Here is a 115,343-nt window from a genome sequence, read left to right on the forward strand (position 1 = left end):
GACGTGTCCCGGCCAACGGACCAATCCCGGAACGCGGATTCCTCCTTCGTACAGGTGGCCTTTATATTTTCGCAGACCGTCCGTTGATCCGTGTGGATGAATGCGAGTCATGGCGGGACCGTTATCGCTGGTGAAGATGACCAGCGTGTTGTCTTCAAGGTTGAGGGTTTCCAGTTTTTTCATCAACCGGCCGAAGGCAGTGTCCATCTGTGTAATGTTTCCGTGGTGTGCCTCCAGACTCGGCTTGTCACCATTGCCGTACAGGGCTGCGTACTCTGGATCGGTGGCGATTGGTTCGTGCGGTTCGTGATAGCAAACGTACATAAAGAACGGTTTTTTCTCATCGCGGTGGTCGAGCCAATTGATAGCTTCGTCAGTGACGAGGTGTGACGCATACCCTTCAAGCGGACCAGCAGGAATTCCGTTCCGCACGAAGTTGTATGGGTTGCGGTGGTTGGGAAGTGCATTGTTCTGGGTCGCAAACCAATGGTCGAATCCCATGTCACTGGGTTGTGGCTGACCAGGAAGATTAAACCAACCGTTGAGATGCCATTTGCCAACCTGGCAAGTTTCGTATCCTGCATCTTTGAGTCGGTGTGCGATTGTGATTTCTGTCTCACGAACATGCATCGGAGAAAGAAACGGAATCCAGCTGTACACTCCGACACGCGATGGTGTCCGTCCTGTCATCAGTCCGGTTCTGGCTGGTGAACAGTTTGGGGCCGCTGCGTAGCAGTCGGTCAGCTTCAAGCCTTGCTTCGCGAACTTATCCAGGTGCGGTGTCTTGATGACATCATGCCCGTAGCATCCGATGTCCCCATAACCAAGATCATCGCAGAGGACGATTATGATGTTTGGCGGTGTCGTCTCTGCTGTGGCAATCGACTGCGTCGCTGCGAAAAAAAGAAGTGCAATGAATGTCGCTTTGCGGGGGCGGAAGTCTTTCACTGGAGCCTCTGAAGTTAAATGGCATCTCTGAAAGGGGCACAATTATACTGGTAGGATCGTAACGTTTCGTGATTTTGATTGTCACTCAAACAAAGCAAAATCGCATCTCACCACAGCAGTTCCGTCACGATCGCTGAATGGTTCGCATTCCGAGAGTTGGTTCTCGCGGGATGTTGTTTGCAAACGCATTGTACTTCAGTTGAACTTGAACACGGCGCCCGCACGGTTGGTCCAGCAACTCTTCGATTGTTTCTTTTGAGACCGGAAACGTGGTGATAAGGGAAAGCCTCTTTGAAGGTCTCTCTTCGATTCCGTAGATCAGCAGACCGTCGAGGTTCTCAGTGTTCGATGGATTGGGAAGTTGAGAATTGGGGAGAGGGAGAAGGTCGATGATGATGCGGATTTTGTCTGGTCCCTTGCCGAGTTCTTCCGTGATTCGATGGCATTTCAACCGGCGAAAATTGAATTTCAAGAGCTCAGAATCTACAAAACGTCGGTTGCGTCTAAGGCAAGAGATTTCAGCCGGTCGTCCACGAAAAAGAACTCTTCCCAGAAAGTAAGTCAGATTCAGAAGCAGAGTTCCGTCTGAAACAACAGGTGAAAAAGTAGGACGTTTCAAGCCCAAAGACTTTTCCAGATATGATTGAGTCCAGCGATCCCGTTTTCGTCCGTAGGGAGTTTCAATCAAGCTGAACAGGTAACCGTATGTATGCTGAATCCCGGCATGAAGCACGGGTGGCTGAAGAGGGGAGTTCGTGAGAGTGCCGAGCATCTCCAAGATCGGCGAGGCTACGATTTCTGTCCCGGTGTGATCATCGATGTTCCGGCTGAGTCCCCAGAGTTTTAAGAGCGGTAAACAGGTTCCCGAGCGGACGACTTGATCATGCAACTTAGGGCATTGTTCCCGCAATCTGATCACGGCCTGAGAAGTTGAGTCGTTCTGTTCGAGAATTTTATGGGTGAGCTCGTCCAGTTTTCGATTCCAGTCTCTCGTCATGAGTCGCGACTTCTCTTCATGCACAGGTTCATGCTCAGATGAAGAGGACGCTCTGGCGGAAAATCGAGTTCACCAAAATTCACCGACCTCATCGTGGAAAGCAATCACGTGAGGATTGTGAGCCACGAGGCCGGTCGGACCAATCTGGCTTACGGGACCCCTCCTGCGTATGTGTAACCATGAAGCTCAGCCTCCTCGTCTGAGCGGTTCGCTAGTAATGGTTCCTCCGCGAGAATATCGGATTTCGCAGTCAAGGCATAGAGCCCTCCGGCGGAGGCAGAGGTGAAGGCTGCGAATTTTATGAACTCTCTGCGAGAAACCTTTGATTCATCATCTGTCATCGTGCATTGCTCCAGACAACAAGGGGGATGAGCCTCACCTTATTGGTGAGGCTCAGGGGAGACGGTCAAGTTTATGTAGCGGTGTCGTTTCCAAGGAATTCGTAAATTCCTTTGATTGCCTTGTTGGCACCGGTCGACCGGACTCCGATTGTTTTTCGTGAATCGAAACCTTCTTCATCGATGCCGAAATCGAAAGACTGCTTTTTTGGCAGAGTGAAGATTATTTGTTCTTCAGCTGAGTCGCTTGGATCTTTTCGAGCAACGATTTCAATATCCTCATCTCCAGAGTTGAGGATTCGATACAGCAAATACGGTGAGGCTCCAAGGTCACGGATGTCAATGATCTGGTGAAACTCATTCGGAGTCCCGCTGGCACGTCTGTTAAATCTGCCACTGCGGATTGGTTTGCTGTCAGTGACGATGTCATAAATCGCTTCAGCCAGTATTGCGGTTGTACTGTTCGTACTGATTTTGACATTCCCTTCCACAACAATATCGAGTGACTGTTTTGAAGGGACAACAACTGCTGCGTTCGAGCCATTCTTCAATTTGAATGGGACCTTACCCGAATTGAAAACACGGTATAGCGTTCTGTCTCGCCCGAAAATGATCGTTGCAGCTGATGTTGAATTCGACATCTCCAAACTGAAACGGCCGTTACGGACATCTCTGGATGATTCGACAAAGTCATACATCCCTTGAGCTGTTTCACCCGCACCCACTACGAGAATGAGCTCTCCTTTGTCCGGTCTGAGTTCAAAGTCAATTGAGTTTTTAGCTTCGACCGTCTTTTGACCGCCACCCAAGTTCTGCTTCAATTGAAATGGCTTCTCACCCGAATTGAAAAAACGGTAGACAGACCGAGTTTTGTGGTGGATGAGTACGGACTCTGCGCTGTTTGTGGTTGTGTTTTTGATTTTGAAACGACCACTTCGGACTGCCATATTTTTCTCCCAGTCAGTAAGAATTCAGAATTCGAATTTGGCAGCCATCTCAAGTGTTATCACTGAGCGTGAACAGCATAGATGGCGGCCCGCTTGACCCAAATTACCTAAGTTGAGGGGCCAGTTGCAATAGAATATCTGTATTTGGTTATGCGTTTATGGGAGGGGAGGCTCGACAGGTGGCTGATCTTACGTGTAATCAGCCCAAGGAAGTTGTGGAATGGGCACTTTTCTCAGCGTATGAGAGAGTAAGTTCAACTTTCAGGGGCAGTTCTAATTACTTCTCCAAATCCGAATATCTCCAGAAAGACCGCCTGAAACTAGTGTTTTGCCATCTTTGGAGAGAGCAGATGCAAACACCTGACGCTCATGACCATGGAGAGTTGTGATCAATTGTCCAGTTTTTGCGTCCCAGATTTTGACTTGCCGATCGCGTGCTCCAGTGACGAACCGCTGACCAGTCGGGAAGGAGCTGACTGTATTCACCTTCGCTCGATGGGCTTTTATTGAGCTGACTTTTGTCGGTTCAGCCCGGTTCCATAAGTGGACAGATCCTGAATTCGTCCCGATTGCCAATGAATTTCCCGCAAGGCAATAGGATGCATCCAACGGACCTCCTGAGACTTCAAATGATTGTGTGATCGCTCCCCCCTTGAGGATGTCTCGAAGTTCGATCTGTCCATTTTCAAAAGTCACCGCGAGTTCGCTGGAGTCGGGATGGAAGCTGATTGAACTCAGTTTCTGGTAATCTGACGACCATTCAGCCTGGGGACTCGTGAGGTCGCTGAGTTTGAGAATTTGGACCTCTCCCGTGCGGTTCGCGATCGCAATCATTTGACCATCTGGAGAGAACAGGACTTCGGTCGAACTTTCAGCGCCGCTGTGAATTTTCGATTCAACCTGTTCTTTTTTTGTATTCCACAGCACCACCTCGTTCCCCATGGTTGCAATCGCCAAGAGACTCTTCGTGGGATGGGCTGAGATTGAGGTCACTTTTTTCTCATCAAATGCCTGGATCTTTCGCGATTCCAATTTGTTGAGTGAACGAAGTTCAACTCGCTCATCGCCAACGATCGCTGCGACCTCATTCCCCGCCGGCAAAACTTCCAGTTGCCGGATGTGCTTGTCTTCCCACAGAACTTCCGGGAGATTCAAACGATTGAGTCTGATGACGTTGACTGAACCATCTCCGCTGCCGGTCACGATTAACTTTCCGTTCCGAGAAACGTCTATTGTTCCAAAACTTAATGTGTGAGTTTGAAAGCGATGGGTTTCCTTCAGAGTCGCAGGATCAAGAACGATGAGATCACCGACTGCTTTGGTGACGAGCAATTGATTGGAGTCATTCGAATTCTCAATATCGCCTATGGCTCCATCGCTACTGGATGTGGACGCAATTTGCTCAGCAGTTTCAACATCCCACCAGAGGACCTGGCCAGAATAAGTTCCCGCTGCAATTTGTTTTCCATCAACGGAGTAAGTGAATTGAAGCATCAGGGGGCATGGTCCAATCATTCCAAGTTTAATCCGATTTGCTATGTCCCAGCGTGTGATGATTTCATTATTCGTGGCCACTGCAAGATGCTGGCCGTCAGGGGAGAATCGGAAGTCGACGAACTCCGATTTCCCAGTTGGGATCTGAGTCAACATCTCAAGATCCGCGGTTGACCAGATTCGCACTGCCCCGGATTTTCCGGCAGTTGCGATCTGTTTTCCGTCAGGGGAGAAACGTATGAGTTCAATTGGCGGACCATGTTTCACTTCACGGATTGGCACTTCAGTGTCTGCCGGATTCCAGAGTCTCAGCCAACCATCTGTTGATCCGGAGGCGAGGATTGAACTGGAGGGAGAGAATGAAAGAGTTGTCACTTTTCCAGCTGGGATTTGGCAAATTCGCAGAATCTCACCAGTATCGGTGCTCCAAATGTGAAACTCTCTCGGTGAGCCACAGGCTGCAAACATTTCTCCTTGCCTCGAAATTGCAACATCCGACACGGGATCAGAAATGCCTACAGATTGCACGAAAATATTGGACTTTGAATTGAAATAGTTCCATTCGAAGCCACGAAAACTTTCAAGAGCTTCTCCATCCATGAAGGGGAGGACGACCTGCTTGAGAGCATGCATGTCGCCGGAACGTAAATGCTCGGTCGCGAGATTCATTTGTGCTCGATAGAACATCCCGTTGGCAATTTCTGCACTTCGCAAAGCTTGGATCCAGAAGTAGCTGACGCCCGCTAAACCGAGAGTCAGGCTTAAAAACAGACTTGCCAGTAACGAAGCAACACCCGGTCGGCGGCGGCACCAGCGCCACGTTTTTTCAATCGAAGAGACAGGCCGGGCTTTGATGGGTTCGCCCTTTTGGAAACGTGTCAGCTCTTCTGCGACTTCAGAAGAACTTTGGTATCGCTTCTCAGGGTCTCGTTCGAGACATTTCAGGCAGATCGTCTCTAAGTCTTTGGGGACACTCGGGTCGAGCGAATTCGGAGAGGGAGCGTCTTCATAAATCTTCTGATGTAAAATCGCTCGGACGTTTCCTCGAAATGGCTGATGCAAAGTGAGCATTTCGAAAAGAATAATTCCGATCGCGTAAATGTCTGATCGATGATCGGTTTCACGAGTTTTTCCGCTCGCTTGCTCAGGAGACATATACTTCGCTGTTCCGAGCACCTGACCTTCGGATGAGATCGAAGCTTCAGCGGAGATTTTTTTCGCGAGGCCAAAGTCGGTGACGAAGGGCTGACCTTCTTTATTCAAGATGATGTTCGCCGGTTTGATATCCCGATGAACAACTCCGTTTTCATGTGCGTGCTGAAGTGCCTTGGCGATGTCGATCAGGATTTCGCAAGTTCGCTCGGTCGTTATTTTTCCAGTCGAGAGCAAATCCTGTAAGGTCATGCCGTCGATGAATTCACTTGCAATGAAAACTTGACCTTCTTCGACTCCGACTTCAAAGATCGAAACGATATTCGGATGTTTCAGCTTTGCAGCAGTTTTGGCCTCATGAAGTAGCGAACCGACGTCATTGCCCTTTGAGACGGGAACTTTCAAGGCGACTTGTCGACCCAGGTTGTCATCTTCTGCCAGCCAGACGGACCCAAACCCTCCTCGACCGACAAGTTTAAGAAGCGAAAAGTGGGCGAGTTTTTCTTGCGACATCGTTCCCGGATTTGTCGCAACGCGTGTTTCTCCGACATCGATGAGGATCTCAACTTCACCGCATCTTGGACAATGGATGCTCGAGAGGGTATCAATCACATTGGGAGTATCATCGTTCTCACCACTCTCGACGATGACCTCAACAGATTCATTACAGGACGGGCATTGGACCAACATGCACACTCTCCAGGGCTCTGATGAGATAGTTATGAAAGCAATTTGGAATGAAATAATAGTAGCAGAGTCGGACGACACCGTCGTCGTCGATGGAAATCACTACTTCCCAAGAGAGTCACTCAGCGATGAATTCATCGAGGAAAGTTCGACGACGAGTGTTTGCAGCTGGAAGGGGACTGCGAATTATTTCACGTTAAGAGTCAACGGAAAGACCAATCCGGATGCGGTTTGGTACTACGCTGAACCGAAAGAAGAGGCGCAGCAGATCGCTGGACGCGTTGCGTTCTGGAGAGGAGTCCAGATTGTAGAGTAGTAGAATGGGTTGAGTCTGGTTTCGCCCTTAAATTCAAGTCTGTGCTGAGTGAATGCTCTAAGGGCAAGGAGCGGAGCAGTTGAACTCATTATTGTCCAAATGATAGAGACGAGGGCGACGGGTCGTGCAATCGTAGATTGCATCTGCTTTAGCTGTCACGTTAAATGGACCGATGGGTATCCCGAAGATGTTCCTGCAAATACTTGGGACGACGTACGTGGCCTGAGCGCGAACCGCGAAACCTATTCCAGTTGAACCAGCTGCACTATTAAATGAAACGAGTGATTGCCCGTTGTTATTTGCCGCAGACCCTGGTGGGACGGGTTGGTCAGGAGCGAGTCCCGCAACTGACATACCGTGTCTACCGGTACTTCCATTCAGCCCTCCTGGAAAACATTCACCCCAACTCGCAAATGTCACGTTAGAGCAATTTAATGCTCCACCATTTGGGTTATCTGTTGTGTCAGTAAAGGTTCCTTGTTGAAAAGATCCATCGCTGTAGCAGATTGTAACCTCTGCATTCATGTCACCAATGTCGTCGCCGTCAAAATTTCCGACGCCAGCGTTCGTGACGGTGGCTCCAAACCGAATGTGATCGCCCGCTTCGAATGGGTCACAGCCCACCATTACATCTGGATTGCAAAAATCGATTGCCAGAATTTTACCAGATAGGTTTCCCGCTGGGACTCCTACAGCGACGCACTCGAGTCTTCCCCCCATTCCGTCATCGCCATATTGAGCTCCTGGTGTCAACAAAGAAAAGGTGATCTGGTTCGGGTCCACTCCATAAACATCACCTTGGCTACTACCTCCTCCTTGTGTCCCGGTGGTAACTGGATCGCAATCAATATTTCCAGCGCTACAACCGACTTTATTTTGGGAAATGTTGTCGGCAACAAAGCTTGATACGTCTGGGGTGTCAGAACCAAAATCAAACACTGGAACATCACCATTGTGCATTAGTGGTAAACTAATCACGACGCGTGTGACATAAAGGCCTGGCCGTGTTTGAGGAGTTGGTTGCAAAGAGATCCCCCATTGATTGTTTGGGTTACTCCCTAAATTTCCATTTGCACTTGTATCCATGACAATATTAAATGGAGGTCCACATCCCGCTGCCGAGCAAGAGTCGAAAGTAAATGCTGGGTCGTTGTCAATAATTGCACCAAACACGAACACACCAGAGCAAGCTCCGTTCTGGTTGGCACCGTTCATTGCATTGTAATTGAGTGTTCCGTCAATGGTGCTTAAATTGACTGCACTGCCGTTGACGAGCATTGAATTTGTAAATTGATTTCCGACCTGACGAGAAATTTGAGTATCACCCCCGCCAGCGTCTCCCCAGTTCTTAACAGCAGCCAATGCGCCTGACTCAAGAGCATTTTTTAACTGGATTCGTCCTAGCCACAGGTTTCCTATTTCAAGCACGAAACAGAGTAGGCAGAGAAATATCGGTATCGAGACAATTGCCCAGAAAGTAATGATTCCAGTACGCTGAGATGTCAAAGATTCGTTCTTGTTAAGCTGACGATTTGAACAAATTAGTCTGGTTGGAGCACTCATACGTTGTCCCATTGTTCATCCGATCCATCAATCGATTCAAAGCGAAGCAAAAAGTCAGTCTGAGAGTGACAAATCCGACTAGGGCAGTCGTTCGTAGGGGTAGGTTGTTGAAAGTTCTAAGTTGGTGTTCGATGTGTCGAAACCAAATGTTTTTAGTAGATTTGGTGCAACTGTTGTTGCATTCACACAAACGACAACTCGTACAGAGTTCGGCCGATTTGGGAATGCCATGTTTGGCCCCGCTGGTAACGCTGGAGTGTTTTGCTCTGGACAAGTGCCACTTGCTTCGGAGCCCCCGGTCATCCCGATGTTATGTTGTAAGCGAACCCCTTCGGTTGCATCGGGGCCGTATCCGGCGTTTTGCAGATAATCGTCAACGGGACCACGGATCGCCATGGCTGTTGCTGCTGTGGTCGAAGCGTCGAGACCAGGTGTCTCTGCAGCGAGTTTCGCTCCCAATCGGCTGGCAGCAGCGACATGCATCGAACCGGTCATGAGGAGACCCATTTCGATGACACCTGCGAGCAGAATTGCGATGACAGGAAGCCATATAATCGTTTCCAGCGTTACAATCGCTTGACGATGTCTGGATCTGTTCCCGGAGCAGGTATGTGCGTTTCTGGAGATTAACACCGTCGTTCACAAACCTTTACGTTTACAAGGTATGGACTGAGAATTGGCTAGACGCTGACAAACTCTCACCACAGTAGCTGAGCAAAAACGTACAGAGCAAGACTTATTCCAATTGAAACAGGGATCTGATTGCTTTTTCATGCCATCTTTTTCTCACCGGCTGATCTGAGATCGTCAATCATTGGAAATATCTTTGTTTCCAACCATTTGCAGAGGTTTAGGAGCCGAGTTCCTCGATTCCCGTTCGATGCAAAATGGCTTATCAATTTTCCATTCACTCGACCCCGTGAGCCTGAGCCGATACAGTTCGACCTGTTATTTCTTCTCACTTTGACACCGAAACACTGTAGAAACAGACATGCAAAACGACATCGGATTGATCGGTTTGGCCGTGATGGGCCAGAATCTTGTACTCAACATGGCCAATCACGGGTTTTCGGTCGCTGTTTACAATCGAACGACGAAAACGATGACAGATTTCGTCGGTGGCCTCAAAGATGAGCCGAAAGACAAGGTTTGGGATGGAACTATTGACCGTGTCAATGGTTATGAAGACATTAAAGACTTCGTGGCGTCGCTAAAACGACCACGACGAGTCATGATCATGGTCAAAGCGGGTGGTCCTGTCGATGGCGTCATCCAGCAACTCCAGGAGTTGCTGGAACCGGGCGATATTATCATTGACGGCGGGAACAGTGACTTCAACGACACGAATCGTCGCTCAAAAGAAATTCGCGAAGCTGGTTTCCAATTCATCGGGACAGGTGTTTCCGGTGGCGAAGAGGGGGCTCTCAAGGGACCGTCGATCATGCCTGGTGGACACGCCGACGCATGGCCTCACGTGAAGGAAATCCTGCAGTCGATCTCAGCCAAAGTCGGTCCAAACGACGATATTCCCTGCTGCGAATGGGTTGGGGAAGATGGTGCTGGGCACTACGTCAAGATGGTTCACAACGGAATTGAATACGGAGATATGCAGCTGATCTGCGAAGCGTATTTCATTCTGAAGCACGCTCTGGGGTTGACCAACGACGAGCTGTATCAGGTCTTCAAAGAATGGAACGAAGGAGAGTTGGCGAGCTATTTGATTGAGATCACTCGCGACATCTTCACAGTCAAAGATGAAGAATCTGGAAATGATCTGGTGGATCAGATCCTTGATACTGCCAAGCAAAAAGGGACCGGGAAATGGATGGGGCAACACGCTCTCGATCTTGGTGTCCCGACGACCCTCATTACTGAAGCTGTTTACGCTCGTTGCCTTTCCGGTCAAAAAGACGCCCGTGTCCGTGCATCCAAAGTGCTCAGTGGACCGGATACAAAGTTTGAAGGTGATCGCGATCAGTTTATCGAAGATGTTCGACAAGCGCTCTACGCTTCGAAACTTGTCAGCTACGCCCAGGGATATGTTCAACTGGACGCCGCTGCTGAAGAATTCGGCTGGAAGCTGAACAACGGGAATATCGCCCTGCTCTGGCGCGGTGGATGTATCATTCGGTCCGTCTTCCTGGAAGACATTAAGAAGGCCTTCGACAAGAATCCAGAACTCGAAAACCTGCTCTTGGATGACTTCTTCAAGACAGCTATCGACAAAGCTCAACCTGCCTGGCGACGTGTTGTTTCAACAGCCGTCAACCTTGGATTGCCGGTTCCTGGCTTCGGCGCGGCACTTACATATTACGATGGCTATCGCCGAGACCGACTCCCAGCGAATCTGCTTCAGGCTCAACGTGACTACTTCGGTGCTCACACCTACGAGCGTGTCGATAAAGAACGTGGTGAAACGTTCCACACCGACTGGATTCGCGAACGGAATCTAACATAGAGCATTTTCAATGCTTGCCGTGCCCGTGAAGTTCGCATTCAAGACTTCATGGGCATCTCGCCACCAGGCTGGAAGTTAAGACCAGCATTGGATGAGCCCTGGAAAAACGAAACAGCTCTCGAAGTCACACTTCGAGAGCTGTTTTTTTATGAGCGATTCAAGCAAGTCGATAGAATTTGCCGGGGCATCGAGTACGAAACTCTCCTGCTCCATTGCATTTTTTGTCTTTGGTGTACTCCTGCGCGTCACATTGATGAGAGGAGTTACGGATCACCTCAAGGCAGAATGCGAGCATCATTTTCAATAAGGCTCTATCGGCCAGCGGTGGGTTGCTGGTTATTCAATTGCTCTTGTTGTTGTGATGTCAACGGTTTGAGAGTTGTCATGCCGGGCTGAGTGGCAAACGAGTGCTTAGGTTGTGTTGTGCTGTGTTGTACTGGAATGATTTGTGAAGGAACCTCTTGCGGGGCAGGTTGGCCTGCAGCCTCGGCAACTCCGGCACTTCGTTCTGTTTGCAGTTTGGCGAGCCACTTCTGTGCCTGCTCAAGCTGAGGCTTCTTGGTGACAGCCAACAGGAAGTGTTTCTCAGCATTCTCGAGGTCACCCTCTTCGTGAAGAATCAGGCCGACGTTGTAGTGCCCTTCTGCATCCCCCACGGTTCGAATGAAGTGCGGGAGTGCGGATTCGACATCACCAGAATGGACTAACGCGACCGCCAATTGGTATCGATAGCCAATCTTGTCCGGCTCAGAGAGCATGGCTGCTGTCAAAGGCTCTAATGCTTCGTGCCAGCGTTCTTGTGATGCATAGAACTGTCCGAGGCCATGCTTGGCAGCGGTCGATTCCGGTGAAAGGCGAAGAGCACGTTTGTATTTTTGCTCAGCTTCTGCATATTGCCCAGCTACCTGGTCTAAACGGGCGAGACCGAGGATCGCGTCGATGTTGTCGGGCTCTTTTTTTGCGACAGCGGCGTAATGTTTTCGGGCTTCCCCAACCTGATTGATGTCTTCCATCCACTTGGCATAAGCAAGTTTCAGCTCTTCAGGATTTTCAGGATCGGGTGGAGTCTCAGGGATCGTTTCTTCGTACGAAACCTGTTTCATATTCGACTTCTTTTCCGATTTGGAAAAAGCAGCCGGTTTGGAAATCGTAATACATCCGGAGAAAAGTAGACCCAGCAGGCAACTACTAAGTAATACAAATTTTCCGAGGGGTGACCGTCTCAACGGGCTTCTCCTGATTCGCAAATTTCCAATCCACCATGGCATTCTTGCCAAGCTTCAGCCAGAAGTTCCTCGCTTAAATGAAACCTCTGTTCTCTAAATCGGCAGATTGATTGAACAATGTCAAGCAAATCGCGTGGATCGCTTGATTTAGGTAATCTCTGCTTGTTGTAGTGTTTGTTGAGAAGCTGGGTAACAATCCAGTCGTCATACGTGAGCCCTCTTTGTTCACAGCTCAGGCGGAAGATCTCTCGGAACTGCTTTTCAGTAGGAGCCTTGATCGGAATTTTGTGACGTATTCTGCGTAAAAATGCTTCGTCGACGAGATCTTTCGGTGAAAGATTGGTTGAGAAGATCATCAACTGTTCGAACGGAACCGAAAACTTTTTCCCGGTTTCGAGTGTTAAGAAATCAGACTGCTCTTCAAGTGGCAGAATCCACCGATTGAGTAACTCCGAGGGCTCAACAAGTTGACGACCGAAATCGTCGAGCAGAAAGACTCCACCATTGGATTTCAGATGTAGCGGAGCTGTGTAGTATCCACTATGAGTATGATACTTCAGATCGAGCATGTCTAAACTGAGCTCGCCTCCAGCGATGACGACTGGACGTTTGATTTTCCTCCAGCGCTGATCGAATTCTGGTTCCGAAGCGAAGTGAGACTCGAGCCCAGTACTTTCTGGTTTGGTTGTCTCCGGGGTAGTCACAGTCTGGTGTAAACTCGGATCGAAGACCGTTATCAAGTGGCGATCCACTGAGACTGCGTAGGGGACATAAATTTCACCCCCACATTCATTCATCAACGCCCCTATTGCCTTTGCCAGAACGGTTTTTCCGTTTCCTGGAGTTCCAAAAAGGAAGATCGATTGCCCGCTGAGAATCGCGGGACCCAAGCGTGCAATGAGAGCATCGTCGACGACTAACTTCCGAAAGGCGTTACGAATTTCATCAGCAGTGAGAGGGACACTTCGTGTCGATTGTTCACGACACTGTTGAGTGTAATCGCTTAATGAAACCGGTGCGGGGCCAACGTACCGACACTCTTCGAATGCTTCCCGGGCCCGCTTGCGGCCCTGCTCCGTTAGCAGAAATCGGTAACTCAATCGGCCGGCCAATTCGCCCGAACTGACTTCGAGTGATCGTTCAGCTTTCAAAAACGCTAAACCGTCATCAACAACCCCAAACGGCAGACGCAATTGTTTTGCGAATTCGAAACCGTTCATAGAGCCGTTGAGATAGGCCAGTTTCAGGATCAATCCTGAAAGTTGATGCAGATTCAATCCTGACTCTTCAAGCGATTCCGGGACACGCGGCGGTCTCGGTTGCTGAGGCATTTCGTCAGCTGACAGAGTCGTTGAAGTCGCTTTCTTTCCCGATGTCACTTGTTCATCGACCGACTGACATATTTGCTGGACTTGTTGAATGATGCGTTCGTACAGTTCATCCGGAACATCAACCGCATCACCTGAGTAAATTTCTTCAGGCGCAGGTGGATTCAGGGAAGGTTCCTCAGCAGGATGTTGGTCTGAGAAAGAAGACATGTTGAGCAAGTCCGCGATAAGAGATCAGTTCGTCCAACAGCTTGGGGTCGCAAACTGTCGTTCATTGAGACAGAACAGGTCTTGAATGCGAAAGAAGTTCTGACCGGGAAAATCCGGGCCAGAACTTCGTGAAAATCAAACGAACAGCCGTTAGCCGCCGCCACCTTCCGCAGATCCGGCACCGGAGTACTGAATCACAGGAGGCAATGCTCCTTCGTTAGCACTTTGCAAGATGCGCTGAACTTCCACTGCGGGACGACCCAGTGGATCGGTAACACGCGGAAGAACTGGGATCGACTGTTGGTTGGCAGCTGAAGCGATCGCTTTCTCAACGCTTAAAATGCGAGCATTGTTCGCATCATCCGTTGAGGCGACGGAAACATGAGCTTGACGGTGCTGTTCTGGCACATGAGACATCAACCATGACAAGTGCTTGATTCCAGCACTGTTGAGTTGGTTAGTCTCTTCATCAAAGTGATATTCGTAGAACGTCGTTGCCGTGACCCAGCCGTTATGAAGCTGGATATCACGAAACGCCATGACTGATGCCCGGTCCTGGCACTGATACGGGTGTGGCCAGTAATGAGCTGTGTGATATCGGTGAACAAGTGTCTGGCTTGGGCCGACCGGACGCGCACGAACCGGCCACAACTTTCCATATCGATATTTCTGACGCGCTCCCGGAGGATCACCAGCACGAGCTTCATAGTACTCAGGTGTCCCTCGACGAAGTCCGTCTTCACTAAAGAACGGCCATCCAGCCGATGCGTTGCTTGATGCACAAAGCATCGTCAAAAGACAAGCGATCCAAGATAGGCGAATCATCCTGCCATCCCCCCAGTTGCAGTTTCAATCCGTAAACAGTACCGCCACGCGCTGATTGACCATGTTGACGACGCCAGGAACAAACAGAAATGTCTGCCAGCGAATGTCGTGAAAGGAGTCGAATCAAGTGGAGTACCACGAGAAAGATGGCATGCCGCCATCCACATTCTTTATCGGTCGCAAATCACGCCGGTCGTGATGACAATTCTGATTTGACTGGATGAATCGATAGAATCGACAAGCAGGAGTTGCCTGATTTGAGTTGCTGACGACGAATTGGTGAGCTTCCGGTTGACTCTGCATTTTCAAGAAAAATTACAAAATTCATTCAAGTCGCGTGAGCTTCTGCTCCAGGTGACGCCACCCAAATAACTGGGGCTTTGAGCTGCACGCTTCAATGGTGCCCCCGGTTGGCGATGTTGAATTAGGAAAGTTCACCAGAAATTTTCGAATCGGGAAGAATCATGCAGAAGCTGAAATGCACGGTGCTCGGAACTTGTTTGGTCATTGGATTATTGTGCCTGACTGCCAATGTCGCGGTCGCAAACGATTTACAATCGAAAATTGATACCTCTGCGGACAATGACGTGCTTACGATCACTGAGCGACAACTCGACTCACCGCTGACCATTCAAAAACCGCTCACACTGAAAGCTGAGTCTGGCAAGGAAGTTCTCCTCAACGTGACTGCCGATCGCCCTGCCCTGCGTATTTCCGGGAAAGGTCCCGTCGTGATTGATGGAATCACCATCAAATGGCAACTTGCAACCAGCCAGGGGCGAGGCATGGAGCCAGCTGCTGTGTGGATTCAAGATTGTCAGGTGATTTTCAAAAACTGCAAAGTGATCGCCAGCGGGAATGAAAAGCGTTGCCCCACCGCTCTGCTCGGGACCGGCTTCTCGAACGTGAAGGTCGAAGATTGCCGCTTCGAAGGATTTGAATTTACTGTCAATTGTGTGGGCGGAGCTGAAATGACCATCGCTGATTGCCAAATTCTGAATCCCGGTCATTGTGGTGCGTCAGTTTTTTCAGGATCGACACTCGAAGTTGCACGCACTTTGATCACTGGATCGAAATTCCACGGGTTGCGCAGTTCCGGTGGGAAAATAGATTTTCACGATAACTTAATTCTGAAGAACAAAAATCGCGGAGTGTATCTTGGCAACAAAGCTGCACGAGGTCGCGTTCATAATAATGTCATATCTGGAAACGGAACCGGCATCAGTGCGTTTGGCGGGTCTGAAGTCGTGATCGAAAACAACATCTTCTCCGGCAACGAATATTCCGGGGTCGATTCACGCTCCTCATGTCCTCTCAATGTGAAAAATAACATCTTCGTCGGCAACGTTCACGGTTTCGTTCTCTTCAAAGATGAAGGTCGAAACACATTGAAGCTGGGGGCGAACTGCTTCTGGGACAACGAGACCGACCTCAAAGACATCGTTGCACCAGAATCAACTCTGCGACTAAACCCAGAAATTCACAACCCCGAAGCAGGCGACTTCTCGGTCACTAGCGATCAAGCCAAAGCGATGGGGCTCAAGGACTCAGCGACAATCTCCAAAGTGTGGAAGAAACATTCGATAGGTGATTTGTAAGCGGCATCAACCAGAGCATTTTCCATGCTTGTCGTCTGCGTGAAATTCATTTTCATGACTTCATAGCCTGCTCGCCACGAGATGCAGGAAACCAGAAAGAGTTCTTCTGAGGGAGATTCTCTCTGAGACATTCTCGTCAGCGCGAACAAATTCGTTATTCTTTTGTCAATCAACAGAGGTTGATGAGGGAGGCTGATAAGAATTGTGTGATGACGATGGGATGAGCGCGGAATGTCTGTGGCGAATGTAATTCAGCAGCTTTTTGAAGATGGTCGGTTGGTTCTGCAAACGGATCAGCGTCCAACGCTGGTCGACATCCGCCGAGGTGTTGAAGTTGTCGTCGAATTCGAGCCAGACTTTCGGCAAACGCTGGCCCATACTCCGCCCGATGTTGCTCAAGATGCTGTGTCGTGGAGTGTCGAACAGTTTTATCTGATCGCACAACGGATTGCGTATCAGCATCTTGACCAGAGTAAAGTTGAGTTCCATTTTGATGCACCTCCTGCTCCAACTGCCGGCGCTCTTTATTCCGTTGATCTCGTGTTTCGGTTTCTTCCGGATCTGCTGCGTCTCTCGCGTTCCGCAGAAGTTAACGCTCCGCTGACTGAGAGGCTTACGAATCTTGCAACGAATTGGCCGTTGTCGTCCGTCGGGATTGCACTCTCTACGGAACCAGAGATACAAGCAATTCTTGATTGCCGAAGCTTGCGGATTTTGTACGTGGACCGGATCATTGCGGCTGGTGATATCGCCCGGCTATCACATCCTGAAATTCGAAACGATGTGCGAGCCGCAATTGGAGCGAATCCACAGCTTTCCCCAAAGCTCTCCGAGTGTTTGCTTACAACCTTCCAAAACGAAACTGACAAAACGTGAGTGATATGAATTCTGGGCAGCAGGCCATTGAGAAAGCACAGTTGCTCACTGACAATGTGCTGACGCCGATGAAGCGGGCGTTTGTTGGCAAGGATGAAATCATCGATTTATTGGCGGTTTCACTGGTGGGGCGTGAGAATCTGTTTCTCATGGGGCCACCTGGGACTGCGAAGAGTGCGTTGGTGAATGCGCTCGCTGCCCGTATTCAGGGAAAGTCGTTTGACTATTTGCTCACTCGATTCACCGAACCGAACGAGCTTTTCGGGCCGTTCGATATCCGTAAACTCCGCGACGGAGAACTGATCACCAATAAAGAGGGGATGCTCCCCGAAGCGGACCTGATCTTTCTGGATGAATTGTTGAATGCAAATAGTGCTGTACTGAATAGTTTATTGATGGCCCTGAACGAACGCATTTTTCGCCGCGGACGTGAAACGATTCATATGCCGATGCTGATGGTCGTTGGAGCGAGTAATCAACTCCCGGAAGATGAAGCGCTTCGAGCATTGTTTGATCGGTTCCTGTTGCGAGTCGTGTGCGACAACGTCCCGCAAGAGCAACTGCAAGACGTCATCGCGGCTGGGTGGGCGCTCGAACAACAGCGAGCGGACAGTAATGGACTTGCAAATAGTGATCATGCCAACGAGACCGTGAGCGTCGACGATATTCGGTTGATTCAGGCCGCTGTCAATCAGGTGGATGTCTCGACAGTTCGGCAGTCGTACGTGGAATTGATTCAGCGTTTGCGACACGCCGGCGTGACAGTCTCGGATCGGCGAGCTGTGAAGTTTCAACGATTACTCGCAGCGAGTGCTTTATTGTGCGGGCGAATGGTTGCGAACCCGTCAGACTTGTGGATCCTCCGCTACACCTGGGAAACAGAAGAACAGCAGGAAGTTCTGACGACACTGGTCAGCGAGGCGATCAACCGCGCCGCCGGTGAGGTCAGCGATTCACCTCATCCAAGGTCAAAGTCGAGCCAAGCTCCGGACGCCGAAGCGTTGGCATTCGATCTCGACCGGATCGAACGACGGCTCGAACAGGAATTAGGAGCAGCGGATCGATCCTATGTGCAAGATCAATTGGCAGTACTGTCCAGTCGTTGTGAGTGGATAGATAGCGAGCAGACGAAGACGTTTTTGAAAGACCGTTTAAAAACAATTTGGGATCGACTTGCTTAGTGCGGCTTTCTCTCCACGAGGCAGAACCCGAACACCAATTCGAGACATGACCTCCTCGGACACTTCAAGTGGCTGACGAGGTTTGATGACAGATATCGATTCACTTCAATCGACAAGAAGCTATGAAACCAGTGTGGGCTGCCCGAATCTCGAAAAACTGCGAAGCGGCACTCGGGCGGTTACGTCTCATTCCAGGCATTGAAATTTTAGAAACCGAAACAAGCTGGTGGTTGCGCGGTTCCACGCTCTCCGGTGAATTGCAACTCAAATTACGCACACTGCCAGATGGTGAATTATTTCGAGTTTTAGAAGACGGTCAGCTTGTTCCGATCGATTTGCGAGTCCCGCACGGTGTGTTGCCCGCTGGGGTTTGGAGCCCGATCCGAGTGGCGATCTCCCCTTCTTTGCCTGTCACTCTCTTTGCTGAAAAGGTTGCTGAACAAGCTCAATTGAAACTTGTTGTTTCTCACGATGAACAAGCTGCGAATGTTTTACTGGTTCCATTTCACACGTTGTATCAGTGGGGGCAGACCGCTCCGTTGATTCGCTTAACCCCTTTACGGTTTGCGACTCGATTGGATGGAACCACCATTGTATGTGGGACTCCACTTCCGTCGATTCGCGGGGAGTTTTTCGTCGAGCGGGACGGAATTGCGATCGCCGCCGGTCGGGCCTGTTCCCCTGCTCTCTCAACAACGATGCTCGCCGAAAGATGGGGATTGGAGGAGGGGGACCTCTGCTTGTGGAGCGACGAAGGCCAACAACTGATCTCATCGGATCAGTTTGTCGCCTGCGGACGTTCTGCTTTGCAGTCGACGTTTGACGCGTTGGGGGGAAGTGTTGATGTCTCAAATTGAATTGGCGCAACAATACCTGACGTCAGCGGATTCGTCATTCTGGAGATGGTCGAAGTCGGGGAAAGAAATTGAATGGATCGACGGTTCGACAATCGCCTTTCGTGAAGAGGTGCTCGCCTGTTTGAGGCGATTGCAAGCCGATGGCTTCGCCCCGTTTGACATGATCGTATTGATGCTGGCGGTCCTGCGCAGTTCGTGGGGGCCTGATACTTCACAGATCCAATTGCTGACCAATGCGATGGGAGCGGGGTCGAAAATGAGATCGGCCCAATGGTCTGAAACGCTGACGGCGCTGGAGCGAATTTCAAACTTACCACCCGAATTGAAATCATCAACGGAAGCCAAATCGGAACTGATCGCTCTGGTTTTGGAGAAGCACAAGCTTCGCGCGACTCCGGAACTCTCAGATGCCGTGATTGATGAGGTCGTCCAGGGATTTCCTTATGAACTGAACCACAACTTTGAATACATCAAGTCGACAGGTGACTGGATTCGCGAATTACGTGGCCTGTGCGATGGGATCGTGTGGGTCACTGAGGAGACGCTTCGTTTTCGCATTGAGACAAGTCTCGCTCAAGCCCCCCTGCCTGTTCCAGAAATTGAAGAACTTGAAACGCTGCCGAAATTCAGTTTCAGGACGTTCTTAGAGCAACTGGAAAATGATGAAGAACTGGCTGGACTGGCGAAGCTCACACGTCAGTTGATGGCAGTGGTGCATCTGCCGAAGCAGGTTCAGGACGAAGATGACTTACCGCTTGGCGGGGTCTCGGATATTTCGAATCGTGGGCCGCTTGATCGGTTGCTCATCAGCGAACTAGCCAATGATGACGACATTTTGATGACGCGTGTCGCATTGAAGGAAGCGTTATTTTTAAGGCGGGAAGCAGCCGTTTCCAATCCTCCGCAACGACGTATGATTTTTCTTGATGTCGGGTTGAGAATGTGGGGTGTGCCGCGTCTCTTCTCAACGAGTGTCGCACTCTCGCTGGCAGCCATTATCGACAATGATTGTCAGATGTTTCGCGCGCGAGGAGCGGATGTGACGTCTGTTGATTTCACAACACGTGATGGATTGATGAAACATCTCTCTGATCTCGAATTAGATGTCCATCCGGGGGACTCACTTCCCTTGTTTCGTAGGGAAATCGACTCTTCACAAGACGAAGTCGTTTACGTTCTCGGAGAAGATGTCTTCGCTGACGAAGAATTTCGCAGCAAGTTACGGGAAAACTGTCCCGAGTCTTATTACGTCGCAACGGTCAATCGTCGTGGTCGGTTTCGGATGTTTTCGTACAGCCCGCGTGGAGAACGGCTTGTCCGTGAAGCATTACTGGACTTAGATATTCTCTTCCCGAAAGAGTCGAAACAAGTTGAGAATTCGCTGATCGATGAAAGTCTGGCTCACGATTTGCCAGCGTTGATGCGGCTCAAGAAAAATCCACTCAGGTTGTCACACAGCGTTGACCCAAAGCGGATTGTTGAAATCACTTCCCCTGCAACGGGCGAACCATCAGTTGTGTTGGCGATAACTCATGATCGCCGTCTCATGTGGTGGGATGTGAGAAATCGAGGAGCCAGACAACTCTTGGCAGAGGTTCCGCCGGGGGAATTCCTATGCGTCAAGATTGACTCTGAAATTGTTTACGCCGTGATTGGTCACAAAGACAATCACAACCGCTGCCTGATCTGGTTTGAGACCAGAACTTTAGAATGCCAGAGATTTCCTCTTGATTGTCCACGAAACGGATTACTTGATGTTGCGATTCATGCTGGCATGGTGATGCTGATTTTTCCCGACGTCGTCCATTTCTTTCACGGAACTGATGGCGCAAAACGCAAGACGTTTCCGGTTCATGATATGACCTGGATTAGCTCGCGGTTTTTTCTTGTACGCAATAGCTTTATTGGCGCCCTCAGTTACGACGGCATCTCTCCGCGTATTGAGAATTTATTTGATATCGAAGACAAAAGAATTCCGCAGAGAATCTTTGATTCAGAAGCTGCGAATGGGCCGGTGTTTCTTTTTGACGATGGAGACTATTTCATTCCTCCGGACAAGTTTGAAAAGGGACGACAATCTTTGACGTATCCTCCTACGGTCAGCGAGGTCTCGCTCGATGGCAGTCAGTTCGTGCTAAGTAATCCAGCAGATCCTTATCAGTGTGAAGTTGTTTCAATTGCTGGCAATCACGTCGACACTGTTCGTGCGGTTCCTGGTCAGTATTTTGTGCGATACGCACTACAATCGTTGCAACAGCGTTCACTCCGTGTGAAACTCTCTAACGTTGGAGTTAGTAGCGGGGAGATCATCTTCCGGAATGCCAAAGGATTCCCCTACAGGATCGGACTCAGTTCTAAAAAAGAGCGAATGGAGCTTCAACCCGCAAAGGAACTCCTTCCGATGCTCAATCAGAATTTTGAACCGTTCAAAGGAAGTTTTGAGGGGCGGTTTCAGCTCAAGCAGGCGACATGGAATGACGGGAGCCTCGCCATCCTTGATTCTCGCGGCATGTTGCACCTGCGAAGTAGTGATAACTCCATCCCGGAGCTTTCACTCGTGCTGTATGATCCTCACGTCTCCGGCTGGTGTGCGGATGGAACCTGTTTCGGTGATGATTACTTTCACATCGACGGATGTGAAAAAGTCCCTGCAGAAACGATCTACGAGAATGTCCTCAAACCGTTTGTCTGGACGTTACGATGAACTCATTTGAACTCCAGCTTCGATATTGCGAGTCAGCCCAACGCCCCGCGAGTGCTGTGATTCTCGAAGGTTCCAATCCGTCGAATTGGCTGAATGAAATCTGTGCCTGGGAACTCTCGTTGAACGAAATCGATCTCTTTCCGCTTCCGCACTCAGGAACGGATCTGAGGGTGCGGGATGTCCTGGTCTCCCTTCCCAAGAATGCCGAAGCTCATCGAATTCCCAGTTTGGCTGCGGGCTATGGGTGGTTCGGGAAACGATTACTCATTCCATGTGAAGCGACGTTGTTTCCACTGGTAACCGAGCGAGAGGTTGATGAACTTCTTTCCGTTTCAGAACGAATTTCTGTTTGGCATCCACAGCGGGGACTCATTGGTTTTGAGGCAGCCGACCTTCTGACACTTGCCGACCTTGTAGCATCTTCGCAACTTGCCCGGACCGATTGGTCGGCTGCGAAATCCGGAACTGGAATCAATTCTCGGTTACATAGCATCGAGGCGGTTTGGCCTGAGAGTCCAGAAGAAATTATCAAGCAAGCTGGTCAGGGAATTGGTTCGAAAGGAAAGGATCTCTCGAAGCTGAATCCCAAAGGGATTGCGGGGAAAGCAGTTGGGGTAGCTGGTCTGATGGGTGGGCTCGCACTCACGCCGGCAGCGTTGGCAGCGAAGATGATCCAATCAGTCGCACCCAAATCGAGACAGCGAGCAGGAGGAACACAAGCACCGGGGCAGTTGGAAAGTTGGGCCAGCGATATCCTGCGTAACAGTGCAAAACTGTTCGATAAGCGACTACGCGAAATCGACAAGTTGATGAAAATGCTTAAGGAGTCTCCAGACGAGGGGCTCAAGTACGCGATCCCTATGGGAGGTGAAGGGACCGGTGTGGCGGGAATTGCTGGGGCTTCTTTGATGAGCCGACTTGTTGATTTCAACTTGATGAACATTCTCGGAAGTGGTGGCGGGCCGACCGATTACTGGGCCATGCCTTACGAGGTCCAGCAGGAACTTTTTCATCGGTATCGTGAATTGGCTGAACGTGAAGTTCATTTGGGGCGACATCGCAGAGCCGCTTACATCTACGCTGAATTGCTCGGTGATTTTAATGGAGCGGCCTCCGTGTTGGTTGCTGGCAAGCACTATCGCGAAGCAGCAGTCATTTATCGAGACAAACTCTACCGGCCTAAAGAAGCTGCCGAATGTCTGGAGAATGGAGGACTTTTCACTGATGCGATCAAGATCTATCGCGATCTGTCGATGTTCGAAAAAGTGGGAGACCTCTATCGCAAGTTGCATGACGAAGAGTTGGCAGTGGCGGCCTATCGTCGAACCGCTCAGTCCGCTTCCGAATCAGGGAATTATTTAGAGGCAGCCAGAATCCTGGATGAGAAAATAGAGAGTCCAGACGCAGCACTCGGTGAACTTAAAATGGGATGGAAAAGTTCTTCGCGGGTCAAAGAGTGTCTGGAGAAGACGTTCGAGATTCAGGCTCGGCTTGGTCGACACGCCGAGACAAGTTCGTTGATCGGGGAACTGCGCGATCAACGTTTTTCCCAGGGGCGAGCTGTTGCCATCGTGTCGGCATTGGGAACAGTCGTTCGCAATTCTCCCGATGCAAAATTACAGGTCCAGGCAGCCGATGCCTCGCGGGTACTCGTTTCACGTACGATTCAGTCAGAACCTCAATCAGCTCGACAGCTACTCGGCCTGCTGGAAAAACTAGCGCCTGAAGACCGTCTCCTCAAACGGGACACGGCACGATACTTGAAACAGAATCGTCCTCAATACTTGCGACGTGGCTCGCGAAAGACTCGTAAAAAAGCTTGGACAGCAACTGAAACAAGTTCGCAAAAAATCAATGCTCCTGTTCGGGAGTGGGAAAAGTTCGCACAGTCGGGACAAACTCTGATAGCACTCGGTGAAGGGTATCAGTTTGAACCAGTGATCGTCGTCGGGACGCTGATTTCAAATGGATCGTTAATTGAATATACGGTGAACGGATGGGGGGATGAGGTCTCCTTTCGTACAGATACTTTGGATCGAGTGGGCCGGGGAGATCACGAACATTTTTCTCAAATTGCGGTCATGCCACAGCAAAATACTATCCACGTCATCCATGCTGACTACGAGTTGGGATCAACTGGGGTCTACGTCCCGGGAAGCACTGAAAAAATGACCGCCGGGACGCCAGCCTGGTTGACCGATGAAACGGTCAATATCGCGGGAAGCTCAGGGGTGCTCTGGGCGGTCGAAGTCCCGTCACTGGCACTCAAAGGATTTAACAGTACTGGCCTTCCTGTCACGAATCATCAACTTGAACCTCCGCATGACTGGCGTTTCGATCCGGCGGTTGGAATTCCGATGCTGGCAAAGGAAAACAGTGTTTATGTCGCTTTGGGATCATCGTTATTGCAAATGACACAAAGTGGACGAACACGAACGATCGAATTTGACCAACCGATTCTGCGGCTTGTCGGAAGTCTCTCCCAGACACTTTCGCGAGTCGGAGTTCTTTTTGAAAATGGAGGAGCTGTCTGCTGGCCAAGTTCCATTAACGAGCCACATGTTGAACCGCTCCCGAAGAATCTGTCTCAGCCGGATGGCATTTTTCTTCGAAACGGAAAGCTGATCATCTTTGCCAGTGGGGAGTGGCATGTGTACTCGATGAAATCGCGTGAGTTGGAGTTCCTGGGATACATTTACGGCATCACTCACAAGCCTGCCCAGATACTGCGACATCCTGATCCGGACAAAATCATTGTCTGTACAACCGCAGGCGAACTCGTGCAATATACGCTCCAAGAATCCTGAGCATATTGATCGTTTCTCTGCACTGTCACCATTCAAAACTTTCTTGAAGATTGTTTCGATCTGGCTGAAAGGTTTGCCTCATTCTTCCGTAGATAAGGTGGAAGAACTCACCGGCGAGTCAAAAGCTAATACGAGACACCAGCAGCAGGTTTTACTCAGGACGAGTTCAGAGACAAGGAGGTCTCCCTGCTGCCTGGTCTCATTTTGATAGAAAGAGAGAGAATAGAATGGTTCGTGAAGTGCAGATGAGTTGGGACAGCGATTGCCCGAGACCGAATGAATTGGCACGATCAAGCTGGGATCTGGACGACATCACGTTTTTCGAATCAGATGGGTTCGATCCTTTTGCTAAAGAGAACCGTAAAAAGGCGAGAAAATGTCAACCCGGCAAGAGCACCAGATGCGACAGCTCCGGGAACGACTAAGAAAACGAATGAAAAATACGTCTCTTTTCTCGGCAAAACGCGCACTTCATTTCCAAAAACGTTTTCGAACTCAAACTCGTTGTTGAATCATTATGGCATCTCCAAAAATTAAAAAACAGATTTCAATCTTCCTTCCAATATCAGATTGGCGAATCCTGCGACAAGAAGCAGCCCGTCTCGACGTTCCGATCACAGAACTTTGTCGCCGCTGGATTTGCCCAGAAATTGCCGAGCTTCACCAGCACCATCGCCTTCCTCATCGAGACGAAAGTCTCACTTGAGATAAGACCGGCAGCGGTCACTCTTCGCATGACGCGCAGGCCAGGTTCGGCAACATTTTCTTGATTGTCGCGGGACCGATTCCGTTGACTCGCTGCACATCTGTGAGAGACGAAAAAGGGCCGTTCGTTTCTCGATCGGAAATAATCTTCCGGGCAGTGGTCTCGCCGACTCCATCAAGCTGCATCCATTCAACCCATGTTGCGGTATTGATGTCGAGTTGAAATGTGAAGCCTTCCGGTTGCAGATGCCGGATCTCGATGGTCTCGAAACCTGAATACGGTCGACTCAAAAAGATGATCGCAGCGAGGAGACCGCAAAACAGAGTGACGGTGACCAGAAAAACTCGATCTGAGTGCCGTAACCCAAGTGAAGGTTCTTCGACTTCATCCCGAATCGAAATCGGTTGAATTGATTCTGTTTCATCGAGAATCTGCGGCTCGTCTGAGGCTGTCTTGGTCGGCATGGTGTGGGTGAGGGGCTGATTCGAGGTGGGTGATCGCTTCGATGTGTATCGACTCTGGGTTGAAAGTTCAATGCCCATTGATACGTCGATGAAGTTCTGAAGACATCGGTTGAATTCTCTTGAAAGTCAAAGCGATGGGCTCCCGAACAAGGTTCAAGGGCGGTATGATTCAACTGCATGAGCGAGCTTGAACAGCTCAACGACTTTCAGAACTATTAAGTGAGTTGCCACGATGGCGAAGAAAGCCAAAAAACGTCGCGAAGACTTGAAGCCGGGTGAAGTACTATGCTCGTACTGCACAGCCAAATGTTGCCGATATTTCGCATTTCCGATTGATAAGCCAAAAAAGCAGGCAGACTTCGATCACTTGCGATGGTATCTGTTGCATGGTCGGGTTGCGATTTTTGTGGAAGACGGGACGTGGTTTTTGATGGTCTATTCTGACTGCAAACATTTGCAAGACGATCATCGATGTGGAATTTATGAAACCCGTCCGCAGATCTGCCGCGACTACACAACCGACAATTGTGAATATGAGGATGACGGAATTTACGACATGCTTTTCGAAACGCCCGAACAGATTTGGGAATATGCTCAGGCAGTGCTCCCAATGAAAAGTGGGCGAACCTTCTCCTCTGAACCGGTCTCTGCCCGAGAAGTGGCGTTGCCTCTTCTTGGTTGAGGCAACTCGCCGGCTCCAGCTGCTCATTCGCCGATCACAGTTTTGGCCACAGTATTTTCTGGCCACAGTATTTTCATCTCAACTTTTTCAACTCAAACGTTAGAAGTTCCCGTGTCGAATCAATTGATTAAGCCACAAACTCTCAAAGGTTTCCGCGACTCTCTCCCTGAACTGATGATGGCTCGCGAGCATTTGATGGAAATTGCCCGCAAAGTGTATCGCAGTTATGGGTACAGCCCCATCGATACTCCGGCACTTGAATACAGTGAAATTTTGCTCGGCAAGGGAAGCGACGAAACGGACAAGCAACTCTTTCGATTTCAGGATCAGGGAGATCGTGACGTTGCCATGCGGTTTGATTTGACGGTTCCGTTTGCACGTTTCGCTGCCCAGCACATTGGGAAACTGGGGACACCTTTCAAGCGTTATCACATCGGGTCTGTCTGGCGTGCCGAGAAACCGCAAAAAGGCCGATATCGCGAATTCATCCAGTGTGACTTTGACACCATCGGCACCGATGCCAATGCGTCGGACATCGAAACGTTATTGGTCATTCACGATTTGATGGAAGCGATCGGGTTTAGTAAGTTTGCGATTCGTATCAATCACCGACAACTTCTCAACGGATTGCTGGAAAAACTGGGAGTCCTTGAACACTCCGTCGGAATTTTGCGTGCACTTGATAAACTCTTGAAAATTGGTCGAGAGAAAGTCATTGCTGAAATGGTCGATGCTGTTGGAATCACGCCTGAGCAAGCTGCCGGTGTTCTCGATTTCGCTCAGTTAGAAGGCACGTCAGAAGAGATCCTTGCGCAAGTTGAAGAATTGCTCGACGGCAATGAACTTGGATTACTTGGTGTCTCGAAGCTGCGAGAGTTATTCGAGAGTTGCCGAACTGCTGGAATTGCCGACGAGAGAATCGTTCTCGATGTCTCCATCGCCCGTGGTCTCGACTACTACACAGGGACAATCTATGAAACGTTCCTGACTGACTTGCCCGGAATTGGAAGTGTTTGTTCCGGGGGACGGTATGACAACCTGGCTGGTCTCTTTACGAAAGAAAAACTCCCCGGAGTGGGGGCAAGTTTAGGTTTAGACCGGCTTCTCGCTGCGATGGAAGAATTAGGACTGATTGATACAGCAACCACTCCTGCTCAAGTTTTCATTGCAATGTTCGACCAGTCACGGTTGGGAGATTATTTAAAGGTTGGTCGAGAGCTTCGAGCTGCAGGGATTTCGAACGAGGTCTATCCACAAGCAAAGAAAGTCCAAAAGCAGTTCCAGTACGCGAACCGCAAAGGATTTCGAGCGGTGGTCATCGCCGGTTCCAACGAGTTCGAGAAAGGAGTCTGGACAGTGAAGGACTTAGAGAAAGGTGAACAGGCCGAAGTTCCCGCAGCGGAGCTTCATTCTTACCTTCACCGACTCTTGAGCAATTAGAGCATCTTTCGAATTGGTGTTCAGGTTCTGCCTCGTGGCGAACAGCAATCTTATTGATGAAACGTGATATTCACGGGCACACGGTAGAGCAAACTGCTCTAAGGGGGACAACATGAGTGAGCTTGGTGTACATCGAATTCGTCTCAAAGGTCCGTGGGATGTCTCTGCACCGGATTCAAAGAATGATGATTTTGAACGGCATCATCTTCCCGGCGATTGGAGAAAACTCTTTGGCAATTTGTCAGGGACAGCGACGTTTCGCAGGAGTTTTCATCGACCTTCGAACCTTGATGTCAAAGATCGTGTGTTGATCCACATCCCGCAGGGGACGGGTGATCTCACCGATTTTTCAGTAAATTCAAAACCACTTGAACCAATTTCGCTGGACCCTTTGAAATTCGATGTGACTTCTGAGTTGATCGACTTCAATCAGATTCAGTTCTCGCTGAGCTTTGAACCGGAGCAGTTTCCAGAAGTTCCAGGAGGACTTTGGGAGACGGTTTTTGTCGAAATTGTTGATGGGAATATTCCAATACCCCCGACCTTCTAAGCTGACGCTCTCTAAAAATATGAACTCCTCAAACGTCACCGGAAAACTATCCATCGAGCAGCAAATCTCCGGGCAACCAAAATTAAAACGTCAGATCGGCATTTTCAATGCGACGCTTCTCGGATTGGGATCAATCTTGGGGACGGGAGTTTTTGTGAGCATCGGAATCTCAGCCGGCGTCGCAGGGCCAGCTGTCGTTTTGGCAATTCCACTCGCTGCTCTCGTTGCACTCTTTAATGGAATGAGCAGCGCTCAATTGGCTGCCAACCATCCTGTCAGTGGAGGGACATATGAGTACGGCTACAAATGGCTGACCCCTGCCCTCGGTTTTACTGCCGGGTGGATGTTTCTCGTCGCGAAGTCAGCTTCTGCTGCCACGGCTGCGCTGGGTTTCGCATCCTATTCAAAAAGTCTGTTTCCTGGACTCAGTAGTGTCTCAACTGTTCTATTAGCATTCGGAACAGTCGCAGCCCTCACCGGGTTAGTGTTGCTGGGAATTCGTCGCACATCATTCGTCAATACCCTGATCGTTTCGGTGACAGTTGGAAGCCTGCTCTGGTTGATTCTCTCTGGGCTGCCTCATGTTGAGAGAAAAAACTTCGAGAATATAGGAGTCGACGGAGGACTGTTTTCGGTTGGGTTTATCGAATCGATTGCGCTCATGTTTGTCGCCTACACAGGGTATGGTCGAATCGCAACGTTGGGTGAAGAGATCCAGAATCCGCGTCGGAATATTCCTGTTTCGATCCTGACGACATTGGCGGTGACAGTTCTTCTCTATGTCGGAATCGCTTTCGTAGCGGTCGGAGTTCTCGGAAGCCGCGAACTTGCCGAGGCGACCAGTTCAAGTGGAACCCCTCTTGTGCAAGTTGCAAGGTCGATTCAGCTTTCCGGGGGAGCAATGGTTCTTCAGGTTGGAGCAATTACTGCCATGTTGGGAGTCTTGCTCAACCTGATTCTCGGTCTTTCACGCGTTGTACTGGCAATGGGCCGCCGTGGGGATCTCTTTCGCGTTGTAACGAAGATCGATAAATCTGGGGAAACACCCTATGTGGCGATTTTGGCAGTCGGGGTGTTCGTCGGTTTGATCTGCTTGCTTGGCGACTTGAAGCTTGTCTGGTCTTTCAGCGCATTCACTGTCTTGATTTACTATTCGATTACGAACTTGTGTGCGTTACGACTCACGAAAGAGGAACGGCTGTACTCCGGTCTGATCTCAATCGCCGGACTTTGCTCTTGTCTGTTTCTTGCCTTTTGGGTCGAGCCACTGATCTGGCAGTTTGGCATCGTGATCTTGCTTGCTGGCCTGCTTTGGCACACAATCGCCAGGAGATTTCATCGTCAGAGCGAAGTTCAGTAGAGCAAATTGTTCTATTCACGAGTGATGAATTCGTCCAGATTCAGGACCATTCGTGAAACTGCAATCCACGCAGCTTTTTGTTGGGCTTCTGATTTCTCTTCAACGTTCGCTAACGCGACAGCTTCTTCAGGAGACTTTTCGTAATACGCATTTGAGTCTCTTAAAAGCCCGTTGAGCACGGTGAGTTCCTCAGGTGTGGGAAGTCTCGTGACTGTGACGCGGAAGAGTTTTGACAGTCGTTCCTGATCTGTCGACAAGCTGGAATCATTGAGAATCCTCCCTGCCATCGCGCGAGCTGCATCCAGAAAAACATTGTTATTGAGAGTTTGTAATGCTTGTAACGGAGTGTTCGAAGCATTCCGTTCTACACTGGTTGTGTTGGAATCCGGGCAATCAAACGTAATCAGGTTTGGGTGCGCGGCTGTGCGTTTGAAGAAAGTGTAGATCCCTCGGCGGTAGATGTCGTCTTTGGGGGCCACGCCGTGTGGTCGGTCTGGACGGCTGTTCCAATCGCTATTCCCCCACTTAAAATTGTTTGCATAACTTACTGCAGCAATGTCTGGAGGGAGTGGAGGAAAAACACTTGGCCCGCCGATTCGAGGTTCGAGTAAACCGGAGGCGCTCAAGTACAAATCACGAATGATCTCTGCTTCGACACGAAAACGATTCTGCCGATACAACAACTTGTTCGTAGGATCGATGTCTGCGAGTTCAGGACGGTGAACCGACGAACGTCGGTATGTCTCAGAAAGAACGATCAGTTTGATGAGCTGCTTTCGACTCCATCCAGACTCAATAAACTGAATTGACAACCAGTCGAGAAGTTCAGGATGTGTGGGCGGTTCGCCACGAATCCCAAAATCATTCACTGTTTGGACAAGTCCGCGTCCGAAGAGGTGTGACCAGACCTGATTCACAAAGACACGTGGAGGAAGCGGGTTTTCTCCAGAAATTAACCATTTGGCAAATTCGATCCTCGTCGGATTTCCCTCAGCTGCAGCTTGCAGTTCGGGGAGGATTTCCAAGGTGTCCGGAACAACCGGTCCCAGCGGTTGCAAGAAGTCCCCACGTTTCAAAATATGTGTTTCCCGGGGATCTTTCTCGCGAGTCTGTACAACGCGGACGACCATTTCAGGGTTGAATGGTGCTGTCTTTTGATGAGCAGCGACACGTCCGCTCAATTTTTTGAACTCGGGATCGAGCGAAACGAAATAACTCAACAGTTCGTCCAGTTGTTTCTTTTCGCGCTTTGCCGGTTCAATCGGAAGAATCTTTTTGATGTTCTCCGGAAGCGCTACCAACTCAGCCCCAGACGCGGCCAAAAAAGAAATACGGAACTTTCCAAGTGTGTGTAAGCTCGATGAATACTGCTGCGAGAGTCGAATCAGCAATTTGCTTTTTGAGAGTTCATCTGCGGAGATCGGTTTCTCAAAATTGAACGTCGCAGTGTGTGGCTTCCCGGTTTGCGGGGAGATAGCCCAGCCCTTGATCGTCTCATCTCCGTCAATCGCCTGGGCGACTTCAAATCCTTTTTGGCTGAAGTCCGCAGAAGCCGACTGGAATTTTCGTCGAAGTGTCTCGCCGTTTTCAGCAACGATGTCCGCAGTGATTTCACTTAAAACGAAGTTCCCTCCACTCGAACGTCCTGGTCCATTCTTCGGAAAGGAATCGTCGGTGAGCACATCGAGGCGGATTCCAGAAATCTCAAATGGATCGGATGTTGGACTCGAATAGGTCAGTTCATACGTGTCTTGAGTTTCCTGATCTCGGACAGCGATGACTGTTCCGTCTGCCTGTTTTTGAAGCGTCCCTGTTTTTGAATCGACTCGCTCGTTATTTAATGTGACTGTTTTCTGCTCCAGGCCTTCGGCTTCGTACTTTTTCTGAAGCTCAGCCATCCATGCATCAAAACCAGGTTTTAGTTCGTTCCGACGTTTTTCAACGGGAGCCTGTAATTTTTTGAGTTGCGCGTCGTAGGCTGCCTTTTTGGTCTGATACTCTTTCAGAGCTTGTTCAGAGCTCGCAAGTTTCGTTGTTGTTTCGTCACCGTTGTTGAAGAAGGCGAAGAGTTGATAATACTCTCGTTGTGAGATTTGATCGTACTTGTGAGAGTGGCAACGGGCACATCCGACAGTGAGTCCGAGCCAGACCGCTCCAATCGTTTCGACTCGATCAAAGACTGCAGCAACCCGAAACTCTTCCTGATCGGTCCCACCTTCAGTGTTGGTTAATGTCTGCCGATGGAATGCTGTCGCGAGGAGTTGATCTGGCGAGGGATTTTCAATTTGGTCGCCAGCGATTTGTTCAACCGTGAACTGGTCAAATGGCATGTCGGCGTTGATGGAGTTGATCACCCAGTCACGATACTTCCAGGCATTATATCGGGGGCGATCTTTTTCATATCCGTCGGAGTCCGCATAGCGCGCCATATCGAGCCAATGCCGTCCCCATCGTTCGCCGAAATGATCTGAAGCGAGAAGTTGATCGACAAGCTTCTCGTAGGAGTCTTCACTTTGATCGTTTACGAAGGCCTCAACATCTTCAATCGAGGGTGGCAGTCCGATGAGGTCGTAATACAGCCGCTTAATGAGCGTGTAGCGATCTGCGATTGGGTTGGGTGTGATCTTTTTGGACTTCAGCCCGGCGAGAATAAATTGGTCCAGCGGCTGGTGACCTGACAACGTTGTATCGGAAGGCAAGGGACCGGAGAGCGGTTGGTAAGCCCAGTGTTTCGACCGCTCTTTTTTGGGATCGATGCCGTCGGGCCAATGGGCTCCTTCATCGATCCAGGTCTCAATTTTTGTGATTTCTTCAGGTGTCAGATTTTCACCATCAGGGGGCATCACGCGGTCTGAATCTTCTCCCGAAACCAATTTGATCAGCAAGCTTTCGGAAGCTTTGTTCGGCTTGATAATTTGCCCCGAATCTCCTCCTGCCAACGCATCCGCTTTTTGATCGAGCCGCAGACCGGCTTCCTGTGTTTCATTCCCATGGCATTCGTAGCATCGCTTCTTGAAGATCGGCTGAATCTCCTTGACGAAGTCGACCTCTGCATGTGCAGGAAGTGAATACGGACCACTTAGAGTGATGCACAGCGTCGAAAGAAAAATGAGCTGTTTCATGGTGACTACTGTTGAAAGAATAAGTGCCTGCTGGAAGATTTGGTGGGATGTCCTCGTGGATTCAAACGTCGAGGACACAATCTCTCTGAGACCCATGTTTTAACATGTCACGGGATGCAACAACAATGTCCAATGCGAAATCTACCAGGACGCTGAACGTCTATTCAACAAATGTTAAAGCAAACGCGGGAGAAATTTTGTGTCGCCCGGTCAGATTCCGTCCAGGGATTCACTGCTTTCCATGGGGTTCCCGCACTTACGGCAATACTCAGCATCCCGCAGGTGCCCTTCTGCCATGCAGTACGGACACGTTTGATTTGACGTTTTCGCAGCTTTTTTTTGGTCAACAAACTCAGCTGAAACGAATCCAGTCGGAACGATAATCAGGCTGTAACCGACCAGAATTAAAAGTGCGGAGACGAATTTGCCCGGCGTTGTTTGAGGGACGATGTCACCATAGCCGACGGTTGTCATTGTCACGATTGCCCAATAAATCGATTGTGGAATCGAAGTGAACTGAGTTTCAACAGGTAAGCCAGTGTCAGCGGGGCTGGCGATGCGTTCGATTTCGTACATCGCTGTCCCGGCTATCGTCACAGTGATCAGTACGACCGTGAGGAACACAATGATTTTCGATCGCGCACTCCAGACCGCACGTGCCAGTTCTTCGGATTCACTGGTCAGGTGGATCAGCTTCATAATACGGAAGACTCGCAGCAGTCTGAATGATCTGACCACGGCAAATGATCGCGACCCCGAGATGGGGGTGAAATACGTCGGCAGGACTGAGATTAAATCGACGATACCATAAAAGCTGAACGCATAATTTAACGGTCGTCGAACAGAGAGAAGTCGCAATACGTACTCGATCGTGAAGAGAATGGTGAAACCCCATTCGATTCTGTTGAGCAGATCCCGCTGCTGTTGAGTAAGACCTTCCACGGTTTCAATCGAAACCGCACTCACGCTTAGTAGAATTGCGACGAGCAGACAAATATCAAACCATTGGCCAGCGCGAGTATCGGCTTCAAAAATGATGACATAAAGACGTTCCCGCCAAGCTGCTCGTTGTTTCTGTTGCATTTGCGAATTCTATGGAAGAACACTATGAGCTGACAACAGGAAGCAGTAAGTTCAAAAAAACAATTCGAAAGAGACCCTGAGTCAGCCCACGTTGGCTCCGAGAGAGAGCTTGTGAAGGTCACGTCCTTAACTTTGAAGGCTGCTCACACCGAGGAAATAGGTAAAGACCAATATTGGATTTGCTCTAGAATTGGCTGATGATGGAACATTTCATTTTTACTCGATTCAGCTTACGTATGAAAAAAGCGGTTGATCGGAGTACGGACGAGACCTGGCTCCGAGAACGAGTGCAGATTCTCAATCAATTCTTACTTCCAAGTTTACGAGGCCAAACCTGTCGCAACTTTCGTTGGATTCTGATGGTGTCTCCTTCCACTCCCGAATGGATTCGGGAATGCAGCAAAGACTGGGCTCCTGCCGAGGTGGTCGAATTCGAAAGTCATGAGGGAATTTCGGCGTTTCTTGAACGAGAAGCAAACACAGACCAGATTCTCTGTTCGCGGATCGATTCTGACGATGCCGTGGCTGAAACTTACGTTGAAGATCTCCAGAAGACGGAGGCGAAAGCTCAAGAATGGCTGGTGTTTCCCAACGGAGTCGTTTGGGGGAATGGTCGCTGTTGCGAATTCAAGGAAGAGCCCCAAAATCCTTTTCCGACGCTCGTTGACGTCCGTCCGTTTGTCGGTCCTTATTGTGTGCAACATAACGCGCTACTGGATTTCGCCCCGATGCGAAGAGTTTCAGATCGCCCTGCTTGGCTCATTCATGTGCATCAGAATAACATCTCGAATGGTCCGAACCTGCTGAACCGAGGCCCAGAACTCTCGACATCGAAAGTCACAGCCATCTTTCACATCGACAGCAAGCCAGAGAAACGTATGAAGCGAGTTGAACTCATTAATACCCTGATCGAACGAAATGGATTTCAGAACTATCTCGAAATTGGCTGTGCCAAAAACAAGACGTTCAATCAAGTACAAGCTGCCAACAAAGTTGGCGTTGATCCGATCTCTGGAGGGACTGTTCGGAAAACTTCCGATGAGTTCTTTGCTCAATCGAAAGAAACGTTTGACGTCATTTTTATTGACGGCCTGCATCACTGGGAGCAGGTTCTTAGAGACGTTGAAAACGGGCTTGGAGCCCTTTCACCAAAAGGAGTGATGATCTTGCACGACTGTTTGCCGACCGCGGAAGTTCATCAGCTCAGGGAGCCCTCTCCTCAATCACGAGCCTGGACCGGTGACGTCTGGAAAGCGGTAGTCGAACTCAGGGGTTGGCCTCACATTGATGTCGCAGTCTTGAACTCAGATTGGGGACTTGGAGTCATCCTCAACCGTCCCAACACTGCCCCCTTCACACTCGACAAAAAAATTGAAGACTTGGACTGGCACTGGTTTCAGTTAAATTCTCAAACTGCCCTGCGCGTTGTGGATCAACTCGATACTTTCTGCCCGTTATAAATCGAGTGGGCACGCTTGTTGTCTCAACTGGAAGTTAATAATCGTACCAGAGCCCCCAGCCGACTTGAGTTTCGTGAGTTTGGTAGAAGGCGAATTGAGAGCTTCCGCCATCGTAGTAATAGACTCCGGATCGCAAAATTCCAGCAGCCAGAGCTTCACCTCTCCAGGCCCATCCAGCCTGTAGGGCAACGTTACCGCCGAAGTTGAGTTCTTCTTTGAGGTGGACATTGGCTGCCACAAAGGGAGCTCCGTAAATCCGAGTCACTTTGGCGGGGCCGTAGTCGAAACCAAATTGAAATTCCAACGGCTCAGAGACGTCGACATTAAATCCGTAGCCGACTTCACCATACAGCCGCAGCTCTGGCGTCGGGTTGTAGGAATAACCAAAGTTGAAGACATCGCGAACATAGTTTTGTCGTGTCAAAATTTGATTCGTCACAAGATACTCGTCACCGGCATGAGCACTTACATGGTAGTAACCCATCTTGAAGGAGTGCGGCCCATTGCGGTAAGTGAGTGGTAAGTCGAAGCGGTAATCGGTTGCCTGCATGTCGAGACCGACGTCAGGGTCTTGTCGTAAATTGACACCACCGAGAAGGTCGAACTGCCAACCCTCTAAGCGATTCCGCGCACCAAAGCGAACAAAACCAATACGGCCGCCGATTTCCGAATCGATCAGAGAGCCGTGGGCCTGCTCTTCAATCACTTTGACAGCCATCCTCGGCTCTGCGGAACTTGCCCAATATGTGCCGTACAGAACACCCTGAGGCAAAAAAGTCCATCGCCAGTCGCTTCGATCTTGATGATGGTACAACGGATAGAACGGGCTGTTTTTCGACTGAGCCTGAGCGTCACCGTAGTTGTGGCTGAGACTGCCATCGAGGCTATTGCTGTTGTTGTATTCTTCGTAAAACAACGGTGGTGAAGAGGATCCAAATTCCGAATCGAAGCTGGAAACCGGCGGCAATGCGAGTGGGGGGAAGCAGTGGTCTTCTTGAGCGACACCCAAACGTACAGGTACTAAAACGCCCAGAAAATTCATGAGCGCAAAACAGGGGATCAGCAGAACCTGCCTTCGATTTAAAAAGAGTTTTTGCATCAGTCAGCCGTCAATCACTATTGAGCGTCCGCATAATTTACTAGCCGAACTCCTGGTAAGGCGAGAGCAAACTCGCTGCAAGCTTCCGTCGACATTTCAATCGGTGAAACCTGCCGATTAGCGAGGGAGAGTCGCATCGTCGATCTGCAATTCGTTATGCTCACTCGGGGAAATTTTTAGAACACGATCTTCTTAACCAGGAATTCCACGCATGACGCTGCGCCTGCTAATGCTGTTGCAAATTCTCGCTTTTTCGCCCTTGCACGCAAATGAAAGACCGAACATCCTTTTCTGCATTGCGGATGATGCTTCGTATTCGCACTTTGGTGCTTACGGCAATACCTGGGTCAAAACGCCTGGGTTTGACCGTGTCGCTCGTGAAGGAATTCTGTTCAACAATTGCTATACCCCCAATGCCAAATGTGCGCCATCACGGGCATGCATTCTGACAGGCCGCAACACATGGCAACTGGAAGAAGCCTGCAACCACATGCCGTTCTTCCCGGCGAAGTTTAAGTCGTACGTTGAAGCTCTCAACGAGCATGGGTACCACACTGGTAAAACGATGAAAGGTTGGGCCCCAGGAGTTGCAGTCAATGAAGATGGTTCACGCAGACATCTTGCGGGAACTCCTTACAACAAGCGTAAAGCCAAGCCGCCCACAAATGCGATTTCCAACAATGACTACGCTGGAAACTTTGAAGATTTTCTTGCGGCGAATCGAGATGGCAAGCCGTTTTGTTTCTGGTATGGCTGTGTTGAACCGCATCGGCGTTATGAGTATGGCAGCGGCGTTGCGAAAGCTGGGAAGAAGCTGACCGATATCGATTCTGTTCCGGGATTCTGGCCCGATAACGAAACCGTCCGCAACGACATGCTCGACTATGCCTATGAAGTCGAACACTTCGACACGCATCTTGTTCGCATGCTGAAAATTCTTGAAGATCGTGGAGAACTTGAGAACACGATCGTCGTGGTGACATCGGATAATGGAATGCCATTTCCGCGAATTAAAGGTCAGGAGTACGAACTCTCGAATCACTTACCTTTGGCGATCATGTGGCCAAAGGGGATCAAGTCGGCCGGTCGGAAAATTGATGATTACGTCAGCTTCATCGACTACGCTCCCACGTTTCTCGAAGTCGCTGGCGTTTCGCAAGAAGACTCAAAAATGGCAGCCATCACCGGTCGCAGCCTTGTCGAGTATTTCAACACCGAAAAAGAAGGGATCGTCTTCAAAGAACGTGACCACGTGCTGATCGGCAAAGAGCGACACGACGTCGGCAGGCCACATGACTGGGGGTACCCGATTCGCGGCATCGTGAAAGATGGTCATCTCTATTTGCACAACTTTGAAACTTCACGCTGGCCCGTCGGGAATCCAGAAACTGGTTATCTGAACACAGACGGCAGCCCGACCAAGACCGACATCCTGAACAAACGACGCTCTGGAGAGGAGTCATACTTCTGGGATTTGTGCTTTGGAAAAAGGCCACAAGAGGAACTCTTCAACATTAAAGAAGATCCCGAATGCCTGAACAATCTTGCGACAGCTTCTTCACATGAAGAACTTAAAGCTCAGCTCAAAAAACAACTCTTTGCTGAATTGAAGGACCAAGGTGACCCACGTTTGAATGGCAACCCTGAAGTCTTCGACAACTGCAAAGTTTCATCGGAACCAAATGCGAATTTTTACGAACGCTTCATGCGCGGCGAAAAACTGAATGCTGGCTGGGTGAATGAAAGTGATTTTGAGAAAGAAGCAATTCAGGACTAGAACGAGTCCGAAAACCTCTGTAACAGCCGCTTTCCTCAACGTTTGAGAGAGCAATTTCAAGTTTCAGGAACAGTTCTAATAAATTGGCGCGTTCACGTCTGCATCCGATGTACAGTCATTGCGATCAAAACGAAGGTCGTCTCCCATCAATCTGGGCAGAAAGACACTGGGCTGTTTATATTGATTCACAGCAACATTTGAAAAATGCTATTCAGTATGTGGAACAGAACTCCCTCAAAGAGGGCAAGAAGTTCCAAGACTGGTCATTTGTTACAAAAACCAAGTGATGCCAGAGACTTGAAGTGTCTGGCAAAACAGTAAGTAGGATTTCTTATGACTCGCTCAATCATCGCAAATCTGTTCGTGGTGCTGTTGTGTGCTCAAGTCACGTCCGCACAACAGAGCATCACCCCCACCAGCGATGCTCTCCCTGGCACAAAGAAACTCGAACTGACCAAACCGCTGCATGAAGTGATGGTCCACGGCATCAGCCAGTTTGCTGAACAAGAGCTACAAGCCGCCCGAGAAAAACGAACCGCACCGTGGTTAAGTGCAGAGGATCCTGATGCCGCGAAAGAAGCTGCGCGAGGGCGATTGCGAGAGATGATCGGGGCGGTTGATCCTCTGATCGGCAATCCCGGTCTCTGGATTACTGGTGACAATACGAATAATGACTTGTCTGGAGATGCTCCGAATTCTGTGATCAGTACGCTGATGCTATGGCAGGTAGCTGAGGGAATTAGTATAGAAGCACGAGTATTCACTTCGGAAATTCCCGACGTGAACGGAACGCCTTCTTTTCCCCCAAAAGGAAAATTTGTCGTGCTTCTACAAGACCCCGGTGAATCAATTCAGGCGAATTCAAAAGTTGTAGAGAGAATTGCAAGGTCTGGTGTTGATGTTGTTTGTCCCGTACTGGTCAATCGAGGAACAGAGTTCTCCATGCATCCAGATATTCGTCGTACGAATATGACTCATCGTGAGTACATTTATCGTTTAGGCTTCAATCTTGGAAGACATGTCATTGGCTACGAAGTCGAACGTACTCTTGCCTTAATTGAAATGCTTAAGTCGCCAAAAGATGAGAAGGAAGATTCTCCGCCAATCGTTCTCGTCGGTATCGGTGAAGGGGCTGTCATCGCTCAGTACGTTGCTGCTCTTGCTCCAGATAAGTTCGACGCCGTTGTGCTTCACGGTTACTTCGGTCCGCGAGAGAACGTTTGGGAAGAGCCGATTTACCGAAATGTCTGGAAGCAGTTAACCGAGTTCGGCGATGCCGAGATCGCCAGCCTGATCGCTCCAACTCCGCTGATCATTGAAGCTGGGAAGTCGCCTGAAGTTGCTGGACCACCTGAACCGAAACCGGGACAAGCGAAGATCGCTGCCCCAGGAGCCATTAAGTCACCTCAACTCTCTGCGGTGAAAGATGAGTTCGAGCGGGCGAGGAAGTATTACACTGCAGCAGGGCATACAAAGAAGCTGCATCTTATCGAGAAGCCAAGTCAGGTTTGTGGACGCGAAACGATTGCGATTCTGAACAAAACTCTCGGACTGGAGCTTAAGGATCCTGATCAAGAGTCGCTGAAAGAATTCAAGGTTCAGGAAGTCGATGAAGAGTTTCACCAGGCTCAGCAAAAACGGCTCATTGGTGAACTCGTCCGCCACACTCAAATGCTTCTCGCGAGCAGCGACAAAGTTCGAGCGAAACTTTGGAAGGATGTTGATCGCAGTAGTGTCGAAGCTTGGGAAAAGCAGTCTCCGAAATATCGAGAGATGGTTTACGATTCGTTCATTGGCAAGCTGGATCATGACCCATCTGACCCAAATCCTCGGTCACGAAAAGTGATTGATGAACCGACTCATGTCGGTTATGAAGTGGTGCTTGATCTCTATGCTTCCAAAGACTGGTCGGAGGAGAACCCCGGTGTGATTGCTGGTGGGATTTTGCTGCTTCCGAGAGATCTCAAAAAAGGTGAGAAGCGTCCGGTTGTTGTCTGTCAGCATGGGCTGGAAGGTGTTCCGATGGACACAATCACGCTCGACGAAACACTACGGGCCTTCCGCGCTTACAAAGGCTTTGCCACGCAACTCGTCAAACAGGGCTTCATCGTCTACGCCCCACAGAATCCGTACAAAGGCTTTGACGACTTTCGCGTTTTACAGCGAAAGAGTAATCCGCTCGGTCGCTCGCTCTTCAGTTACATCATCCCACAGCATCAGCAAACATTGAACTGGCTCGCCTCGCTGGATTATGTCGATCCTGAACGGATTGCTTTCTACGGGTTGAGTTACGGCGGGAAAACGGCGGTTCGCGTTCCGCCGTTGTTACCCGGCGAAGCGATGAATGGTGATGTCGGCTATTGCTTGTCCATTTGCTCCGCTGACTTCAACGAATGGATTCGCAAGAACGCATCTGCTGAAGATCGGTATTCGTACATCTACACCCCTGAGTACGAAATCTTCGAATGGAACATGGGGCACATTGCCAACTATGCCGAGTTGTCGTGGTTGATGGCTCCGCGTCCGTTTATGGTTGAGCGTGGTCACGATGATGGTGTCGCACCCGATGAGTGGGTTGGCTGGGAGTTCGCGAAAGTTCGCCGTCATTACACAAAACTCGGCATTAAAGACCAAGCAGAAATCGAATGGTTTGACGGTCCGCATTCAATCAACGGTGACGGAACGTTCAAATTCTTGCATCGGCACTTGAACTGGCCGGAATCGAATTAATGCAAAGTAAAGCAAGTGAAGTTTTGCCGGACACTTCGATTGTCCGGCAAAGCTTTAATTGTCTGTCACGAGAGCGTTGAGAATTTCTTCGACGAGTTTTCGCGTTCTTCGTGGAATCTCATCTGTGGTTCCTGCACACTCAATCGCGTTCAAATGACCGCGTAGAAAAATTAAATCGTCGAGACTGTCGATGTCGTACCAAGGGGGGAGTAAACCGAGAGAGGCCCCACTCCCCTGCACTTTTTGAATCGTTTGATTCAGCACTTCGACTCCACTCCAGTCGATGCCATCAAAGACTTCTGGCACGGGCGTTCGTTGCCCGATCAAATAATACCCTCCATCGACCGCCGGACCGAGGACGACATCATGCAGTTTCAGTAATTCGAAAGCCTGTTCGATGTAGCTTTGCGGGAGCGTCGGGCTGTCCGATCCGATAACGACGACCGGACCGTCTGCCTTCAAAGCTTCGGCGAAAAACTGCTTGAGGCGTTCCCCCAACTCCAACTTGGGCTGTTCCCACAGCTCGTCGTTCTCTTCCGCAAGTTCCGTGAAGAACTCCATTGAATTCGATGCTGGAGAAGAGTAACAAAGCACACGTTTCACATTGGCGATGTGACAACGTTCGAGAAGATCCTGCTGAAAAACTGTATACAACTCTGCAGAACGGTCGTTGCCGATCTTGGCTCCCAGGCGAGTTTTGACTTTGCCCGGAATCGGTTGTTTCACGAAAATGCCTAAGGTCGGCATGAGTTGAGTTCCTCTGTTGACTTGCACGTGTGCGACTGGTCAAGCCAGACAATGACTCGATCTGTTCTCTTCTGGGGAAGGTTCAAGTCTCCCTGTTTGAATGTCAACAATTGAGTCATCGAGAATTATGAGATTAAGAGTATTCTTCCGAAAGCGGATGCGATAACGTTCGGGTTTTTCACCTGCAAATGATCACTTGGAGAATTCGATGTCCTCAGAGGAATCGGAAGTGACCTCTGACACCCATGCTCGCGATGCATCCACAGGCATTGCGAGTTCAAGCATTGTTAAAAATCTGCGGATCGTCAGCTTGTGTACGCTTCTGAGTCGTCTCCTTGGGTTAGGACGTGATATCGCGATGGCGTCACTGTTTGGCGCGGGGACTGTGTTAGATGTGTTCATTGTCGCCTTTCGACTTCCCAATCTGACGCGGCAACTCTTCGGCGAGGGCGCGCTCACAACGGCATTTTTGCCGGTCTATCTTCGAGAACAGATTGAACGAGGCCCGGCTGCGGCCCGTGCGACTCTCACTGCAGTTGCCATCGCGCTTGCCTCATTTCTCTCCTTGCTGGTTCTAGTAGGGGAAGCTGCGATTTTCTGGGGACTGATGAATGGTCACTTTTCTGATTCGACTGTGCTCTTGCTGCAACTTTTGGCAATCATGCTCCCTTACATGGTTTTCATCTGCTCGGCTGCCCTGCTCTCTGCCGCACTTCATGCCCTGAGAATCTTTCTGTGGCCGGCGTTGATTCCGGTTGTGCTGAATGTCTTGTGGTTAACCGGCGTCGGAGTTGCACTACTTCTGACCGAGGACGAACAGACACAGGTTCGTCTGGTCGCTGGGGCAATCGTCGCTGCGGGAGTGGTCCAGTGTTTGCTTCCGTTTTTTGTGTTGCAGCGTTTGAACATGGGGCTGACTCGCAATTGGCGGTCAGGTTGGCCACGTGTTCATGAAGTGATCATGACAATGCTGCCTGTGGTGGCTGGGATCTCGGTGATCCAGTTCAATGCGATTCTCGACAGTCTGATGGCCTGGGGGCTGGCGGCTCCAGATGGCGGTGGGTTGGCTCCTTTGGAAGCATTTGGAATTCCTGCCCTCCTGCCTGCGGGGACCGCAACCACGTTGTATATCGGTCAGCGACTCTATCAGTTTCCGTTGGGCGTGTTTGGAATTGCACTTGGAACAGTGCTTTACCCGCTCCTCACTCAGCATGCTCAAAAGGGGGAGCTTGGGTTACTTCGAGATGATCTTTGCAAGGGGATTCGATTGACGATTGCCATTGCGCTTCCATCGAGTGCGGGCTTGTTCGTCTTGGCGGAACCCCTCACCAATTTACTTTTTCGTCATGGTCAGTTCACTGCCGAAGACAGTTCCCTCACCGCTCAGATGATTGCGACCTATGGAGCCGGAGTTTGGACGGCCATTGGGCTGACTGTTCTCAACCGTGCGTTTTATGCAACCGGCGACCGTATCACACCGATGAAGTTTGGAGTGATCGCACTCTTGATGAATTTCCTCTTGAACATTCTGTTTGTGATTCCCTTTCAGGGGGTAGGACTTGCCTTGGGGAGTATCTGTGCCACGACGTTGCAACTGGCGATCACAACATGGAAAATGAACATACAATTGGGGCCATTCGACTGGGCATTGGTACTGCGAACCTTATGGAAGACTATTGTCGCGACCACTTTGATGGTGCTCGTCTGTCTTGTGATACTCAAAAATCTGTCAGGGGGAGAGCAAATCACCACTTACGCCCTGCAATTGATGATTCCCTTTGTTGGAAGTGTTCTCTGCTACTGGCTCAGTGCACGATGGTTAGGGATGTCTGAAATCGATGAAATCTTTTTGCGAGAAAAGAAAATATGAACGGTGAATCGAACGTCGAAATTCCGAAGTACGATCCCTCTCAGACTTATGACTGGAATTTCAAGAAGGCTCCGGAGACTCCGCCAGAGGTGGAAGTCCCTGAGTGTCCGGGTGAATGGACGTATTGCGGGATTCCTGTCAATTCTCCACTGGGCATTGCTGCCGGGCCACTTTTGAATGGGAAATGGGTCAGTTCATACGCTGCACTAGGCTTTGACGTTCTGACTTATAAAACTGTCCGCGCAGACCCTCATGAGTGCTATCCGTTACCGAATCTGGTTCCGGTTCATCCCGCCATGCTGACAGGTGACGAAGCCAGCGTTCCATTGGCTGACGAACTCGACGGGAGCTGGGCTGTTTCATTTGGGATGCCGTCACAAGCACCACGCTTTTGGATTGGTGATGTCAAGGAAGCCAAAGCTCGTCTTTCTAAAGGACAGCTGCTTTCCGTTTCAGTTGTCGGGACGATGCAGCCAGGCTGGGGGCTCGAAGAACTTGCTGAAAATTATGCCGATTGCGCTTGTTGGGCATTCGATGCCAACGCTGATTGTGTCGAGATGAACTTCTCTTGTCCCAACGTTTGCAGCGAAGACGGACAACTTTTTCAGAACCCAGCCGCCGCTGCCCAAGTGGCAAAGACTGTTCGAAAATACGCCGGCGAAGATGGTCCGTTACTGGTCAAGATTGGTTATTTGGCTGACCAGAAAACGCTGCAAGAACTCTTGGTTCAATTAAATGGTCATATCGACGCGATCGTGACGACGAACAGTATTCCCACGAGAGTCACCGACTCAGCCGGAAAGTTTCTCTTCGACGGGGAGCAACGCGGAATCTGTGGTGTCGCCTCACGTGATCTGTCTATTGAGCAGGTTCGCCGCTGCCGGGAAATTGTCGAAGCCAACGATCTCCAACTCGATATCATCGGCGTTGGTGGAATCAAAACTGCCGACGACGTGCAGCGATATCTCGATGCGGGTGCGAACTCAGTTCAGCTCGCGACATCAGCAATGATCGATCCACTCGTTGGAATTAAAATTCGACAAACCATATGAATCACACACCTGGCGTGAAATGTTGGCGTGTGATAAATCTTAAACTGCCCAGTTTCGATCGGGGCGGGACCGCAACAGATTCGCTTCTTCATCGTTGATGAATTCTTCTTTCACTGGATCGATTCTCAGTTTTCGATTCAGTATCCAGGCCAAAGCGGCAGCGTGGCAAGCGATGTGTGAGCGTCTCATCACATCTTGATTTGCGGCGGTCTTCCCACGTGAACGGATACAGTCAAAGAAGTCTCTGGAGTGCGCGCCGACGTCCAAGCCTCGAACCCGTTTAGTTTGATCACCAAGCTGTTTTTGTAGTGATTCAGGCTTGGCAACGATCTCACCACTATCCCCGGTTTCAACCCAGCCATCTTCTCCGATAAACCGGACCGGGCATGTTCCCAAGCGAGTGATGTAATGAGGATCACGATTGCCGAACGGTTCTGGCAAAAAGTCGATAATCAGTTTTACGCCGTTTTCATATCGACACAGGATATGCTCTTCGTGCGGTTCATATTCGATTGGCATTGTGTCGTCGGCCTGATTCGCCCATTGGCAAAGGTCAACGGTATGCGCTCCCCAATCGAGAAGTTTGGCTCCTGAATCAAAATCCCACTGTCCGCGCCAGCGTCCATCCACATACTTCTGATTGAAAGGACGCCACGCTGCCGGTCCTAACCAGATATTCCAGTCGCAAACGTTCTTTGCTGGTGTCGGCTCTGCTGGTAGCCAAGTATTATCGAGGACCGGTAAATAGATCGACGCATGCATCGTGTGCAGCTTGCCAAGTTTTCCAGAATGTGCGAACTCGACCGCTTTTTGGAAATTCGGAACGCTTCGCCTTTGCGTTCCTGCTTGAAAGACTCGCTTCTCTTCGTGCATCGTCGCGGAGAGTTCCTGACATTTCGCGATTGTGATTCCGCAAGGTTTTTCGCTGTAAACGTCTTTACCAGCTTTGGCTGCAAGGATGGAAGCATCGGCGTGCCAACGATCACCGGTTGCAACGAGGACCGCATCGATATCTTTTCGATCAAGAAGATCACGAAAGTCCTGATACAGTTTGCAGTCTTTGTTTTCGTAATGTTTGTCGACCAACGCTTTCCCGGCGTCGCGTCGGCGGGACTGCACATCGGCAATGGCGACGCAGCGAATGTCGTCAAACTTCAGCATTGCCGTCAGGTCGTAGGTGCAGCGCGGACCGATTCCAATGACACCGAGATTGATCTTTTCGTTGGGGGTCGCGGTTTCGCTGATTGCTGAAGCGGTTGAAGGAAAAACAGATGCAACTGCCGCTGCAGAAGTGATCGCCGAAGTTTTCTGAAGAAAGTCTCTGCGGGTGTTATGAGATGGCTTTGACACGGAACTCTCCTCACTACTTCATTCGATAAAAAGAAAACCGCTCACACACAATTTGTGAGATGGTTGGCAATCTTCAGAATATCGAAATTGAAGTCGATCGACTACGCAGTACTAGAGATCCGTGATTTCTCTGGACACTCCATGTGTCGGCTCATTGTGTCTGCCTTCAACAGGTGCAAGATAAAAAACGAATGTGGGAGCAAAAAAAGATGCGAGCTCAAAGTTGCATCCACAAACATTTCAAATATTCAGTCTCCAGACAGTTCGCCTGGACTGGATGGTCGGGACCGGCGCCGGTTCGTGCCAGAATTCTTGGTGTCCTCTCGGTGATTGCTGCTCGGACTGTCATTGTGAAATCGGACATGGAGAGCAACCCGGAACAGCTGCAACTCAATAGCAGTCCACCCGGTTTGACGAGTGACGCTGCGAGTTGGTTGAAGTCGAAATATTTGTTTTGCCCTTCGTGCAATTCATCGCGACCACGAATCAGTTTCGGTGGGTCCAGAATGATTACGTCGTACTGCTTGTTGTTTCGCTGCATATCTCGCATGTAGGCGAAAGCGTCGGCATGGACAAATTTGACTTTCGATTTGTTCAGGTTTGCATTTCGTTTTGCAAATTCGATTGCCTCTTCATCCAGGTCGACCCCCGTCACTTTCTTGGCTCCACCGAGTGCTGCATTGATGGAGAATCCACCTGAGTAGCAGCAGAGGTCGAGGACATCTTTTCCTTTGCAGTAATCTCTCAACTGAATTCGATTCTCCCGTTGATCGCAAAAGAATCCAGTCTTGTGACCTTCGAACGGATGAATTTCGTATTTGGCACCTGCTTCTGTGATCATCAACTTTTCAGGAACTTTTCCCGATTCGAAACCGTCTGCTAAAAAACCTTCCTGTGGAAAAGTCGCCGGACCAGTTCGAACGACCCAGTGTTTCGTGTCAAGGATTTTCGCAATCATACGGGCGATGGCTTCTCCCCGTTGATACATCCCGAGTGTATAGGTTTGGACTGTGATCACGTCGGAGTAAAGATCGACAACGAGACCCGGGAAACCGTCCCCTTCGGCGTTGATCAACCGATAGGCATCGGTTCGCGACTTCAGGTGCAACAGGTCTTTTCTGAGGGAGACTGCTTGTTTGATTTGTGCTTCCCACCACTGGTCATCGGGAAGAACCTCTCCCCAACTGAGCATGCGGATCGTTGCTTCTGCGCGGGGATTCCAGAATCCGTACCCCACTGTCTCACCTGAGTCCGCCAGAACCTGCACAACGTCACCATGAGCGGATTGGTCCGCGACGTTGGCAATCCGCTTGCGAAAGACTGTCGGATGTTTTGTGGTGGTTTTCAGCCGCGCGACAGGAATGGAACCGATGTCGCTGCGTAAAAGCGGTCTTTGGACGAGGAATTTATCGTCTAAAGGCAAGCGAGATTCCTTACGGGCCTTCCCCATATAGGGAGTCCGTTTCGTTTTCTTCTGCTGGTTGGACTTGTTTCGGCGTGGCTGATAAGGAGGCATTCAGAAATCCTGGAAATGAATGTGTTTACTCACATCGTATTGATTTCGATTCGGAATCGTCACACCCTGCGAACAAAGAATTGCGAAGAAGCGAGAATTCCTTGCTTCTGGAAGATTTTATTGGTCCGTCAGCAATCTCTAACGGTTTTTGTGAAAGATGCTCGATTGCGAGGATGACCTCTATCGGCTGGAAGGTTCGTGGACTCACATTGCCCAGTTTGCGAGCTGTTCATAAAATTGAATCCATTGATGAGTTCCCATCGTGGATAATTGCGTTTTGCAGCACCCTCACGTGACGATTAAAAGCGGAACACTCTCTTTTTTTGCGACACTTTTCGTAACTGCTTTCACTATATGGTCAGAGAGATTAGAGCATTCACCCAGATCAACGAGGTTGCCATGAAAGCTTTTCTGTTCTTTTTGACTTCCTGTTGCTACACGACATCCTGCTTTGCCCTGACGACATCGGTATCGGGGAATCAACCGCTCGCGAAGGAGAATTACGTCGACTGGCCGAATCTGGTGGATGCTGTCAACGACAAAACCCGCGTTCTCATGACTTGGGTCAACGGGAGTGAATCATTGTATTATGCTGGTAAGACAGCCGATGCGAATCGCGTCCTCAAGGAATTTGCAGAGACCAAAGCTCCTGAACTTCAATTGATTCTGCTGCCTGGTCCTGGTCAAACTCGAAAGATTAATGACGCTTCGGTCACCATCACTTACGAAATTCATATGGTCGGTGGTATTTCTCGAGCCAGTCTTAGCCGGACTGATATGGCACTGGTCTACGATCTTCGTCCGACGATGAAAATTTATTTGTCGGATAACATCGACATCGAAAAACTTGTCATTCCACGCAACGTTGTTGTATCGCAGTTGCAAGATTTAGAGATCCGCTATAAAAATGCTCAGACAAATAAAGATCCGGCCGTTCGGAAAGCGGCTGAAAGGTTTATGGAACACCTCACGAAAAGCTTCGCAAGAACAGGAGATGAATACAAAAAACTCGAGCAGCAGATAGAGCAAATCAAACAGGTTGTTGAAGCTCATCATGCTGAGGAGTGAATGGAATTCGTGCTCTGTGAGCAGTGAGTGCAAACAGTGAGAGCGTCGAAACATTTTTATGTATCGCCTATTGCAGCGTCTTCTTCCAATTGTGGTTCTCTGTGGATGCCAGGGAGAGGGAGATCCCTCCGTCAATCCGAGAGTCTCGGCGGCTATGGTGGAGGAAGAACTTGCGAAGACGAACCGGTCAGTGAAGACCACATCGCTGAGGAAGAGCACGCCGAAGCGGACATCGTCGAACAGTTCTGCGTCAAACACCTCTCCTTCGAAAAAAACTGCGTCAAAAAAAAAGACGCCGGCAGGTCTTTCTTCAATCTCTCCTGCCCCAGAAAAACTTGAATTTCTGAATCCGCCGACATGGGTTCAGAATCCGAACCGAGCGGTTCCCAATGCAGGATGGTTGAGCTTTTCCCTGCCTCTCCAGTCGACAAGGAAGTCCCTTCCCGGGAACGTGCAGATCGAAATTTCTTATAGTCAGGGAAAATCGACTTTAAGGAAGAGACTTACGGAATTCGAAGATTCTTCGCTCGTCGCAAACGAACAGGCCTACTCGATCCCGCTGCTCGATCTCAAGCCGGAAATTCAATACACAGTGACAATCTCGCTCGTTCACGATGGAGGACAAACAGAGTTACAAAGCGAACCGTTGCAGATTGAGACTGAACCGCTGCCCGATATATTTCCGGAGTTTGATGTGCGGCTTTCGATGCCACAGCGGATGGAAGCCGGTCTGACTCTCTTCAACTTGATTCGTTGGAAGAAGAACAAGCCTGATACCGACTTCGGAGCGATCGTTGCTCTCGATGCTAATGGCCGAGTTCGGTGGTTCTATCAGGCTCAACATCTGATCTTTATTGTCCGACAACTTGCAAATGGCAACCTGCTTTATGGTTATGGAAACCGCACTGATGGCCTGATCGAAATTGACCTGTTCGGGAATGTCGTTCGCCAATGGAATGCCGCGAACCTGGGCCGCGAAGTTCCGCGTCACGCGACGCCGGTAGCTGTCGATTCTCTGCATCATGACGCTGTGATGCTCAATGATGAGACGTTTCTTGCACTTTCAACATCGTTGCATCAAGTGAAGCCGTATTTCGACCCGTCCTATCATCCTCGCAAAAGAATTCCGGAAGCGAATCTGGTCACTGATGTTGTAGTGGAATTTCATACCGATGGAACTATCCTGCGAACTTACTCACTCTTCGATTTACTCGATCCCCGCCGAATTGGGTACGGTTCGCTTCACAATTTTTGGGATTCGCGCGGGTATGAAAATGTCCCCGGCGGGACATTTGACTGGAGTCATTCAAATTCCGTGACGCACGATCCCCGAGACGACAGCATTCTTGTCTCGGTGCGGCATCAGGATGCTGTGATCAAGATCGATCGTAAGAGTGGGGAACTGGTTTGGATTTTGGGGAATCCGCGGCAGTGGAAGGGAAAACATTCTCGAAAGTTGTTGAAACCGATTGGTCGCCCAAATTGGCAGTATCATCAACATGCTGTTGAAATTACGCCACAGGGGACGCTGTTGCTCTACGATAACGGGAATTTTCAAGCGATCCCCTTTGATAAAAAACTGCTGGCGAAGGAGAACCGAAGCCGGGTTGTCGAGTTCAAGGTCGATGAAAAGAAGATGACCGTGGAGCAAGTCTGGGAGTATGATGGTTACGAACGTGGCGGGTTTTATTCCACGTTTTTGTGTGATGTCGACTGGCTTCCGCAAACCGGAAATGTCCTCGTTACGAATGGAGGAGAGATCCGTGATGAAAACGGGGAGCGGACCGACTACGCTCCGGGGGATCAACAGTGGGCGGAGATCTTTGAGGTGACCTACGAGCAAACGCCACAGCGAGTCTTTGATCTTCTCATCAAAAGCCCCGCAGACCAGCCAGAGATTGGCTGGTCAGTTTATCGTGCGGAACGGATTTCGAATTTCTTTGATCATCTAAAAACCGCTCCGTCAATTTCTACGAAGCCCTGAACCGTAGAGGCTTACTGCTTCGACATTAAGAATGAAAACAGGTCGAGAATTTCTTTGTTGGACATTTTGTCCAGTTGTCGCTCGGGCATCATCGAGAGTTTTGAATTCTTGCGAGCTTCTATGTCCTCTTTCAAAACGGTGACTTCTTCATTGGGGGTTTTGATAAGAAGTGTTGCGTCATTTTCAGACTGAATCACCCCGCTGATGGCGCGACCGTCTCCCAGGACGATAATCGACATCTGGAATTTCTCTGCCACTTCTGCACTCGGGTCGACAATGTTCCCGAGAAGATAGTTCAAATTCGAGCGTTGCGAGCCAGTCAAATCGGGCCCGAGATTTCCACCTTGCCCATAAAGTTTATGACAGGCTGAGCAAGTCTTCTCGAATATTGCTTGCCCCTGCTTCATGTCGGCACTGGTCAATGCACTCTCAGTGAGGAGTTGACGAAGTTCGTCGGCACGACGTTCTTTCTCTTCGGAAGTGTGCCGCCATTCAGGGTAGAGTTTCTGGAGCTGCTGCTTGAGTGAATCGTCTTCGAAGCTGCGCATTTGCCGAACATAAAACGGTGGGATTGCTTCAGCAGCAATTTTTTTCTGTTCGACTGCCTTGAGGAGAACAGTCGCGTACTCCGGACGAGAGCAAAGTGTTTCCATTGCGATCGGTTGGATATGTCCCCGGAAGCTGTTGTAACGATTGACAATGAGCTGGGGAGTGCTTTGATCTCCAATGACCGCCAGGCCTCGAATCGCATCGACTCCGAGATCTCGGTCATTTAGCAGCTTCTGAAGGACTTCGCGAGACTGTGCATCTCGAGCGGTGACTAATGCCCGAATCGCGTTGCTGCGGACTGAAAATGGTTGAGCCCCATCGACTGCGACCGCTCGCAATTCCTCTAATGCACGACCATCCCCGAATGTGACCGAAAGTAACTGCACAAGTTCGGTGAGTTGATCGTTCTTTCTTGCGAGCATTTTGGCACTCGCCTCATCCCAGTTTTTTGGTTTGTCTGCTTTTCGCCATCCATCAAGCGCGAGCTGAATCCCCTGAAGAATTTGCTGGGCGGTCTCACCCTGATCGGTCGCTGCCACGTCGATCAGTTTGTCCACTGCAGCCTTCTGTTCTCGATAATCAGATGCAATTCGCCGTGAGATGAATTTCTGAATTTCGGGCTGCTGACAACTTGCTAACAACTCGACAGCCTGATCCGGAAATCGTGCAACTGACGGCTCGATTGCATACCAGATCATTAATGGGAGAAAACGGTCTTGTGCGAAATTTGTATGTTTGAGCAAAGCGGCAGCGACTGGAAGTCGCTGGTCTACCGGCAATCGTTGAAGTGCTGAAGCGATGTGTTGAAGCACAAGTCCCGATGATTCATTCGTCGCCAGTTTCTGAAATTTCTGGGCAGCCACTTGCGGGTTTGCCTGCTGGGCGAACAGCTGTACCGCCCAACTTCGCAGAGCCTCTTCATCGTTTTCGAGTAATCGCTCCAGGATTGCGTCGCTGACTCCACCTGTTGAATGGAGTGTCCAAAGTGCATTCAGCCGAGAAACGACTGGTTTCTGACTGTGCAAAGTTTCCTTAAGTTGCAAGCGGACAGATTCCAGGTCTTGCCCTTCGACAAACCGTTCTTGAAGAATTCGACGGGCCATGCGGTGATGCCACGCATCTTCCTCGAAGAGTTGAGCGGCGAGTTTGTCATTGCTCAATTGAGCGTAGTCCTGAACTTGGGTGGCATCGACGTTACCGTAAACGACCTTGTAAATTCGCCCGGAGGTGCGGTGGACTCCGTCGTTTTCATGGCATTCACCGATGTCGGACCAGTCGAGTACGAAGACGCCGCCGTCAGGTCCGTGTGCCAGATCGATTCCACGAAACCACAAGTCGTCTGTCTTCGCAAAGTCATCCCGATGCCGAGCGACAAACCCTGCTCCGTCCCGTTGAAGTAGATCACGATTGAAGCGACGGCCATGCAGATTCAGTGCAAAGACATCTCCTCGGTATTCCTGTGGCCAGTTTGTTCCCTGGTAGATCATCATTCCACAATGAGCATGTCCGCCACCTGCGGTGTCGGTTGTGGAAGTGACTCCAGTGTTGCGAATGTCCGACCACTTTTCCTCTGTGTTCCAGTGGAAGTGGTCAGCGACTTGTGGCATCAGACGATAAAGGTGTGGATTGATGTCCTCACCAAACATTCTTTCGAGGTGTGAACCGGGAATCGCATGCCAGAGGTGTCCGATCACCGTGTTGATAAAAAATAATTCGCCATGTTTATCCCAGTCGTGTCCCCAGGAATTTGTGGTTCCACGAGAGACGACTTCAAATTTCTTTGTGACCGGATGGAATCGCCAGATTCCGCAATTGATAGGTGTCCGTAATTCTTCCGGAGTCTCAGGTGTCCCGACAAAAGAGGTCGTTGTGATACCGTGTCGACCGTACAGCCAGCCATCCGGTCCCCATTTCAATCCGTTCACAATGTTATGGCGAATTGTCTTGTTATCGAATCCTGTAAGCATGACCTGTGGTTCCCCATCGGGAATGTCATCGCCATTTTTGTCGGGGATGAAAAGAAGATCCGGAGCACATAGCACCCAAACTCCGCCGAAGCCTACTTCAACACTTGTGAGATGTTGCCCCTGATCCCAAAATACCTTCCGTGAATCCGAGCGTCCATCATGGTCGGTGTCTTCAAAGATCAGGACCCGATCATGTTGAGTCAAATCGTAATTCGTTGGGCTTTCTGCATACGTGTCGTTCTCAGCGACCCATAAACGCCCGCGAGCATCGAAAGCCATTGCGATCGGTTGGCGAATTTCCGGCTCAGCTGCGAAAACCGTTGCACGAAATCCTGGTGGAAGCGTCAGTTTCTCCAAAGCCTGTTCAGGAGAGAGCAGCGGATGTGTTTCCGGCTGGGTATTTTTGACCGCAGCGGGAGTCTCCGCAGCCCTGCATTCCAAAGTCAGAAATAGACACAACAGTGCAGCCACAAATTTCATAATTGCTCTCTTCTGGTAGAGACTTCGTCGTTTGAGCAGAAAAGTTTAGAGTGAGCAATTCAGCCATGACAAGCACGCCATTGTCGATCTCTAAGATATTCGCTGTCCGAAACATTCCTGGTACGTTAAAATACAGATGAGCACGCCGCGAAACAATACCCGGTTCTGAATTGGACGAATTTCATCATGGTCGAACGTATCATACTTCTTGTCGCCGCCGTATTCGTCGGTTTGCTGTTCCTTTACGCGGTTGTCATCGCACCACAGGACCGAGATCGGGATCGAGATGGAGTCACTGCGAACAAGATCGCACAAGAGACACCGAAAACTCCACCAGATGATGAATGGTTTCAAGAGACTGTCATCAACAGTGACATTCCTGTTCTTGTCGATTTCAAAGCTGACTGGTGCGGACCATGTAAGTTACTCCACCCGCATCTTGTTCAACTCGAAGAGAAGTATGCAGGGCGTTTGAAAGTCGTCAAAGTCGATGTCGACGAGAAACGAGAAATCGCCAAGCATTACGAAGCATCATCAATCCCGACAATTCTCTTCTTCGTCGATGGGGTGGCGGTCGATGGCTTCATTGGATATCGCGAGTATGACGAGATCGAAGAAATCGCCTTGAAGTATCTCACTGATGAGAGTGCAGACGTTAGCACGATCGGCACTTCTGAAACACCGGAGCTTGTTCTCACTGCGAATTAAGCATGCAGTTCGCGAGATTGCCAGTTAGCATACTCGTTCGATGGGGATGCTTAGTCGATTCTGCCACAGGCCAAAGACTCTGTTTGGAGAGAGCGAATGACATCTCTCCAAACAGGATAGGACAGTTACGAGCTTACTGCGTTTGGGATTCTGGAAACGCATCAAGTGATTGAAAACGGCGGGCAGCGAGATAAGTCATCAAGAGACCAACACAGCTGACTGCACACCAGACACCGATTCCGAACAGGAGTCGATGATCACCAAGGACCGGCACAAAGGCTTTCAGACTCTTCGCTAATTCTGTTGAGAGAAGAGCCCAGAAGAAGAGCAAAGCGAAGACGACGACGAACGCGATGCCTTTCGCGGTGAAGATAACAGTCGTTCGCAGAAAGACCTCTAGCCCTTCTTGCTTTAACTTCTGTGGGAAAATCAGGAACATCAGATTTTCCCATCCATAAACTGCAAAGTTCATGGCGGGGAATGAAAGCAACGCCGCGATAAGTATGCCGGGGTCCATGCCGCGCACCGCACAGGCAATTGCGATCATCGAGTACTGAAAGAGTGTGGTGACGATGACTGGAGTCGCGAGTTGGCCGACCACAATTTTCCACGGAGCGATGGGCAGCATTTTCAGAAGTAACAGATGACTGTAGTCTCTTCGGAAATCAAATTTCATTGCAGCCGGGAGTAGCAAGAACGAATAAAAGACTAAACCGCCAAGAAAATTGATAATTGCCAACCGGTCGCTCAGACGCGTCATGAACAACGGCATGACGGATAAGATTGCCGGAGGGATCAGAGATAACGTTACACCTGTTCCATACCGATAGAGCCCAACCATCTGACGCCAGACGACTGCCCCGCCACACAATCGAACGATGAAATTCGGCAATTTCCAGTGAGTCAAATCATGCTTGAGTGTCTCCTGGAGAACCGATTCCTGAAGTCTGGTAAGATCCTTGTCTCGCAGGCGAACGGATTCTTCACTCCACCGGTCCAGCCTCACTAGTATCCAGACAGAAACGATCAACGTCGAGATTCCAGCTGCTGTCAACAATAGGATGGAGCTGGAAAGAGTCGAAGCTGTCATCAATTCAACAAACCATCCGAACGGAGCAGAGATCCATTTTCCGAGCGGTGATTGAATTTCAGCGAGTGTTACTGAAAAGAAATTTTTTATGAACTGAAAGAAGATTGGAATTTCTGAATTGGGATCGCCCGCTTGAGTTCGGTGAAGAGCTCCGAGACTTAGTTTGCATCCCAGGCAAATCACCAAAAATACAACACTCGCTCTGAATACTCGGTATGCCTGTGTGGACATCCCGGTCGTGACGGTATCGGAAATCAGGCGGATCAATTCTACGAGTGCGAGGGCAAACCAAAGAGCAATGAATCCCAACCACGGTTTAGGAAGATCGGGGAGTAAGAGGGTGACGCCAATCGCAGCTTTGAGCGTCGTCACGCCTAGCACAGTCACCAGGCGATACTGAACGAGTTCTTTCCGAGTGAACGGACTGGGGATCAGATTGTTTTGTTCTGCCTGTGACCACTCAATCGAGGCGTCCGGTCGCTGCCAGGAGACCCGTAAGAAATGCCACCCGGCATAGACGGTCAGCGAAAGCGTCATCCACAAGCGAAGTGTTTCTGGATCGTACTGTTCACGAAACAGAATACTGGCTACGACATTACTCAGCCAGACCACAGCGAGGACGGCTCCCAGGATCGAAATAATCAGTTTTCGAGGTTGCTTGAAACCCGCGATCATCGAGCTCAATCGGCCTCGCATTCTCATGTGAGTCAGGCGAAACAATGCCGGGTGGATGAATGAACTGATGCTGTCACCCTTCATGCTATCACTCTTCATAACGTCGCCAATTTTGTTTCTTCAGCCGGGACGCTCTGGCAGAATTCTGTTTCGGTCGCTTGGAAAAAGATCTGTTCGAGAGTGGCTTCATCGCAACTTGCAGTGAACAGAGATTTGAGTTCGGCGATTGATCCAAAGAATCGCTGTTGTCCTTCTTTTAAGATCAGGACGGTCGAACAGATGTCTTCTACCATCGCCAGCAGATGTGAACTGATGATGACAGACGTTCCTTGAGCCGCTCTTTGTTGAAGAGACTCTTTGAGTTTGCGAATTCCATGTGGATCAAGTCCAGTCATCGGCTCGTCGAGAAGAATCACTTCTGGAGCATGAAGATAGCTGCAACAGATGGCGAGTTTTTGTCGCATCCCTCTCGATAGATCAGACGCACGGGTTGTTCGTTTGCTCGTCAGCTCAAAGGTTTGAAGAAGTTCACTCGCTTTGTCCTTGGCATCGGCGACGGAAAAAACGGACGCGGTGAACGCCAGGTGCTGCTCAACTGTGAGTTCCGGAAACAATGGCGGATCGTCAGGGATATAGGCAATCCGTTTTTTGACTTCTAGTGGCTGCTTTTCGATATCAAAACCACATATTGAAAGTGTCCCTTCTGTGGGGACGGTCAGTCCGCATAGAGAACGGAGAGTCGTCGTTTTGCCAGCCCCGTTAGGACCGATCAAGCCGAGAATTTCTCCCGGTTGAACAAGAAAATCAACTTGTTCAACCGCGACTGTTCCAGAGTAAATCTTTCGAAACTTCGAAACTTCAATCAACTTTGACTCCTTCGCTCACCACGAAGTCAATTCGAACTGATCCAAAACCTGAGCTCTAGAGCATTTTCAATGCTGGTCCTGCGCGTGAAGCTCACTTTCGTGGCTTCATAGGCCGTTCGCCACCAGGCAGAACGGAAAGACCAATACTGTATTTGTTCCAGAAACTAAGTACCGCCGAGCTGGTGTCTCCCAGGAGAGACTCCGTTGCAGAGGTTTTTTGATGAGGACGAATGAGACTTCACGTAGACCTTAATGTGATCCCGCTCTTCAATCGACTTGAAGAACTCACACTTCAGCAGAACGTTAGCGAACGAAACCGGGTCAAGTTGAAGAAAGAATCAGACCGCGCACATCTCGACCGAGCATTTGGAAAGAGATAACGGTTCTGCCGGATATGCAGGTCATTTACTCGTGGCGAAGAGCTTCAATTGGGTCAAGGCGAGCAGCAGAGCGCGCGGGGTAGACACCAAAGACGAGCCCGGTCATCACAGAGAATCCGAATGCAACGGGAAGACTCCAGATAGCGACTTGCGGAGTCATCGTCAGGAACATATTTGTCATCTCTGATGTCGGACCACCTGAGTCCAAAATGTAATTCGAGACGATCATCTTGATGACCCAGAACGCATAAGGGGTGAGAATCCCCAGACCCATTCCGACGAGTCCGCCAATCCCGGAAAGCACGATTGTCTCAATGAGGAACTGCTGGGTGATGTCGATTCGTCTGGCTCCTAAAGCGCGACGGACACCAATTTCACGAGTTCGTTCGGTGACTGTGGCGAGCATGATGTTCATGATCCCGATACCACCAACGAGCAAACTGATTCCCGCAATAGAACCGAGAACCACATTGAAAATGTTTCGCAGTTGCTCAGCTTGTTTGAGTAATTCAAGTGGAACAATGACATCAACGTCCCGGGCACTCGCGTGCTTTGCGTCCATTGTTTCTCGAACCATGTCTGCGGTCGAGAGCAACAACTCTGGATTATCGACAATGTTGGGGTGATTGATCTTCAATGTGATTTGGTCGTACACCAGTGACACGGCGCTAAAGCTTCCTTGCGCCCGTTTGATAATCGTATCTTTGGTGTTAATTCTCGACTGGAACGTATCCAGTGGCATGTAGATGTCTTTGTTGTAATCCTGCCCGGAGAGACTTCCACCAATGGCTGCTGAGGCGGTCCGTTCTCTTGTGATTCCGATGACACGATACGCCCGGTTGCCAATTTGAACTGACTTGTTGATCGGGTTCTCAAGTGGGAAAAGACGTTCGGCTGTTTCGCTGGCGATGACGACAACATTTGCGAGGTTGATAATATCCTGATCGGAGAGGAAGCGGCCTGCAGCCATCTGTAAATGGTTCATCTCCTGATATTCCGGAGTGCAGCCAACCACCCGGGGATTCATGTCGTGGTCTCGATTTCGGACATTCAGGACGACTTCACGAACGGGCACAATGCCTCCCAGTCGTGGCACTGTTCTCTCAAGGATATTGAAGTCGTCACGAGTCAGACCGTATCGCAACACACTTCCGCCTGATCCGCTGCTGCCGCTGTCTTCCGGTGGCTTCACACTTCTTACGATGATGTTGTTTGCACCGAGCAGAAGAACTTGTTCTTGAGCTTGCTGACTTGCTCCTTCTCCAATCGCGAGCATCGCAATCACAGAAAAAACTCCAAAGACGATTCCAAGCATCGTCAAGCCGGACCGCAACTTGTGCAGCAATAAGCTTTTGACAGCTAAACGGATTGTCCGCAGAAGATGGTACATTGGAAGGAGTTGTCAGGCTGAATGAAGGAGGAAGTGAGGAAGGATTGAATTCGGCAAACGATGCTCTTTCATGGATTGGCCATGGCAGTGAAAATGGGAGTTTACCCCCGGAAAATACCGTGTCCGGCGATCAGTCCATCTTTCATGAAAATCTGGTTCTTGGACTGCTCAGCGACTTCAGGTTCGTGGGTCACCATGATGATAGTACGACCTTCCTCGTTGAGCATTTTCAGCATGCCTAGGATCTCTTCGCCGGTTTTTGAATCGAGGTTTCCTGTCGGTTCGTCCGCCATGATAATTGCTGGATCGTTGATGAGGGCTCTGGCGATGGCAACACGTTGTTGCTGTCCCCCCGAAAGTTGATACGGTCGGTGATCCGTCCGATCACCTAGTCCGACCATCTTCGCCAATTCGTTGCATCGGTCTTCGTCTTCCGAAGAGACGGGTGGATAGCCCGGTCGGTACAGGAGAGGAACGGCGATGTTCTCCAGAACGCTGTACTGAGCAACAAGATTAAACGATTGAAAGATAAACCCGATCAAACCATTTCGAATCGCTGAGAGTTCGTCATCACTCAGGAGAGCAACGTTCTGACCGCGCAAGTAATACTCTCCACTGGTGGGACGATCGAGACCGCCGAGGAGATTGAGCATGGTACTCTTGCCTGATCCCGAAGATCCCATGATCGCCAGGAAATCCCCTTCGGGAATATCAAGAGAGACACCGCGCAATGCTTTCACGACGACTGAACCAAGGTCGTAATGCTTTTGCAGGTTGACAAGCTTTGCGGTCAGTTCCATGGAGCTTCAAACGTTTCTTCAATTTACGAACAGGGAAATGTCAGGGAGTTCTAAATATCGATTTTGGAGACCTTCAGTTTGGTCTGGAAATTCGAATCAAAACTCCCTGTCGGACCTCGGAAAGATGCTTACCGTCTCCTTGGGGCCGCACTGAATTCGGCCTTGGAAATTTTTCCATCTTTGTTGCTGTCCATTGAGTCGAAACGTTCCTTCATTTGAGCAGGGGCTTCTTCTTTGCTGATTTCCCCATCCCCATCTTTGTCTAAACGAGAGATAATGGCTGCGGGATCAAAACCTCCTGCTGGTGGTCCTTTTGCAGCCTCTTTGTCAGGTTTCGCTTTTGGCTTTTCTTCCTCCTGTGAAACCGGAGGAGTTTGGAGATCGGAAAGACCGTCACCTTTTTCACTTGCGAGTTGAGCTTTTAATTCGTTGATCTCATCTTCGAAGCGGCTTTGAGGATTTAGTACAACCTGCTCGCCAGCTTCAATACCATCGAGGATCTCTACGTGAGATTGATTTGACTCACCGATTTTTACGTCGCGTCGTTCCGGTCGACCTTGCTTGTTGATGACAAAAGAAAATTGTTTGCCAGCGACTGTGACAATTGATTGAATCGGCACTTGGAGAACGTCTTGACGGTTGTCAACGAGGATCTCGACTTGTGCAGTGAGTCCGGGACGTAGTTTGCGAATTTTTTCGACTTCATCCGTCAGGTGAATTTCTGTCGAATACTCACGTAGGTCGGTGTTAGGCCATGATCCTGCCATCGGGACTGAGGAGACTGTTTTGATGACCCCGTTAAAGTATTGTCCAGGATAAGCATCGATCCGAATTCGGGCGGGAAGCCCTTTACGAACAGAACCGATCAGTGATTCGTGAATCCGGCAGTCGACTTTCATTTGAGTCACATCGGGCAGATTAATAATTGCCTGACGCTCCCGAATCGTCGCTCCTTCTTCGATGTTCACCGGCTCGCTGGATCGGCGACTTCCAGACATGCTGGCGTAAACGACTTCGCCTTTTTGCGGAGCTTTCAGAACACACGCTTCGATTTGAGCCTTATTGTCTTCGAAACGTTCGAGTTCGACTTCATAAGTCAGTTTTCGGGCTTCGACATCTTTTTCGTACTGTGTTTGAGCAGCTTTGGCCTTCAGCTTGGTTCGTTCCAGTTCCAACTCAAACTCTTTGTCGTTGGCTCTGAGTTCCGCCTCGGTGCGACGTTTTGTGAAATCGACAAGCACCTTTAACTCTTCTCTGGCACCTTGCAATTTCAACTCGGCTTGCTTTACAGCAATCCGGGCAGCATCGAGTTCGTTTTGAGTGCGGTACCCTTTTTTGACCTGCTCTTGAGTGAAGGTCTGGTTTTCCTGAACGCGAAGCAATTCTTCTTCAGCCAGGGCAACACTTCCATTCAACTGTTTTTCCAGTTGAGGATATTCGCCTTTGGTGTACATTTCGAGATCGAGTTTCGCGAGATCCCACTTGAGCTCCGCGGCGGCGATATCACTTTCGTTCTGTTTCTTTTGTATTTCGAGAGCTTCGATTGCCTGAGCCAACGCAGCATCCGCCTGGGTGACGGTAATTTCTTGCTGTTTAGCCTTCTCGCGAAGTGAGGAGGAGTCCAACTCACAGACGACGTCGCCTGCCTCGACGATTGTTCCCTCGGGAACAATCGAGATGATTGTTGTTGTTCCTTCAACTGCGCTGGAGAGTGTGGCGTTGCTCTGGCTATCGAGATTCCCTTGCACCGACAAACTGAGTAGGAAAGGGCCTCGCTCCACTTTCGTGGTCAGCAGATCCTTCGGGATTTTCGCCGAGCCGTCCGAGAACGTGATGGAGCTCCACAATCCCGGGCTCATCGTCTTCGTCGCCAGGGCGAGACCCCCCAAGCAGACTAACCCGACTGCCGCCGCGATCCAGACCGTTGAGTTGCCGGACCGCTGAATCGATTTCGTTGATGTTCTTGTCTTCATTGAACCCACCATTATTGACAGCTTCTTCGTCGAATCTGTCCAGGTTGCGATAGACTGGGTCGTTCCAGATGCCATCTGGACCAATGTCCATGATACCCATATCTCGGTAAATGTTAAGTCGATTTCGTTCGTAACTCACGTAGTTCGAGATTAACTGGTTCTGTGCCTGTAGGATCGAACTCAGTGCTCTCGTCAAGTTTTGGCCTTCCACACCACTCGATCCGCTGTTGGCAACTTGCCGTGGATCTTTTGGGGCAGCCCCTTCGGCAACCGCCGATTCGTACTGTAGTGCGGCAATTCGAACAGCCAGTCGAGAAGTCTCCAGGTTTTGCTTGAGAACATTCAGTTGACGCCAAGCACTTCGCACACTCGACTTCACCTCATCCTCGGCAGCCATATAATTTCGGCGTTGGCGCTGGTATGCGATTAATGCCTCGCGGTATGCGTTTCGTTCGTTAATTTGATCGAGTGGGGTATCAAATGATAGCGAAGCTGTGAGTTGTCCGGTATCACTTCGGAAGTCAAAGGGGTTCGTCTCACCAGACGGTGTCGAGAGGCTTCCGTCGATGCCAACGTCCAGGACGCTCTTGAGGTCGTTGGCAATCACTTCAACACGTCGCCGGGCATCCATCACGCGGGCTCGTGAATTCATTAAGTCCAATCGTTGATCGACTGCCGTATATGTTGCTTCATCCAATGAAACATCGAATTTGGCAATATCAATCAATTCTACGCGTGAACTCACCTGAATCACAGCAGCGCTTTGGACTTTGAGCAACAAATCCTGCCTCATGTCAATCAGCTGAGACAGAAGTTGAAGAGCCAGAACTTCGTCAATCTCTGGCTGTTCCAAGCGAACAATGATCGCTTTCGTTGCAGCTTCGATATCTCCGAAATCTCCCAGAAACGCCTCATAGCGATCTTTAACTTGCGTGAAGTCCGCCAGGAGTTGAGCTTTAGCACTCGGTTCTTCCAAAGTCTCTAAACGAGTTGGCAGGATCGTTTTGAATTTATCAAGATCATCCCCGATCACGTCGACGACGTCTCGTTTGACTGTTTCCAGAATCGCGGAGAAATTCGTCGCAATGATTTTGAGTTGTGGAGGTTCTGTCGCGTTGTCCACATACAGTTCTTCAATAAAGTCCTTGATAAGTTCTTCTTGCTCGGTGAGGCGAGGATCGATGACTTCAAACGGCTTGAGCATTCGATCATTGATTGTCATCTGCATGTCTGGAGGCAAACCGAGACTGATCTTGAACGAGTCAAGACTGTCCTGGAGAGCCCGTTCTTGACCGCGCAAGCGGTTGACCGAGTTCGTTAAATCAAACTGAACCTGCAAAACGTTTAGTCCACTCGCGACGTTAGGAAGTGAGCTTTTCAATTCATCAATCTTTGCTTGAAACTCCGGATCGGGCCGAATGTTCCGAAATATTTGCTCTTCCTCGGCGGTCATCAGCCCGCGCCAAATGAGTCGTTTGAGTCGATAATCCAATTTATGCTGTAATTCTTCAGGGATTTCGAAATCAGCACCGAGATCCGCGACTTCGACATTTGCTGAAGAAAATTCTGGCTGATTGGCAGCCAGCAAGCGTTCAAGCTGTTCACGAAGACGTTCAATATTGCCCTCTTCGTTGCGGATCGCCTGAAATTGTTGCAGCAGTCCCAAATAGTCTTGAACGATGTCTGTAAACAATTCCTTCCGGAATCGAGCGAGATTACGAGCTTGATACAGAAGGTCCCGCTCGATTTGAGTCAGATTCTCCAAGTTGACTTTTCGGCCTGCATCGTTGAGCAATGGTTGCAGGATCTGAAACGAAAGAGTGGAAACGGACGAACTTTGACCACCTGCTCCGAATGACCATAAAGTCGTGTTCGCCAAGCTCGTGACAAGTTGTGTTCCCCATGGAAGTGATTGACTCACGCCGATCGAGTTAACGTTGAAACGGCCCAGGCCACCTCCCTCAGTCAACGTTCCGGAGACGCCACCTGTCGGTTCGAGATATCGAACACCAAGTTGATACCGCTCAAACGTGACAGCTAAAGCTGTGAGGAACAAATTTTCCAGTTCGAACTGATAGTCTCGATTATGAATTTGCGAGAGTTCGACGGCTTCGACAAGCTTCACATTCTCCAATTGTGGAACTGGAGCAATGTACTCTCCGGTGACCTCGTCGATCATCTCTGGAGTAAATCCAAACTGTGCCAACCACTGAGGGTTTTCGACACTCATCAAGTCTCCGAATTGATGCCAGCATTTGTAGCCTTCCCAGCCATTCACCCAATGCATGTAGGTGTGGGCTGCTGGATCATCTGGAGGGAGTGGTGCACTGTCAGGGTCGTAGGGATCGTAAAAACGACTCCGCGGATCCGGCGTGAGATCGATTCTTGGTACGGCCCAACGTTGGTCGGTCAGATGTTCTGTAATCGCCTGGTAGGTGTCGGCATCTGCTTGCTGCCGCCAGAATGACCGTGAACATCCTACTGAGGAACCCACCACAGAGAGTCCAATCAGACAGGTAATCCAGGATTTCAGTTTTTGGGATCGAATACGCATTACGCTGCCCTCCTTGTCAGGTCGCCATCGAGCTGCGACTTTTTGCAGGCTTCCAGTAATGACTGGCACGCATCGACCAAACTGATCTTTGTTTCATTCGAAAGATGCTTCTGCAATGCCGCTTCGATTTTTCTGTCGGTCAGTGAAATTTGTTCAGCTGCCAAGCGTCCTTGGGGTGTCAGACTCAGACGGGTTTTCCGGCGGTCGATTGCATCCCGCTCACGTTGAAGCAACTGCTCATTCCGGAGCCGCTCAATCAACGTACATAAGCTGGATTCTGAAACACACATTTCCTGTGCCAGTTTTGTTTGTGTCCAATGCTCTGTTCCTCCGTTGGCGAGAAGTTTCAAAAGAACAGCAGCTGACTCACTGACAGCATTCAATTCAGAATATTGCTCTGAGATGAACTGGCGAGATGTGCGATTGAGTGCCGTCAGCGTGTCGACAAACTCTGAGTATTCTGATTTCACGCTTTCCGTCCTCGGTTTCAATGTCTATTCAACTCAACCTGGTCGAAAGGCAGTCGCACTCTGATTAAATGGCCTGCCGCTGACATCAGCGCAGGCATAGGCAGATTGCTTTCGTCCGTTATCAAATAGTTCGGGTACGAATGATTCATTCCCGCAGCCTTTCAGGCGATTTTGACGATTTTGACGAAAATTCACGCCGGGTGACTTTGGAAGTTTTTGAAATCTGATTTGAGTCGAGGAAAAACATTCAAGAATTCGTTGATGCAACAGCATGACTTGTCGCTACAACCAGAAACTTCGGACATGATTCCCCAGCTTTTCTGCCCCTCCTTCGACTCCGAGTTTGCCTATTCGGGAAAATGAAGCACATTTCAGTTGAAGGATTCTCTCACAAAAAAAGTTGCGTGTGTCAGCCCCAGGGAGTGAGGAACAAGCATCACGCAACTCCCCTCAACCAAGTTATGTAGGAGTCATTAATGGCGAACGATTCAGCCGCAGTTGTCGACACAAAAACAGATCGTCGAGGAGTACGACGTCGGACTCAAAGTGATCGAAGAGTCGTCGAGGCAAAAGAATTCCAAGGTGAAGAAAAACGAGTCAGCTCGCGCCGGACTGTCGAAAGACGGCGACAGATTGATCCGACCACCTGCGAACGTGACTACCAGCCTGATGAAGTCGAGTTCATGAAAGCGATGGACGACTACAAGCGTCGCAGTGGGCGTCAGTTCCCCACCTGGAGCGAAGTCTTGGAAGTTGTGCGTGATCTCGGTTATCGAAAGGTCGCAACCCCTACAAGAACCTACGAATAACGGTTCAAGCATTCTGTAGTCAGTACCAAATCAGAAAAAGCCCGCAGTTGATGCTGCGGGCTTTTTCTATTTGAACCAAAGAGAATTCCGGTTTGCAAATCCCCCTGCTCTTCTTCATAGCACTCCCTGCTGGGTCTGCCTCTCATCCTTGAATGGGATTCACCAGTGAGACTCGGCTGCGACAGTTCAAGCCGGTCGATTGTGGGGGGAACTCAATACGACAGGCAATTCTCGTGACATATCTGTGGTTCGCGTCTCAACTTGTCAGAGCTTTGGCCAGCTCCTCTGGAGGAAATAGCGAGGAACTTCCCCATAGCAAAAGCGGCGAGTGAAAATGGCTGGGGGCGTGGGCGCTCGCCCGGATATTCCCAACAAGGAAAACTCCGGCCACACCCCCAGCCAATGCCCACTCGCTGTGTACAGTTCACTTTCGTATTGCTCGACACTTAACGCTCTTTGTGTTCGCAAGCGGTATGCCATCAACAGTTGAATCGTGAGATGTTCCGCATCATCAATGGCAGGAGCAACTTAGGACGTTTTTCGAGGAGCGGTAACATGCGGCATGAACCTACTCAGCGATTTGAGTGAGTAGGTTTTAAGCAGAAGTGCGTAATCGCGCGTCAGATCGGCGCTGCTGCAGGAGGGACATTTCAGAGTCCTCTACAACGGGAAACAGCGTATTCGTCATCGCCGCACTGGACGATGTCTCTGAGGCGAGTCCGGTATTGGCCTACGCGTTCAGCCTCGTGGCGAGGAAACTATGAGGTCGTGAAAGGAATCTTCACGGGCACGAGTGGCGTCAAAAATGCTCTGGGGCGAGTCCAATATTGGTCTTCGCGTTCAGCCTCGTGGTGAGGAATCTATGAGGTCATGAAAGGAATCTTCACGGGCACTAAAACCTTAGGCGGCTTTGGGGGGTGCGGATCGCCTGGATAAAGAGTTCAGGGTGGAGTGGACGAGTAGTCCTCTCGCAACGCTGTATGGTCCAAATATTGATGATCGCAATTCTTGAATGCGAAACGGCATGTGACTCTTGCGCATCACATGCGAAAGGAATTCGGGGAAACCATTCATGTGCGTCGGTCCCCCAGAGTAGACCACTGGCAACCGTCGTTGCAGTTGCGAAGTCTGACTCACACGTATTAAGTCGGGTAGCACGGACGCCCATGCATCGGAGAGAAGTTGATGGAACTGTTTCACGAGCCACAATTCGTCCCCCGAGTCAGGCGATTCGAGAGAAATGTCTGTTTCTTGAAGCCACTTTCGGACCGAGTGCAAATCAAGATATCGATTTCCGCGTTGGTCCCATAAATATCGATGACGGCTCTTTGCGAAACGTTGTTCGATTGTTCGAAATCCTTGTCCGAAGACCGTTTCCAGAACTGGTGTCCCGTAACGCGTGATGCTGATCGAGATCGATTCGGAGCCCAGAACGATTCCAATCCCGCTGAACTCGGATTCCTGTAACTCTGCTAATGCCAACGCCGACGCAGGTTTTAAAAACGTTGTTTGATATCCGCGCAAGCTGAGGAGTTTTTCAATGACGTTCAACTGTTCGGCAGGTTTCCGCATCATCGAATGTGGAAGTGTCGCAGTGCAGGTTGCATCTTTTGCGATAGGGACGATGCTTTCGATGAGGACAGAGCAAACCTGACGACCGACTGGATCATCCCAGGGGAAGTGCCCTTCCATCATGACCGGGAGCACGGGGCAATGAATCAACCTCGCAAGTTCCTCAGCTGCGTTTCCGATGATAACGAGTGCGCCTTGAGCGAACGAAAATGTAATTCTCGCCTGTTCTAGCAATTTGCGATTTGATGGATTGTCAGGCACGCTGCAATAGACAGCCGGGACTCTTCTCGCGATGAGGCGTTGACCATCCTGACGAATTGAACGGAATTCACTACAACCAAGGTCTAATGCAATTGACTTCACGATTTCTGCTCCTGTGCCAGGATTCGCAGAGCCCGTTCGAGTGGACCACCTGGGATATGAGTGACGTCATCGTGCACAGGTTCGACGACATCGTAAGCTGAATTCAATTTTTGATGCTTCACCGGTTGGACAACAGCGCGATGAACTTCGTTCTGAGAAGCCGTTTCTTCTCCCTTCTCTACCGAAGTTCGCTCCGGAGTGTGCTCAGTATCGATCCGATGACGTACTGGCTCAGTATTCTTTTCGGTTGTCTCAACAGGAGATGCCGGGGAGACCCGCTTTCTTTTTGTTTTTCTCTCTTTGGGAGTTTTCGCAAAGTGAGGGCCACGAAGTGATTCGTGACGGTCATGGTAGATCAATCGTTCTTGAGCAACTGGTTCTCCATGAATATGGATTTCAGAGGGAACGACGACTTCTTCTTCGATCATTGGGATCGAGCGATTCAAGATGATTGAAACTTGATGAAGTTCGCTCTGCTCTCCGGAAACAGCGTCTGATGGTTGAGTGTTCGCGTCTGTATCGCTGACCTGATTCCGTTGATTACGGCGTTCATGTCTCGACCAGAGAACGGAAAGGACGAAGCAGATGAAGCCGAACAATGCGACAGCGAACGCAATCGGAAGGTTCGACCAGATTGATGACTCTCGTTTTGATGTTGAAGTCTCAGACTGGGTCTGCTCTGGAGTTGAGTTTGCTACGGTTGAGAACTGAACATCTTTTCCCAAAGCTCTCTGAGGTGCTGCTGCTGGGACGAGTCCCGTTTTGCTTGCTTGAGTTCGATTCACTCGATGACCGTGATTGGTGCGGTCAGAACGCGCCTCTGGAGGTGCGGGTGCAACCGATGGAATGAACGTGGTTGGCAATGGTGCCGGAGCAGAAGTTGATGCCGCAGACTCTCTCTCGAGGAGTGGCAAATCATAAGACTGAAGTTGAGTCTGTGCAGTCTGGCGCGGTTCACTCAAGTATTCCGCAATCTTCGTAGGCATCTCACTCGGGCTGGCTTTTTCGAAGCTCCTTGCAACTTGAGTCTTTTCGATCTTTGGCAGAATTGGCTTTGGCAGAGTTGGTGTCTCGGTCGAGATTGAAGGTGATTGAAGAGGGGGCAAAGTCGGCTCCGGGCCAACGATCGGTCTTTCCGGAATCGGAGTAACGATCGATGGTCTCAGCGGAGCTGGAACTACAATCATGGAATTCTCGAACTCAGGCACTTCGTTGTTACTGAGCGGTTCTTCAATTGTTTCAGGCGTCAAAGGGACAGCTGGCGGAAAGGCTTCCGTCAAACTCAGAGCCTGAGTGTCGACAAGTTGAGGGTTGCACAGGATCACTGATCCTGGAGCGAGCATTCTCGTATTGGGGCGACCGAATGGGTCTAAGATGCTTACCGAATCCATTAATTGCTGAGTCTGGTTCAGCCGGTTGAAGAGGTCATCAACGGTTCGAATGTCAGTCGATAGTGGCAAGACAATCGGTCGGTCATCAAGGCCAATACAAGCGACCGGAATGACTGGGATTTCTGTTTCCGTTGTCATCTGCCCAGGATTTGGGAGGACGACAATCACTTCGCCCGACTGCACGTTTGGCTGGTTTTCTCGATTCGGATTATAGAGAAAGCGATACCGTTCCCTGCCACCACCGATGACACGGATCGTCGGGCGGGCAACCGAGGCGAAACCACCTGCAGATTCCAACAGCCTCGACAGAGAAACCTTGTGCTCGTCAGCTGAGTAGACACCCGATCGGTGAACGGCCCCAACAATTGTGAAGTAATGAGTCTGGTTTTGGGGCTGAGAAGCCTCGACGATCATCATGCCTGATGGCGAAAATTGACGACTTTGAGAACCGGCAAACTGGTTTTGCGCAATGGCTCCTTGATGAATTGACAGAGAAAAGGCTGTCAAACAAGCTACAAATCGAACAAAATACCAAGGTGACGACATCGTCTTGAGTCCCTCAATGGACAGACCGCTATCAATAAAATAGGACCACACAGGGTTCGTCATCGGCAGAAACTGGTCGTCTGCATTAGGAGAATTCTGACAATCATGCGGGTCGCGAAGCTTAAGCAGAATGCGCAGAATGGGATATTACTCTCTAAGTAGAAAGTATGGCTGACACCAGTTGACGCAATCGCCAACGTCTCCACGTAACCCAAATCTCACGCTGAGTTTAAGGCTCTTTTGCCCATGGATTGGCAGAGCTGAATGCTCTAAGAAATGAGAATCTGTCTGGGAGAGTCGGTGTGAACTGACCTCGACATCATCAAGGCTGATGTGAACATCGACTGCCCCGTTCTTGTCAGCCCGGTCATCAAGCCCGACCGAATAAATCAATGCCTCGGCATTTGATGGAACCGCAAAAATAAGTTCAGACTGACTTCTGACCCCATAGCCATGCGAAAAAAACTGATCGCCGGAGAGTAGCAGTTGCCCGGAGGCATTCCGGTTCTGACTAAAAGAGATGATGTTGCCAAAATAGTCTTCGTTGTGAGAGCGGAGTGGCTGGTCCCGATTCAGGAGTCGGTGTCGTTCATCCCAGAACTCAATGCGGCAAATGTCACTCATCAGAATCGAGAGCGTTCCTGTCTCTGGGAGTTCAACATTCAACTTCTCCTTCGAAAGGTCGAACTCGTTCATATTCGTTGAAGGCATTGTTGAAAGCACTGACCCATTTTTCAGGAACAACTGAGCATGTTTGGCAGCGATGGGAATGTCAGCAGCGAGTGCCGGGTTCAGTTTGATCGATCGAGAATTGGATCGTGGAAGCTTAAGGCTTCCCAAGTCTGTTTTGAAATTGATTTTGTCGTCGTCGAAAGAGTCGAGTTCCCCTCTTACGACGTCCTGGTTTTTCAGGATGACGACGTCATCCGATCCTGGATCAACTGCACTCTCCTTTAGATTCGTGACACAGACATCGAAGAAGACCTCTCTCACATATTCAATCGGAATCGAAATATCCTGGTCGTCAAACTTTGCGAGAAATCGTTCTTCAGTCAGCAGAAGATCGCTGACAAAGTAGATGTCATCATTAGTGAGTTGCAGTCCGATGGACTCTGTGACTTTCCGGCTGTAAGGCCTTCGAAAAGAGATCGCTTTGAGTTGTTCCCGTGGGAGTGCGTCCAAGTCTCCAGAGGCAGTCTTAAACTGAATTGAATCCTTGTCCCAACTCAAACTGGTCACTTCGGTTTGTGCGCCATCCTGCATTCTCAGCACAACCTCTTCACTGGACGCTGAACCGGGTTCAGCAAAGAGCAGCAACGTGAAAAGAAGCAGCCTGTAAAGGAACGAGTTGGATGATTCGCTGCGGGGCTTCATGATTGCCTGAGAATAGATGCCTGAGAAAATATTGTCTGGAGGGTATTGCCTGGAAATGGCTGACTGAAATGAAGTGAGACTGCTGAACTGAGTTTCAGGATCATACAGGATCAACGTTCAAAGATGGGGACCAGATTGTTGGGAATCTGGAGCGCAATTAATGCCATCGCAGTGGCGTATTCGTTTCCCATTGCGGTGTCCTCCCAGTGATCAGTGTTCACGGAATCAAGAAGCCTGTCACGCAGCACCGGAAATCCGTTCGACCAATCCTCTCCCCCGGAGTGCCAGTACGCTTGTGCACTGTAATAAGCGGCATAGTAACGATACGCTCGGTCATCGTTGAGTCCTCGCTTCGTCTTGAGGTATTCAAACCCTCGCTGCAATGCTGGATCATCTGTGATACCCGCAGTGTAAAGCGCGACGAGCGCTGCCGCTGACCGGGCGACTTTGGATTCCGCCGCATCGAAGATCCGATATCGAAATCCTCCGTCAGGGTTTTGACACTTCTTGAGATACATGACAGCCCGGTCGATCACTTCTTTGGGGACTGCAATGCCCGCATTCCGCGCCGCTCGCAATGCCATCACCTGACAGACTGTGACAGAGATGTCCGCGTCGTCAGGGACGGGATTGTAGCGCCACCCCCCTTCTGGGTTTTGGGTCGCAATAATGAGGTTCACTGCTTTTTTGAGTTTCAAACGTAAGTCATCGCGGTTGGACATTCCGTAAACTTCGGCCAGAAACATCGTCCCAAATCCATGCCCATACATGGGGCCATGTGTTTTGAGTTCTGTATTGACGAGATAACCGTTCGGCTGCGAACAGGAGAGCATGAATTGAACACACTTTGAAACATGCTCCGCATACGGTCCCGCTTCAGGCACGCTTCCCGATGCAAGAAACGCCATTCCGCAGAGTGCTGTCACTCCGACTTGATGCGGGGATGTTCTCGCCGTTCCAAAAGTGCCGTCTTCATTCTGGCGTTCAGCCAGCCATTTCAATGCATCCTCCGTCACCCGAACTGCACGTTCATCGAGAAACTTCGACTGCGTCGGCGGCTCCTGTGCATGGAGTTGACTGAGAGGGACGAGCGAAACCGTGCTGAGGTTGAATAGACAAATCAGAATGCAACTGACGAAGCGGCAGCTGCATACGCGTGAAGCTGCACGCAATTTCAATATCGGATTGAAGTCTCCGGAAATGGGCATCAGAGATCTGGTCAGATATTTGAGTAGAAATTCTGGACAATTCGTTCAATGGGTGCTCAGAGTAACGTATGCCAAGACGAACGAATAGGAATGTCTCATCGGTGCGGTGCCGTGGCTCAATTCCCAAGGTCAATCCAGCTTTCCCGACTGGTCAAGTATTGCCCAGCATTGCCCCATCACCACGAACTGCCGGGAGACTTCGTGAGAGATCAATCAGTGACGTAAGTCTCTCCATTTCGGCAATTCCCATGTCACAGAAAATCGTATCTTGATGCTCATCAGCTTCGTAAGGTTCCTTGACTCCTTCTGGAAAATCGAGAGACTTAAATGCGCCATAATCGTTACACTTTCGCATTGTTATGTATTCACAACGACTATCAACGATTGCTCTGATCATCGTCTATTGCTTCTCAGTGATAGGGTGGAGCGATTACGATCTGTCGGTGAAGTCCGGCTGTCGTTGTTCTGAGAAGTCACAGTCGGACAATGCGTGTTGCTGTTCTGCCAAGAGAAATCAAAAATCAGCCGAGGCGACCAAAAGTAGCTGTTGCAGCTCTTCGAAAGTTGAAAGCTTGAGCAGTTGTGCATCGCAGCAGGAAGCGAAATCAAGTTGTTGCAGCAGCAGGGATAATTCGGAAAGTCCAGTTGTTTCAGCTTGTTCCTGTGGCGGCGAAACTCCGCAAGGTTTCGTGGTTGTCTCTGATCCCAGAAGCCTGTTTGCTGCTGTCTCTGTTGTCAGCGATAAATGCTTTGTGGATCGAGTCCTCTTTACCACAGAGTCGTTTCTTAACGATCAGCTACCTCCAGAAACTCCTCCTCCGAGAGCTTGAGAAAGAAGTTCTAATAAACTTTTTTCTCGCTGAGCATCGTCATGCAAATGCATTCTGACGTTGCGCTAACTGCTGGAGTTTAATATGCCTACGGCTTTACGCCCCCGTTCTGCGCGGGGTTTTACGCTCATTGAATTATTGGTTGTGATCGCAATTATTGCGATTCTGGTTGCTCTGCTTCTCCCCGCTGTCCAACAGGCACGCGAAGCTGCTCGCAGGGCTCAGTGCAAAAATAACATGAAACAAATTGTGCTCGCGATGCACAATTATCAAAGCTCTTACTCAGTTTTTCCCGGATTGTCCTCTTCGAGTCAGTACGGGTTTTCAGTTCAAGCTCGCATCCTGCCGTTCATCGATCAGGGCAACTTGCAAAACCTGATTGACTTCGACGTCCCGCTCATGCTTGGTTCAGGTGGAAGTCAATCATTGAACCCGGTTCATGCTCATGTTGCAGCACAGGAATTGCCGCTGTTTCTTTGTCCGAGCGAACCAGAATCACCAATTTTTCAGAACGCCAATACCGGCAGCAACGAGTTCGCAGGAACAAACTATGTCGTCTGCACCGGAAGTGGAACGGACTCGAACTATGACACCCGTGCTCGTACCGATGGAATGTTCTTTTGGGGATCATCGAGCCGATTTCGCGACATGACTGATGGATCTTCCAATACGCTTGTGCTTGCTGAATCTCTGATGGGCAACAAGCAGGATGGGACTCCTCTGGCAGAGATCAACGTTGATCGGCAAATGGCTCGCTATGGAGGCGGAGGAATGGGGGGGCCGGGAGAGGGTTTCACCGGGCCGCCGGGACATAATCCAGATGTTCGTGCCGCTGCAGCGGCAGCTTCAACGACTGACGGACGTGGACGCTCTTCCTGGATTTGGGGGAGAGAACATCTGACGACTTTTAACACCTATATGACACCAAATTTCGACTCGCCGGACATCCATCGCAATGGCTTCGGTTGGTTCGCTGCTCGAAGTATGCACGTCGGAGGAGCCCATTGTGGGTTGGGAGATGGTTCCGTTCGTTTCGTCAGCGAAAGTGTCGATGGTGGAATCTGGCGAGCGCTGGGCACGAAAAACGGTGGCGAGGTCATTGGCGAATTTTAGAACTGGTCTAATTTTTGACACTTGACCATTGAGTTTTCTGGTTAGCCCCTCTGAGGTCCATGGGGGCTAACTGTTTCAAGAAACTAACTCTGAGAAATATTATGTCAGTGAAACAAAATCGAACAATGTTCCCGCTGCTCACGATCGCTGTTCTGGCTGTCGGTCTGGGATTAGGCTTTTTGCTGCCAGAAAGTGAGCAGCAAACACCGTCCGGAACGTCGTCTAAAACGGTTTCTCCATCCGCTGGAAATGAAGCTGACGAGAGTGAGGTTCTCAAGGGGGAACCGACATCTCTCGCAAGCCAGCAACAACAGGTCCATGAGTTCACACTCTCAAAGTTTGACATCAAGGACCGTTTACAAGCACCCGCAATGGCGACCGACGATCAAGGGCATTTATGGGTTGCTTGGGAGTCTCAAATCAATGAGGACGAAAGAGCAATCTTTCTGATTACGTCATTCGATAATGGGAAAACATTTTCTGAGCCAGAGCAGTTGCGTAAATCCAGGATCTACTCGTGGGACGCAGCAATGCGTGGGCGAACAATTAAACGCTCCAGCCGAATGTGGGTGAATCTTCAGTTTGCAAATGATCGTTTATTGTTGAGTTGGGTCGAGTCTGACAAAGAAGACCTCAGTCAGTTGAAGTTGCTGTATGCCGAATCAACCGACTTCGGAAAGACTTTCAGCAACGCAATTCAACTCTCCACTGCAAACGCAGTTCGTCCGACGTTTGTCGCCTTCAATGCAAATACTCAAGGGCAAGTTGCAGCGACATGGCTTGATTATCGTGCTGATGTCCAACAACCATTCGCTGCGATTTCACATCAAAAAATTGAAGAACAACTTGTGTATGCCGGTCCTGATGATGCCGGAATTTGCCCGTGCTGCAACCTTGAGATCAACGTCACGGACAAAGGGCAAACGATTGTCGCCTTTCGAAATAGTATCAATGGGTATCGTGATATGTGGCTCGCTGTTCGCGGTGCAAATGAGACTCAATTCTCTGAGCCGATTCCTGTTGTTGAACCAAGGTGGGAATTCAACGGTTGCCCTCACGATGGACCTTCACTTTTGATTGATGGGGATCAAATCCATATGGTCTGGATGGATGCACACACCGGGGTTCAACAGGTTTATTACGGACGAGCAAAGGTTGGCGAATGGAAATTCACAACCAGGCCCATTCACCAATCGACAGCGATTCAAGGACATGCTTACCTGGCGAAATCACCTCAGGGGGTAGTGATTGTGTGGGACGAGACAGTTGCCTCGCCAGCAACAGGCGATAGCGAACATTCTCATGGGACTCCATCCGGATCTGGCTCTGCAATAAGAATGGTCGTTTCGCAAAACAACGGAGAGAGCTTTTCCTCACCCCAAACGGTCCTGAACGAGAGTGGGGAATTTCAGTCTCGACCGAGCGTCAAAAGTCACGGCGATTTAAGTACCTTTGCCTGGAGCAGCCTGTCCGAGAACGGCAAAAAAATGGTCATTACCACCAGATTGTCTTCCACTTCATCAGAATCAACTCAGGTGGCGATTCATGAATAGTCAGACTGACACTCTCAAAGCCTTGGTGAAAGTTGTCTTCGTAGCCGCAGTCCTCATTGTTGCTGTCTGGGGAGGTCGGCAATTGCGAAGTCGATCGAATCTCGCAAACACAACAAGTCTCAACGAGGTCCAACAGCCTGCTGGTTCTGAAGAAGATGTTCTTGTCTCGCGAGGCGAAATTCTCTACACGCAGCATTGTGCAAAATGTCATGGTGACGAAGGGAACGGTGACGGCGAAGGCCTGCGGCCACTTTCAATTCGGCCTCGCGATTTTCATAGCCCGCATTGGCGGTTTGAGAAATCTGAGAAGTCGATCCAGACCGTCATTCGGGATGGCATTCCCGGCACTCCAATGCCTGCATCAAAAACGGCATTGTCTGACAGCGATATCAATTCAATCGCCAGTTATGTTCTCGAGATTGCCAATGAGAAGTCGGCAGCAATCACTTCAACAGGTACATCGGAAACCGATTTGTTGATCGCGGCTGGGTTCTCGCCAGTCATTCCAGCGAGGGTGCCGGATCTCAAACTGACGAATGTTGCTGGGGCGGATGTCACTCTTGGGAAGTTCAAGTCGAAACCGATGATCGTTCATTTCTGGGGAACATATTGTACTCATTGCATTCAGGACATGCCTCGACTCAACGAAGAAATCGCGATGCTCAAAGATTCTGTCTCTGTGATCAGTATCTGTGCTGATGTGACTGAAGCAGAGGAGTTAACTGAATTCGCAAAACAGTTTCCAAACATGGACTTTCATGCAGACCCGGCCGGTCTGGCAATGAACCGCTTCGGAGCGAGTCTTCTTCCTTCGTTCTACTTCGTAGATAAGTCAGGTACTGTTCTCGGAGTGACTCATCAACTGAAAACTGTGAAAATTCGATCGCTCATTGAACAGATCGTGCAGCCTGATGAATGACAACTGCAGATGGGCTTTACCGCTCTGATTTACTTTCATTTTAAAGCAAAACATGATGGTTCCGGGTTGCTTTAAGATACTTGACTGCGAAGGAAATCGAATTGCGTTATACTGCGAACTCAAACTTTGAGATCTCAAAACCTGAAACTACAGCCTAAAGTTCACTCCTCTCGATGACTACACCCAGCCAACCTGTCAATTACCTTCGCCTCAACCTGATTTTTCGGATCGGCTGTCTCTGCTGCGTTTCGATCGCATGGATCGGGATGTTGCTCTATGCGATCTTGGAAATGACCCCGCCCTTCTCGGTCGATTGGTTGCTGTTTGCAGTCTCTGCCTGGGCACAGGGCCTGTCGCTCTTTCTCTGCTGCGTCTTTGCATTCGCAGCAATTGCCACGAATTCGATCTCCGGGCAAAGTCAGCTTTCCAAAAACGCTGGACCTCTACTTTGTATCGGACTGATACTCGTTGCGGTCTTCGGGACTCGGTTGCTCTGATTTTAAAACGTCGTTGAACAGTAGAAACGAAACCAATGCCACCACTACAAAGATGTGAAGTCGTTCCGCTTGCCGATTATCAGGTGAGCTTTCGTGTTGATGGAATCGAGAAGACACGCTGGCATTACGGTCCGCAGTATAAGCGGCCGTTCTTTTTTCCATTCAATGGCCCCAGTGGAGAAACGTTGACACGAGTGGGGCATCCCGGGGCGTCGAACCACGACCACCATCGCTCGGTCTGGTTTGCACATCACAAGGTCTTAGGCATCGACTTTTGGAGTGAGAACACCGACTCCAGCATCGAACAGAAAATGTGGTTCGAATACCGCGATGGTGACGATCAATGTACGATGGCCGTGCAACTCGACTGGCACGATGGACACGATCCACAGCCGTTGCTGCAGCAGGAGTTGATTGCCACTTTACGTCCGCTGGAGAACGACGAGTGGACGCTCGATTTGCAATCAACATTTCGACCTCTCGCGGCGGAACTTGAGTTCGAAAAAACCAACTTTGGCTTTCTTGCTGTGCGCGTGGCGAAGAGCATCTCGACACATTTTGGTGAGGGAATCATCACGGGAGCATCGGGAGATGCCGGAGAGAAATCGCTCTTCGGAAATGAGAATCGCTGGATGGATTATTCTGGACCGGTCGCGTCTCGCAACGCATCTGGTGAACGGGTGTCTGTCGACAACGGAATTACCTATCTCGATCACCCGGAGAATCCCAACTACCCTGCGAAATGGCATGTGCGTGAAGATGGCTGGATGGGAGCATCAGCCTGTCGCGATGAAGGACTCGTCACCACCAGAATGCAACCACTCAAGCTTCGCTATTTACTGTATGTGCATGATGGAAAGGTGAATCCTCAACGCGTTGAGGAACTCGCTTCCGAGTGGAGCAAGCTCCCCGCAAATTCGATTCAAAAAAGCTCGCAGCCGCACATGCAGTTCGAAATTTCCTAGAATCAGACTGGCGGAAAGACGCGATTCGTCACTTGGGAAGAATCTTCGTGAAGTCGAAAGACGAATCTGTGATTGAGGAAACTTCAGGAGTTGTCGTAGACTGTTGATCAGGCGGGATCAGTATCTTTGTGCCCACGATTGTCCAGACTGATCGCTCTGTGTAAGAATAGAGTCATCATTAAGATTCATTTGCCATTTTGTAGGTAGAGTTCCGTATGTTGCGTTTTGCTCCTGTTTGCAGCTTCATCTGTCTATTGATGTTCTCACCGTTTTCAGTTCGCGGTGCCGATGATGCTGGCATTCAGTTTTATAAAGAGAAAATTGAGCCGATCTTTGCCAAAAATTGCTTCGAATGCCATGGCAACGGAAAAGCCAAAGGTGGTCTGAGCATCTATACGCGAGAACTCGTCCTCAAAGGGGGAGAGAGCGGACCGGGCGTGGATCTTGAAGATCACAAGGCGAGCATGATTCTGGACGCTCTCAATTACGAGAGCTACGAAATGCCACCTTCAGGTAAGTTGCCGCAAGAGCAGATCAATCTTGTGGCGGAATGGATCAAACGTGGCGCTCCGATGCCGGTGCGGACCGATGTCATTGAAATCAAAGAAGAACATGGCCCACCGCAGGTCAATGAAGAAACGAAAAACCACTGGTCATTCCGACCTCTCAAGCAGACACCAGTTCCACAGGTTGATGACAAGAACTGGCAAGCAAATCCCATCGATGCGTTTGTTTATCAAAATTTGAAAGCCAAGGGACTCACTCCGAATCCACAGGCAGACAAGGCAACTCTTGTACGCCGACTCTACTACAATCTTCTGGGGTTGCCTCCTACGCCGGAGCAAGTCAATTCTTTTGTGAATGATGACTCACCAGAGGCTTACGAGAAACTCGTCGATTCACTCCTCAAATCACCGCACTATGGCGAACACTGGGCACGTTATTGGCTCGATCTTGTTCGCTATGCAGAAAGCAACAGTTTCGAACGAGACGACCCCAAGCCGTTTGTCTGGAAGTACCGGGATTATGTCATCCGGTCATTCAATGAAGATAAACCGTACAGCCAGTTTATTCTGGAACAACTGGCAGGTGACGAGCTTGAGAACGCTACGCCGGAGTCAATCATTGCGACGGGATACTATCGACTCGGACAATGGGACGATGAACCGGCAGATCCCAAACTTGCGATGTACGACGAACTCGACGATATCATCGCGACCACCTCGCAGGGAATGCTGGGGCTTTCGATGAACTGTGCTCGCTGTCACGATCATAAACTGGACCCTCTGCCGCAGGCGGACTATTACAGCATGGTCGCCTTCTTCCGAAATATTCGCCGTTACGGAGTCCGTTCCGGCCAAAGTGTTTTCGAGGCCTCTGTCAGAAGTATCGCAACACCTGAACAAGATGCAGAACATGCGGAGGAACTGAGCAAATATCAGGCTCGAGTTGGTCAGCTTCGAAAGGAACTGGACGTCGTCGAGAAAAAGATCAGCGAGCAACTTGTCGGTGGCGAACGCGACGATTTCAAGAATGACTCGGTCCGTCTGCGGATTATCAGGAAGCACAAAGGCAAGTTGATCACCCAGAAGGAATTTGAAAAATACGCTGCCAAACGCAAAGCATGGAATGAACTTCGCAATCACCCTCCGCAAAGTGCAGAGCAAGCTTTAGCGGTCAAGGAACATGGAATTGATCCTCCTGCAACTCACATCTTGATTCGGGGCAATCCGGGAGGAGAAGGAAAGATCGTCGAACCGATCTTCCCGACAGTCCTCACATCCATCACGCCGGAAATCACTCCCACCGTCGATGGCAAAAGTTCCGGCCGTCGTCTCGCGCTGGCAAAGTGGATCACCGACGAAAGTAATCCTCTCCCTATCCGGGTCTTTGTGAATCGTGTCTGGCAATGGAACTACGGACGCGGACTCGTACGCACACCAAACGACTTCGGCCTGACAGGCAATGCTCCAACACATCCTGATTTGCTCGAATGGCTGGCAGTGGAGTTTTTGAACAACGGGCAGAGCGTGAAGAAACTGACCAGGCTGATGGTGATGTCCAACACCTGGAAGATGTCTTCAACCCCGAACAAATCGTCTTACGATAAAGATCCTCTCAACGACAATTACTGGCGTTTCGACATGCGCAGACTCCGGGCTGAGGAAATTCGTGATTCGATTCTGGCAGTCAACGGAACCATTAACCTCGACAAAATGTACGGACCGAGTATCTACCCCATCATTCCAGCAGAGGTTCTCGCCGGGCAGTCTCGCCCCGGTGCCGGGTGGGGAAAATCTAGCGAAGAAGATCGACGTCGTCGAAGCATTTACATCCATATCAAACGGTCGCTCGCGGTCCCGTTACTGGCAGCCTTTGATGTCGCTGACACCGATTTCACCTGCCCCATCCGGTTCGCCACCACGCAGCCGACTCAAGCACTTGGCATGCTCAACAGTTCTTTTCTGAACGAGGAAGGTGAAGAATTCGCCAGGGAACTCAAGCAGGAGGCGGGCGCGGATGCCTCAAAGCAAGTCCAGCTTGCCCTCAACCGCGTGATGCAACGCCCCCCCACACAACAGGAGATCGATCGCGGTCTGAAGCTCTTGAAATCATTAGAAAACGACTTTGGTCAAGACAAGGAAACCGCCCTCAAGAACTTCTGCTTGATGGCACTGAACTTGAATGAGTTTGTTTATCTGGATTGATGTCGAGAGCATTTTCATTGCTTGACGTGCCTGTGAAGTTCACACCCATCACTTCATAGACTGCTCCTCACGAGGCAGTGCGTAAAGACTAAAATTGGATTTGCTCTAGTGGCGACCTACACAGTTTACACGCTGATCTATTTACTGATCTTGGGGGTGACCTGGATCGGACCGCGTTTGTTCGGGCTTCTCGGAATGTTCGCAAGTCATATTTTGACTGTGTTCATTTGGAGCACCTGTTCCGTCGCTCTCGCTGAATTTGGTCTGGGCGTCGAATATGACGGGATTTTTACATTTCTTGAATTATTGATTCAGTCCTTCCTGATCAATCTTCTGCTGTGCCCTGTCGCAATTCATGCCATGTTCCGTTGGCGTCGTTTATCACCAATTTCACCGCTCTTTGATCATGAAAAACAAGTTCATTGATGTCTCTGTGAAGCAATCGGATTGAGAGTTCGCTGGCCAGGTTTCATCGTAGTACGTGGAACAAGTTCCCGAGAAGGACGGTTGGACAGGTTATCTTGTGTACCAAATACGAATTGTTTTCTGATGCGGCGTGGGCTAGCTAGAACCAGTCCGACAACCTCTGGAATAGCCGCTTTTCTCAGCGTTTGAGAGAGCAATTTCACGTTTCAGGACCAGTTCTAGACAGTGTGCAACGTTCCTGTCTGCAGGTTCAGTGATCCATGCTTTTCGGGAATGTTTCTCTGATAAGACGGGGACAACGTGGGTTCTTCATTGGGGGAATTCTCGTGAAATGCTCTCGAGCTGCAAAATCGGCCTATTCGCCGAGTGACGGTTCACCTATGTTTCTCTCTCATTGCTTCGAGGTTCAGCAGATCTCGCACAGCAGCACTTATTCATCGATCCCATGTCGGGAACTCAGACGATCGATCGGTCACCGATGCGGACGGAAAAAGAGTTGCTGATTGCCACGAAGCAGTATAGCAGCGAGAACCGACTTCTCAGCTGGTGGCATTTGCTTTCAACAATCGCTGTCTTCATCGGCCTGTTCACGCTTACGTGGATGGATACGCCGCTTTGGCTTCGCATCCCAGCCGGGGTCTGCTCTGGTCTCACATTCGTTCGTCTGTTCTGTATCTATCACGATTTTGCTCATCATTCGATTCTACATGGATCGAAGTTGGCGAAAGCGATTATGTACACATACGGATTCCTCGGACTGAGTCCGCCGAGCATCTGGATTCGCTCCCACAATCATCATCACAACAACAACTCGAAACTACACGGAATCGGTTTTGGGTCGTATCCGCTGATGACGACCGATGAATGGGCTGTTGCCACGAAACGCGAGCGATTTACGTACGCTGCGACACGGCATCCGCTGACGATCGCTTGCGGCTACATCACGATTTTTCTTTTCGGAATGTGTATTCGCTCTTTCTTCATCAGTCCCAAGCGGCACTGGGATTGTGGTGTGACAGCGGTTCTACATGTTGGCATCCTTGCTTGGGTGGCGACTTACGGGCTGGACGTTCTGGCCTTCTCGCTTCTGCTTCCCATTGCAGTTGCATCCTGTATGGGAGCCTATCTGTTCTACGCTCAACACAATTTTCCGGGCGTACAATACGGTGACCGCGAAGACTGGACTTACGTCAAGGCTGCCCTGAAGTCGAGCAGCTACATCAAAATGAATCCGCTGATGCGCTGGTTTACCGCCAATATCGGATACCACCACATTCACCATCTCAATCACCGCATCCCCTTCTATCGCCTGCCTGAAGCGATGGCCGGACTGCCGGAACTACAGTCACCTGTCACGACAACTCTCAGCCCGAAGAGCATTCTGGCGTGCTTCAGGTCGAAGTTGTGGTGTGTCGAAGAGAAACGATACGTACCCTTTAATTACCAGCCACCGGCTCCAGTCAAACAGATGCCCCAAACGGTGGGAATCGTAAATTTGTCATAGGACAGAGCAAACAGGGAAGTGGTGGCACAGACAATCCTCTCGTCCTGGTTTCCTGTCCCTGAACTTTCTGGGGCTGATTCCGATTCAATTCCGGACCTGCACTCTGGGTTCCGGATGGTTGATATTTTGACCCACGATTTTCTGCGTCGGAGAATGATGCGTGGTTTGAAAATTGGACCGTTTGATTGCAGAACTGGAAGTCTGGTTGAGCCGAGCTGCAGAGGTTAAATGGAAGACGATATCAGTAGAATCACCTGTCCTCTTTGCTCCGCCAATCACATTCTTCCGCTGTATGTCGACAGGTGGCGCGAGTATGTTCGTTGTGTCGCTTGTCAATTGACCTTTGTTCCGCCTGCTTTCCATCTCTCACCGTCTGACGAAAAATCGGTCTACGATCAGCACCAGAATTCCCCTTCTGATCATCGCTATCGGAAGTTTCTGAGCCGTCTTTTTGACCCGGTTCATTCCCGGATCGCTCCAGGCAGTCATGGACTCGATTTCGGTTCGGGGCCGGGGCCAACTCTGTCGGTCATGTTCGAGGAGGCTGGTCATCATATGGCCATCTACGACCCTTATTACGCTCCGGACACAGCTCCTGTGGCCTTGCAGTATGACTTTGTCACCGCGAGCGAGGTTGTCGAGCACTTTTACAATCCCGGAGAGGAATTGCGTCGTCTCTGGTCCTGTCTTAAGCCCGGAGGATTGCTCGGCATTATGACCAAACTCCTTCAGGATCGAGAAGCATTTGCCGACTGGCACTACAAGAATGACCGAACTCACGTCAGCTTTTTCTCTCGCGAGACCTTCGCTTGGCTGGCAGCGGACTGGAATGCAGAATTGGTTTTTGTGGGTGACGATGTCATTCTATTGCGGCATCGTGCAGACACCAGCGGGACATAGAGTCGTGGATGCTTGAACGTCAGCGACATTTCTGAAGCGAATTGAGACGTTCAGAGTTCGATGGCGATGAAGCGTTCAGCGGGGAATTCGTCATGAGTGCCCTGCTCTGCCCTGCAAACACGTCATTCATTTTGTTATGACTATGTTTGTTGAAAATGCTTGATGAAAATGCACGCCGCGAATTTGCTGGTCCATGACTCAACGACCAGCACGAAGGGAATTTCGAAAATGAAAAATCTGCAGGCGCTGACTTTTGATTACGGCTGGTTCAGGCATTTTGCAGCTTTCGCTTTGTTGAGTTACCTGGCTTTCGCTGGGCAAGATTTGATCGCCGCTGATGATCGGCCAAACATTGTGTTGATCATGGCAGATGATCTGGGGTATTCGGACCTGGGATGTTATGGCGGCGAGATTGAGACACCGAGCATTGACCGGTTGGCAGCAGAGGGGCTGAAGTTTTCGCAGTTCTACAACTGTGCCGTTTGCCGAACATCGCGTGTCGCTCTGTTGACTGGTCTCCATCCGCGACGTGTTAAAGGACGGATGCTTCACGATAACATGACAACACTTGGCGAAGTCGTGAAGTCAGCGGGCTATCGTACCAGCCTCATCGGGAAATGGCATTTCCCGGTCACCAAGCCACAAGATCGAGGTCGACTCCCGACACGTCGTGGATTCGATCGTTACTACGGTCTTGCAGCAGGCTGTTGCAACTTCTTTGATCCCGCGAAGCCGTTTCCCGATTATTATCAGGGGCAGGGGCCGGAACCGTTTCTTGATCAAGAGACTCCAATCACGGAGTTCCCCGAAGATTATTACACAACGGATGCGTTCACTGATCGTGCGGTCGAGCAAATTCAGGAGTTCACCGAGGCAGAGAAAAAAACGCCCTTCTTTCTGCATGTCTGCTACAACGCTCCGCACTATCCGCTACATGCCAAACCGAAGGACATCGCCAAGTATCAGGGGCGTTTCGATGATGGCTACTTCGCCATGCGTGAACGGCGTATCGAACGACTCAAGGAACTTGGCCTGATCAAGCAGGATTGGAAATTGTCAGAACCTGACCCGCAGCAGAGTCGACTGACTTATGACTATGAAATCACCCCCTGGGAGGAGGTCGAAAATCTTGCACGTGAACGACGTCGGATGGAAGTTTACGCAGCGATGGTCGATTCGATGGATCAGGGAATAGCACGTGTGATGGAGGCGCTTGAACGGAGCGGGATTGCAGAGAACACTTGCGTGATTTTCTTGTCCGACAACGGTGGCTGCGCTTCGCATTCGGGATATCGAAACGTCGAAGTCCAGAAGGCTCACGAAGCGTATAACAAAGAACTTCCTGGCAGCATCGACACTTACGACTATGTGGCTCAAGGATGGGGCTGGGCACAGAACGCACCGTTTCGTCGCTATAAGGTTTGGACGCACGAAGGCGGAATTTCGACGCCGATGATTGTCCGCTGGCCGAAGAAGATTCGTGCAGGGACGTTGACGCATCAAGTCGGGCACATCGTCGACTTCATGCCGACAATCATCGAAATGTCAGGGGCGACGTATCCAGAATTTCGTGAAGATGTCGCAGTGTTGCCAGCAGATGGAGTCAGCCTGTTGCCTGTCTTCGAAGGCAGGCAGCGTGCCGATCATGATTCTCTGTTCTGGTATCTGTACGGGAATCGCGCCGTGCGAAAAGGAAAATGGAAACTGGTTTGGGGGAGCAATGTGAAGAAGTGGGAACTCTTCGACATGGAGGCAGACCGAACTGAAACCAATGACCTCGCTGCCGAGAAACCGCAGATTGTGAAAAAGCTGGAAGCAGAGTGGCTGCAATGGGCCAGGAAAACCGGCGCACCGCTGAAAGGAAATGCACTATGATCAACTCTCTTGCACGGACCTTGAGAATCGTCATCGCGGTCGGTTTTGTCGCGACTTCTACGACAACTCTCTTCGCCCAGAAGCTGACCACGATTGTCGCCTTTGGAGATTCCACAACTGCTGTCCGTGGAAATTTGAAAACCTATTCCAGATTTCTACAAACAGGACTTTCACGAAGTGATGTTCCCGTGCGAATCGTCAACGCAGGCATCGGTGGGAATAATACTCAGCATGCGAGGGCGCGCTTCGAGAAGGATGTTCTTTCGCATGACCCGGATGTTGTGATTATTCAATTCGGAATTAATGACGCTGCTGTTGATGTCTGGAAGACTCCACCTGCGACGCAACCACGAATCGCTTTGAAAGAGTACGAAACGAACCTGCGGCACTTCATCACTGAGCTTCGCAAACGTAATGTGAAGGTTATTCTTATGACGCCCAATCCTCTGCGTTGGACGCCGAAAATGCTCGAGATGTATGGCAAGCCCCCTTATCTTCCAGAAGAGAAAGATGGCTTCAATGTTCTGCTGAGAGAGTATTCAGAAGCTGTTCGCAAAATCGCCAAGGCTGAAGATGTCCAGTTGGTCGATATTGACCGAGCCTTTGATGAGTTCGGGAAAGCGAACGGAGAGTCCGTCGATGATCTCTTGCTTGACGGGATTCATCCCAACGAGCGTGGACATCGCCTGATCGCAGATGCACTGGTCTCCCTCCTGGCACCGGAAAAGCCACCTTTGAAGAAGCCCGTGTCGAAGAAGACGACGTTGTCGCATCCGGATCAATGGCAGAATGCAGCCGAGGCTGAACTTATTACGGATATGACTCTCTGCACACCCGCCGACGCTCTCTCTGATCGCCGGCATCATGATAAGTGGAAAGTGTTCGAGTATGAAACAGCCGATTTTTCTGGGAAGTGTGTCTCCATTGGTCGTGAATCTTCGGCTCCCGATCTGACCTTGAAGCTGGGCAAGAAAGGCTGGCACGCAGTTTATATCGGCTTGAGTTCAATCACCGATCTGGTACGTCCGGCGAAGAATAATGTCGAAGCGAAATTCACTAGCGACCCCGCTTACACTCGCTTGACGAATCGACAGGATCTGGCAGCTCGTCGGCGAGATGTGTTGGAAGAAGTCTTTCTGGGTGTTGTCGATTTGACTGACAACGATTTGCAGTTTTCAACAGTGCATCAAATGCCGGCGCGGATTCACTATGTCAAAACGATTCCCTTGAACGAGGAGGAAGTCGCTGCGCTGCTTGCAGATCGTGCCCAAACGGTCACGAAAACATCGGTGGCGACCTTCGACGGATATACGTGGATTCATCCTTTCCGCCCACAGAACCGAGCCGATCTGGCAGCGACCTTCTCAGCGTATCGCGACAGTGATTTCAAGACGTGGTGGTTTCAACTCGGCGGAGCGGATTTAGTGCATCATCCGAGTCAGGTGGGCAATCTGATGGGTGGGCATCTCGATACATTTCCTCGGAGTGTTGATCGCGAATATGTTGAATCGGTGCGTCACCTGCATCAACAAGGGATTGATCCGCTGAAGGTCGCAGCCGAAGAGGCACATGCTCAGAATGCTGAATTCTTCGTCTGCTTACGCGCGGCTGGCTGGAAAGCTGCCCCTCCCTGGGAGGAATTCTTTATGAGCGATTTTTATGAAGCTCATCCTGAGTGGCGCTGCATTGACCATGACGGCACTCCGACAATGCACCTCAGCTACGCAGCGGAAGAGGTGCAAGACCATCTCATCGAGGTCTACCGGGAAGCACTCAAGTGCGGGGCCGATGGGGCTGGATTCCTGTTTCACCGGGGGATGCCGATGATCCTCTGGGAAGAACCATTCTGCCAGCGATTCATAAAAGAATTTGGTGAAGACCCACGTAAACTGGCAGAGGACGATCCCCGTGTGTTTCAACTTCGGGCAAAGATTGTGACGGAATTTATTCGCAAAATCAGAGCAGTCCTCGATGAAACCGCAGCGACCCGCGATGATCCCAAAAAACGGCTTAAGCTTGCTGTTTCAACATTTTCAACACCCGCAGATAACAAGAATTTTGGATTGGATGTCGAACGCTGGATCGAAGAAGACTTGATCGATCAAATCGGGATCGCGTGGTTTGCTTACTACACCAGCGGACTGCGAACCAAAACGGGGGACACGCCCTACTATGCAAAAATCACTGAGGGAACGAATGTGAAGATCTTTCCCTTCTACGTCGGTTGGAAAATGAAATCCGCCGAGGTTTTGCAGCAGAGCGTCGCTCGCGATTACGACCACGGAGCTGACGGAATCGCAGTTTGGGATCCGAATCAATTCGTCAAATGGGAATCTGGCAAACATCCGTATTGGCCACTTGTCTCCAAGCTCGGCCATCGTCAACAAGTCCGCAACGGCTCATTGATCTACACCCCAGTAACAACCCCACTCACCAGACTCGGCGAAAACCACTACAGCCGCTGGTATCCCAACACCGGGTTTTAAACACATTCGTGTTTTTTTGTGTCCGTGAAATTCGCTTCTCGTGTGATGAAGCACTGGTGTCCACGAGACGGTTCGTGTAGATATTATTCAAAACGATTTTATAGCAAATCCGATCTTTTTCTTTACGTTCTGCCTCATTAGAGCATCTTTCGAAGTGGTTTGCAGGTTCTGCCTCGTGGCGAACAGCATTTTTGCTAGAGAAATGCGTTCTTCACGGGCAAACGGTAGAGCAAACTGCTCTAATCATCGAAATTTCAATGACGAAACCAGTTGCTCTTGGGCATGCGGTGGAGCGAATTTCTCTTGGAGGGCTGCGAGCAGGACCTGCAACTCAAACGATTGAGCCTCTATGTTATGATGTTGGAAGATTCGCCTGTTTGGCTCTTAATTGAAGCAGGCGAGAGTTCATTTCACACATAAAATTGAAAAGGTTCCCAGCTTCATGCCATGGTTTATCCCGATCCTCATTTTCTTTGCTCGAGTTTGCGATGTCTCTCTCGGCACGGTGCGTACGATCCTCATGATTACTGGCCACCGGGCGCTGGCTGTCGTACTTGGCATCGCAGAGGTGACTATTTGGATTCTTGCCGTCGGAGGCGTGATGAAATATCTGAGCTACCCGTTGGCGGTCGTCGCCTACGCAGGCGGCTTTGGCGCTGGTGTGTTGATCGGGATGTTGATCGAAGAAAAGCTGGCTCTCGGATATCGAATGGTGCGGGTGGTCTCCAGAGTCGCAGATGTCGATGTCTCGGGTTTGCTTCGCTCTGAAGGTTACCGGGTCACACGCGTTGAGGGGAGTGGGATGATGGGGCCCGTGGAGATTGCCTTCACGGTGATCCGTCGGAAACAGTTGTCGCACGTCCGGAAACTCATGAAAGAGCACGCGCCCGAGGCGTTCCTCTCTGTCGAACGTGTGGAAGCGGCACAGAACGGACATGCAGTCGCCACTGACTCTCGCTTCGGGAAGTCGCTGCTGGGACGAATGGTCGTCCGAAAGTAGGCTGCGTCGATCTGCTGGTATTTTCGTTGGCATCGAAACAACACCGGCAAAGGATACGGGGGGAGTGACAGTTCGAGTCAGAATTGCTTCCATGGAGACAGCCAATCTCCACGAGCAAGGGGAATTTTTCGCCCCCATTGGAATGGTGCCGAATATCCTTGAGCCAGAGTCGCCGTGATTTTGAGGATTGCCCTGATTTTTGATGGGAGGGTTTCTCAAGGATCGTTTTTCAGCATGCAGAAGGTCCATATTTCCTGGTCGCAGCCAGCAAGAATGACAACGTTTACCCTGCCAGCGAATATCTTCACTGACGCATAAATCTGTCTCGGGAAAAACTGTCGCATCAAGTTGACGCAAAGCTTCTGGAAGTCAGTCCAGTGTTGCGTCACCGATGCTTCTCTTCCCCCCCCCTGGTGAAGCTAATTTGGGAAGAGTGAGAGCTTCATTCTGCCCTGCTCAGAGATCTTAGTGATCGTTTTGTGCCTTTTGAAAAGAACGATTCAAGAAGCACCCAAAACCTGATGGCCTGTTCTTGCTTTCTCATTGAAAGAATTGCCGAAAGTTGATTGCTGCTCACCTTAACGTAGGGAAACCGGGCGAGAGAGAAAGGATAGATTCTCTCCAAAACTTAAATCTCCGTGCAATGTGTCGCAGGCAGGTGACACTGACGCAAAAGGCTGACTCAGTTTTTGGTCTCATCAAAATGATTGAGTAGTCGTGATGATGTGAAAAATGTCGTGCTGAGATCCAAAGCTCTTATGTATCAATGTGTTACGAATCGCGTCAGAGACAAACTTGACAGGTTAGGTACGAATGGGAACGGGCGTTGCGATTCAGGACGGGTGGAACACTAGGCTCACAGTCAGCGCCGATTGTGGGGACTCAACGCGGAAGCCGAGCGGCTGAGCATTAGAAACATGCTTAACCAATTTGAATAGAGGTGTTCCATCGGCTTATGACTTATAGGGAAGCTGTTATGCAACACATCTCAAGGATCTCGATCGCTTTGGTTGTTCTGGGTTTACTCGTTACTGCCAATGTCGCTGAGGCAGGTCTTACTGGGGGGGATCGCCTTCGCCCAGGTAAGGGGTTCCAAAACCGTCACAACTCACGAAACGTACAACGATCGACTCCGGTTCCGCGTTACTCTGTTCCGAGTTATTCAGCACCGAGCGTAAACGCGACAACACAACAAACTGCTCCAGAATCGACCTCGCAGAAGAGGTATTACATCTCAGCTCCAAGTTCCACGCCACGGTCCAATTGGTTTTTTGTGCCGAGACGTTTCCGTTAGAATGTTTTCGACTCTTGTTGAGTCCGTGAAGATCACTTTTGGACTTCATGGATTGCTCGCCACAAGTCAGAACGGGTATATCAATTTCAGGAAAACTGTAAGAAGGTCTGTTTGACGAATGGCAAGCTTGTTTTACAATTGTCGAGATGAGAGCAGTTTGCTCTACCGTTTGCCTGTGAAGAACGCATTTCTCAAGTAAAAATGCTGTTCGCTACGAGGCAGAACCTGCAAACCAATTCGAAAGATGTTCTAGTCATACTTAATAAATGACGCAGCCGCAAAATTTACGGCTCGTTAATGACAGTGAGAACGCCTCCGATCTTGATTCGGGGGCGTTTTTTATGTGTGCCGAGCATATTTGGCAGCCAGTAGGGGCCGTGAAGCTTTTGCGTCATGCATCGCAAAATGCACTCAAGTGCAGATTGCTTAGGTGGATGGAGTTCATCGGTCTCTGTGAGCGGTGGTATTCGCAAAGAATTGATGATGAAGATCAACGATTCTTAATCGCAGTCAACATGAACGTCACTCATCTGTGCACCAGCAATTTGCTTCGCGGACCCTACAAATGTCAGACTGTAGAGCCCATTCTCTCTCGGCTGAATTTCTCGAGCCGAACTCCGTCTGCAGTTTCAGGGGAACTTTCGTGGAACTTCCAAGCTCATAGGGACCGTTTTTCAGCATGCTGAAGGGCTGAGAGTCTGAAGTCAGTCCAATCTTGGCTTGCTTGACTCTGTTCGCTAATCTACCCGGATGATTTATTGACATTCAGCACTTTTGGTCCGTGGCGGACTCTGCGATAGTCATTAATTCAGATTCAAAATGATTTGACCCGGAATTCTCACCGACCTGCGGTGCTGCGTTCGTTTCGGGTTATCAACGAGTGAAACCGATCATACTGGTCAAAACACTACGCCCTCACATTTGATGTGACACGGAAGGTCAAAGATGTCGCTTCGCGTTTACAATACACTCACCCGCGAGAAGGAACTGTTTGAGACAATCGAGCCGGGAAAGGTCTCGATGTATTTGTGCGGGCCAACGGTCTACAAACCGGCTCATATCGGTCATATGGTCGGACCGGTCATCTTTGATACGGTCAAACGTTATCTCAGCTACAGCGGGTACGAAGTCACTTTCGTCATCAATATCACGGACGTTGATGACAAATTGATCAATAAGGCGACTGAACTCGGGATGGAAGTCAAAGCTCTCGCTGAGCAGATGACGCAGGATTACTTCGACAATCTCAATTCAATGGGTGTTGATTCGATTGATCATTTCCCGTACGCGACCGATTACATCAAAGACATGCAGGAGATGATTCAGGGACTCATCGACAAGGGGCATGCATACCCGCTGAACGGGGATGTTTATTTCAATGTGACCTCGGACGCTGACTACGGCAAGCTGAGTCGGCGCAGTGTCGAAGCGATGATGGCGGGAACACGCGTCGAATCTAATGAATCCAAGAAAAATCCTGCGGACTTCGCTCTCTGGAAAGGTTCTAAAGATGGAGAACCAGCCTGGGACAGTCCCTGGGGACCGGGGCGACCTGGATGGCACATTGAATGTTCAGTAATGAGCTGCAGGATTCTCGGTGAGTCGATCGACATTCATGGCGGCGGGCTCGACTTGATGTTCCCGCATCATGAGAACGAACTCGCACAGTCCGAGTCATCTTCTGGAAAAACCTTTGTCCGGTACTGGATGCACAACGGGTTGATGCAGTCCGGAAAAAACACCGGCAAAGTAGGTGGCGGTCACGATAAGCGGGGTGATAAACCTGCTTCGGAAAGCAATGCGGAAGAAGCTCAAATTGCGAACAAACTGGCTGGGTCCGCCGGGGCTGAGTCAGTCAAGACAGCGGTCTTTGCACATCATCATCCTGAAGTCGTTCGCTTCTTTTTGCTCTCGACGCACTACCGCAGCCCGATTGATTTCTCGCTGGAAAATATTGCGAATACCGAAAAGAGCATGGAAGGCTTTTACCGGATGTTCGAGAACTTCGAACGCATCACCGGTGAGTGTTTCTACGAGTTACCAGCACCGACGACTCGCGAGGAGACTACAGATCTTGCTGGGCTCGCTGAGGAGTCGAAAACAGTTCTGACCGATTTGCGAGACCGATTCCTCGAAGCGATGGATGACGACTTCAACACCGGCGGTGGGATTGGCCTGCTGTTTGAAATGCGGCGAGTCATCAATGGTTATGTCAGTCAAAACAAGCTCGAAGAGTCTTGCAGCGACGAACAGAAGTCTCAATTGAAAACCATGCTGGCGCTGTTCAAAGAACTCTCAAATCTTGTCGGAGTCTTCCGTAAGCCGATTGAGAAAGAATCTGGTGTCGACGACGAATTCGTCAACGGCCTGATGGACCTGGTGTTAGAGATTCGCAAGCAAATGCGAGAAGAAAAGAATTGGGCAGTCGCAGATAAAATTCGCGATGCCTTGAGCGAACTGAAAGTCGAAGTGGAAGATGGCAAAGACGGCGTCCGCTGGAGCCGTGGATAAGTCTGGTTCCTGAGACGAAACGAGAAACGGGGCAAATCAGGTCTTCGATGGTTCGTCATCGGTCTTGACGCTGGGAACGATTCTGCAATAGCTTCTCAATGACACTATTGACGGGATCGGTCTGCGCAGTGGATCGCGCGTTTCACTTAAGCAAATTCAGTCTTGGTCTTTACGTTCTGCGTTGTGGCGAACTGTCTATGAAGTCATGAGAAGTCATGAAGGTAATCTTCACGGGCACGGCAAGTATTAAAACCAGTCTGAAAACCTCTGGAATAGCCGCTTTTCTCAACGTTTGAGAGAACAGTTTCAAGTTTTAGGATCAGTTCAAAAATACTTGTGCTCCACGAGTCAGAGTCCGAATGCCAAATCGAAGAATGCCAGAGTGAGTAATAGCTGTCAGGAATTTTCCCGTTGGGAATCATCGATTGAGAGAACGAGCATGGATGCTAAAGATTTGAACAGTCGCGTGATCGGTACACTGTTATTTGCGCTCTTTCTCTGTCTGCCAGCTGAAGGCTTTCTCAACGCTCAAGAGCTGAATCTGAATGTTCAATCACAAGTTTCAGTCTCTCCTTCTCAGGATGATGCCACTCTGCATGATGTGACATTTGTTGGAAATGAAACAGGCTGGGCAGTTGGTGAGAAAGGGGCGATTTGGAAGACGACCAACGGCGGACGAAGTTGGACCTTCATTCATGCACATCCTCAACTCCAATCTTACACACTGGAAAGCGTTCATTTTCTTACGAACCGAGTGGGCTGGATTTCCGGTGGAACTGTCTCTCAGGTGGGCCGAGTGCATCAAGGGATTGTGCTTGCGACGACCGATGGGGGGGAGACCTGGACTGTGCAGTCTCACAACCAGTTGCCCTATCTCAGAACCATACAATTCTTCGACTTAGACCGTGGTCTGGCCGTTGGAGAAAGAACCGCCAAATATCCCTCTGGGGTGATGCAAACTTCGGATGGTGGTCAGACCTGGACCGCGATCCCAGCCAACAAAAATGCGACTTGGAATGAAGCTGCATTCTTCAATGGCGAAAATGGTTTCGTCGTTGGTGATGAAGGGGCTCAGTCGACATTTGCGAACGGAGCAATAATCGCGGGTGGAGGACAAATTGGCGGGCTGCGAGCGATTCGTGATATCAGTGTCGATTCGACCGGATCATGCTGGATGGTGGGCGATGGAGCATTAATGCTGACGAGTGAAGATCGCGGAGTGAGCTGGTCGCTTCCTGAATCGCGGCTTCCTAAAGAATTCGGCGACTTCTTTGACTTCAGTTGCGTTGCTCAAAAAGGAGGACATGTCTGGATCGCGGGGAGCCCCGGGGCGGTCATACTGCATTCTCCGAATGGTGGGCAGAACTGGGAAGTTCAATCGACCGGTGAGAGCGCCCCGCTAAAAAGTTTGCATTTCAGCGATGAGTATCATGGAATCGCGGTCGGGATGTTTGGGCGTATTTGTGTCACTGAAGATGGAGGACAAACCTGGAAGACGGTGCGAGGGAACAATCGTCGTCTCGCTTTCTGGGCTTTGCATGGTCACAAGAGTCGCGTTCCGTTGGGTTTCTTAACTCGTTGGTCGCGTGAAGCGGGTTACCGTTCTGCCGTCACTCTGACATCACGTCGCGATTTAGGTGTGGACTCTCATTTCGCCCGGCAGGATCGAGTTTTACTGGAACAGGCGGTTCTCGTCGCCGGTGGCAATAGTGCGGTGATTGACTGGCGATTACCGGTTTCGTTGCCCGGGTTGGATCGCGACGACGATAAACTTCTTGATGAATGGTCCAGTTTGACGGAAAATCGGCTGCAACAGGTTTTGCTGGGGAATCTGGTTGCTCAAATTCGAACCTGGAAACCTGATGTCATCTTGTTGGACGAACCTCCCAAGGATGATGCGGTGACAAAACTGATTCATCATTCGCTCCCGCAGGCTGTTGAGCAGGCCCAGGACCCCAACATGTATCCGGAACACTTCAAAGTTGGACTTGCTCCATGGAGTGTAAAGAAAGTTGTAATGGAGCGCGCTCCGGGTTTGAAGGGCTCGATTACTCAGGACAACTTTGAAATTCTGCCACATCTTAAAACAACACTCGATGTTGCCGAGAAACAGGCATCGTCACGATTGTTTAAAGAGTCGGACTCAACTATTTCAAATCGCGGTTACGAAGTCTTGTACCTTGCTGCGGGGTTGGAACTCTCGAAGGGGACTCTCTTCGGAGACTTGGGGATCTCGAAAGACTCTGACGCACGTCGAGATGTCCCTTCAATTCGATCGATCGACTACGATCGTCTGATCGATGAAGCAAAACATCGACGGACAATGACAGCGGTCACGCAGCGAATGATCGACAGTCCTCAACAGGGAGCACAGCTTCTTGCACAGCTTGGCGAAATTCTCAAACCACTTTCAGATGAACAGGCTGCCGCACAACTGGCAAATTTAGCTTTGAAGTATCGAGAGAGCGGTCAATGGAAACTGGCTGAAGAAACGTATTCGCAGCTGATCATTCACTATTCTCGGGAGCCCGCCGCACTGGATGCGATGTTGTGGTTGGTTGAGTATTCAACGAGTGCCGAGATGAATTGGCAGCGGTTGCGGACAATCAACGCGAGCAACTCCCAACTCCAGGTGGATCCGACAATCGTTCAGGCCAACTTTCAAAAGGCTCTCGACGTTGCTGCAAGAAATGCAACTGTCGCCGGGTTTGAGAATGAGGTTCGGCAACTCGATAGCCCTTTGGATGGGAACTCAAACCCATTGGTCCCCACACTCGGCAACTCCCCTGCTCTTCTCAATGGGGATACGACTGGTGCAAACCAGTACGAGATGCAGCTTCGTCGCTGGCAGGAAACAGCAGGCTTGATCGTTGAGGATATGTCGGCCGCGTATCCGCGTCTCTTCGAAAAGGATGAAATTCAATTCGTGGTCGCAGCTTTAATGCGTCGGCGAAAACAAGCACGTCGGGCAGACGAAATCTACGGTCGATACTTGCAGCGTTTGAACGATGATGACCCCTGGCACGTGGCAGCCAAGGGGGAGGCGTATTTAATTCGCCCCGGGGCGGTCTCTCCGAAACCGGTGGTTTCCTGCAAATCGACTCAACTCGCTCCTGTGCTTGATGGTCGAATCACTGACCTTTGTTGGTCGGAAGCGAATGAAATTCAGCTCGGGAAAGAAGCGACCGAAGCAGATTTCATTGGGACTGAGCAGGCACGCGGTGGGCAGGTTCAGATTGTTGAACGGAAACCGATCGTTATGTTCTCGCATGATCAAGAGTATCTTTACATTGGGGGAACTGTCCCCAAGAGCGATGAGATTGAGTATTCTGAAACTGAACAAGCTGGGCGTCCTCGGGATGCCGATCTCGGGAAGCATGATTACATCACCATTCAGTTCGATATCGATCGTGACTACGTCACGTATTACCGTTTCGATGTCGATCAACGTGGCTGGACTCGCGAAGCCTGCTGGGATGCCTGGGGGTACAATCCCGAATGGTTTGTGGCCGCTGCACAGGATGCAACAACATGGTCATTTGAAATTGCGATTCCAATCCAAGAACTCGTCGCTTCCGAACTGAACGTGAATCAGACTTGGGCGTTGGGCGTCACACGTGTTATCCCGGGAGTCGGGGTTCAAAGCTGGACGAACTCAGGCGGCGAAACACCTTTGCCACCCCGCTTCGGATTTCTTCGATTCGAATAAAGCATTTCCTATGTTTGTCGTCGCTGCAAAGGTCGCTTTTTCGACTTCATAGAGAATTTGCTACGAGGCAAAACGTGCGGGCCAGCGCTTTCTGTGAGGCCCTTTTCTGAGTGGGTCAGAATCTGCTCGAAGCCGAAAATCAGATGCTCTAGCCCGGATTTCCGGAGTCACTTGCGAATCGTATCTGGGACCGCCTTCGTGGATAGAAGCGGTTTCATTGACGATGTTTCTCTCAAAGTTCTTCTCAATGTCCGTGATTGACAGTGGTGCATGTGGCAAGTTTGCTCGGCAAAAATTCTCTTGAATTATTTGATTTGGGAGAGGATTTGTGGGTGGCGAAATAAGCAGGCGGGTGGAGAAGACTCAGTGACAATCAACGATCCGTAAGGTTTGACAGTCAGCTTCAGTGCGTTAGCCAAATCAGTCAGATTCCTCAAGTCGACTTCTTGTAATCATGGCTATTCAGGTTAAACTGAAATTAGTACTGAAACGTAAACCTAAAGGTGGATTTTCAAACGCTGAAAGTTCTTCACTGCAGAGTTTTCTGAAAAGGTACTCTAGAACTGATCCTGAAACTTGAAATTGCTCTCTCACGCGTTGAGGAAAGCGGCTATTCCAGAGGTTTTCGGACTGGTTCTAGGCAAAGAGTGCCAGATGGACTCATGGACGAGACCAGCAATTTACAATACCTGATTGTTCGCGGAGCAGAAGAGACGCGAGTTTCTATTGCCTCGAATTCATTGACTCGGGTCTGTCCCATTTAGCCATCTCACCAGTTCTGACAAAAACTGAGCAAGTGATCATTGTTCCAGAGAAAGACAACGATTCAATCAGTATTGTCAGGCGTTCTAAAAAAGGTTTCAGCTATGCTCCTACGCCCTTCTCTGCGAGGACCATTTGTTCTTCTGGGGATGCTGCTCGTTGTGAGCAACATCGCGACTGCCCAGGATTCCCCTCAGGTAGACTCCGAGGAATTTACGGTTCCGGCGGAAGAAAAACCGTTTTGGGAGAGTGCTCAAAGTTTTGTTGATGCTTATGCAAGTCGTGATGCAGAAAAGATTGGCGAGTTGTTCACGGAAAATGCTGAATTCCTGGATGAATTAGGAGTTCGGACGCATGGTCGAGTCGCAATTGTTTCCCGATTCAAAGAGGCCTTCGTTGAAGGCTCTCAAGCGATGATTGAAGCGATCAATATCGAAGGTGTGCGTCATTTAAGTGATACGGTTGCCATTGAAGAAGGAGTTGTCATCGCCACTGAAGGACCGGGGCAACCACTCAATCGTAATCGTTACGTCGCCATTCATAAAAAGGGAGAGGACGGTGTTTGGCGAATTGAAATTCTCAAGGACTTCCCTCGAAAACCACTGGGACGTGAAGAGCAACTTGCTCAACTCTCATGGATGTTGGGGGAATGGGTGAATGAAGACTCCCGAGCAAAAGTGTTCACTGAATGTGGCTGGTCCGAAGATGGAAATTTTCTGATCAGAGAATTTGTAGTCCGGACTTTTGACGGTCGAGAACTTTCTGGTGTCCAACGAACTGGTTGGGATCCCATCCACAAAAAAATCCGCTCATGGACTTTTGACTCCAGTGGTGGATTCATGTCTGGAATCTGGACTCAGCTTGATGGAAGCTGGATCTTGACGTCCGCTGGCTTCAACTCCGATGGAGAAACTGTCACGAGTACCGCTGTCTATCAGATTGTTGACGCGGAAACTGTCAAGTGGCATTTTGAGAATCTCGTTGTAGGAGATGAAGTTCATCTCTCCGGAAATAAAATTACGATGGTTCGGCAACCACCTAAACCGGGGCTTCTTGAAGCATCAGAAGAGTAATGTCGACTCGAATGGTCGAGTTTTTCAATTCCTTTTAGAACAGATCCGAATGCTCGAAATTGATCTCTCGGTACGAGCGAGAATCACTCATTTCATAACTTTTCGGATAGGTACAAAACACGAGACGTGAGAATCGACAATTATGAAAACTTCATCAATAAAAATTTTCTTTCTTTGCCTCGCCGTAAGCTTCATCGGAGCTGAAGATGTCATTGCACGTGGCTTCGGCGGCGGCGGTGGTGGCGGACGCAGTTTTGGTGGCGGCGGCGGTGGTGGACGTAGTTTCGGCGGTGGCGGTGGTGGCGGCGGACGTAGCTTCGGTGGCGGTGGCGGCGGGATGAGTCGTCCCTCTTCCCCTTCTGTCAGCAGACCAACTTCAAGGCCTTCTTCCCCATCGATGAGCCGCCCAAGCACTCCAAGCAGTCGGCCAAGCATGCCAAGTAGTCGTCCAAATATTCCGAGCAGCCGGCCGAGTACTCCGAGTAGCCGTCCAAGCATCCCAAGCTCCTCAGGGAGTCGGCCTAACCTCCCATCATCTCGTCCTGGGAGTGGAGGAAGTGGACGTCCCGGTCAATTGCCGAGTATTCAACCAGGAAATCGCCCGAGCACTCTACCAGGGAGTCGACCCGGCGTTCAGCCTGGGGGCCGCCCTAGCATTCAACCGGGAAATCGTCCTTCGTTACCTGGGACTCGCCCAGGCAGCGGTGGAAACAGACCCGGTTCAGGAATTGATACTGGAACAAGATTACCTGGTCGTCCGGGATCTGATGGACGTCCATCAACGCTTCCCGGGCTCGGTGGTGGAACGGGAGATCGACCAAGTATTGGTGATCGCCCAGGCAATCGCCCCGGGAATGGAGATCGACCGAATATCGGAGATCGCCCAGAAACTGGTGACAGACCCAATATTGGTGATCGGCCCGGAAACCGCCCTGGAAATGGTGATCGCCCGAACATCGGAGACCGACCTAATGCTGGGGACCGTCCTGGAAACCGGCCAGATCGTCCGAGCTTCGACGACCGTAAAAATAACTTGAACGACCGTCTGACGAACATTGATACCCGCGATATCAATATCAATAACATTGGCAACAATAACAATATTGGTAACCGGAATAACCAATGGGATTCGCGACACGACAATTGGAACAACTGGCACGACAATCACTATCATCATCATGGAGACTGGCACCACGGAAACTGGCATGGTCACTACTATCCAGGTGGACGCTGGAACTATTGGTGGGACAATTATCCTGTGATGACAGCGTTCGGTGTCACGACATGGGCCGTGAACCGTGTTGGTTGGGCATTTGGATACAATAGCTATACCAACCCGTATGCGACTTCTTATGTTGACAACAGCAGCACGGTCTATGACTACTCACAACCGATTGTCATGACACCGGATGAGCAAACGCTCGCTGGTGATCCAGCTTCAACGGAACCTCCTGCTGCACTTCCGGAAACGGCATTGTCCAGCTTTGACCAGGCACGAAACCAGTTCTACGACGGTGACTATGACGCGGCCCTCAAGTCGACGGACGCAGCACTCAAGGAGATGCCAAACGATACTGCAATTCATGAATTCCGAGCGTTGGTGACCTTCGCGCTTGCGGACTATCAACAATCCGCAGCGACGCTGTATGCGGTCTTAAGCGTTGGCCCCGGCTGGGATTGGACAACACTGAGTGGGTTGTACCCAAGTGTTGATGTCTATACCGAACAGTTGCGAGCACTGGAAAGTTATTGCAAGAAAAATCCTTCAGATCAGGCAGCCCGTTTTGTTCTTGCGTATCAGTATGTGACCGCTGGTCACGACGACGCAGCGATCGAGCAGCTACAAGGACTTGTCAAAGCGAACCCGCAGGATCAGGTCTCAATTCAGATGCTTCAACGGCTTGACCCAGACGCGGAAATTCCAAACCCCGCTAAGAAAGTGGAGCCTCCAAAACCAGCAGACCCTGTTGAAACGAAACAGCTGCAAGGGAGTTGGAAAGCAACTCGTGGCGAATCGAGCTACGAAATGGAACTTGAAGAGAATCAGGAATTCACCTGGAAGTTCACAGCAGATGGGAAAACTCAAGAAGTCCGTGGAATTTGGGGCGTCGACAAAGATGGAGTTCTGGCAATGGAAATGAATGACTCCGGAGTGATGCTCGCTCAAACCATTGTGAAAGGAAACGATCTTGAGTTCTATATGCTCGGAGATACCACGGGGAATGATCCGATCGATTTTAAAAAGAAATAGAGACGGATTTTCTCTATGAAGCTAAGAGACCCTGACAAGATTTCTGGGATTGAGTTGAATCACCGAGATTCCGAAATTTCGTGCAGGTTTTGTTAGAGCTAGTAAGTCTGTATGCTGATTTCAAGGCAGCCCGGTTCGCGTGAGCCGGGCTGTCTTCATTTTTATGATCTGTCACCTTTGCTTATTAATAATTCGGATTCTGAAACGATGGATACACTGCTGTTTGATTTGTCAGTCTGGTCACAAATTCAGATTACTGGAGTCGACCGGAAATCCTTCCTGCAGAGCTTCTGTACAAACGATATTATTAAGCTGGATTCTGGAGCGGTCTGTGAAGCCTTCATTCCGGATATCAAGGGGAAGATACTGGGGCATCTTTTTGTTGTTGCCGAGGACGAACATCTGACTTTGCTCGCTGTTCCGGGCTCGAATGAAACGGTAGCTCCGCACCTGACGAAATACCTGCTCGGCGTAGAGGCGGAAGTTCATGATACGACCAGCGACACCGCTTTGCTCTGTCTGGCTGGTGACAACGTTGCGGACTTCATCGGAGAGACAGTCAGTCTTGAATTGAATCAGGGTAAGAAAATCGAACTGGGAGGAACCTCGGTTCTGATCGTTCGCGTGGACATCACAAACTTCCCGACTTATCTCATTTCTGGTTCACGAGAAGAGATTCAAATCGCTCAACTGCACCTTCTTGAGAAAGGTGTCTCAGTTGGAACAGACTCGCAGTTCGAGCGATTGAGAATTGAAGCGGGGTTCCCTTTCGCAGGAATGGATATCTCTGAAGCCAACATCGCACAGGAAGCAGCACGCACCGAACAGACAATCAGCTTCACGAAAGGCTGCTACCTTGGTCAGGAACCGATCGCACGTCTGGATGCAATGGGGCACACGAATAAGGAACTGCGAGGTTTGGTCATTGAAGCGGAGAGCGTCTCAATCGGAGCGTCAGTGCTGGCAGAAGAAAAAGAAGTTGGCACAATCACATCAGTCGCTCAGCGTGATGATGGAACAAGCGTTGGGTTTGCGATTCTGCGTACAAAATTCGCCAAACCCGGAACCAGTCTTGTCGTCACCGATGCAGTCGGAACCTATCCTGCAACAGTCTTCTGGCCAAGATTGGGATAGTGGTGATGTTGAGGCAGATTCGCGTTTCTCGTCTCCGTGAAGCACCTCTTTAATGAGGGTGAAGCTGTTCTTCACGAGGCAGAGCACGTACATTATTTTCGAGCCGACTTTACATGACAACGAATGCAATGACGTGAAATCGATAATTTTGAACTGACACATTTCCAGTACGATCGAGATCCCAGATGAAATTTTTATCAATCCTTATTTTGATCGCTATGACTTCTCAGTTATACGCTGAAGATAATTTGACTTCTATTTGGGATCTGAAAGCTCTTTCAAAACCTCCAAAAATGGAATGGGTTGATTCCAATGTTCCCATTCGATCATTGATATTTACCGGACCTGATTACAACGGCGGACCGACTCAGGTTTTTGCTTTCTACGCCACACCTGGTACCCTTTCTGGGGACCCATCGAAAGACAAGAATCTTCCAGCTGTTGTCCTGCTGCATGGTGGAGGCGGGACCGCTTTCGCCGATTGGGTCGAACTCTGGGCGAAGCGTGGGTACGCAGCCATCGCACTCGATTTCTCTGGACGAAGACCCGCTTCTCCAGTCTTCGATAAGAAAACAAACAAACTTGTCGTAGAGCGAAATCACGGCAAGCTTATTCGGACACGCTTGCCGCATGGAGGACCGGAACATACAGGTGAAGAAAAATTCAAGAACGTTGGTGGTGACATCACTGACGATTGGCAGTATCACGCGATTTCGAACATCTTGCTGGCCCATTCTCTTGTACGAAGTTTTCCGGAAGTCGATCCCGAACGGACTGCCGTCACCGGCATTAGCTGGGGCGGTTACCTGACATGCATCGCCGCCTCGGTGGATTCACGATTCAAAGCTGCTGTTCCGGTTTACGGATGTGGTTTCCTTTACGAGGGAGAATCTGTTCAAAAGCCGCAAATTGACCGACTCTCTCCAGAGAAGCGAGAAGAGTGGATTAAAATGTACGATCCATCAAAGCACCTCGTGAACTGTCATGTTCCAATTTTCTTCGTGAATGGGACGAACGATATTCATTATCCCCTCGACAGCTACATGAAAAGCTATCACGCAGTCCCGGGTGAAAAGAACTTACGCATCGAAGTCAATATGAGGCATGGACACCCACCCGGATGGGCTCCGATGGAGATCGAACAGTTCGTTGCCAGCAAAATTCACAACGCCAAACCTCTTGCGAAAATAGACCGACCGGAGCAACACGCCGCACAGGCAACCGCTCAAATTCAGTCACAGATTCCAATTGCGAAAGCTCATTTCCATTGGACAAGTGATCAAGGCTTGCTCTCCAAAAGGAAGTGGTCAACGACCGCCGCCGCTCTTGACGACAAAGGCAGAGTCCTCACATCACAAGTCCCCGATGACGCAACCATCTGGTATTTCACAGCGACTGATGAACGAGGTGCGATGACCTCCTCTGAAGTGATCTTCGTCGCCACGAAGAATAATTGAATTCTCTTCCCCTGCTCAATAAGCCCGAAAATGCTGGGGCATCAGGTTTCTGGACCGCTTCAAAACGTGCTTGGGGAATAATTGATGACGCAAAGCAACAAGTCGGCATAACCGGACCCACGAACTCCCGACAACTCTGGTTTTTCGAAGCCTCTGGCTGTTTGGTGAACTAGGTTTTCCCAAAGCTTGTTACCTTTGGAGAGAATTTCGTGGTTACTTCTGTTGAATCGACTGAATCCCCCAGCCGCGCGCTCGGTAGAATTGAATCATTGATGCACGCTGTCGCTGCGGACAACACATTGCCGCAGCGAACCATTGCAGTGATGCCCGCATACAATGCATCGAAAACGATCAGACGAACTCTCGCCGACATTCCTAAAGGTGTCGTTGATGAAGTCATTCTTGTCGATGATTGCAGCACCGATGATACCGTCGAAGTTGCGAAGTCATTGGGAGTGACAGTCATTGAACACAAGAAAAACGGCGGTTACGGAGCCAATCAAAAGACCTGCTACGATCACGCATTACAACGTGGAGCAGATTTCGTGGTGATGATCCATCCTGATTATCAATACGATAGCCGCGTCATGGGAGCCGCCATCGAATTCATTAAGCTTGGCATCTGTGATGTCGTCCTCGGTTCACGAATTCGTACCCGGCGAGAAGCACTCAACGGCGGAATGCCGGTTTACAAATACATCGCCAATCGATTTCTCACGACGATTGAGAACATTGCATTGGGACAAAATGTCGGAGATTTCCATTCTGGATTTCGAGCTTACTCTCGAGCAGTCCTGGAAAAAATTCCATATCATACAAATTCTGATGATTTCGTTTTCGACAGCCAGTTTCTGGCCCAAGCGGTCCACTTCGGATTCCGCATCGGTGATGTTCCCGTTCCGGTTCGGTACTTCGATGAAGCCAGCAGCATCAATTTTCGCCGCAGTGCCAAGTACGGCCTTGCAACACTCGGCGTCCTAGCCCAATTTCATTTGCATCGCATGGACATCTGGAAGAATCGACTCTTCCTCGAAAATCAAATACAGACCAGCAGTGATTGATGAGACTGATCAGCTTTGCTTTCTTCTGTTCGCAAAGAGTCCATTTCACATAATGAGCAGCTGATTTCCACGCAACAGAATCCACGCAACTGACTACACACATCCTTTCAAAGGAGGCAGAAGTCAGGAATTGAGTGCAGATTTTTTTGAATGCAAAGTCGCAGCTTGTTCAGGTCAGAGATTCATTCAATTTGGTAATCGGCCTACCGTGTGAGCCTCTCACCAGAGCTGAAATGGCTGAATGCCAAAATTAGAGCCTCTTTCGAATTGGTGTACAGGTTCTGCCTCGTGGCGAACAGCAATTTTATTGATGAACCGCGCTCTTCTAGGGCACTCGGTAGAGCAAACTGCTCTAGTGGAGAGACTCCGTTTCTCCTCACAAATCGAGGCAATTGACAAACAGTGAACCACCGAGTATTTTCTCTGGCCCGGAGAGATGACAGAGTGGCCGATTGTGCAGCACTGGAACTGCTGTGTACCGCAAGGTACCGGGGGTTCGAATCCCCCTCTCTCCGCTCAACATAATGCCTGCATACCATAAGTGATTGGTGTGCAGGCATTTACAATTTTCTGGGTCAGTCGCTTTTCGAAGTTTGTGGCGGAATTTGTGGCGTTTTGTGGCAGGAATGTTCTCCGCTCTCCTTTTTTGGTGGTTGCTCGGGATGCGTTTTCCCGAAGGTATTTCGACACTTCGATGATCACTGGGCGTTTGACTTTTTGGACAGGTCGCGGATCGCTTTGCCGTGGCTTCCCTTACTTCCAAAATCATCCCTCCAACGTCCCATCGTTAAATCCGCCCCCCCCTGTCGTGGCGATCAGGGCGTGACGACATCAATGTCACAATGAACATTAGCGATGTGATTTCTTGAGTAGTCTCGACAATCGGTTGCTGGGACTGCGACTTGCAATCCGACTTCCGCTGCGTTGAAGGCGTCATTGCGTGGGGCCGTGCTGGAAGGTCTGTTAGCCGAAGAACCATTCTCTCGAATGACGGCCCGATTTTCTAAGAACAGTGCATCCTGCATACTTCATTGTAGGGCGGGTATGTTCATTGACTTCAAACAAAGTCACCGCTCCCCAATCCAATATGTCCACTCACATCTCAAGAAAGGAACGCCTATGGCGAAGCAAACGAAATCATTCCGCGTTGGTCGCGTGCGTGGCGACCTCCGGGGAAAAGTTTGGTATCTTACGTACTACGATCAGGGGCGACGTCATCGTCCCCGAATCGGCGCAGACCTTGACGAAGCTCGTAGGCACGCTGCTGAGGTCAATTCGCAACTGGAAAATGGTGCTCCAGTTTCATCATCGTTTCAGTCAATCAAGATTGTCGACCTCCAGGAGCGGTGGCTTGACCATCATGAGACAGTGGCAAGATCGTCGTTGAAAACGATCTCGCGTTATCGAAGTGCAACAAACCATCTGATCGTGTTCGTAACCGATTCGCGAGTACCTGCGTCAACCGGACAATTTCGTGTCGAGCATGCTGAACTCTTCGTCAAGCATTTGCGGGCCATTCACGTTTCTCCGAATGGTCATCCTCACTCTGAAAAGCGACCGCTCCGCGATAAGGGTCTGCGTTACATTCTTGAAGTCTGCAGGTCGATGTTCCATTTCGCCTCCCAGCGACGGCACCTTCCGCCCTATGCCAGTAATCCTTTCACAGCCTTGCAGATCGATAAGATTCCGACCGAAGACTCGAAGCCGATTGAGCTATTTGACGCTGATCAGGAACGACAGTTTCTGGAGGCAGCGGATGATTGGCAGTTTCCGATCTTCGTGACACTCATGTTGACTGGGCTGCGACCGGGAGAACTGTCGCACTTGTTCTGGCCCGATGACATCGATGAGCAACTTCGGGCGGTTGTCATTCGCAACCGTCCTCAGCTCGGTTGGCAAGTAAAGACTCGGCGGGAGCGAATGATCCCTTTACATCCAGTGCTTTATCGAGTGATCAAATTGTGTACGCTCAATCGTCAGTCAGGAACATTGTTTCAGCGAAGACGTTTTACGAACTCGAAACCTCCCGCCTTGGCTGGCTGTCCAATCGAGATGTTGGAGAAAGAGCATTTACTACGAATCGATCAGAAAGAGGCGGAGTTGCAACGACAACTCTCCCGCGTTGAGCGACAGCAGGTATGTCGAACGATCTGGCGCGATGTGGGGTTGATCAAATCGGATTATCTGCGAACCAGCTTTATTCAGATCTGTGACAAGGCTGAACTGAATGGATTCACGAGCCCGAAAATGCTTCGCCATCTCTTCGCGACGACGCTGCAAGAAGGACGGGTTGATCCGCTCATCCGAAACGAATTGATGGGGCATTCAACAAATGCCACATCGCGTTCCAATCCGCTCGGAATGACGGCGACTTATACGCACACGCGACCAGCGACCATGCGAGAGCAATTGGAGCGTGCCTTGAAAGATCGTCCAGCAATTGTGATTACTGAAGAATGGCTGGCGAATCGAAATGGCTAACGATTCTCACCCAGATCGGCAACTCGCTTATGAAAAGCTTGATAGAGGGGAGCCAGCGTTGACTCGACAGCTCGCTGATGCTGTTCTCGCAACTGGTTCAGATGGGTGTATGTCGTCAGCGGCGACGTGCCGGGCGATTGCCCCATCAGATAGCGACGGTAGAAGAGCGGAACCCCCGCGTTTTCCAGTGATGTACTGAACAGATGCCGAAAGTCCTTCAGCGTCGCCTCTTTCGACCACCCCAATTTTCCTGCCACGGTTCGAAACTCCCGATCAATGTGATCGTAGTCGAGTCCACCTGCCTCTTTGAAGAGGTGCTGAGAGATTCTTGCTCGCGACGTTGCAGACGGATGTCGTTCCCTCTCGCATTGCTGTCGGTAGCGATCCACCAAATCAGTAACTGATGATGCTGGTTCTGTAACTTGCTCCCGTTCTTCAAAGATGGTTCGTCTGGTCAGCAACAGACAAGTCTCTTCTCTCGACGACGACGTCAAGAACTCATACAGTTCAGGACTGAGTGGAAGTCGCTTGTCACGCAACCCCTTTGTGTCATATCCCAGTTCTGGACGTCCGATGATACGAAGCCATTCGGTATCGAGATCCTCACGGAAAATCAGGCAGGGCTCGCTGGCCCGCAGACCAAACAGAATGATCGGCGTGAACAAATGTAGTTGAAACGCGTCGCAGTTTTGCAGGAACTTGGAGGCCATCTCGACGGTAACATCAGGATCGCCAAAAAGATCCTTCGCCCTGCGGTCCTTTCGTGTCTGGACATTCTCTCGAAACGGATTTCGGAAACCAGTCGGCAGCAGTGGGCCACTCTTTTCGCTGGTTCCCCAGCTAAACATCCCTCGTGTGACACCTATCACATATCCAATAGATTTCAGTGGTCTCGGTGTCGCATGGGGATGCCCGTTGGGAGGAACTTTCAAATTGCTCAAAAAAGCTTTGAACGAGAGCACGAATCGCTGATCGACGTTTGCAGCGTACCGATACTGCTGCTGAACTTCGGATTGCGAAACGAACTCCAAAAAGTGCTTGAGTGCTGACGAATAGCGGCCTAGCGTTTTGGGACTGATTTCGTCAGCGTCGGTGCGAGTCTGAAGCATGGCAACATAATCATCGTGTAGCTTAAGTAAAGTGAGTTTGGAGAGTCCCAATCCCGATGACTGCGAGTTCAAAAGACGCTCATCGATCTCACGTGCCCGCATGATGGCAGCCACCAAATCCCCTTCGACTCGATCCGTCAGATTGCGCTTGGCGGAAGGCTCCCACCATTGCAGGCGGTAATAGTCATTCTGACTGTAGATGCGGACTTTTTGAGGGGGATTGATTCCGCGGGGAAAGTCTTCGACTCGGTCCCATCGATGTTTGGAACGATAGCGTTTCCAATCTGAAGATTTGGATTGCGACGTGGAGTTGGGCGTTGATGACTGATTGGAAGCGTGGTTCAGGCTTGACGTGACCAGTTCTGACATTGGAAAATTAACGGCATGTTTCCAGCAAACTGCTGAGCCGGAACCATCCCGGCAGTGGAAACGAAAGCCTATCAAGTATCGATCACGCACCGATCACGCAAAGATTGGTGATTGAACCAGGACAAGTCATATCACTGAATTCGTTAAGGAGGGCAGCCATGAAGCAACTTGATTTTGCCATACGTCAGTATCAGGAGACGTCTCCCGTTCGCTCGGGGTTCGATGAAGATTCGATCAGTCGGCTGGCGGTCTGGTACGAAGAAGACATTGCCCCCGTTCTGGAAGAGTATTCTCGTCGCCCTCGGTTTCGCCGTTATGCCAGTTGGCCAATCACAGAACTCCAACACGGTGCGAAGACGGAATTGCGTGACCTGATCGAGCAAGTCGACCATTCTCTCGTTGACTGTGCGCAGGCGATCCTGGAAACCATTGCCCCCGATGAGATTCTGACCGCTATGCAAAGTGAGTTTCCTCCTGTCGAACAGGTCTCGTCGGGAACCTTCACGACAGACGGCGTCACTGACGAAGAGGAAGTTGAAAAGAGGATGGAATGGAACCGGACCGATGATCTCCTCAGGCAGCTGAATCGTTTTGCAGGGCGCCCCTGGGAGGATCTGGTCAACATCCAGGATTACTTCGGAACACAACCGAGAGTCAGTTCAGTTGAAAACGGAATTGCGATTTGTTTTGCGGACTCAATCGTCTCGTTGAATCCAAGGCTGCTGCCGATTGGAAATTTCATCGTCCGCAGCATGTGGGAGCGAATTCGTCCCTCACGAAGGCTCTTTTCGGAATCCAGAGACTACCTCAAGATGATTGGATCGAAACTCGGCAAACATCTATGGGCGAAAGTGGAGGATACTCATCGACAGTATGAATCAGATTACGATGCGCTTCAGCATGCCCTCGAAAACTTCGAAAGCAAACAGGTCACCGACGCCTGTATCGCGTTGACCCAAGTCTATGTTGCAACGAATATCAAAGCAGACGTGAGTTGGCTGGGGCTCGACTCGCAGACAGTAAAACGTGGTGCCAGTGAGATCAAAGCTCGAATGAGAAGCTTGCGCGGTCCTGAGCTTCATGATCGCATTGCAGCCCATCTCACGTGTTTACAAGACCTGTACAAGGAGGAGTCAGCAGCAACGGCTAAGCTTGAGAGGCTGATTGCTTCGCGAAGGTTGGTAGTCGATCGCGATGAGCGTCTCGTCTTCTGGGACGCAAATCCTGTTGCTGTTTCAAGAAGGCAATTGGAATTCCTGCGTTTGCTTGCAGAGCGAGTGACAACAAAACGGGCTGTGATCGGCAACGATTTGGATCCCACAGAATCCGTATCGAACTCCGCACTTTCATCGATGGTAGATCGTCTTCGCAAACGCCTCCCTCACGAGCTGTCTGCGGCGGTCAAGCATAACGGAGAGGGATACTATCTTGATCTCCCGGACAATGAAGTTTTCGTATTTGCTTCCCAGACAACCTGTGTGACCCAAGCCTGAGTTTCTAATAAATTTTGCTCTGCGTGATCGCAGCGTGATCGAACTATTTTAGTATTTGAGCCAGTGGAAGCACTGGCTCTTTTTTTATGGAAAGGAGCCTCTGATTTCTGAACAAATTCATTTGAGCGACGACGCCGCTTTTGAGCAGGATGAACAACCAACCAGTTCAGTAGACACTGGAAGACTTGCGGAACTGATCTCCAATGGCGAACACCCGTTTCCGACAGAGATCGACCTCGAGTCACAAGTCCGGTTGGCGCAGTTGGTCAGACAGCGTCGTCGTAGCAGCCTGAAGGACCTTTTCGCCAAACAAATCGCGGTGGAAATCCATCGGCACAACAGTCGTCTCAACTGAGACAGGGAGGTTCCGTTATGTTACGACCAACATTCAGTTTGACCAAGGAATATCAAGTTGTCATCTATGCACGGATGTCAGATGAAATGCAGAATCCGCGATCGCCGGATCAGCAGATCGAAGAAGTCAACAGGCTTGTAAAGAAGCTCAACCTTCCCTGGAAGGTCGTCGCGACCTATCGTGACGATGGCATCTCGGGACGCTATAAGCGTAAGCGACCGGGCTACCAACGGATGATTCGGGATCTGAAATCCAGACGTGTTCAGGCGGATCTGATCCTTGTCGACACGTTTGAACGCCTGACTCGGGCTGAGGATGCGGATGAGTTTCGACGCAAGTTGGAGAAGAATGGCATCCTCGTGCTTACCGTTGATAGCGGATTTGCTGATCCGACTTCGCGGTCGGGACGAGCGTTGTCCAAGATTGAATCGATTCGGGCGACAGAAGAAGGCTGGACAAAAGCTCACAATGTGGTCCGAGGTAAGAAAGATTCGGTACGGCTGGGATACTGGCCAGGTGGTCCGGTTCCATTCGGGTACAAGCTTGAAAGCGTCATGGTTCTTCGCAAAGGCGTCGAAGAAATTGACCATCGCATTCTCGTTCCCGATTCACAGACTGCTCCCCTTGTTCGCAGAATTTACAGTCTTGCCACAGAGCGTGGCTGGGCGGGGGTGCGAATTTTCAAGGAACTGAAGAAGTCGAAGGATTTTCCCGCCGACCAGTTACCTTCCAGTGCCGACGCTGTGACTTACATCCTCAAAAACGAGATCTACAAGGGAGAGTATGTTTGGGGCAGGAACTGCACGGGTGTGATCGACGATGTGCGTCTGCGACAGGAAGTTCCTGAGGAGGATTGGGAAAGGAACGCCGAGTTCTGTGAGCCAATCGTTGACCCAAGGGATTGGGAATTCGTTGCCAGTCAACGGGCTCAAAGAAGCAGACCCAACGATGACGACAAGTCCACGAATCTTCCCTCCGCAGCCGGAATCGCTCTGAAGTATCCACTCTCCGGACTCGTTATCTGTCGGCATTGTGGACGTTCGATGAATGCGTCATCAAGTCCAATGTATCAAACCAAGTCAGGGGAAGAACGACGGTACACCTCGTACGTATGTACCGGTTACTTGAGCGGCGTCTGCGAGAACTCTCATCGCGTGCCTGAGAAGAAGTTGCGGAAGATTGTGTTCGACATTCTGTTGTCTCAGCTGTTCTTGCGCAGCGATCAAGCAGCGTAAGCGCGCTGTCATTTGTCTCAACCACGTTCAACAGATTGTCTCTCGCACACTTGGAACTGATACATGAATAAAAACGATTTAATCACTAATCCCGACTTCATTCACTTTGTAGACCAAGTGCGTGACGAGTTGCAACAACTGCAACCGAATGAAGTGGATGTCCGCGCGGAGCTGGAGCGTGAGCATTCCGAACTTGAGGTTCGCAGCCGTGGCTGGAAGCAGTCCCTCGGCGATCCAAATCTTTCCGAAGTCCTGCGACGAGAATTGCAAGCGGACTGGGAAAGGGATCACTCCAGAATGGATGAGATTCAACAGCAACTCCATTCGTTGGCATCTCACACCCAAATTGTCGATGAACTTGTCAACCCTGAACTGGTTGCCGAACACGTCCTTCGGCTGTCAGAATCACTCTCAGGAGAGAACGCCTCCGCAATGAATGTGCTTCTCGCTCAACATATTGCAGGCATCTACTGTGATCAGGAGGGCACCATTCAGTTGTGCACCTCGAAGCTAGGCGCTTTTCCTGACGCTCTCGAATTCTTACCACTTCTGGAGATGTCTTCTGAGAGTTTCGTTCCCGACGCTGCTTGCCTGGAAGGTTCAGAATACCAATCGCAACCGCGCCGCAGAACCCGTCGCAATGTCTCGGATTCGTTTGAGGATGACGACGTGGCAATGGCCCTCAATGACTTCGCTGTGGACACACGGCGATTCAAAGGGCTGGGACCAGAATGGTTTTCGGTGACTGCATTTCAGATTCCGACGGAGCCGACTTGGCGTGAGGAACATGCTCGGGCGATTGCTGAGTGGCGCATCAAAAACGCTGCCACAATGGAAGAAACTGCTGAACATTTCGGCAAAACAGTTCCAACAATCCGAGCCGCACTTCGAGAGGCTAAGAAACAGCATGGAATCGATGCGATGGGAAAGGATATCAGTCAATCGAATAGAAAGTGCTGGGCACGCGACCATGCCATGGAAGTGGCTGAATTCCTCAAACAACCTGGAAACACTATCCGAAAAGCTGCCCAATATTTTGGGAAGTCAGAACCGACAATCTCGAAGGCCAACAAAATCGCATCACCACTGAACACGGTTAAAAAGTCAGCCGATCTCAATCCCACGAAAGAATGACTCCCATACCTCCTGAAGGAAATCTCATGCTAACAGCAAAAGACCTGGCGCTCATCAGAGCCGCACTGAAGTATTGGCGCGACGAAATGAGCGGCACCGGTTTAGATGCTTTCCGAGGTTATCTCGACGATGATGAAGACCTGGACGGTTTGCACCTTATCGATATCCCGCAACTGCGATCCGCATTGAAGAGCATGCAGATCCGATATGGTCATTGCGATGTGCAAACTGCAAGACTCTCGCATACCAATCTTTACCGGAACTTTGAAGTCGCTCTACAAACGACGCCAGACCCAAATACCGTGGTGGCGACGATTTTGTTTTGTCCCTCGACCTTGTGACTGGGCAACTCAAACCCCGTCCATCAACTCTGCCAGAGTGATTCCCAACGTCTCGGCAATCAATTCAATGTTTCTCAAGGCGACATTTCTTTCGCCCCGTTCGATTCCGCCCACATAGGTGCGATCAAGCCCACAAGCATAGGCAAAGTTCTCCTGTGAGTAGCCCTGCTCTTTACGCAGCGTCCGCACCCTCTGCCCAAATCGCTTCAGAATGTCCGCTCGTTTTTTCGCCATTCAAGCATTGGACAGTTGACGACGACGATTGCACCACGGACTATAAGTATCATTGCGACGTGACGATTACTGTACTCTTCACGTCTTATCAAACAATTCTAATTCAACAAAGGAATCTCATGACAAATACAGAACGCGCCTGGTATCAGGACGGTTGGATCGTTTTATTTGTTGTCTTGATGGGAGGTACCATCATCGTCCCCGTGGGGTCTCAACTCTACCGGCAATGGGAATACGAGCAAAAACCGTATGTCGTTCCCCAGATCACTGGACGAGTAGAGCGGCCGGTTTTCGGTCAGCCAAAACTGATCATCACAGCCTGGCATCAGCACGCCGGTGATCTCAGGAATGGATTGTTCGTGGTTTCGCTCAACCATAAAAAGGACGAGCATTCGAAGAATGAGAACAGACGCATACACAGTTTCGAACTCTGGAAACCGAACAAGGAAAACGCTTTGGAATTTACCTTTCCTTTATCCCATGACGAGGTTGCCGAAGAAATTCCGATGTCGTTCCTCCTGACAGCCAAGAACATCAAGAGACACTTCTCTGTGGACTCTTGGCTCATCGATAATTGGAAATCCAATAAGACCGAATAGCATTTTGACATCGATATTCCAATTACTGGAGAAGGTTGCATTGCTTGCAAGCGAACTCATACGTTGGAAGCTCCTACCTGCTATTTCCTGCCACGAGGTGATCTTAGATGATGACCTTGTGGCAGGAGAGTCGTCCGAAATATTCACAATCCCCAACGCCCACAATTTTTTTTAGCTATTAGGTGATTAAGCATGCTTAATCATTAAATGGCAAACGTTACGCCACTGAGACGGAAGTCGCCGTTAGCGTTTTGACTGAGTGAATGAGAATGAAGACTTGGTAAGTGTTCGTGAACGCTTCTGCAAGACACTGGTTCTGATCGCCATTTTGATCGACAAATGTGACACGACGACGTCCAGACATCCTTTTTCCGTTCATTGGAATAGCTGCACCAATCTCATCACTTGGAGAGAAAAATGGGGGCCAATTCAAATCACCGAACTGTTCTTGAAAGCTCGTGGATGATAGGGTTCTTCGAATCTGACAGGTAAAGCCAAGTTCGGAATGAAGTTCTGGTCTTTCGAGTACGAGCACCATGCATGCACGGGGATGGTTTGAAACGTAGCGCCTGATCGACGAATAGACAGACGCACCATATTGCTTACTTAATTGGACCGGGACCAAGATATTAAATGGCTGCTCTGAAGACTCTTGAGTGAAACTGTCGAGTTGAAATATGACTTCAGTGGCAAAAGAATTCGCTTCGCGTTCAAACTCTTCTGCAACTTCAGGCGCGATTGTCATCTCACAATCTTCCGTGACGGCATACAGATCTTTTTGCCAAGGAAGGACTGCATGCGCGGTCTCGTGCAATTTCAGAAAGGGTAACTTTGCGACGTGCACAGCCTTATCAAGGTAAACGATTCGTGAGACAACATGGACGACCCCCAGAATTTTTGTCAGAGCACGACGAACGGTTTTTCCAGCCTTACGGCGTAATTGCTTTAAAAGACCTTCGTCTGCAAGGTCCTCGGAAGCAACTAACAGTTCCGCCGCTGCCATCACATCATCGACAGGCGTGGGAAAGACCCCCAAGGCATCTGCTTTTTGGAGAGCCTGTTCTGCCTGCTGGCGAATGAGGCGCTGTTGTCGGGGGCTCAATGAGCAATCATCCGGTTGAACCACTTTTTCCCTTCCTTGTTCTCAGAAATGCTAAATACTCGAGGAGTTTGTCTTCCTCGTCTTCAGTCAAATTTTCATTTGCGAATGTCGCGACTCGACCATGACGCTCCTCATTGCGCGATATCGAAGCGAGTCCAACCGACTTGGATTTAGGTTTCAAATACCCCACTTTTTCCATCAGTTTCTCATAGGGAACTGAATATGCCTCAGCCAGAGCGTGCAACACGCTCGGAGATGGCTTGGCAATCTTATTATTCTCAAGTTGAGACAGATATGCGTTCGAGACTTCCTTCTCCGTTGCCTCTTCGACTTCTCGCAGTGTCATTTGTTTCATGCTGCGGATGTGAGACAAATAATCGCCGAGGGATTGATCTGAGGTCGAAGAAGCCGCCACCTGCTTGCCTGTTTTCGCAGACTTCTTAGCCATGACATGCTCCTTTTCTTGGTGCTTCTAACGCTCATCGTATCGCCAAATGCTTCATTCCGCAAGCAATGCTAAGTTCTTGCTTGACATATTTAGCAGTGCGTTGTACACTGGGCGTATTGTTGGGCGCGAAGCTCAAAAATCACCTAATTGAAGGAGGTCAACAATGATGACAACGAACCAAATCTGTGGTGTGGCAAAGTGGGGCGCTGCGGTCGATGACACCCCCGTACCGATGCCACAAAGCGTTGTACCCGTCGTGGTATTGCGGGCGCAAGCTGGAATTGATGACGAATTCGTGCTTGTGCGAGATCACAACTCGCCGAACGATACAGTTTTTAGAGACGATGAAACTATCGACCTGAGTGAAGGAAATGTCTTCTACAGTCTCAGACGCTGTGAAGTGTCTCCGCGAGACGCTTGTAAGAGTGCACCCAAGCTGGCAGTCTTTGTTGATGATCGAATGGAAGTTGTCACGCGTCCCAAACAGACTGGTAAGAGCATTCTCCAGCTTTTCGGCTTTCCCCTGAATATCAAACTGTATCGCGATTTCGAAAGCCCAGAAGACTCAATGATTCCTCTTGAGCGAGAGGTCTTATTCCGGGAGGGACCGGTCTTCTATTCGCGTCAAGGAGGAGGCGGATTAAAGGTCATTATCAATGCCAGACCGTTTACAGAAGA

83 protein-coding genes, 1 tRNA gene and 1 pseudogene (2 of these 85 running past the window's edge) are annotated in these 115,343 nt (G+C 50.0%); 50 read left to right on the top strand and 35 right to left on the bottom strand.

Features of this window, described 5'->3' with window-relative positions:
* The 5 genes from ACN0YR_RS10895 to ACN0YR_RS10915 form a co-directional block, all read right to left on the bottom strand.
* Positions 1-948: the 5' portion of a sulfatase gene (locus ACN0YR_RS10895; protein ID WP_417849246.1), read on the bottom strand. It extends 516 nt beyond the left edge of the window; only the first 948 of its 1,464 coding nucleotides appear in the window; it begins with the start codon at positions 946-948; its stop codon lies beyond the left edge, outside the window.
* Between the two features lie 124 nt (positions 949-1,072).
* Positions 1,073-1,945 carry a hypothetical protein gene (locus tag ACN0YR_RS10900; RefSeq protein ID WP_417849247.1) on the bottom strand — a complete coding sequence of 291 codons (873 nt, stop codon included), beginning with the start codon at positions 1,943-1,945 and terminating at the stop codon, positions 1,073-1,075.
* Positions 1,946-2,094: 149 nt separating this feature from the next.
* Positions 2,095-2,286, bottom strand: coding sequence for a twin-arginine translocation signal domain-containing protein (locus tag ACN0YR_RS10905; RefSeq protein ID WP_417849248.1), 192 nt, complete (start codon positions 2,284-2,286; stop codon positions 2,095-2,097).
* A 71-nt stretch (positions 2,287-2,357) separates the two neighbouring features.
* Entirely contained in the window at positions 2,358-3,230 is an 873-nt protein-coding gene (locus ACN0YR_RS10910) for a hypothetical protein (RefSeq protein ID WP_417849249.1), read from the bottom strand.
* A 273-nt stretch (positions 3,231-3,503) separates the two neighbouring features.
* Positions 3,504-6,566: a protein kinase domain-containing protein gene (locus ACN0YR_RS10915; RefSeq protein WP_417849250.1), complete on the bottom strand. Its 3,063-nt coding sequence runs from the start codon at positions 6,564-6,566 to the stop codon at positions 3,504-3,506.
* Between the two features lie 31 nt (positions 6,567-6,597).
* On the opposite strand from ACN0YR_RS10915, the gene ACN0YR_RS10920 reads away from it, so the two are divergent.
* Positions 6,598-6,879 carry a DUF427 domain-containing protein gene (locus ACN0YR_RS10920; RefSeq protein WP_417849251.1) on the top strand — a complete coding sequence of 94 codons (282 nt, stop codon included), beginning with the start codon at positions 6,598-6,600 and terminating at the stop codon, positions 6,877-6,879.
* 57 nt (positions 6,880-6,936) lie between these two features.
* Here the strand turns inward: ACN0YR_RS10920 and ACN0YR_RS10925 are convergent, their stop codons facing one another.
* The 3 genes and pseudogenes from ACN0YR_RS10925 to ACN0YR_RS10935 form a co-directional block, all read right to left on the bottom strand.
* Entirely contained in the window at positions 6,937-8,241 is a 1,305-nt protein-coding gene (locus ACN0YR_RS10925; protein WP_417849345.1) for a hypothetical protein, read from the bottom strand.
* Positions 8,242-8,454 (bottom strand): annotated as a pseudogene (locus tag ACN0YR_RS10930) (hypothetical protein); the annotation flags it as partial.
* Between the two features lie 66 nt (positions 8,455-8,520).
* Positions 8,521-9,075: a TadE/TadG family type IV pilus assembly protein gene (locus tag ACN0YR_RS10935; protein ID WP_417849252.1), complete on the bottom strand. Its 555-nt coding sequence runs from the start codon at positions 9,073-9,075 to the stop codon at positions 8,521-8,523.
* Positions 9,076-9,433: 358 nt separating this feature from the next.
* Here ACN0YR_RS10935 and gnd point away from each other — a divergent pair, with 358 nt between their 5' ends.
* Complete coding sequence (gene gnd, locus ACN0YR_RS10940) at positions 9,434-10,900, top strand: decarboxylating NADP(+)-dependent phosphogluconate dehydrogenase (RefSeq protein WP_417849253.1); 1,467 nt, start codon at positions 9,434-9,436, stop codon at positions 10,898-10,900.
* A gap of 311 nt (positions 10,901-11,211) precedes the next feature.
* Here the strand turns inward: gnd and ACN0YR_RS10945 are convergent, their stop codons facing one another.
* From ACN0YR_RS10945 to ACN0YR_RS10955, 3 genes are all read right to left on the bottom strand, one after another.
* Positions 11,212-12,126, bottom strand: coding sequence for a tetratricopeptide repeat protein (locus ACN0YR_RS10945; protein WP_417849254.1), 915 nt, complete (start codon positions 12,124-12,126; stop codon positions 11,212-11,214).
* Positions 12,123-13,664, bottom strand: coding sequence for an ATPase (locus tag ACN0YR_RS10950; protein ID WP_417849255.1), 1,542 nt, complete (start codon positions 13,662-13,664; stop codon positions 12,123-12,125). Before ACN0YR_RS10950 ends, ACN0YR_RS10945 begins: the two co-directional genes overlap by 4 nt.
* A 150-nt stretch (positions 13,665-13,814) precedes the next feature.
* Entirely contained in the window at positions 13,815-14,489 is a 675-nt protein-coding gene (locus ACN0YR_RS10955; protein WP_417849256.1) for a hypothetical protein, read from the bottom strand.
* Positions 14,490-14,953: 464 nt separating this feature from the next.
* Here ACN0YR_RS10955 and ACN0YR_RS10960 point away from each other — a divergent pair, with 464 nt between their 5' ends.
* The 7 genes from ACN0YR_RS10960 to ACN0YR_RS10990 all read left to right on the top strand — a co-directional run bounded on the left by ACN0YR_RS10960 (position 14,954) and on the right by ACN0YR_RS10990 (position 25,218).
* Positions 14,954-16,087 carry a right-handed parallel beta-helix repeat-containing protein gene (locus ACN0YR_RS10960; RefSeq protein ID WP_417849257.1) on the top strand — a complete coding sequence of 378 codons (1,134 nt, stop codon included), beginning with the start codon at positions 14,954-14,956 and terminating at the stop codon, positions 16,085-16,087.
* A 231-nt stretch (positions 16,088-16,318) separates the two neighbouring features.
* Entirely contained in the window at positions 16,319-16,963 is a 645-nt protein-coding gene (locus ACN0YR_RS10965; protein WP_417849258.1) for a hypothetical protein, read from the top strand.
* Between the two features lie 5 nt (positions 16,964-16,968).
* Positions 16,969-18,144, top strand: coding sequence for an AAA family ATPase (locus tag ACN0YR_RS10970; protein ID WP_417849259.1), 1,176 nt, complete (start codon positions 16,969-16,971; stop codon positions 18,142-18,144).
* Positions 18,145-18,266: 122 nt separating this feature from the next.
* Entirely contained in the window at positions 18,267-19,001 is a 735-nt protein-coding gene (locus ACN0YR_RS10975; RefSeq protein ID WP_417849260.1) for a hypothetical protein, read from the top strand.
* Positions 18,988-21,705, top strand: coding sequence for a hypothetical protein (locus tag ACN0YR_RS10980; RefSeq protein ID WP_417849261.1), 2,718 nt, complete (start codon positions 18,988-18,990; stop codon positions 21,703-21,705). The genes ACN0YR_RS10975 and ACN0YR_RS10980 overlap by 14 nt, the downstream gene beginning before the upstream one ends.
* On the top strand, positions 21,702-24,512 hold the full coding sequence (locus tag ACN0YR_RS10985) for a hypothetical protein (protein ID WP_417849262.1): 2,811 nt from the start codon (positions 21,702-21,704) through the stop codon (positions 24,510-24,512). Before ACN0YR_RS10980 ends, ACN0YR_RS10985 begins: the two co-directional genes overlap by 4 nt.
* A gap of 517 nt (positions 24,513-25,029) precedes the next feature.
* The gene (locus ACN0YR_RS10990) at positions 25,030-25,218 is read left to right on the top strand and encodes a hypothetical protein (protein ID WP_417849263.1); all 189 of its coding nucleotides are present in this window, start codon (positions 25,030-25,032) and stop codon (positions 25,216-25,218) included.
* 17 nt (positions 25,219-25,235) lie between these two features.
* Here the strand turns inward: ACN0YR_RS10990 and ACN0YR_RS10995 are convergent, their stop codons facing one another.
* Entirely contained in the window at positions 25,236-25,682 is a 447-nt protein-coding gene (locus ACN0YR_RS10995; protein ID WP_417849264.1) for a ComEA family DNA-binding protein, read from the bottom strand.
* A gap of 232 nt (positions 25,683-25,914) precedes the next feature.
* Here ACN0YR_RS10995 and ACN0YR_RS11000 point away from each other — a divergent pair, with 232 nt between their 5' ends.
* The 4 genes from ACN0YR_RS11000 to ACN0YR_RS11015 all read left to right on the top strand — a co-directional run bounded on the left by ACN0YR_RS11000 (position 25,915) and on the right by ACN0YR_RS11015 (position 29,714).
* Complete coding sequence (locus ACN0YR_RS11000; RefSeq protein ID WP_145197255.1) at positions 25,915-26,364, top strand: YkgJ family cysteine cluster protein; 450 nt, start codon at positions 25,915-25,917, stop codon at positions 26,362-26,364.
* A gap of 123 nt (positions 26,365-26,487) precedes the next feature.
* Entirely contained in the window at positions 26,488-27,804 is a 1,317-nt protein-coding gene (hisS, locus tag ACN0YR_RS11005) for a histidine--tRNA ligase (protein ID WP_417849343.1), read from the top strand.
* Positions 27,805-27,916: 112 nt separating this feature from the next.
* A complete protein-coding gene (locus ACN0YR_RS11010) occupies positions 27,917-28,354 on the top strand; it encodes a hypothetical protein (protein WP_417849265.1) in 438 nt (145 codons plus the stop codon).
* Positions 28,355-28,373: 19 nt separating this feature from the next.
* Positions 28,374-29,714, top strand: coding sequence for an APC family permease (locus tag ACN0YR_RS11015; RefSeq protein ID WP_417849266.1), 1,341 nt, complete (start codon positions 28,374-28,376; stop codon positions 29,712-29,714).
* Between the two features lie 11 nt (positions 29,715-29,725).
* Here the strand turns inward: ACN0YR_RS11015 and ACN0YR_RS11020 are convergent, their stop codons facing one another.
* Entirely contained in the window at positions 29,726-32,836 is a 3,111-nt protein-coding gene (locus ACN0YR_RS11020) for a PSD1 and planctomycete cytochrome C domain-containing protein (RefSeq protein ID WP_417849267.1), read from the bottom strand.
* Positions 32,837-33,046: 210 nt separating this feature from the next.
* Positions 33,047-33,919 (bottom strand): ion transporter, encoded by an 873-nt coding sequence (locus tag ACN0YR_RS11025; RefSeq protein WP_417849268.1) that lies wholly within the window; start codon positions 33,917-33,919, stop codon positions 33,047-33,049.
* A 197-nt stretch (positions 33,920-34,116) separates the two neighbouring features.
* Between ACN0YR_RS11025 and ACN0YR_RS11030 the strand changes: the two genes are divergently transcribed.
* Positions 34,117-35,379: a glycosyltransferase gene (locus tag ACN0YR_RS11030; protein WP_417849269.1), complete on the top strand. Its 1,263-nt coding sequence runs from the start codon at positions 34,117-34,119 to the stop codon at positions 35,377-35,379.
* A 34-nt stretch (positions 35,380-35,413) separates the two neighbouring features.
* Here the strand turns inward: ACN0YR_RS11030 and ACN0YR_RS11035 are convergent, their stop codons facing one another.
* Positions 35,414-36,478, bottom strand: coding sequence for a DUF1207 domain-containing protein (locus tag ACN0YR_RS11035; protein ID WP_417849270.1), 1,065 nt, complete (start codon positions 36,476-36,478; stop codon positions 35,414-35,416).
* A gap of 211 nt (positions 36,479-36,689) precedes the next feature.
* On the opposite strand from ACN0YR_RS11035, the gene ACN0YR_RS11040 reads away from it, so the two are divergent.
* Complete coding sequence (locus tag ACN0YR_RS11040; RefSeq protein ID WP_417849271.1) at positions 36,690-38,255, top strand: sulfatase; 1,566 nt, start codon at positions 36,690-36,692, stop codon at positions 38,253-38,255.
* A gap of 333 nt (positions 38,256-38,588) precedes the next feature.
* A complete protein-coding gene (locus ACN0YR_RS11045; RefSeq protein ID WP_417849272.1) occupies positions 38,589-40,985 on the top strand; it encodes a hypothetical protein in 2,397 nt (798 codons plus the stop codon).
* A 54-nt stretch (positions 40,986-41,039) separates the two neighbouring features.
* On the opposite strand, the gene ACN0YR_RS11050 is transcribed toward ACN0YR_RS11045, so the two are convergent.
* Entirely contained in the window at positions 41,040-41,732 is a 693-nt protein-coding gene (locus ACN0YR_RS11050) for a TIGR04282 family arsenosugar biosynthesis glycosyltransferase (protein WP_417849273.1), read from the bottom strand.
* Between the two features lie 208 nt (positions 41,733-41,940).
* On the opposite strand from ACN0YR_RS11050, the gene murJ reads away from it, so the two are divergent.
* Both murJ and ACN0YR_RS11060 read left to right on the top strand, forming a co-directional pair.
* Positions 41,941-43,602 (top strand): murein biosynthesis integral membrane protein MurJ, encoded by a 1,662-nt coding sequence (murJ, locus tag ACN0YR_RS11055; RefSeq protein WP_417849274.1) that lies wholly within the window; start codon positions 41,941-41,943, stop codon positions 43,600-43,602.
* Positions 43,599-44,654, top strand: coding sequence for a hypothetical protein (locus ACN0YR_RS11060; RefSeq protein WP_417849275.1), 1,056 nt, complete (start codon positions 43,599-43,601; stop codon positions 44,652-44,654). The genes murJ and ACN0YR_RS11060 overlap by 4 nt, the downstream gene beginning before the upstream one ends.
* Positions 44,655-44,693: 39 nt before the next feature.
* Here the strand turns inward: ACN0YR_RS11060 and ACN0YR_RS11065 are convergent, their stop codons facing one another.
* Both ACN0YR_RS11065 and ACN0YR_RS11070 read right to left on the bottom strand, forming a co-directional pair.
* Positions 44,694-46,004, bottom strand: a complete 1,311-nt coding sequence (locus tag ACN0YR_RS11065) for a Gfo/Idh/MocA family oxidoreductase (RefSeq protein ID WP_417849276.1) — start codon at positions 46,002-46,004, stop codon at positions 44,694-44,696.
* 217 nt (positions 46,005-46,221) lie between these two features.
* The gene (locus ACN0YR_RS11070) at positions 46,222-47,520 is read right to left on the bottom strand and encodes a class I SAM-dependent rRNA methyltransferase (protein ID WP_417849277.1); all 1,299 of its coding nucleotides are present in this window, start codon (positions 47,518-47,520) and stop codon (positions 46,222-46,224) included.
* A 399-nt stretch (positions 47,521-47,919) separates the two neighbouring features.
* Between ACN0YR_RS11070 and ACN0YR_RS11075 the strand changes: the two genes are divergently transcribed.
* Both ACN0YR_RS11075 and ACN0YR_RS11080 read left to right on the top strand, forming a co-directional pair.
* Positions 47,920-48,588 carry a hypothetical protein gene (locus tag ACN0YR_RS11075; protein WP_417849278.1) on the top strand — a complete coding sequence of 223 codons (669 nt, stop codon included), beginning with the start codon at positions 47,920-47,922 and terminating at the stop codon, positions 48,586-48,588.
* A 451-nt stretch (positions 48,589-49,039) separates the two neighbouring features.
* Positions 49,040-50,572 carry an aryl-sulfate sulfotransferase gene (locus tag ACN0YR_RS11080; protein ID WP_417849279.1) on the top strand — a complete coding sequence of 511 codons (1,533 nt, stop codon included), beginning with the start codon at positions 49,040-49,042 and terminating at the stop codon, positions 50,570-50,572.
* 11 nt (positions 50,573-50,583) lie between these two features.
* Here the strand turns inward: ACN0YR_RS11080 and ACN0YR_RS11085 are convergent, their stop codons facing one another.
* Positions 50,584-53,568 carry a PVC-type heme-binding CxxCH protein gene (locus tag ACN0YR_RS11085; protein WP_417849280.1) on the bottom strand — a complete coding sequence of 995 codons (2,985 nt, stop codon included), beginning with the start codon at positions 53,566-53,568 and terminating at the stop codon, positions 50,584-50,586.
* 186 nt (positions 53,569-53,754) lie between these two features.
* On the opposite strand from ACN0YR_RS11085, the gene trxA reads away from it, so the two are divergent.
* The gene (gene trxA / locus ACN0YR_RS11090) at positions 53,755-54,276 is read left to right on the top strand and encodes a thioredoxin (RefSeq protein WP_417849281.1); all 522 of its coding nucleotides are present in this window, start codon (positions 53,755-53,757) and stop codon (positions 54,274-54,276) included.
* 133 nt (positions 54,277-54,409) lie between these two features.
* On the opposite strand, the gene ACN0YR_RS11095 is transcribed toward trxA, so the two are convergent.
* Both ACN0YR_RS11095 and ACN0YR_RS11100 read right to left on the bottom strand, forming a co-directional pair.
* Positions 54,410-56,125 carry a hypothetical protein gene (locus tag ACN0YR_RS11095; protein ID WP_417849282.1) on the bottom strand — a complete coding sequence of 572 codons (1,716 nt, stop codon included), beginning with the start codon at positions 56,123-56,125 and terminating at the stop codon, positions 54,410-54,412.
* An 11-nt stretch (positions 56,126-56,136) separates the two neighbouring features.
* Positions 56,137-56,907: an ABC transporter ATP-binding protein gene (locus ACN0YR_RS11100; RefSeq protein ID WP_417849283.1), complete on the bottom strand. Its 771-nt coding sequence runs from the start codon at positions 56,905-56,907 to the stop codon at positions 56,137-56,139.
* Between the two features lie 230 nt (positions 56,908-57,137).
* On the opposite strand from ACN0YR_RS11100, the gene ACN0YR_RS11105 reads away from it, so the two are divergent.
* On the top strand, positions 57,138-57,287 hold the full coding sequence (locus tag ACN0YR_RS11105; protein WP_417849284.1) for a hypothetical protein: 150 nt from the start codon (positions 57,138-57,140) through the stop codon (positions 57,285-57,287).
* 25 nt (positions 57,288-57,312) lie between these two features.
* Here the strand turns inward: ACN0YR_RS11105 and ACN0YR_RS11110 are convergent, their stop codons facing one another.
* From ACN0YR_RS11110 to ACN0YR_RS11130, 5 genes are all read right to left on the bottom strand, one after another.
* Entirely contained in the window at positions 57,313-58,677 is a 1,365-nt protein-coding gene (locus ACN0YR_RS11110; protein ID WP_417849285.1) for an ABC transporter permease, read from the bottom strand.
* A gap of 101 nt (positions 58,678-58,778) precedes the next feature.
* Positions 58,779-59,477 (bottom strand): ABC transporter ATP-binding protein, encoded by a 699-nt coding sequence (locus tag ACN0YR_RS11115; RefSeq protein ID WP_417849286.1) that lies wholly within the window; start codon positions 59,475-59,477, stop codon positions 58,779-58,781.
* 128 nt (positions 59,478-59,605) lie between these two features.
* Positions 59,606-61,225 (bottom strand): hypothetical protein, encoded by a 1,620-nt coding sequence (locus ACN0YR_RS11120; protein ID WP_417849287.1) that lies wholly within the window; start codon positions 61,223-61,225, stop codon positions 59,606-59,608.
* Positions 61,206-64,004: a TolC family protein gene (locus tag ACN0YR_RS11125; protein ID WP_417849288.1), complete on the bottom strand. Its 2,799-nt coding sequence runs from the start codon at positions 64,002-64,004 to the stop codon at positions 61,206-61,208. The genes ACN0YR_RS11120 and ACN0YR_RS11125 overlap by 20 nt, the downstream gene beginning before the upstream one ends.
* On the bottom strand, positions 64,004-64,474 hold the full coding sequence (locus ACN0YR_RS11130) for a MarR family winged helix-turn-helix transcriptional regulator (RefSeq protein WP_417849289.1): 471 nt from the start codon (positions 64,472-64,474) through the stop codon (positions 64,004-64,006). Before ACN0YR_RS11130 ends, ACN0YR_RS11125 begins: the two co-directional genes overlap by 1 nt.
* A gap of 476 nt (positions 64,475-64,950) precedes the next feature.
* Between ACN0YR_RS11130 and ACN0YR_RS11135 the strand changes: the two genes are divergently transcribed.
* A complete protein-coding gene (locus tag ACN0YR_RS11135; RefSeq protein ID WP_417849290.1) occupies positions 64,951-65,283 on the top strand; it encodes a hypothetical protein in 333 nt (110 codons plus the stop codon).
* A 900-nt stretch (positions 65,284-66,183) separates the two neighbouring features.
* Here the strand turns inward: ACN0YR_RS11135 and ACN0YR_RS11140 are convergent.
* The 5 genes from ACN0YR_RS11140 to ACN0YR_RS11160 form a co-directional block, all read right to left on the bottom strand.
* Positions 66,184-67,218 (bottom strand): hypothetical protein, encoded by a 1,035-nt coding sequence (locus tag ACN0YR_RS11140; RefSeq protein WP_417849291.1) that lies wholly within the window; start codon positions 67,216-67,218, stop codon positions 66,184-66,186.
* Entirely contained in the window at positions 67,215-69,155 is a 1,941-nt protein-coding gene (locus ACN0YR_RS11145) for a hypothetical protein (protein WP_417849292.1), read from the bottom strand. Before ACN0YR_RS11145 ends, ACN0YR_RS11140 begins: the two co-directional genes overlap by 4 nt.
* A gap of 147 nt (positions 69,156-69,302) precedes the next feature.
* A complete protein-coding gene (locus tag ACN0YR_RS11150) occupies positions 69,303-70,529 on the bottom strand; it encodes an NPCBM/NEW2 domain-containing protein (protein ID WP_417849293.1) in 1,227 nt (408 codons plus the stop codon).
* Positions 70,530-70,639: 110 nt separating this feature from the next.
* Positions 70,640-71,737, bottom strand: coding sequence for a prenyltransferase/squalene oxidase repeat-containing protein (locus ACN0YR_RS11155; protein ID WP_417849294.1), 1,098 nt, complete (start codon positions 71,735-71,737; stop codon positions 70,640-70,642).
* Between the two features lie 151 nt (positions 71,738-71,888).
* Positions 71,889-72,092 (bottom strand): hypothetical protein, encoded by a 204-nt coding sequence (locus tag ACN0YR_RS11160; protein WP_417849295.1) that lies wholly within the window; start codon positions 72,090-72,092, stop codon positions 71,889-71,891.
* Between the two features lie 559 nt (positions 72,093-72,651).
* Here ACN0YR_RS11160 and ACN0YR_RS11165 point away from each other — a divergent pair.
* The 21 genes from ACN0YR_RS11165 to ACN0YR_RS11265 all read left to right on the top strand — a co-directional run bounded on the left by ACN0YR_RS11165 (position 72,652) and on the right by ACN0YR_RS11265 (position 106,246).
* On the top strand, positions 72,652-73,680 hold the full coding sequence (locus tag ACN0YR_RS11165; RefSeq protein ID WP_417849296.1) for a DUF1559 domain-containing protein: 1,029 nt from the start codon (positions 72,652-72,654) through the stop codon (positions 73,678-73,680).
* A 101-nt stretch (positions 73,681-73,781) separates the two neighbouring features.
* Positions 73,782-75,233 carry a sialidase family protein gene (locus ACN0YR_RS11170; protein WP_417849297.1) on the top strand — a complete coding sequence of 484 codons (1,452 nt, stop codon included), beginning with the start codon at positions 73,782-73,784 and terminating at the stop codon, positions 75,231-75,233.
* Positions 75,226-76,152, top strand: a complete 927-nt coding sequence (locus ACN0YR_RS11175; protein ID WP_417849298.1) for a redoxin domain-containing protein — start codon at positions 75,226-75,228, stop codon at positions 76,150-76,152. The genes ACN0YR_RS11170 and ACN0YR_RS11175 overlap by 8 nt, the downstream gene beginning before the upstream one ends.
* Positions 76,153-76,325: 173 nt before the next feature.
* Positions 76,326-76,649, top strand: coding sequence for a hypothetical protein (locus tag ACN0YR_RS11180; RefSeq protein ID WP_417849299.1), 324 nt, complete (start codon positions 76,326-76,328; stop codon positions 76,647-76,649).
* 35 nt (positions 76,650-76,684) lie between these two features.
* Positions 76,685-77,614 (top strand): PmoA family protein, encoded by a 930-nt coding sequence (locus ACN0YR_RS11185; protein ID WP_417849300.1) that lies wholly within the window; start codon positions 76,685-76,687, stop codon positions 77,612-77,614.
* A 215-nt stretch (positions 77,615-77,829) separates the two neighbouring features.
* Positions 77,830-80,322 (top strand): PSD1 and planctomycete cytochrome C domain-containing protein, encoded by a 2,493-nt coding sequence (locus ACN0YR_RS11190; RefSeq protein WP_417849301.1) that lies wholly within the window; start codon positions 77,830-77,832, stop codon positions 80,320-80,322.
* 108 nt (positions 80,323-80,430) lie between these two features.
* Positions 80,431-80,748: a hypothetical protein gene (locus ACN0YR_RS11195; protein WP_417849302.1), complete on the top strand. Its 318-nt coding sequence runs from the start codon at positions 80,431-80,433 to the stop codon at positions 80,746-80,748.
* 445 nt (positions 80,749-81,193) lie between these two features.
* Positions 81,194-82,252 carry a fatty acid desaturase family protein gene (locus ACN0YR_RS11200; RefSeq protein WP_417849303.1) on the top strand — a complete coding sequence of 353 codons (1,059 nt, stop codon included), beginning with the start codon at positions 81,194-81,196 and terminating at the stop codon, positions 82,250-82,252.
* Between the two features lie 228 nt (positions 82,253-82,480).
* Positions 82,481-83,152: a class I SAM-dependent methyltransferase gene (locus ACN0YR_RS11205; RefSeq protein WP_417849304.1), complete on the top strand. Its 672-nt coding sequence runs from the start codon at positions 82,481-82,483 to the stop codon at positions 83,150-83,152.
* A gap of 228 nt (positions 83,153-83,380) precedes the next feature.
* Complete coding sequence (locus tag ACN0YR_RS11210) at positions 83,381-85,027, top strand: arylsulfatase (protein WP_417849305.1); 1,647 nt, start codon at positions 83,381-83,383, stop codon at positions 85,025-85,027.
* Positions 85,024-87,513 (top strand): GDSL-type esterase/lipase family protein, encoded by a 2,490-nt coding sequence (locus ACN0YR_RS11215; protein WP_417849306.1) that lies wholly within the window; start codon positions 85,024-85,026, stop codon positions 87,511-87,513. Before ACN0YR_RS11210 ends, ACN0YR_RS11215 begins: the two co-directional genes overlap by 4 nt.
* A gap of 442 nt (positions 87,514-87,955) precedes the next feature.
* Positions 87,956-88,513, top strand: coding sequence for a DUF2179 domain-containing protein (locus ACN0YR_RS11220; protein WP_417849307.1), 558 nt, complete (start codon positions 87,956-87,958; stop codon positions 88,511-88,513).
* 2,239 nt (positions 88,514-90,752) lie between these two features.
* Positions 90,753-92,318: a cysteine--tRNA ligase gene (gene cysS / locus ACN0YR_RS11225; RefSeq protein ID WP_417849308.1), complete on the top strand. Its 1,566-nt coding sequence runs from the start codon at positions 90,753-90,755 to the stop codon at positions 92,316-92,318.
* Positions 92,319-92,757: 439 nt separating this feature from the next.
* Positions 92,758-96,027: a YCF48-related protein gene (locus ACN0YR_RS11230; protein ID WP_417849309.1), complete on the top strand. Its 3,270-nt coding sequence runs from the start codon at positions 92,758-92,760 to the stop codon at positions 96,025-96,027.
* An 866-nt stretch (positions 96,028-96,893) separates the two neighbouring features.
* On the top strand, positions 96,894-97,862 hold the full coding sequence (locus tag ACN0YR_RS11235) for a YybH family protein (RefSeq protein ID WP_417849310.1): 969 nt from the start codon (positions 96,894-96,896) through the stop codon (positions 97,860-97,862).
* A gap of 142 nt (positions 97,863-98,004) precedes the next feature.
* A complete protein-coding gene (locus ACN0YR_RS11240) occupies positions 98,005-100,113 on the top strand; it encodes a tetratricopeptide repeat protein (protein ID WP_417849311.1) in 2,109 nt (702 codons plus the stop codon).
* A 207-nt stretch (positions 100,114-100,320) separates the two neighbouring features.
* On the top strand, positions 100,321-101,247 hold the full coding sequence (locus ACN0YR_RS11245; protein ID WP_417849312.1) for a YgfZ/GcvT domain-containing protein: 927 nt from the start codon (positions 100,321-100,323) through the stop codon (positions 101,245-101,247).
* A 185-nt stretch (positions 101,248-101,432) separates the two neighbouring features.
* The gene (locus ACN0YR_RS11250; RefSeq protein ID WP_417849313.1) at positions 101,433-102,704 is read left to right on the top strand and encodes an alpha/beta hydrolase family protein; all 1,272 of its coding nucleotides are present in this window, start codon (positions 101,433-101,435) and stop codon (positions 102,702-102,704) included.
* 272 nt (positions 102,705-102,976) lie between these two features.
* Positions 102,977-103,765: a glycosyltransferase family 2 protein gene (locus ACN0YR_RS11255; protein WP_417849344.1), complete on the top strand. Its 789-nt coding sequence runs from the start codon at positions 102,977-102,979 to the stop codon at positions 103,763-103,765.
* Positions 103,766-104,195: 430 nt separating this feature from the next.
* Positions 104,196-104,280, top strand: a tRNA-Ser gene (locus ACN0YR_RS11260).
* A gap of 604 nt (positions 104,281-104,884) precedes the next feature.
* Positions 104,885-106,246, top strand: a complete 1,362-nt coding sequence (locus ACN0YR_RS11265) for a tyrosine-type recombinase/integrase (RefSeq protein ID WP_417849314.1) — start codon at positions 104,885-104,887, stop codon at positions 106,244-106,246.
* Here ACN0YR_RS11265 and ACN0YR_RS11270 read toward each other — a convergent pair.
* Complete coding sequence (locus ACN0YR_RS11270; protein ID WP_417849315.1) at positions 106,243-107,724, bottom strand: hypothetical protein; 1,482 nt, start codon at positions 107,722-107,724, stop codon at positions 106,243-106,245. The genes ACN0YR_RS11265 and ACN0YR_RS11270 overlap by 4 nt on opposite strands.
* A 158-nt stretch (positions 107,725-107,882) precedes the next feature.
* On the opposite strand from ACN0YR_RS11270, the gene ACN0YR_RS11275 reads away from it, so the two are divergent.
* From ACN0YR_RS11275 to ACN0YR_RS11290, 4 genes are all read left to right on the top strand, one after another.
* A complete protein-coding gene (locus ACN0YR_RS11275; RefSeq protein WP_417849316.1) occupies positions 107,883-109,217 on the top strand; it encodes a hypothetical protein in 1,335 nt (444 codons plus the stop codon).
* A gap of 372 nt (positions 109,218-109,589) precedes the next feature.
* Positions 109,590-110,807, top strand: coding sequence for a recombinase family protein (locus tag ACN0YR_RS11280; protein ID WP_417849317.1), 1,218 nt, complete (start codon positions 109,590-109,592; stop codon positions 110,805-110,807).
* A gap of 63 nt (positions 110,808-110,870) precedes the next feature.
* Positions 110,871-111,941: a hypothetical protein gene (locus ACN0YR_RS11285; RefSeq protein ID WP_417849318.1), complete on the top strand. Its 1,071-nt coding sequence runs from the start codon at positions 110,871-110,873 to the stop codon at positions 111,939-111,941.
* 26 nt (positions 111,942-111,967) lie between these two features.
* Positions 111,968-112,282: a hypothetical protein gene (locus ACN0YR_RS11290; RefSeq protein ID WP_417849319.1), complete on the top strand. Its 315-nt coding sequence runs from the start codon at positions 111,968-111,970 to the stop codon at positions 112,280-112,282.
* 9 nt (positions 112,283-112,291) lie between these two features.
* On the opposite strand, the gene ACN0YR_RS11295 is transcribed toward ACN0YR_RS11290, so the two are convergent.
* Positions 112,292-112,516, bottom strand: coding sequence for a helix-turn-helix domain-containing protein (locus tag ACN0YR_RS11295; protein WP_417849320.1), 225 nt, complete (start codon positions 112,514-112,516; stop codon positions 112,292-112,294).
* A gap of 119 nt (positions 112,517-112,635) precedes the next feature.
* On the opposite strand from ACN0YR_RS11295, the gene ACN0YR_RS11300 reads away from it, so the two are divergent.
* Complete coding sequence (locus ACN0YR_RS11300; RefSeq protein WP_417849321.1) at positions 112,636-113,115, top strand: hypothetical protein; 480 nt, start codon at positions 112,636-112,638, stop codon at positions 113,113-113,115.
* Between the two features lie 217 nt (positions 113,116-113,332).
* Here ACN0YR_RS11300 and ACN0YR_RS11305 read toward each other — a convergent pair whose 3' ends face one another.
* Together ACN0YR_RS11305 and ACN0YR_RS11310 are read right to left on the bottom strand one after the other, a co-directional pair.
* Positions 113,333-114,217: a hypothetical protein gene (locus ACN0YR_RS11305; protein WP_417849322.1), complete on the bottom strand. Its 885-nt coding sequence runs from the start codon at positions 114,215-114,217 to the stop codon at positions 113,333-113,335.
* 7 nt (positions 114,218-114,224) lie between these two features.
* Positions 114,225-114,665 carry a helix-turn-helix domain-containing protein gene (locus ACN0YR_RS11310; RefSeq protein WP_417849323.1) on the bottom strand — a complete coding sequence of 147 codons (441 nt, stop codon included), beginning with the start codon at positions 114,663-114,665 and terminating at the stop codon, positions 114,225-114,227.
* A gap of 163 nt (positions 114,666-114,828) precedes the next feature.
* On the opposite strand from ACN0YR_RS11310, the gene ACN0YR_RS11315 reads away from it, so the two are divergent.
* Positions 114,829-115,343, top strand: partial view of an E2/UBC family protein gene (locus ACN0YR_RS11315; RefSeq protein ID WP_417849324.1) — the beginning only. Its footprint extends 571 nt past the window's final position; only the first 515 of its 1,086 coding nucleotides appear in the window; the start codon lies at positions 114,829-114,831; its stop codon lies off the right edge, out of view.

Source organism: Thalassoglobus sp. (genome assembly GCF_048270125.1).
GTDB lineage: Bacteria > Planctomycetota > Planctomycetia > Planctomycetales > Planctomycetaceae > Thalassoglobus.

Excerpts from the sequence above, each read along its gene's own strand:
- ACN0YR_RS10900 (WP_417849247.1), bottom strand. The coding sequence starts at position 1,945 with ATGACGAGAGACTGGAATCGAAAACTGGACGAGCTCACCCATAAAATT.
- ACN0YR_RS10905 (WP_417849248.1), bottom strand. The coding sequence starts at position 2,286 with ATGACAGATGATGAATCAAAGGTTTCTCGCAGAGAGTTCATAAAATTC.
- ACN0YR_RS10910 (WP_417849249.1), bottom strand. The coding sequence starts at position 3,230 with ATGGCAGTCCGAAGTGGTCGTTTCAAAATCAAAAACACAACCACAAAC.
- ACN0YR_RS10915 (WP_417849250.1), bottom strand. The coding sequence starts at position 6,566 with ATGTTGGTCCAATGCCCGTCCTGTAATGAATCTGTTGAGGTCATCGTC.
- ACN0YR_RS10920 (WP_417849251.1), top strand. The coding sequence starts at position 6,598 with ATGAAAGCAATTTGGAATGAAATAATAGTAGCAGAGTCGGACGACACC.
- gnd (WP_417849253.1), top strand. The coding sequence starts at position 9,434 with ATGCAAAACGACATCGGATTGATCGGTTTGGCCGTGATGGGCCAGAAT.
- ACN0YR_RS10950 (WP_417849255.1), bottom strand. The coding sequence starts at position 13,664 with ATGTCTTCTTTCTCAGACCAACATCCTGCTGAGGAACCTTCCCTGAAT.
- ACN0YR_RS10955 (WP_417849256.1), bottom strand. The coding sequence starts at position 14,489 with ATGATTCGCCTATCTTGGATCGCTTGTCTTTTGACGATGCTTTGTGCA.
- ACN0YR_RS10960 (WP_417849257.1), top strand. The coding sequence starts at position 14,954 with ATGCAGAAGCTGAAATGCACGGTGCTCGGAACTTGTTTGGTCATTGGA.
- ACN0YR_RS10965 (WP_417849258.1), top strand. The coding sequence starts at position 16,319 with ATGTCTGTGGCGAATGTAATTCAGCAGCTTTTTGAAGATGGTCGGTTG.
- ACN0YR_RS10970 (WP_417849259.1), top strand. The coding sequence starts at position 16,969 with ATGAATTCTGGGCAGCAGGCCATTGAGAAAGCACAGTTGCTCACTGAC.
- ACN0YR_RS10975 (WP_417849260.1), top strand. The coding sequence starts at position 18,267 with ATGAAACCAGTGTGGGCTGCCCGAATCTCGAAAAACTGCGAAGCGGCA.
- ACN0YR_RS10980 (WP_417849261.1), top strand. The coding sequence starts at position 18,988 with ATGTCTCAAATTGAATTGGCGCAACAATACCTGACGTCAGCGGATTCG.
- ACN0YR_RS10985 (WP_417849262.1), top strand. The coding sequence starts at position 21,702 with ATGAACTCATTTGAACTCCAGCTTCGATATTGCGAGTCAGCCCAACGC.
- ACN0YR_RS10990 (WP_417849263.1), top strand. The coding sequence starts at position 25,030 with ATGGCATCTCCAAAAATTAAAAAACAGATTTCAATCTTCCTTCCAATA.
- ACN0YR_RS10995 (WP_417849264.1), bottom strand. The coding sequence starts at position 25,682 with ATGCCGACCAAGACAGCCTCAGACGAGCCGCAGATTCTCGATGAAACA.
- ACN0YR_RS11000 (WP_145197255.1), top strand. The coding sequence starts at position 25,915 with ATGGCGAAGAAAGCCAAAAAACGTCGCGAAGACTTGAAGCCGGGTGAA.
- ACN0YR_RS11010 (WP_417849265.1), top strand. The coding sequence starts at position 27,917 with ATGAGTGAGCTTGGTGTACATCGAATTCGTCTCAAAGGTCCGTGGGAT.
- ACN0YR_RS11015 (WP_417849266.1), top strand. The coding sequence starts at position 28,374 with ATGAACTCCTCAAACGTCACCGGAAAACTATCCATCGAGCAGCAAATC.
- ACN0YR_RS11020 (WP_417849267.1), bottom strand. The coding sequence starts at position 32,836 with ATGAAACAGCTCATTTTTCTTTCGACGCTGTGCATCACTCTAAGTGGT.
- ACN0YR_RS11025 (WP_417849268.1), bottom strand. The coding sequence starts at position 33,919 with ATGCAACAGAAACAACGAGCAGCTTGGCGGGAACGTCTTTATGTCATC.
- ACN0YR_RS11030 (WP_417849269.1), top strand. The coding sequence starts at position 34,117 with ATGATGGAACATTTCATTTTTACTCGATTCAGCTTACGTATGAAAAAA.
- ACN0YR_RS11035 (WP_417849270.1), bottom strand. The coding sequence starts at position 36,478 with ATGCAAAAACTCTTTTTAAATCGAAGGCAGGTTCTGCTGATCCCCTGT.
- ACN0YR_RS11040 (WP_417849271.1), top strand. The coding sequence starts at position 36,690 with ATGACGCTGCGCCTGCTAATGCTGTTGCAAATTCTCGCTTTTTCGCCC.
- ACN0YR_RS11045 (WP_417849272.1), top strand. The coding sequence starts at position 38,589 with ATGACTCGCTCAATCATCGCAAATCTGTTCGTGGTGCTGTTGTGTGCT.
- ACN0YR_RS11050 (WP_417849273.1), bottom strand. The coding sequence starts at position 41,732 with ATGCCGACCTTAGGCATTTTCGTGAAACAACCGATTCCGGGCAAAGTC.
- murJ (WP_417849274.1), top strand. The coding sequence starts at position 41,941 with ATGTCCTCAGAGGAATCGGAAGTGACCTCTGACACCCATGCTCGCGAT.
- ACN0YR_RS11060 (WP_417849275.1), top strand. The coding sequence starts at position 43,599 with ATGAACGGTGAATCGAACGTCGAAATTCCGAAGTACGATCCCTCTCAG.
- ACN0YR_RS11070 (WP_417849277.1), bottom strand. The coding sequence starts at position 47,520 with ATGCCTCCTTATCAGCCACGCCGAAACAAGTCCAACCAGCAGAAGAAA.
- ACN0YR_RS11075 (WP_417849278.1), top strand. The coding sequence starts at position 47,920 with ATGAAAGCTTTTCTGTTCTTTTTGACTTCCTGTTGCTACACGACATCC.
- ACN0YR_RS11085 (WP_417849280.1), bottom strand. The coding sequence starts at position 53,568 with ATGAAATTTGTGGCTGCACTGTTGTGTCTATTTCTGACTTTGGAATGC.
- trxA (WP_417849281.1), top strand. The coding sequence starts at position 53,755 with ATGGTCGAACGTATCATACTTCTTGTCGCCGCCGTATTCGTCGGTTTG.
- ACN0YR_RS11095 (WP_417849282.1), bottom strand. The coding sequence starts at position 56,125 with ATGAAGGGTGACAGCATCAGTTCATTCATCCACCCGGCATTGTTTCGC.
- ACN0YR_RS11105 (WP_417849284.1), top strand. The coding sequence starts at position 57,138 with ATGAGACTTCACGTAGACCTTAATGTGATCCCGCTCTTCAATCGACTT.
- ACN0YR_RS11110 (WP_417849285.1), bottom strand. The coding sequence starts at position 58,677 with ATGTACCATCTTCTGCGGACAATCCGTTTAGCTGTCAAAAGCTTATTG.
- ACN0YR_RS11115 (WP_417849286.1), bottom strand. The coding sequence starts at position 59,477 with ATGGAACTGACCGCAAAGCTTGTCAACCTGCAAAAGCATTACGACCTT.
- ACN0YR_RS11125 (WP_417849288.1), bottom strand. The coding sequence starts at position 64,004 with ATGCGTATTCGATCCCAAAAACTGAAATCCTGGATTACCTGTCTGATT.
- ACN0YR_RS11135 (WP_417849290.1), top strand. The coding sequence starts at position 64,951 with ATGGCGAACGATTCAGCCGCAGTTGTCGACACAAAAACAGATCGTCGA.
- ACN0YR_RS11145 (WP_417849292.1), bottom strand. The coding sequence starts at position 69,155 with ATGTCGTCACCTTGGTATTTTGTTCGATTTGTAGCTTGTTTGACAGCC.
- ACN0YR_RS11150 (WP_417849293.1), bottom strand. The coding sequence starts at position 70,529 with ATGAAGCCCCGCAGCGAATCATCCAACTCGTTCCTTTACAGGCTGCTT.
- ACN0YR_RS11155 (WP_417849294.1), bottom strand. The coding sequence starts at position 71,737 with ATGCCCATTTCCGGAGACTTCAATCCGATATTGAAATTGCGTGCAGCT.
- ACN0YR_RS11160 (WP_417849295.1), bottom strand. The coding sequence starts at position 72,092 with ATGCGAAAGTGTAACGATTATGGCGCATTTAAGTCTCTCGATTTTCCA.
- ACN0YR_RS11165 (WP_417849296.1), top strand. The coding sequence starts at position 72,652 with ATGCCTACGGCTTTACGCCCCCGTTCTGCGCGGGGTTTTACGCTCATT.
- ACN0YR_RS11170 (WP_417849297.1), top strand. The coding sequence starts at position 73,782 with ATGTCAGTGAAACAAAATCGAACAATGTTCCCGCTGCTCACGATCGCT.
- ACN0YR_RS11175 (WP_417849298.1), top strand. The coding sequence starts at position 75,226 with ATGAATAGTCAGACTGACACTCTCAAAGCCTTGGTGAAAGTTGTCTTC.
- ACN0YR_RS11180 (WP_417849299.1), top strand. The coding sequence starts at position 76,326 with ATGACTACACCCAGCCAACCTGTCAATTACCTTCGCCTCAACCTGATT.
- ACN0YR_RS11185 (WP_417849300.1), top strand. The coding sequence starts at position 76,685 with ATGCCACCACTACAAAGATGTGAAGTCGTTCCGCTTGCCGATTATCAG.
- ACN0YR_RS11190 (WP_417849301.1), top strand. The coding sequence starts at position 77,830 with ATGTTGCGTTTTGCTCCTGTTTGCAGCTTCATCTGTCTATTGATGTTC.
- ACN0YR_RS11200 (WP_417849303.1), top strand. The coding sequence starts at position 81,194 with ATGTCGGGAACTCAGACGATCGATCGGTCACCGATGCGGACGGAAAAA.
- ACN0YR_RS11205 (WP_417849304.1), top strand. The coding sequence starts at position 82,481 with ATGGAAGACGATATCAGTAGAATCACCTGTCCTCTTTGCTCCGCCAAT.
- ACN0YR_RS11210 (WP_417849305.1), top strand. The coding sequence starts at position 83,381 with ATGAAAAATCTGCAGGCGCTGACTTTTGATTACGGCTGGTTCAGGCAT.
- ACN0YR_RS11215 (WP_417849306.1), top strand. The coding sequence starts at position 85,024 with ATGATCAACTCTCTTGCACGGACCTTGAGAATCGTCATCGCGGTCGGT.
- ACN0YR_RS11220 (WP_417849307.1), top strand. The coding sequence starts at position 87,956 with ATGCCATGGTTTATCCCGATCCTCATTTTCTTTGCTCGAGTTTGCGAT.
- cysS (WP_417849308.1), top strand. The coding sequence starts at position 90,753 with ATGTCGCTTCGCGTTTACAATACACTCACCCGCGAGAAGGAACTGTTT.
- ACN0YR_RS11230 (WP_417849309.1), top strand. The coding sequence starts at position 92,758 with ATGGATGCTAAAGATTTGAACAGTCGCGTGATCGGTACACTGTTATTT.
- ACN0YR_RS11235 (WP_417849310.1), top strand. The coding sequence starts at position 96,894 with ATGCTCCTACGCCCTTCTCTGCGAGGACCATTTGTTCTTCTGGGGATG.
- ACN0YR_RS11240 (WP_417849311.1), top strand. The coding sequence starts at position 98,005 with ATGAAAACTTCATCAATAAAAATTTTCTTTCTTTGCCTCGCCGTAAGC.
- ACN0YR_RS11245 (WP_417849312.1), top strand. The coding sequence starts at position 100,321 with ATGGATACACTGCTGTTTGATTTGTCAGTCTGGTCACAAATTCAGATT.
- ACN0YR_RS11250 (WP_417849313.1), top strand. The coding sequence starts at position 101,433 with ATGAAATTTTTATCAATCCTTATTTTGATCGCTATGACTTCTCAGTTA.
- ACN0YR_RS11255 (WP_417849344.1), top strand. The coding sequence starts at position 102,977 with ATGCACGCTGTCGCTGCGGACAACACATTGCCGCAGCGAACCATTGCA.
- ACN0YR_RS11265 (WP_417849314.1), top strand. The coding sequence starts at position 104,885 with ATGGCGAAGCAAACGAAATCATTCCGCGTTGGTCGCGTGCGTGGCGAC.
- ACN0YR_RS11270 (WP_417849315.1), bottom strand. The coding sequence starts at position 107,724 with ATGTCAGAACTGGTCACGTCAAGCCTGAACCACGCTTCCAATCAGTCA.
- ACN0YR_RS11275 (WP_417849316.1), top strand. The coding sequence starts at position 107,883 with ATGAAGCAACTTGATTTTGCCATACGTCAGTATCAGGAGACGTCTCCC.
- ACN0YR_RS11280 (WP_417849317.1), top strand. The coding sequence starts at position 109,590 with ATGTTACGACCAACATTCAGTTTGACCAAGGAATATCAAGTTGTCATC.
- ACN0YR_RS11285 (WP_417849318.1), top strand. The coding sequence starts at position 110,871 with ATGAATAAAAACGATTTAATCACTAATCCCGACTTCATTCACTTTGTA.
- ACN0YR_RS11290 (WP_417849319.1), top strand. The coding sequence starts at position 111,968 with ATGCTAACAGCAAAAGACCTGGCGCTCATCAGAGCCGCACTGAAGTAT.
- ACN0YR_RS11295 (WP_417849320.1), bottom strand. The coding sequence starts at position 112,516 with ATGGCGAAAAAACGAGCGGACATTCTGAAGCGATTTGGGCAGAGGGTG.
- ACN0YR_RS11300 (WP_417849321.1), top strand. The coding sequence starts at position 112,636 with ATGACAAATACAGAACGCGCCTGGTATCAGGACGGTTGGATCGTTTTA.
- ACN0YR_RS11310 (WP_417849323.1), bottom strand. The coding sequence starts at position 114,665 with ATGGCTAAGAAGTCTGCGAAAACAGGCAAGCAGGTGGCGGCTTCTTCG.